Origin of the sequence: Massilia sp. GCM10023247, from assembly GCF_042653325.1 — a bacterium.
Classification (GTDB): domain Bacteria; phylum Pseudomonadota; class Gammaproteobacteria; order Burkholderiales; family Burkholderiaceae_D; genus Telluria.
Window position 1 is genome coordinate 1 of record NZ_JBHSIB010000024.1, and the last position, 113,701, is coordinate 113,701.

Sequence of the window (113,701 nt, forward strand, 5' to 3'; positions counted from 1 at the left end):
ATTAAGCTAACCAGTACTAATTGCCCGTACGGCTTGTCCCTATAACCTTAGCAGGTCATAGTAATTCGAGAATACAGCGCTGTTTGTTGACACGACAGTTACTACTCATGAAACCTACTTCTTCCAGATTCTGAGCCGCGTTCATTGAACGATGCTCGTACAAGTCATGCCTGATGACCACAGCAAGTCGGTCCCACCCCTTCCCATCCCGAACAGGACCGTGAAACGACTTTGCGCCGATGATAGTGCTGCAACCAGTGTGAAAGTAGGTTATCGTCAGGCTAGTTATAAAGAAAAACCGCTCAAGTGATCTTGGGCGGTTTTTTTTCGTCTGTCGCTTTTGCGCCCAGTGCCGGGATCGAGTGTCGGGCGGTGGCCGATCGCGCGGTGAACGCGTGGGGCGGAGCCTGCGCGGCCCGGCCACACCCAACGAAGTGCATTTAACGTCAACGTCAGCGCAAGTTTAGCGGCTCGGCCAAATTCACTTTCTGCCAAGATTTCGTCACTTCCACCATCTGACACCACAGCATTGCCCGGCGATACGGCGCTCGCCGCGTCTCAATCATCAAATCTGTTGTATTTCTTCTCCCAAATGCAAACTCCTGTATACGCAGCCGAAGGCATGCGGTCTAATATTGGTTGCCGTATGGAAATTAACGGCCGGTAAGCGCTGGAGGGCGCTAGCCGGGATGCTTACTCATCCGGGCCGTCCGGTCCGGCCGCTGCCATTCATCGGCTTGCTCGAAACCATCAGGATTATTTGCTGCAGCGAACGATGCGGCGTTTATTTCACGTATCGCTACTATGCTTCGCAAACTGCTTCGCAATCTGCTGACGGGACAACATTTTCCGGTCGTCTATCTCCTCAATGCCCTCGTGCTTGCTTGCCTGTTGCCCGGCATTGTAGGCGTCACGATCTTTCTGTTCGCCGATTACCATGACGGGCGCGAGCGCCTCATCCACGACAACATCGAGCGTGCACGTTCCCTGGGGCGCGAACTCGACATGCACATCCTGCGCGGGCAGGAGCTCGCACTTGCCCTGGGCGGCGCGGGTGAGCTCTCCTCGGAGGTCCTGCCCGTGTTTTCCGCGCGTGCCGCCGGGTCCATCGTCGCTGCCGGGATGGGCAGCCAGGTGGCCATCTATCAAGGCAAGGACGGAACGCTCGTGCCGATGTCCAGTGCCGCGGATGCGTTCTTGTCGAGCGAGCGCAGTGCAGGCATGGCGCGGCAGGCCTTCCGCCAGGCGCGCGTCCTCGTTTCCGACGTGGTGATCGATCCCGCCTCCGGCCGCTCGTTAGTCGGCAGTTTCGTTCCCGTAAGCCGCCACGGGAAGGTGGAGTACGTGGTGGGCATCGCCATCCCTACCAGCCAGTTGAGCACGATCCTCCAGGGGCATAAGCTGCACCCAGGCTGGCTCGCCAGCCTGGTCGACCGCAAGGCCGTGATTGCGGCCCGCAGTCGCGCCAGCGAGCGTTTCGTCGGCCAGGCGACAAGCCCCGAGATGCGCTCTGCCATCATGCGCGGCGACGCCGGATGGGTCGAAACCGTCAGCAAGGATGGCGTGCCGAACATCACCGGCTTCTCGCGCTCGCCGCTGACGGGTTTCACGACCACCGTCGGGGTCCCGCGCGCCCAGGTCATTCGACCCTTGCAGGCCAAGCTCGCCTATCTGGGCGCGACAGCGGCACTGCTCTTTGCGCTGGGCCTGCTGTTCGCGCGCTGGGTCAACCGCCTGATATCGGATTCGATCCACGCGCTGGTCGAGCCGGCCTCCGCCCTCGGCCAAGGCACGCTGTTACAGGTCGCCACTGTCCATGTCTCCGAGGTCAACAAGGTCGGCGTGGCGATCGAGCGGGCTGCCGCCTTGCTCGAGCATCGCGCCGCCGTGCTCAGCGAACAAAAAATGGAGCTCCAGCAGTTCCAGTTCTTCAGCGAGCACTCCAACGAAATGATGCTGCTGGTCGACGAGGAGGGCAGGATACGCTACGCCAACCGGATCGCGGCCGAGCGCCTCGGGTACAGCAATGCCGAACTCTTGTCCATGACGCTGTTCGAGATCGCCCTGCTCAGCACGCCTGAAGGATTGCGCGCCACCTTCGACGCTTGCCGCGATGCGCGCCTGCCGAGTTTCGAACGGGTCTACCGCTGCAAGGATGGTTCCGAGTTTCCGGTAGAGATCACCGCGACGGTACTGAAGCACCGCGGCGAATGGCTGATGCACGTCGCGCCGCGCGACATCGGCGAGCGCCGCCATGCCGAACAGGCAGTGCGCTGGGCGGCCTCCCACGATCCGCTGACCGGCCTGGCCAACCGCACCCGCGCCCTCGCGTGCCTGGAGCAGGCCATCGCGGCAGGACGCAGCGCGGGCCGCGAGGGCGCCTTGCTGTACATCGACCTGGACCGCTTCAAGCCGGTCAACGACCTGTACGGGCATGAGGTGGGCGATCGCGTCCTGCGCGAGGTCGCCCACCGGATGCAGGATTGCATGCGCCAGGACCAATTGCTTGCGCGGGTAGGCGGGGACGAATTCATGGCTGTGCTGCCCGATGGGGACCAGGCTGGCGCCAGTGTCGCCGCCACGGTCGATGCAATTGTCGAGGCCGTCGCCCGGCCTATTACGATCGGCAATATTGAGGTCAAGCTGTCTGCCTGTATCGGCATCAGCCGCTACCCGGAACATGGAGACAGCGCCGGCGTCCTGGTGCACGCTGCCGACGTCGCCATGCTGCAAGTGAAGAACAGCGGCCGCGGCTCCTTTGCCTTCTATTGTCCGGAAATGGATGCGCGGGCCCAGTTCGTGCTGGGCGTCGAACGCCGTCTCAAGCAGGCGCTCGAGCATGACGGGCTGCTGTTGCACTACCAACCCATCGTCAACCTGGCTTCCGGCAAAGTCGAAGGCATCGAGGCCCTGGTGCGGCTGGCCGACGGCATCGAGCCGGCATTGGGGCCGGCGGCCTTCATCCCGATTGCCGAAACCTGCGGCCTGATCGCGCCGCTCGGCGAATGGGTGGCGCAGGAAGCCTGCCGCCAGCAGGCCAACTGGAGCGCTGCCGGCCTCGACCTCACCGTGTCGGTCAATGTGTCGGCCCTGCAGTTCCAGCGAGCCGGTTTCCTCGCTTACGTGCGCGAGCTGATCGCGCGCTCGGGTATCCGCCCGGCTTGCCTGGTCCTCGAGTTGACGGAAACGGCGATCATGGAGAACGTCGCCGATGCGGTCAGGATCTTGCAGGACCTCAAAGCGCTCGGGGTTCGGATCGCCCTCGACGATTTCGGTACCGGCTACTCCAGCCTGAGCAGCCTGTCGAGCCTGCCGCTGGATAAACTCAAGATCGACCAGTCCTTCGTGCGCGGGATCGAGACCAATCCCGCGAACCGCGCCGTCATCGATGCCATCATTGCGCTCGGAAAGAGCCTGAACCTCGAACTGGTGGCGGAAGGCATCGAGACCGAAGCGGCGTGGCGCTACCTGCAGGAGCGGGGCTGCCACCAGGGGCAGGGCTACCATTTCAGCCGGCCGCTGCCGGCGCCCGAACTGCGCAAGTTGTGGGACAGCCAGGGCGGACAGGCGGGCTGAGGCTGCGCGCGGTCCGCCAGCCAGGCGCTGTTTACGCGGGGCGTCGAAGAATTTCATTGCCGAGTATTCATTTTCGGGGCCGATGGTGTCAACATGCGTGTTGTTCGCTGATCCATCCACCTCTCGAAGACGCGCCACGCCATGATCATTTCGTCCGCCCTGGATTTCCGTGAAGCCGCCCGGCGCAAGTTGCCGCCCTTCCTATTCCATTACCTCGACGGCGGCGCCGGCGCCGAACAGACGCTGCGCAGCAATGTCGACGACCTGCAGGCGATCAAGCTGCGCCAGCGCGTACTGCGTGGCTCCGAGCAGCTCGAGCTGGGTACCGAGTTCTTCGGCGAGCGCTATGGCCTGCCGATCGCCCTGGCACCGGTCGGGCTGGCCGGCATGTATGCGCGCCGCGGCGAGGTGCAGGCCGTGCGCGCGGCCTGTCACCGCAACATCCCCTTCATCCAGTCGACCGTCTCGGTGTGCCCGCTGTCCGAGGTGGCGGCGCAGGCCGCGCATCCGATCTGGTTCCAGCTGTACGTGCTCAGGGACCGCGCCTTCATGCGCGACGTGATGCGGCGCGCCTGGGAGCTGGGCTCGCGCACCCTCGTGTTCACGGTCGATATGCCGGTGCCGGGTGCGCGCTACCGCGATGCGCATGCCGGCATGAGCGGCCCGAACGCGCCGCTGCGGCGCATGGTCCAGGCCATGCTCCATCCGCGCTGGGCCTGGGATGTCGGCCTGTTCGGACGGCCCCACGATCTCGGCAACATTTCCGCCTACCGCGGCAATGCCACCGGGCTGACGGACTACATCGGCTGGCTGGGCGAGAACTTCGATCCCGGCATCGCCTGGCCCGACCTGCAGTGGATCCGCGACGAGTGGCAAGGCAAGCTGGTGATCAAGGGCATCCTCGACCCCGGCGACGCCCGCGATGCCCTCGCGTTCGGCGCCGACGGCATCGTCGTCTCCAACCATGGCGGGCGCCAGCTGGACGGCGCCTTGTCGACGGCACAGGCGCTGCCGGCGATTGCCGAGGCCGTGAAGGGCAAGATGACGATCTTCGCCGACGGCGGGGTGCGTACCGGCACCGACGTGTTCCGCATGCTGGCCCTGGGCGCCGACGGCGTGCTGATCGGCCGCGCCTTCGTCTACGCGCTGGCGACCGCCGGGCAGGCCGGCGTCGAACGTCTGCTTGCCATCATGGAAAAGGACATGCGCACCAACATGGTCCTCACCGGCGTCAAGACGGTGCGGGAGATCGGGCCCCACTTGCTGGCCGGGTGAGGGCGCCGCCGCGCCCGTGCGATAATGGCTGCCGTTTTCCTGATTGGAGAGGCCAGTGACCGAGTTTCGCCAGGCTGAGCTGGGCGACGCCTGCCGTGCGCTCGCCAGCTGTGTCTATCCGGGCTCGACCCGGGTATCGTCCGATATCGCCGAGACGCTCGCCCATCGCTTCGAGACGATCGCCATGCGCCACGTCGGCTTCGTGGCCGGGCAAGGGCGCGACCCCAACCTCGTCGCCAGGGCCGTGCACTACCTGGCCGAGTCCCATGGCCTGCAGCAGCGCGGCGCCGACCCGCTGTGGTTCGGCGAGATGCTGGCCTGCCTGGTCGAGCTCGCCGTTCCCGCCTCGATCTACGGCGGGCCGGCGCTGGCCTTCCTCGACGACCTCCAGCAAGGGATTGCCTTGTCGATCGGCGACGCCGAGCCGTCTCGCTAGCCCGCTGCCTGGCGCGCTCGCGCCTCAGCGGTTGTCGTCCCGTTCGTCTTCCTCGCGCTGCGCCTCCGCCAGCTCGGGCGTGCGCGCGCGCGGCAGGTGCCAGTCGTAGCGCACGGCCGCCATGCGCAGGCCGAAGCACAGGGCCGCGCCGGCGCAGGCGGTCACCGTGCTGGGCAGCCCGAGGGCATCGCCGCCCACCACCACGGCGGCCCCGGCGAGGGCGGCCACCGCGTAGATATCGGAGCGGAACACGGCCGGCACGTTCGACAGCAGGACGTCGCGCGCAATACCGCCGCCGATCCCGGTCAGCATGCCGAGCAAGGCGGCCATCACCGGTTCCAGGCCAAATACCAGCGCCTTCTGCGCGCCCGCGACGCAAAACAGCGCCAGGCCGACGCTGTCGAAAAACAGCACCGGGCTGCGCAGGCGGTTGACGGCGGGGTACCAGAAGAAGATGACGATGCCCGCCATCAGCGAGACGGCAAGATAACGCCAGTCGCTGATCGCGGCCGGCGGCGTGGCGCCGATCAGCAGGTCGCGCACGATGCCGCCGGAGCTGGCCGCCACGAAGGAGAGCACCAGCACCCCGAAGATGTCGAGGCGGCGCCGGGCGCCGGCCATGGCGCCACTGAGGGCGAAGACGAAGGTGCCGACCAGGTCGAGCGTGAGCACGAGGGTCTTGATGGCGGCATCCACGTCGAGATGGGGAACGGTAAGCACGTTAGGACTTTCTGGCGCCGGGGTGCGGCCCGGCGGCGCCGGCCGCCGCGCTCGACGGTGAGGGGCAGCATGGATGGATCAGGTCGAAATGGTAGCGCATTTCGTGCTGCCCGGGGGCAAGAGCTTGCCTGCAGCGGGCGGCCCGGCCGGGTTCAGTGCGCGGCCTCCAGCCCGGGCAGGTCAGGCTCGTCGGCCGCATGGGGGCCGAGATGCGCGCGGTGCGCCTCGACCCGGTCGCGCCCGTCGCGCTTGGCGCGGTACAGCGCCCGGTCGGCGCGCACCAGGGCCGCGCCCACCGTCTCCTTGTCGAGCAATTGGGCCAGGCCGATACTGACGGTCATGAAGTGCCCGCCCTGCGCCACCTCGACGGGCACCGCGGCGACCGCCAGGCGCAGGCGTTCGGCGGCGTCGACCGCGTCGGTAGCGGAAGTGCCTGGCAGCAGCACCCCGAACTCCTCGCCGCCGAGGCGGCCCATCAAGTCGTGTTTGCGCAGCGTCCTGCCTGCGGCCTCGGCAAACACGCACAGCGCGCGGTCGCCGGCGGCGTGGCCGTGGCGGTCGTTGAGCTGCTTGAAATGGTCGATGTCGATCATCAGGAGCGTCAAGGGCTGGCCGCTCCTGAGTGCCAGCGAATGGGCGCGCTCGGCTTCCTGCAGGAACGCGTACCGATTGACGAGTCCCGTCAGGCTGTCGGTGGTGGCCAGGGTACGCAACTGCCGCTCGTTCTGCTGATTGCACAGCAGGAGGAAGCCGAACCCGTTCACGATGAGCAGCAGGTAGGCGCCCAGGTAGATCATCGTTTGCGTCGGTCCCGGCGAGAACACGGTCAGGGTCCCGGAGCTGGCGCCGACCCAGGCGCGCGCCAGGAAGGCCAGGGCGATCAGGAGGTTCGGGACGCCGATGACGCAACGCAGGATCGACCGGTCGCGCGGGCCGCCGGCGAGGATGCAGGCATTCACGCTGGCGAGCACGGCGATAATCAGCGACATCAACACCGACAAGCGGGTCAGCGCCATCTCCGCCAGCACGGCCGCGGCGAGCAGGCATTCGGCCAGCACCAGCAGTGCGCACAGCCTGCGCTGACAGCGGTAGCCCAGGAACATGCAGTAGGCGCTCATCTGCCCGACGCCGGCCGCGATCAGGAGCCCGTTCGAGACCAGCAGGTTGAAGCTGCCCGGCAAGTCCGGACGCAGCCAGAAGGCGATATAAGCGCAGCCTTCGATGGCCTTGGCCCAGGTCCAGACCCGCATCGACGCATGGGTGGGGCCACTGCGCAGGTATCCGGCCATCAGGATGGCGTAGGTGATGTTGCCGATGGCAAGCATCAGCAAAAATGTCTTGATTTCACTCACGGGACGACTTTCCCGAGCGCGTCTTGCGCTCTTTCATTTGCCCCTCCAGGTGCGCGACGGCAAGCTCCTGCAACCGATTCCTGTCCTGCACACGCGCTTTGGAAATTCCTGTGGGAAATATAAATTATTACACAGAATTGGCGCTGTCGAGAGGCCATTTGTGGCCCTTTGCAACACGTCCGCCACCGGCTACGCACCATAAAAAAAGCAGGCCGCTGGCCTGCTTTTCCGTGAGCGACCCTTGACGCTGTCAGTCGTCTTCGTGGAAGGCTTCTTCGCGCTTCTTCCTCAGCGACGGCAGCAGCACCACGGCAATGGCCGCCACCGCCAGGCCCAGCATGGTGGCGCTGATCGGGCGCTCGATGAACACCATCGGGTCGCTGCGCGAGAGCAGCAGCGCGCGGCGCAGGTATTCTTCCATCATCGGGCCGATGATGAAGCCGAGCAGCATCGGCGCCGGTTCCGCGCCCAGCTTGGCGCAGATGTAACCGAACAGGCCGAACACGGCCATCAGCCAGACGTCGAATTCGCTGTTGTTGAGGCTGAAAACGCCGATCGCGCAGAACATCAGGATGGCCGGATACAGGCGGTGATACGGCACCGAGATCATCTTGACCCACAGGCCGATCATCGGCAGGTTCAGCAGCACCAGGAAGAAGTTACCGAACCACATCGACACGATCAGGCCCCAGAACAGGGCCGGCTGTTCGGTCATCACGGCGGGACCCGGCTGGATGCCCTGGATGATCATGGCGCCGACCATCAGCGCCATCACCGGGTTCGACGGGATGCCGAGGGTCAGCATCGGGATGAACGAGGTCTGGGCGCCGGCATTGTTGGCCGCTTCAGGGGCCGCCACGCCTTCGATTGCGCCCTTGCCAAAGTTGGCCGAGTTCTTCGACACCTTCTTTTCGATCGAGTACGAGGCGAACGAGGCCAGCATGGCGCCGCCGCCGGGCAGGATGCCCAGCGCCGAGCCGAGCACGGTGCCGCGGAAGACGGGGGCGGCGATGCGCTTGAAATCGTCCTTGGAGAGCATCAGGCCGGAGACCTTCTTCATCATCAGCTGGCGCGTCTCGTCATGTTCGAGGTTGCGGATGATTTCGCCGATGCCGAACATGCCCATGGCGACGATGACGAAGTTGATGCCGTCGGCCACCTGCGGGAAGTCGAAGGTGTAGCGCGCCTGGCCGGAATTGACGTCGGTGCCCACCAGGCCGAGCAGCAAGCCCAGGATCACCATGCCGATCGCGTTGAGCAAGGAACCGCTGGCCAGCACCACCGATGCGACCAGGCCCAGCACCATCAGCGAGAAGTATTCGGCCGGGCCGAATTTCAGGGCCATGTCGGCCAGCGGCGGCGCGAACAGGGCCAGCAGCACGGTGGCGACGGTGCCGGCAAAGAAGGAGCCGAGCGCGGCCGTGGCGAGCGCCTTGCCGGCTTCGCCGTTGCGGGCCATGATGTGGCCGTCGATGGCGGTGACCACCGAGGACGACTCGCCCGGCAGGTTGACCAGGATCGCCGTCGTCGAGCCGCCGTACTGGGCGCCGTAATAAATCCCCGCCAGCATGATCAGCGAGGCGACCGGCGGCAGGCCGAAGGTGGCCGGCAGCAGCATGGCGATGGTGGCGACCGGACCGAGGCCCGGCAGCACGCCGACGGCGGTGCCGACGAACACGCCGATCAGGCAGTACATCAGGTTGGTAAGAGTAAAGGCCGTTTCCAGGCCGAGTCCGAGGTTTGCGAAGATTTCCATGTTATTTTTTACTCAAAGCCGAACCAGGGACCGAAGATCGCGATCGGCAAGCCGAGCAGCTTGACGAAGAGGACGACGGCGAAGAATGCCAGGCCGATGGCCAGCAGCAGCGAGGCACCCCAGGTGAACTTGGGGCTGGCATAGGCGCTCATCAGGATCAGCACGATGGCGGCCGGCACCAGGCCGGCGCCGCGCATCAGGAAGCCGAACAGGAGCACGGCGACGAGGACTAGCACCAGTTCCTTGACGTAGAACTTGCTGATGGCTTCGCCGGGGCGCAGGAAGGAGCGCACCACGCCGATCAGGCCGATGAGCGCCAGCAGGCCGCCGAGGACGCTCGGGAAATAGGCCGGGCCCATGCGGCCGGCCGTGCCCATCGAATAGTCGCGGCCGATGAGGACGGCGGCCAGTCCGAAGCACATGAAAATGATGCCGATCCAAAAGTCCTTTGGATGGCGGATGAATGAAGGCAAAGCTGTCCCCTTTTGTTACGGATGTTCTTGTTCATCCCGCTTCCTGGGGGCGATGCCGGGAAGCGGAACCTGCGGATGCTGCATACGAAATTGCGGATATTGCGGATATTGCGGATATCGCGAGATCACGAAGCGGGAGACCGGCGCCTTGCGCCCCGGTCTCCGCGGACCCGGAGGTCCGGCTGCCATGCAGCGTCAGATCAGTCGGCGTAGACGCCGGCCTTCTGGATGATGGGCGCCCAGCGTGCGATTTCGGACTGCACGTGCGCGCGCAGCGCCGCCGGCGTTGCGCGGTTTTCCGCGACCGGTTCGGTGCCCAGGTCGGCGAAGCGCTGCTTCACGACCGGGTCCTTGAGGGCCGTCTGCAAGGCGCTCGCGAGCGTGTCGATGACCGCCTTCGGCGTGCCCTTCGGCGCGTACATGCCGTGCCAGACCGCTACTTCGAAGCCGGGCAGGCCGGATTCGTTCAGGGTCGGCAGGTTCGGCATCGAGGCCAGGCGGTTCTTGGTGGTGACCGCGTAGGCCTTGATCTTGCCGCTCTTGATCTGGCTGGTCGTGTTGGTGGTCTGGTCGCACATGAAATCGACCTGGCCGCCGAGCAGGTCGTTCATCGCCGGGCCGGTGCCCTTGTACGGAACGGTGGTCAGGTCGGTGCCGATGGCGGTCATGAACAGCATGCCGCACAGGTGCGAGGCCGAGCCGACGCCGGCGTTGGCGTAGGTGACCTTGTCCTTGTTGGCTTTTACGTAGCTCAGGAATTCCTTCATGTCCTTGGCCGGGAAGTCGCCGCGCGCGACAATGGTCATCGGCACGTCCGTGACCAGGCCGATCGGCTCGAAGCTGGTCATCGCGTCGTAGCTCAGCTTGCGGTACAGCGACGGGGCGGTGGCGTGGCCGATGTGATGCAGGAACAGCGTGTAGCCGTCCGGCGCGGCCTTGGCCACGCGCGCGGCGCCAATGGTGCCGCCGGCGCCGCCGACGTTTTCGATGATGATCTGCTGCTTGAGCTTGGTGCCCATCGACTGCGCCACGAGGCGGGCGACGGTATCGGTCGGGCCGCCTGCGGCGAACGGAACGATCATGGTGATCGTCTTGGTCGGATACGCTTGGGCGTGGGCCGCTGCGCTGCCGAACAGGGCAAGGCACGCGGCCGCGCACGTGAGGGTGAATTTCATCGGTGTCTCCTGTAGCTTCTGGTTTTAAGTATCAGTGAAGTATCAGCGAATGGTGCTAGCGGATGTGTCCGATTCCCGGAGGAAGCGGACTGGAATTGGTCTGGTCATCCGATATGTACGCATGTTGGGTTGTACCAGCAAATGATATGATTTGCAACGACTAGCAACTGATTAGCAACTAAGGGAAAACCGCAATTGCAGCGAGCTTGTTCCCGTGCTGTTCCGATACTTCTGGCTGTGCAATGACCGCGAAGTTAGCCCGGATGCGGCATCACATCAACCAGAACGGAGGCAGCAATCGACACCAGTAAGCAACTCACTCTCGGCGACATCGACGTCGGCATCAGGCTCGTCGATGCCCTGGTGCGCCACGCCCAGGCCGGGCAGGGCGCCCCGATCGGCTGGGCCGACCTCCTGACGCTGACGCGCCTGCTGTACCCGAAGGATGCGGCGGTCGACCGCGCGGTGCCGGTGGGCCTGGCCATGAAGCTGGAGTTCGTCGAAGAATTCTGCGGGGCCAACGGACTGCCCAACCTGGCCTGCCTGGCCTTGAGCCCGGCCGGCGCGGTGGCGCCCGAGGCCGAGCGGCGCGCAGTGGCCGGCTTCGACTGGGCCGGCCCCGAGCTCCATGCGCGCCTCGCCGCGTTCGCAGCCGCGGCGCGCGCGGGCGTGCCGAAGCGCCTGAAACCGCGCAAGGAACGGCCGGCCGATGTGGCGTGGTATGCGTATTTCTGCGCCCACCGCGAGGCCTGCAAGGACGTCAGCGGCGAAGACAAGAAAGAGATCATCAACCTGCTGATGTCGGGTCTCGATCCGGACAACGCGCTGCGCCGCGTGCTGGCGGCGAAAGCGCAGATGACACCGCCGGCCTGAGCCGGCCGCTCCCGCTATTTTCCCAGCAGGCGCAAGCTCTGTTCCCAGTTCTCGCGCCACGGATGCAGGAAATCCTGGCTCGCGAACACCCTGGACAGGCGTCCGGCCGGCACCCGGTAGAGGTCGTTCAGGCCGAGGGCCAGGGTCACCGGATTCCACAACGCCTTGTTCTTCGACTTCCTGGCGCTGCCCTTGACGCGGGCGCCGTCGTCGCCGAACATGCCGCCGCCATCCGCGAGCGCGGCCTCCAGGTCGATCTTGACCAGTCCCCCGAAGGCGGCCAGCACCTGCTCGCGGCCGATTCCCAGCCTGGACTCGGCCGCGGGCGCGGGCGGCGGCGAAGGCGCGGCCTCGCGCGCCAGCCGGGCCGGCAGGCGCTCGACGTCCTTCTTCAGGAAACGCAGCTCGTGCAGCGCGCGCCGGAAGCCCGGCGCCGGCAGCTTGGCCGGCAGGCGGTACACGTCCTTGGTGATGGTGATGAGCACGTCTTCGCTGCCGCCGGCCAGGCGCGCAATGTCGGCCTCGAAGAAGATCGGCGCCGCATAGCCGCCGTTGGCCTCGCCGAACAGATCGGCGTGCGCTGCATCGTAGTCGAGCCAGACATAGGGCGTCAGGCCGGACTCGAGCAACCGGGCCAGGGTCCACGGGGTGCCGGTTGCGCCGGCGAGCCAGTCGCAGGCTTGTTCGGTGGTGGCACGGAAGGGCAGTTCGCTAGTCGTCATGTGCGTTCTTTCAGCCGGCGCAGCTGCGCGGCCTGGTAGGCGCCGAATGCCTCGTCGAAGAGGCAGCGGATCAGGGGATCGTCGACCAGGTCGCTGGACGCCAGGTCGTGTTCGGTCTCGGCATCGAAGACCGTGTCGTTGATGCGCATGTACATCGAGCTCAGCGATTCGCCGAGTCCGAGCGCCGCATACAGTTTGGCAAGCGGCACTTCGGTGGTCCAGGACAGGGGCCCGGCTTCGGCCGGCAGCGCGGCGATCGTGTCGCCTTCGACCCGGTAGCGCCAGGCAGTGCCGGCCCCGGTGTGGTCGTAGACGGTCAATTGCCAGATGCGCGGACGCTCGAAATAGCTGTCCTCGGGCAGTTCCATGGCGCGGTAGGCGTCGGCGAGCCCGCGGGCGAGGTAGTCATGCACGCGCGCCGCCTGCGCTGGGCTCAGCGCCGGAAAGCGGCGCGCAATGTCGGCGGTGGCGGGCGGCACGGCCTGCGGGTCGTAGCGGTAATCGACATCTTGCTCGCCGACCGGCATCACCCAGGGCAGCGGTGCGGCCGGGCCCAGGCTGCTCCGCTCGCCGCTGCGCATGAGTTCGAGCGCGACGCCCGGGTTCATGCGCACCACCTGCACCCCGGGCAGCGCCGCTTCGACCTGCTCGCCGAACTGGCGGTAGCTGATCGGGAAGAAGGCCTGGTTGTACCAGGACCAGGGCTCCTGCTGGAACTGGCAGGAGCTCGGCACCACGTAGCGCGGCCGCAGCACGGCGAGCTGTTCGATCCAGTCGGCGGGCAGCGCCGGGGGCGCGGGTGCGGCGCGCGAGGGCGAAAGTACCTCGATCTCGCGCATGGTCTGGAAGGGCCACAGCACCATGTCCCAGGGCGCATGCCGGGCCAGCGTCTCCAGCCCTTCCGGGTCGATCCACGCATCGACGACATTCAGGACGTTCAGGCCGGCGGCGGCGACCTGGAACATCGAGTCGACCTGGGCGTCGAGCGCCGCCCGCGGCGTCACGGCGAAGGGGCCGACCTTGACCGGCATGTCGATCTGTAGCGGGTGGACCTCGGTGAAGCCCAGTTCGCGCACCATCGCGAACAGTTCCTCGAACAGGCAATAGATGTGGATCGGCGTGCGCCGGTCCAGCAGGTCGAGGCTATCGAGCGAGCAATGGTCGTCGTGAAAATGCGAGATGAAGACGGCGTCGAATGCCGTGGCGCGGATCTGTTCGTGATCGAAACGGACCTCGGGAAACGCATGGCAGTTGCGGCTGAACGGATTCTCGAACACCGGATCGAAGGCGATGCGCGTACGATCGCACTCGAAGACGTAACCGGCATGCAGGATGCGGGAGATGGTGAGGGTCATAAAGGCCTGCGAGGGCGTGGGTGAAACCGACGGCGAGCCGGCAGGCGCTCAACTTGCTATTGCACCGGGCCGGCCATTATCGCCTACCTGTGGGTCCGCCACAATGCCGCGCCGGAAACAGCGCGCGCGGCCCCGCGCCCGGCCGCGCAGGGCACGGCAGCGCCGGTCAGCCGAGCATGCCGTCGCCGCCGCCGAAGCCCTCGTCGCCGAGCCTGTCGCCGCCGAAGCTGTTGGCGTCAGCGCCGGCGTCGCCCGGAAAATCGTGCTCGCTCACCCCGCTGCCGGCGACGCTGTCCGCAGATCGGGGCCGCCCGCTGCGGCCCGGGCCGGCTTCAATGCACCATCTGGCGCTCGAGACAGGCCTCGAACGCCTCGCGCGTCAGCGCTGGCGAATGATAGAAGCCCTGGATGTAGTCGCAGCCGAACGCCGCCAGCATGTCGCGCTGGGCCGCGCTTTCGACGCCCTCGGCAATGGCCTCGATGCCGAGGCGGTGGGCGAGGTCGATGATGCCTTCCGTCAATGCCTTGTCGCTGCCGTTCTCGGTCAGGTTGTTGATGAAGCTCTTGTCGATCTTGAGGTAGTCGACGTCGAAATCCTTGAGGTAGGAAAGCGAGGAAAAGCCGGTGCCGAAGTCGTCGATGGAGACGCGTGCGCCGGCCGCGTGCAACGCCTGCAGGCAGCGCTTGACCTGCTCGGCGTCGCTCACCAGCAGCCCCTCCGTGATTTCGATGGTGATGCTGTTGGGCGGCAGCTTGGCGTCGACCACGCGATCGAGCCAGGACAGGGTGCCGCGGCGGTCGAACTGGACCGGGGAAACGTTGACGCTGAGCTCGACCACATAGCCGTAGGCCCGGCGCCAGCGCTCGATGCTGGCGATGGCTTCGCCGACCACCCAGCCGCCGATCTGGTCGATCAGGCCCGCGTCCTCGGCCAGCGGGATGAAGCGCGCCGGGCTGATCATGCCGTGCTCCGGATGGTCCCAGCGCAGCAGCGCCTCCGCCTTGCGGATGGGGCCGCCGGCAACGTCGACGATTGGCTGGTAATGCAACTGCAGCTGGCCGCGGCCGAGGGCCAGGCGCAGGTCGTTGGTCAGCGCGAGCTTCTTGCGCGCACGCTGCTGCAGGGTAGGGGTGAAGTACCGGAAGCGCCCCCGTCCTTCGCTCTTGGCGAGGTAGACCGCCGCTTCGGCGTTGCGCACCAGGTCGGCGGCATTGTTGCCGTCGTCGGGATAGACGCTGATGCCGACGCTGGCCGACAGGTAGGCCTCGCCGTCGCTGCCCAGCGCCAGGGGCGCGGCAATCGCCCCGATCACGGCTTCGGCCGTGGTTTCGAGGTGGGTGCGGCCGTCGAATTCGCCGATGATCAGGGCGAACATGTTGCTGCCGAGGCGGCCGATGGTGGTGCCCTCCGGGGCGCAGCGTTCGATGCGCCGGGTCAGTTCGACCAGGGCCGCATCGCCTTTCGCGTGGCCGAAACTGTCGTTCACGTCCTTGAAGCGGTCGAGGTCGAGCAGGAGGACGCCGAGGCCGTGGCCGGCGCCATGGCTCTTCTTGAGCTCCTGTTCGAGGCGGTCGACGAACAGGCGGCGGTTGGGCAGGCCGGTGAGGGCGTCGAAATTGGTCTGGCGCCAGATCAGCTCGTCCTTTTCCTTTTGTTCGCTGATGTCGCGGAACTGGATCACATGGCGGTAGACGCGCCCGTCCGGATGGCGGATCGCGCGCATGTTGACGTACTTGGCCGTGAATGCGCCGTCGCTGTTGCGGTCCAGGATCTCGCCCTCCCAGGCGTCGTGCGCCTCCAGCTCCTGCCAGATGCGCTCGTAGAAACGGTTGTCGTGCATGCTGGACGCAAACAGCGCCGGTCGGGTGCCCAGCACCTCCGGCAAGGCGTAGCCGGTCTGGGTGGTGAAGGCGGGGTTGGAATCGACGATGCGGTTGGCCTCGTCGGTGACCAGGATCGCTTCCAGGCTGGTCTGGTAGATCAGGTTCGCCATGCGCATCGATTCCTCGAGCTCGCGCCGCTGCGTGACGTCCTGCACGGTGCCGCGCAGCTTGACCACCTCGCCGTCTTCCAGCACCGGGCCGCAGATCGTGCGCACCCATTTGCGCTTGCCGGCCCCGCTGACGATTTCGAGCTCGACGCTGAACGATTCGGCACGCAGCCGGGCGCCCTCGACGCTGCGCGCGATCAGGGCGCGGTCTTCGGCGCGATAGCAGGCGGTGCAGGCCTTGGGAGTAAGTTCCTGGCCCGCCGGGAGTTCGTAGATGCGCGCCAGTTCCTCGGTCCAGTGGAAGGCGCCGCTGGCCAGGTCGACTTCCCAGGCGCCGATCTGGGCCAGGCTGCTCATTTCCTCGAGCAGGCGGTCCTGCTCGCGGATCGTGCGTTCCTGGCGGCGCCGCTCGGTGATGTCGCGGGCGACGCCAAGCACGCCGATCATGGTGCCGTCGGGCTGGGTGATCGGGGTCTTGATGGTCTCGAAGACACGCTGGCCGGCGGAACCGGGCAGCTCCTCGAGTTCCTCGGTCCGGACCGGGCACCCGGCGCGCAGCGCGGCGGCGTCGCCCAGCCGGAAGCGCAGCGCCGCCGTCGGGCCGAACAGGTCGTCGTCGCGCCGGCCGACGATCTCGGTTGGCGGTTTGCCGAACAGCAGGGCTGCCTTCGCATTGCAGGCCAGGTAGACGCCATGGCGGTCCTTCAGCCAGACCAGGTCGGGGCTGTTCTCCACCAGCGAGCGCAATTGCGCCTTTTCCCGTTCGAGCTCGCGGGTGCGCCTGGCGACCGCCCGCCGCACCGTCACCAGCCAGCCGCCCAGCAGCAGCACCAGGCAGGCTAGCGCGACCAGCGCCTGCATCAGGCGCTCGGCGTAGCGGGTAAAGATCAGCGGGCGCCCGATCCAGCGCTCGCGCAGGGCGTCTAGCTCGGCCTGCGAAATCTGCGCCATGCCCCGTTCGACGAGGGTCAGCGTGGCGCTGTCGCCCTTGCGCACTGCGCGCCACAGCTCGTCGCGCGACACCTCGAAGGCCTTCACGTAGCTGCGCTGCAGCCCGAGGCGGTACAGGTGGTAGTCGGCCGAGTACTCGTCCATGCACAACAGCTTGACGCTCTGGCTCGCCGCGGCCGCGATCAGGGCTTCGTAACTGGGGAGCAGGCGCACCTTGCCGACACCGGCCCTGCGCAGCTGTTCGGCGCAGGCGTCGTCGGCCTGGACCGCGACCTCGAAGCCTTTCAGGCTGGCCATCTCGTGGATGCCGCCGAGCGATGCATCGGCATAGATCGCGGTGGCGACGGTGGCGTAGGGCTGCGAAAAGTCGAAGTGCTGGGCCCGTTCCGGGGTCCGGAAAATCGGGTCGATGACATCCGTTTCGCCGCGCTGCAACATCGGCTGCACCTGGGCCCAGTCGGCCGCAATCAGCTTGACCGGGACCCCGGTCTTTTGCTCCCACAGGCGCCAGACGTCGACCGAGTAGCCCTCGAGCTTGCCGTCGCCGTTGCGGTGGGCGAAAGGCGGATAGTTGGCATCCAGGGTGACGCGCAGCGGCGCCGCCGGCGCGGGCGCAGGCTGCGCCGACGCAGGCAGGGCCGTTCCTGCAAGCGAAAACAGGCCCGCAAGGAGCAGCAGGCACAGCCGCAGTCGCAGCACAATGGACACCATCAGCACTCCCCAGAATGCCGGCGAGCACGGGACGCAGGGCGCTGGCGGCCCCGGCCGCGCGCGCAGCCTGCATGTTTTTTTACGAACGATACCATGAAGTCTGCTTGCCATCGGCAGCGGCCGTGGCGGAGCGCGTGCATATATTGCATTTGAAACAAATCGCGCACCAGGTGCGGCCGCGGCTGCGGCGACCCGGCCCGCCAGGTTCAGCTCTTGACCAGCTTCTTTTGCGCCGGGGTGATGGTCCAGTAATAAATCGTCCTGCCGTCGACGGTTTCGGTCTTCTCGGGCGGCCATTCCGGTCCCATGTCGAACGCGTGCGACACCACGCGCGCGCCGACTTTCAGTTGCTGCCACAGGCGCGGGCGCAGCCTGGTGTTGATCGTCGGCAGCAGGTAGAGCGTCACGACCGATGCCGGCGACAGGTCGGTCTCGAAGAGATTAGCCACGCGAAAGCTCACCTTGTCGGTCACGCCGGCCTTTTTTGCGTTTTCCTTCGCCTCGGCGATGCGCTCGGGATCGATGTCGATGCCGGTGCCGCGCGCGCCATGGGCCTTGGCTGCGGTGACCACGATGCGCCCGTCGCCGCAGCCGAGGTCGTACAGGATGTCGCTCTTGCCGACCCTGGCCAGCTGCAGCATGCGGTCGACGACCTGCTGGGGCGTGGGGACATAGGGGACATCGAGGGCCGGCGCGCTTGCGGCCGGCTGGGCAAGCAGCCGCGGGGCGGGGAGCAGGGCCAGGCCGGTCGCGGCAGCGCCGAAACCGAGCAGCGTGCGGCGGGGTTGGGAAGTCATCGATACTCTCCTTCTGGTGGGTGGATGGGGAACGGCGAGTTTCCTGTGGGCGGGGCTCAGGCACCCGGCGCCGGGCCGGGTCCGGGCACGGCGCCTGCGCGCAGCAGCGGCAGCAGCAGCAGGCCGGCCGCGAGCACGGCGACGCCGATCCAGGCCGCGTTCAGGCCGCCGAGCGACTGGTTGACCACATACGACAGGCTGGACCAGAGCATCCAGCAACAGGTCGCGCAAAATACGAGCGGCAGCAGCGGGAACAGCGGCACCTTGAACGGGCGTGCCAGGTTCGGCTCGCGCCGACGCAGCACGAACAGCGACAGCCCGGCCAGCAGGAAGAACAGCCAGAACACCGGGGCCGTGAATTCGACCATCGCCTTGAAGCCGCTGCCGAAGGCGGCGCCGAGGCCGACCAGCAGCAGCGCGGCGACGCCCTGCGCCAGCATGGCCGGGGCCGGCGAGCCGCGCGTTCCGTCCCAGTGGCCGAGCAGGCGCAGCCGCGGCCAGTCGCAGCCCATCGCATAGCCGGTGCGCGCGCCGACGATCATGGTGGCGTTGATCGAGGTGAGCGCCGACACCGCCACCAGCAGCGAAATGATGGTTTCGCCCACGGGGCCGAGGGTCGCGCGCATGACGTCGGCGGCCAGCGCTTCCGAAGCGGCCATGCCGGCCAGTCCGAGGGTGTGCCAGCAGGCCCAGGTCACCAGCAAATAGAGCAGCGTGATGACCAGGATCGACAGGGTCAGGGCGCGGACCATGTTGCGGCGGCCGTCGCGCACCTCGGCGCTGATGTAGGCGGCTTCGTTCCAGCCGCCGTAGGTGAGCAGCACGAAGATCATCGCCATGCCCCATGAGGGCGGGCCCGCGCTCGCCGCCTGCGGCGGCAGGGGCAGGGGCGCCGCGGCGAAGAACATGGCCGCGCCCGCGATCAGGAGCAGGCCGCCGACTTCGAGCACGGTGAGCCAGGTCTGGGTGAGCGATCCCGCGCGGATGCCGCGCAGGTTCAGCAGGGTGAGCACGGCCACGGCGGCAAACGCGTAGACGGTCGCGCCGGAGGCCCCGGCCAGGCCGGGCAGCGGCAGCACCTGCTGCAGGTAGTCGCCGAACACGAAGCCGAGCAGGGCGATGGAGCCGGTGGTGATCACGGAAAAGCGTGCCCAGCCAAACAGGAAGGCGACCCGGCGGCCGTAGGCCCGGCGCAGGAAGTGGTAATCGCCGCCGGCGTGGGCGCAGGAGGTGGCGAGCTCGGCATAGCAGAGCGCGCCCGCCAGGGACACCAGGCCGCCGAGGACCCACAGCCCGAACATGGCGCCGGCGCTGCCGCTGTGCCCGGCCACGATCGAGGGCGCCTTGAAAATGCCCGCCCCGATCACGACGCCGACGATGACGGCGACCGCGTCGCGCAGGCCGAGCGTGGGCTGCGGCGCGCTCCCCTGCGCTGACGATGCAATGCGTCCTGCTTCGGTGGCATCCATGATGGCGGTCAATGGTCAGTGAGACGACTATGAGCAACTACGAGCAACTACGAGCAACCAAAGAGCAACTAAGAGCAACCAAAGAGCAACTAAGAGCAACTAAGAGCAACTGAGAGCAAATAAGAGCACCGAAGAGCAACCAAACGCAGCTGAGGACAACCAAGGGAAACCTGGAACAGTTTGGCAGGAAGCGTCGTATGCGTCATGGATTTGTTGCGCCGGCGCGCCGGATTTGCGTTGTCGGCACGCCGGCCGCCAGGGCGGTCGCGGCCCTGGCCCAGTCCATGCCCGGATTCGACGCTGCGCAGCCCGGATTGGTTCCCATGCTGCATACGCGAGCGAAGCGCCGGTGCACATGCGTTTGCAAGGGCAGGCCCGCGTGCGCTACACTGGGTACGCGCAACCAATCGGTTGCATATCAATCCTCATCCGCCGGAGGCCCCACATGACCGCAAGCACAAGCAGCGACCGCATCGAACGCAGCATCGAGATCCGCGCGCCGCGCGCCAGGGTATGGCGCGCGCTGGCCGACACCGCCGAGTTCGGCGCATGGTTCGGCGTGAACCTGGCGGGCCAGGCCTTCGTGCCCGGCGAACGGGTGCGCGGACGCATCACGCATCCCGGCTATGAACACCTGTGGTTCGAGGTCCGGGTCGAGCGCGTCGAGCCGGAACACATGCTGTCCTTCCACTGGCACCCGTATGCGGTCGATCCCGCGCTCGACTATGCGCAGGAAACGCCGACGCTGGTGTGTTTTACCCTGCAGGACGCGCCCGGCAATGGCACCCTGCTGACCGTGGTCGAATCGGGCTTCGACCGGGTGCCGGCGCAGCGCCGCCTGGAGGCCTTCCGCATGAACAGCCAGGGCTGGGACGCGCAGGTCGGCAACATCGCGCGCCATGTCGGCGGCTAGCGTCGGCCCGGAACGGCTTGCCGCCGTGTTCGCGGCGCTGGGCGACCCGGTGCGGCTGCAACTGGTCACCCTGTTGTGCGCGGGTGGCCTGATGTCGATCGCCCAGCTGACCGCGGGCACGGCCATCACCCGGCAGGGCGTGACCAAGCACCTGCACGTGCTCGCCGAGGCCGGCATCGTGTGCGACGTGAAACTCGGGCGCGAGCGCCGCTGGCAGCTCGACCCGCAGCGCATCGAGGAGGCGCGCTGCGCGCTGGAGGCGATCGGCCGCCAGTGGGAGCGGGCGCTCGGCAGGATCAAGGCCTTCGTCGAGGCGGACGGCGCGGGGCCGTCCGCCTGAGGCGGGCCTTGCCGGGCCAGCTTCTTACTTGCTACTTACTTGCTACTTACTTGCGCCCGATGGTGGCCTGCTTGACCGCCTGCTGGCCGTCGGCATCGGCCGCCCGCACCTCGACGGTCCACGGGCCCTTGCCCGACAACGTTACCGCTTTCGCGAACACCAGCGCCTCGCCCTGCCGGGCAAAAGCCGACTTGTCGAAGCTGTGCAGCACCTTGCCGCTGCTGGTGACGACCTGCACGCGCGCCTCCTGGACTGTCGACACGCCGTTCGCGTCCGCGACCCTGGCGTTGATCGTCACCGGCTGGCCGCTGCTCACCTTGGTGGCGCTGACGGTCAGCGCGGCGGTCGGCGGCACGTTGTCCGGCACCGTCACCTCGTACTTGCCGGTGTAATCGGTCGAGACCAGGTTGACTCGCCCGTCGACCCGCACATGCCATTCGCCCGCCTGCGGATACTTGACTTCGACCGAGCGGTATTTCTGGACCGTGGTCAGCCCGGCCGACTGGGCCGCGAAGTTGACGCCGGTGCTGGGGTCGACCCCGGGAGCGTACAGGCTGATGTACAGGTTGTTCGCTTCCAGGGCCCACGAAGCGTCTGCGAACAGCTTGACGGCGCCCGGCTCCACGGTGATCTTGTGCAGGCCGTAACCGGCATTGGTCTGGAACGAATTCAACATCGCCGAGCCGGCATAGGTGCCGCCGGACACCCGCATCGGCCCCGGGTTGAAGTGCACGAGGTCGTCATCGGTGACGGCGTGCGGGATGGCGCCGGCCTTGACCGCATCGACCGCCTTGCGGGTGTCGACGAAGCCGGCGCCCGCGTCGAAGGTGTCGTAGCCCTGCATGACGGCCTTGTTGGCGGTCACTTCCAGCAGGCGGATCACGTCGAGCGGCGCCAGGCGCGGCCCGCCGCGCACGTCCTGGGCCTGGTGCACCAGGGCCGCGATCCCGCTCACGTGCGGCGTCGCCATCGAGGTGCCGGATGCGGCGCCGTAGTTGGTGCCGCTGGCCGTCATCGGATGCACCGGGTTCTGCGCCGAGACGATGTTTTCGCCGGGCGCCACGATGGCGGGGCGGTCGATGCCGAGCGGCCGCGCGGCATGGTCCCAGGCGGCCTGTTCCTCGGCGCCGGCGGCCAGGAAGGACTGCAGGTTGGCCAGCGCCAGCTCGCGGTCGTGGTTGCCGTCCGGGCGCCCGCGCGAGGAGAAGCCGGCCATGCCGTAGGCCTTGTTGGTGGCGCCGATGCCCAGCGCGTACGGGGCGTTCGAATACGGGTTCATGGTGTTCGGGCTGGGGCCGTCGTTACCGGCCGCGAAGACCGACAGGATGCCCTGCTCGTAGGCCAGGCGCGAGGCGACGTTGGTCGAGCGGTTGGGGTTGAAGGGCTCGTAGGACGAGCTGCCCCAGGAATTGCTGAGCACGCGGATGTCGGCTTCGCCGTCGCGCACGCTGGCGATCACGTGGTCGTAGGCTTCCAGCGTGAAGGGCAGGTTGATGCCGGTGCTGGTGGCGTAGCTGATGATGTTCGCCTTGGGCGCCATGCCGCGCAGGTTGCCGTCGGAGTCCACGCCGGTGCCGGCGATGGTGCCGATGCAATGGGTGCCGTGCCCGTATTCGTCGGTGTTCCATTTCGCCCCGAGCAGGTCGGTATGGCGCTCGACGATCGCCGTCTCGACGTCGATGCCGTCCGGGGTGAGCGAGACGTAGACCTTCGGGTCGCTGCCGAGCGCGCCCGCCACCGCGTAGTTCTTCTTGACGTTGACGAGATCGGGATGCAGGCCGTCGGCGCCGGTGTCGATGATCGCGACCGTCACGCCGCTGCCGTCCAGCCCGAGCACCTTCTGCACCTCCTCGGCGCGGGTCATGACGCGGCCTTCGGCATTGAACAGGCGCTGGCTGCGGCTGGGCTCGATGAAGCGGGTCTCGGGCCAGCCTGCCACCTGGCGGATCTGGTCGCGGGTCAGCAGTACGCGCGCCATCGGCAAGACCTTGTAGGTCTTGACCTTGCGCGCCAGCGTAGACAGGCGCGAGGCGCTTTCCTTCTTGTCGAACACGACGATGACGTCGTAATAGACGTTGGTCAACTGCTGGTTCAACTCCTGGGCGAACAGCGAGTCGATCCGCGCCGCGGCCAGCGCGCCGAGCGTGCCGGTGGTGCCCGGCAGGATGCCGGTGACGGCGGCGCTGGCGAGCGGGCCCTGGGCGCCCAAAGCCATGACGAGTGCTGCAACAAGGGTAAAACGACGGCGGTTTGTACTCACGACGATGCTCCTCTTGATCTGTTGTTATTGGGATGCGCTGGTGAAAAACGGCATTTCCGTGTGCCGCCTGATGAGTATTTCGGCACTGTCAACACAGGTCAAACGTGCACATATCTGTCACAAATTTATTTTTGAAAACTTCACAAAAGCGTTGTGTGTTCGCCAACGCACAATTGTGCGCGAGAGAAATTGTGCTAGGCGAAGATTCCGTACTTAACGGGAGCAGCGCCAAAAAAAAAGCCTGGCAGAGCCAGGCTTCGATGCAATGCGATGCAGATCAGGCGCGCTTGCGGCGGCGTGCCGCGGCCAGGCCCGCGAGAGCCAGGCCCATCAGTGCCAGGCTGCCCGGTTCCGGCACATTCGCGACGCGCAGGTTGTCGACGCTGATCGTGAGCTTGTTGTCGATGTTTGCGGTGCGGAAGCCCAGGGTATCGAAGGATTTGACATTGCTGTTGGCTAACTTCGCCTTGATCATGGTCGGTGCCAGGTCGGCTGCGCTTGGCTTGAACCACGCCTCGAAGCTGTCGTAATAGTGATTCGCGCCCGGCTTCGACTTGTACAGGTGGCCTGATACCTGATAGCTGACGCCGGACAGCAGGTCGCTGCCTGGCAGGTAAGTGCCGGTGGTGCCCGAGGTGCGCACGAACAGGTCGTTGGTGCAGGCGCCGTCGCAGTTGGCCTTCATGCCAATGTTCGGGCCGGCCGAATTGCCGAACCACAGCGCGAGGAAGTCGTTATTGCCGAGGGTGCCCGTGTAGGTAAGGGTGAAGTCCACGAACACGTCCGAGAACTGGCGGGTGTCGAGCTTGCGCACTGCCGCGTTGTCGCTGTTGCCGCTGAAGACCAGGGCCGAGTTCAGCATCTTGGCTGGAGCCGTGGCCGGGTTCTTGCTGCCGGCGAGGGTCCAGCCCTGCTTCCAGCCGGAATCGGTGCCATCAAAATTGTCATACGCGGTCACGAGCGTGGCGTTGGCAGCGCCTGCGGCAGCGAAGGCGAGGGAAGCGATGATCGAAGTCGAAAGTTTCATTCCAGGATGATGAGTTGTTATTAAGGATGATTACCTATAAGCACGTTTCGTGCCATAAAGTAAATATCCTTACAAAACAGCAGCTTGGTGTTTTATGCAAGAAATTACATGTGCCTACTGTAAAGTTTCCCGACAGGAAGGAGGCCGCCGGCGCGGCGCCGGTTTTTGCTACACTGCCGCCTTTGCCCCGATGGATCGCCCATGTCTCACCCGATCGAACTGCGCGCCGCAGCCCTGGACTGCCTGCTGCTGACCGACCCGCGCGCCAAGGCCGATGCCGTCGCTGCGCTGGTGCGTGCGCGTGCCGAGGGCAGGGCGAGGGTCGAGCGCGCGGCCGTGCTCGACACCACGGGCAGCATCCCCGGCCGCCCCGCGCGACCGGAACTGGTGCCGCCGCGCCTGGTCGGCCGGCGCTCGATGGCGACCGTCGAAGGCCGCGCCATGCTGGTGCATGCGCTCGCCCACATCGAGTTCAACGCCGTCAACCTGGCGCTCGACGCCTTGTGGCGCTTTCCCGGCATGCCCGAGGCCTACTACCTCGACTGGCTGCAGGTGGCCGCCGAGGAGGCGTACCACTTCTCGCTGCTGGCCGGGCACCTGAAGGTGCTGGGCTATGCCTATGGCGACTTTCCCGGCCACGACAGCCTGTGGGAAATGGTCGAGAAAACCCGCGGCGACGCGCTGGCACGCATGGCCCTGGTGCCGCGCACGCTGGAGGCGCGCGGGCTCGATGCGATTCCTCCGCTGCGCGCCAAGCTGGCCCACGCCGGCGACCTGGATGCGGCCGCCATCCTGGACATCATCCTGCGCGACGAGGTCGGGCACGTCGAGATCGGCAACCGCTGGTACGGCTTCCTGTGCGCGCAGCAGGGTCTGGAACCGCGCGCCACCTACGACGAACTCGTCGTACGGTACAAGGCGCCGGTCCTGAAAGGACCGTTCAACCTCGAGGCGCGGCGCCGCGCCGGCTTCAGCGAATCCGAACTGGCGCGCCTCGCGCAGGGCGGGCAAGCGGCCGGCTGACCCGCCGCGTCCCCCCCAAATTGGAGCCAACGATGCAGCAACACATCCAGCCGGTCCCGCTCGAGAAAGCCTACCGCCTGCTGAACCACGGGCCAACGGTGCTGGTATCGAGCCGGCACGAAGGCGTCGACAACGTCATGGCGGCGGCCTGGGCCTGCGCGCTCGACTTCGCGCCGCCCAAGCTGACGGTCGTGCTCGACAAGGCGACCAGCACCCGCGCACTGGTGGAGGCCAGCGGACGCTTCGTGATCCAGGTGCCGACCGCCAGGCTGCTCGCACTGACGCACGCGGTCGGCACGCGCAGCCTGGCCGAGGCGCCGGACAAGCTGCGCGAGGCCGGGGTCGAACTGCTGGGCCTGGGCGCGCATGATGCCCCCGACGCGCTGCCTTTCGTTGCCGGCTGCGCGGCCTGGCTGGAGTGCCGACTGGTCCCGGAACCGCACAACCAGGCCGCCTACGACCTGTTCATCGGCGAAGTCGTGGCGGCCTGGGCCGACGACCGGGTGTTTCGCGACGGGCATTGGCATTACGAAGACGCCGGAGCCGGGTGGCGCAGCATCCACCACGTGGCCGGCGGCCATTTTTATGCCATCGGCGAGGCGCTGCAGGCAGGGGAAGCGTAAGCCGTTCGACCAGGCCGCTGCCAGGGGCTTCAGAAGTAGAAGTTCACCAGTAGTCCGAGATGGTCGCCCTTGACCGGGATACGCGAGCGCTTTTCCTTGAACTCGTCGTTGGCCCAGCGCAGCTTGAAGCCGATGCGGTGCGAGTACATGTACTCCAGCTCGGCGACGGCGCCGGTCGAGTCGTCGAAGCGGTAGTCGCCGATGTCGCTCGCGCCGCCGCTGCGGAATTCCGCGTTCGTCACATGGCGGATGCCGCCGCCGACGCGCACCTGGTCGTTGACGTGGTAGTAACCCAGCAGTTCGAGCGGGATGCGCTCGAAGCGCATGCTGCCGTTACGGGCGCTGGCGTCGTCGAAGTGATAGCCGATGGTGCCCTGCACCGAGAACTGCTGGTTGATCCGGTAATCGAGGCCCGCCAGCAGGGCGATGCTGTCGCCGCCGTTCAGGTCGATGCTGAAATCCTCCTCGTAGTACTGCGTGGCCAGCTTGTCGCCGCCATGGGTCAGGCCGGCGCCGATCACGAAGCGCAGCGGCTTGGCCAGCGGATCGACCACCACGTAGCCCGGTACCGGCGCCGCTGCCGGGACTGGTTCCTGGGCCTGGGCGGCGCCGAGCGAGGCGATTGCCAGGGTGACTGCAAGTGCAAGATTGTTCATGTCGTCGTCGTTGTTGTCGTACCGGACGCAGGATCGCGCCGCCGGGTGACAGGCATGATAAAGATGCAATTATCTTGGCACAAGCGGGATCGGCATTTGTTGCGAAAAGGAAACAAAAGCCGGTGCAAGGGACGGGAAAGAAGACCGACGATATCCGGGCAGTACGCGCGTACTGCCCGGGCGGATCCGCTTAGAACACGCGCTGGATCCAGCCGTGCTTGTCTTCGGCACGGCCGTTCTGGATGTCGAGCAGGGCCGACTTCAGGCGCGTGGTCACGGGACCGGCGTCACCAGTGCCGATGGCGGCCTCGAAGCCCTTGCCCTTGACCTTGCCGATCGGAGTCACCACCGCCGCGGTGCCGCAGGCGAAGGCCTCGACCAGGCGGCCGCTGGCCGCGTCGGCCTTCCACTGGTCGATCGAATACGGCTCTTCGCGCACCGTCAGCCCCAGGTCGCGCGCCAGCACGATCAGCGAATCGCGCGTGATGCCCGGCAGGATGGTGCCGGTCAGCGGCGGCGTCTGGATCGAGCCGTCGGCGAACACGAAGAAGATGTTCATGCCGCCCAGCTCCTCGACCCATTTACGCTCGACGGCGTCGAGGAACACCACCTGGTCGCAGCCCTCGCGGGTCGCTTCGGACTGCGCCGCCAGGCTGGCCGCGTAGTTGCCGCCGCACTTGGCCTCGCCGGTGCCGCCGGGCGCGGCGCGGATGTAGTTCTCGGACACCCACAGCGTCACGCCGGCCGCGCCGCCCTTGAAATAGTTACCGGCAGGCGAGGCGAACACGCAGTACAGGTATTCGTTGGCCGGACGCACGCCCAGCGCCGCTTCGGCGGCGATCATGAAGGGGCGCAAGTAGAGCGCGGAACCTTCCGATTGCGGGATCCAGTCGCGGTCTTCGGAGACCAGCGCGTGCACCGATTCCAGGAACAGCTCTTCCGGCAGCGGCTCCATCGCCAGGCGGGTGGCGGAATTGCGGAAGCGGCGCGCATTGGCTTCCGGGCGGAACAGGGCGGCGCCGCCGTCCGGCTGCGGATAGGCCTTCAGGCCTTCGAAGATTTCCTGCGCATAGTGCAGCACCATCGTCGACGGATCGAGCGGCAGCATGCCGCGCGCCTCGACCTTGCCGTCGTGCCAGCCGCGGCCTTCGGTGTAGCGGATCGTGACCATGTGGTCGGTGAACGCACGGCCGAAGCCGGGATTCTGCAACAGTGCCGAGCGGTCGGCGGGTGGAAGGGGCATCAAACTTTTCTGGATCGACAGGGTCGATTGGCGGTCATTGCTCATACGTTCTCCGGGATACGAAATATGCATCAGTGCGTGCGCGACAGTGCGGTAGTGCGTCGTCAGGCAGTATTATCAGCCAATCACAGCTTTTTGGTGTCGCGAATATTGCGGTACCGGCGAAGAAGCGATACTTGTTCGGTCATCCAGGGAGGAATACTTGTTTCGTTCGCTCGACAAGGGGCAATCGGCGCCCCCATGCCTGCCGCCGCCGGGCGCCGGCCTGCTGCTGCGCGCGCTGTTCAAGCGCCCGCGGCCGCCGCAGGCGGCGCCACCCGCGCCGCTGGCCTCCGAATTCGTGGCCGAGGCTGCCGGGCGCGAAGGCGTCGAGCGCTACAACGCCGCGCTTGGATTCGCGCCGGGTTCGACCCCGCTGACCTGGTATTACCTGATGGTCCAGCGCGCCCACCTGGCGACCATGCTGGGGCCGGCTTTCCCGTACCGGATCGCCGGCATGGTCCACGTCGAGAACGCCCTGGAGCTGCACGGCGCCGCACCGGGCGGCCAGCTGCGCCTGTCCACCCGCATCGACATCCTGCCGCCAGGCGCGTCCGGCGCCGTGTACTGCGCGCTCGCCACCGAGGGATGGTGCGGCGAGGCGCTGGTGTTCACCTGCAGCAGCACCTACCTGGCCGTGCGCGGCCGGCGCCGCGGCAAGCGGGCGGCGGCGCCGGAGCCCGCTGCAGCGGCGGAAACCATCGGTGCATGGACGCTGGCGCGCTCGGCCGGGCGCGGCTACGCCCGGGTCTCCGGCGACTGGAACCCGATCCACCTGGCCGGCTGGACCGCGCGCCTGATGGGCCTGCGCGAACCGATCATCCACGGCATGCACTCGGTAGGCAAGGCCTGCGCCCGGCTCGAGCAGCTGTCCGGGCAGCGCGTGACGGCGGTTTCGGTGCGCTTTCGCTCGCCCATCCCGCTCGGCGCCGGCGTGGTGCTGGCGCACGGCAGCGTGCCCGGCACCTACGCCTTGTATTGCGGCGCCGTGCTGGCCGCCGAGGGCAGCTTCCGGCTCGGGTGAGTCTGGCTAAAAATTGCTGTGTTGAAAGTAATGCCCCGCGATCCGCCGCTGCTGCCGGAGACGGACGAGCAGAAGCGGCGCTTCGCGCAGGCCGAGGAGCGCAAGCGCTCGCGCCAGGCGCTGCACGGCAGGAAGCGCTGAGCGCTCAGCGCGCCCTGGTCCCCTGGTGGCTGCGCAGGTAGGCCAGCAGGTCCGCAACCTGGCTCTCGTTGCTCATGCCCCAGAAGCGCATCTTGGTGCCGGGCACGACGTCGGATGGCGAATCGAGGAAGGCGGCCAGGGTCTTGTCGGTCCAGACGAGCGCCGACCTGGCCATGGCCGGCGAATAGGGGTAGTCGGGCGTGCTGCCGGCGCGGCGGCCGAACAGGCCGTTCAGTTGCGGCCCGAAGCCGGCCCGCGCCGAGGGGCCGATGCTGTGGCAGGAGGCGCAGCGCGAGCCGAACAGGCGCTCGCCGCGCGCGAGGTCCGCGGCCAGGGCGGACAAGGGCGCGCACAGCAGCAGGGCGGTGCCGATCCTGGTAAGTTTGCGTCTCATGTGCGTCTCACGTGCGTCTCGTTCGTGTGCCATCATGCCTGTTCCAGGTGCCGGTTGGCGCTGGCGCGCCTGCGCCCGGCGGGCCCATACGCGGCCATGAAGATCGACAGCGCGCTGGCGGTGGTGCGCGCGATCTGTTCCGGCGTCAGGGCCGGCGGCGTTTCGAACAGGTAGCGCCGGCTCCACTCCGCTTCGAGCAGCCCCTTCAGGTGCAGGGCGGCGCGCGCCGGATCGGCCTTGCGCAGGCGCCCGGCGTCCATCTCGCCGCGCAGGAAGCGTGTCAGGAGCGCCATGGTGCGCGCCGCGCCGAGGTCGTAATGGCCGCCTTCGAAACCGGGGCGTCCGGCCTGCGACACCAGCATGCGGCGCAGCACGACGACCTGCGGCGAAAAATCGTGCGCCAGGTAGGCCAGTGCGAAACGCTCGAGCGTGGCATGCGCATCGGGCGCGGGAGGCGACAATGCCTCCTGGGCCGCGTCCAGAAGCGCCTGGGTCGCTTCTCCGACCAGTTCGAGGAACAGGGCTTCCTTGGAGCCGAAGTAGCCGTACAGCGTCGCCTTCGAGCAGCCGACGCGCGCGCTGATGTCCGACATCGAGGCGCGGTCGAAGCCCGATTCCGCGAACACTTCGGTGGCGGCCTGCAGGATCACCTGGCGCCGCGTTTCGCTTTTCTTCATCGCTGCCTCTCTGGAGTACAGCTTGCGAGCGCCGGGCCGGCCGGCGCGCCGTCCTGCCTTGGAGCGTCTACCTGTTATTCGATCCTGCGCACCTTGGCCGAGTTATTGCTTCCTTCCACGCTCAGGAACAGGGTGCCGAACAGGTTGCGTTCGACGCGCACCCTGGTGTTGCTGCGGCGTGGCAGCACGGCCGAGCTGTCGTCGATGACGCGCCAGACCTGGCCGTTCGCCAGTTTGATGCGCGTGTTCGGACCCCAGCCGTCGAACTCGCCGACGATCGTGCTTTCCATCGATTTCGGCAACTCGTCGACCTTCTTCTTCACCGTCTCGCTGCCGAAGCCGGTAATCGCGCCCGCCGCTGCCGCCCTGGGCGCGGCTGCCGGGGCGGCCGCCGGCGCAGCGGGCGCGGCGCCGACCGGCATCGCGTCGTAGCAGGCAAGGCGGCTGGCCGCGTCGGGCAGGGCGCGGCACGCGAGGACGGCGGCATCATCGGCCAGTGCGGGGCCGGACACCAACAGCAGCAGGGACAGGGCTTTCTTCATATGCGTTTCCAGGATGGCGTGCTTGTGCGGATGCTCATCATTATATCGGCAGCCGCGTCCGCTGTGCCGGGTTCGCTTGCCGGCAGGTCAAGGCCGCTGCGGCTGGGCCAGGAAGATCCATGCCACCGCGATCACCACGGCGCCGGTCGCGGCGATGCACGACCAGGTAAAGAACCACGCGGAGAGCACGGCAGCCCCCAGGCCGCGCTCGACCAGGCAGCCCAGGGCGAAGGCAAAGACGGTCAGGAAAGACCAGCGGCGCAGGTAGACCGGCAGGTAGCGGGACATGCGGCGGTTGTGCTGGAGCGCGGCGTGGCGCTCGATCGGGGTGCGCGCGCGGCCGACGTCGGCGAACAGCCAGTCGAAGAAGATGAAACGATAGAGCAGGGTGCGCAGGCGCGGTTCCGTAGTGGCTGCGGCGGCTGCGGCGGCCGCCGTGGCTTGCGCGGGGGCCGGTCGCTTGCTGGTCATGGTGATCCTCCGATGCAGCCAGTATGCCGCAAGCCGGCCCGGCGCCGGGCCGGCGCGCCAATCGTGCGGCCGGGTCCGGGTCCTGCTCCGCTGCTTTGCGCGCGCCTGCTGGGCAAACCGCAGCCGAAGCATTAGGATAACGGGCTCGACCTCAACCCAGCCTGCCCGATGCATCCCGACCGCGTTCTGATCCGCCCCCTTTCCCACGACGACCTCGAGGCCGTGCTGCGCGTCCAGGCCGAATGCTACGGCCCGGCCATGCAGGAGCCGGCCGCGGTGATCCGGGCGCGGCTGGCGGCGGCCGGCGACACGGCCTTCGCCGCCGTGGCCGGCGGCGCGCTGCTCGGCTACCTGTTCGCTTATCGCAGCCTGCTCGGCAGCGTGACGCCGCTGGGCGCCGCGTATGCGCCGGCCGGCGCGCCCGACACGCTCTACCTGCACGACCTGGCGGTGTCGCCGCGCGCCGCCGGACAGGGCCTGGCGCGCCGGCTGGCGCAGCACGCCGCGCAGCTGGCGCGGCGCGAGGCGCTGCCCTGGTGCGCGCTGGTCTCGGTGCAGGATTCGCAGCGCTTCTGGGAAAAGCTCGGCTACCGGGCCGCGGCCTGCCCGGCGCCGCAGGCGGCCCAGGCGCTGGCGAGCTATCCGGCGCTGGCCCTGTACATGACGCGGCCGGCTCATCCTTGATATAGTGGATTCTTTGCGCCGGCGGCAAGCCGGCGCCGCCGTCACCCATCAAGAGGAATGCATGAAGAAGCAAGCAGTCGCCGCCACCCTGTTGTTCGCGGCCGCCGGCCTGGCCACGGGCCAGGAAGTCGTCCGGATCGGCCACTCGGCCGCCGTCACCGGTCCGGTCTCGTATTTCGGCAAGGACACCGAAAACGGCGCCCGGATGGCGATCGAAGCCCTGAACGCCCGCGGTATGCTGATCGGCGGCAAGAAGGTGCGCTTCGAACTGATGGCCGAGGACGACGGCGGCGACCCGAAACAGGCGACCAGCGTCGCGCAAAAACTGGTCGACGCCCGGGTCAACGGCGTGGTCGGCCATGAAACCTCGGGCACCACGATTCCCGCCTCGAAGATCTACTTCCAGGCCGGCATTCCCCAGATCTCTCCCTCGAGCACCAGCCCGAAATACACCCAGCAGGGCTTCAACACGGCGTTTCGCGTGGTCGCCAACGACGTCCAGCTGGGACGGGCGCTGGGCCGCTATGCCGTCAAGGAAGTCGGCGCGCGCCGTGTGGCCGTGATCGACGACCGCACCGCCTACGGCCAGGGCCTGGCGACGGAATTCGCCAAGGGCCTGCAGCAGCAGGGCGTCAAGGTGGTGGCGCGCGAATTCACGCACGACAAGGCGACCGACTTCAACGCCATCGTCACCAAGATCCGCGCCACCAAGCCCGACCTCGTCTTCTTCGGCGGCATGAGCTCGGTGGCCGGCCCCATGCTGCGCCAGATGAAGCAGCTCGGCCTGAACACGAAACTGATGGGCGGCGACGGCATCTGTTCGGACGAGATCCATAAACTCTCGGGCGGCGCGATGGCCGACGGCCAGGTGTTCTGCGCCGAGGCCGGCGGCGTCGACGCCGCAGGCAAGGCGGCAATGGACAATTTCCGCGCCGCCTACAAGAAGCGCTTCGGCATCGAGGTCCAGATCAACGCGCCGTACGCCTACGACGCCGTGATGACGATGGCCCAGGCGATGGCGAAGGCCGGATCGACCGCCCCGGCCAGCTACCTGCCGGCCCTCGCCGGCATCGAGCACAAGGGCGTGACGGGACTGGTCGCGTTCGACCCGAAGGGCGACATCCGCGACGGCACGATTACCCTGTACACCTTCAAGGGCGGGCGGCGCACGGTGCTGGCCGTGACCAAGTAAGGCCGCGGCGCCCGGGCCGCCGGCAACGGCCGGCGCCGTTGCTGCGCCGGCTACTCCCGCAATGGCGCTACACTGTCAAGGTGGCCGCGAGGCGCACGACAGGGCCGTTTCGCTGGCAAGGAGAGGCAGCATGGAAGAACCGCTGGGTGCGCACGAGCGCCAGACCGATAACGATGCCGGCGCCGGCATCGAACAGTTGCGCTATCTGTGGACCCTGGTCGACACCCTCGAGGCCTGCTTCTACGTCAAGGACCTGGCCGGGCGCTACCGCTTCGTCAACCAGTCGCTGGCCGCCGCCCTGGGCGCGCCGGCCGAGCAGATCCTCGGCCAGACCGACGAGCCCTTCATCGACCTGGCCCGCTCCAGCCTGCCGGAAACCGACCGCCAGGCATTGCGGGGAGAGAAGGTCGATACCGACGAGCTGATCTACCTGCGCAGCGGCGAACGGCGCACCTTCCGCACCGTGAAGCTGCCGCTGTTCGACCGGGCGCGGCGGGTGGTCGGCCTGTGCGGCATCTCGTCCGACATCACGGCGCAGCGCCGGGTCGTCGAGCAGCTCCTCGAGCGCAACGAATTGCTCAATACCGTGCTGGCGAACGTCGACGCCGCCATCTACCTGAAGGACCTCGAAGGCCGCTACCTGTATGCCAACCGGCCCGTGCTCGAGCTCTATGGCCGCGAGCTCGAAGAGCTGGTCGGGCACACCGACCGCGACCTGATGCCGCCGGAACTGGCGGCGCGCGTGACCGAATACGACAGCGCCGTGATGGAGGGCGGCGGCGAGGACATGCGCGAGGAGACCGTCATCGGCGCCGATGGCCGCAAGCACCACTTTCGCTCGCGCAAGATCCCGCTGCGCCTGCCGGGCTTGCCGGCCTGCCTGATCGGCTTCTCGACCGAGATCACCGAGCTGCGCAGCCTGCGCATCCGGCTCGAGCAGGAGCGCGTCACCGATGCGCTCACCGGCTTGCCCAACCGCACCATGTTCGAGGCCTCACTGGAAGAGCAGCTGGTGATGGCCACCCTGGGCGGCGCGCGGCTGGCGGTCGTGATCATCGACCTCGACCAGTTCAAGTTCATCAACAATAACTACGGCCAGGGCATCGGCGACCAGCTGATCCAGCTCGTCGGCCAGCGCCTGCAGCAATGCAGCGTCACCCTCGGCAGCCTGGCGCGCCTGTCCGGCGACGAGTTCGCCTTTACGCTGCCGGACGCGGCGACCATCGGCCAGGTCGCGCAGCAGGTCGAGCAGGTGCGCGCCTTCCTGTCCCAGCCCTACCGGGTGCTGCGCCGGCCGATGCACCTCACCTTCAGCGCCGGGGTCAGCCTGTCGCAGGGCTCGCGCTACGACTCCACCGCGCTGCTCGGACGGGCCGAGGCGGCCATGTATTTCGCCAAGCGAAGCGGGCGCGACCAGTATCGCTTCTATTCCACCCAACTGGGCGGCGAAGTGACGCGCCGGGTCGAACTCGAGCGCGACCTGCGCGTGGCCATGGGCTCCGAGACGATGGGCGGCAGCGAATTTTCCCTGCATTACCAGCCGAAGATGCGGCGCGACGGCAGCGTGGCCGGCTTCGAGGCCCTGATCCGCTGGAACCGCCCCGGTGTCGGCCTGGTCGCACCCGACAATTTCATTCCGCTGGCCGAACAGCTGGGCCTGCTGCTGCAACTGGGGCGCTGGGTCATCGAACAGGCCTGCCGCCAGATCGCCGCCTGGCGCGAGGCCGGACTGGGCAGCATCCCGGTCTCGGTCAACCTCTCGACCAGCCAGCTCAACAGCGCGGCGCTGCCCGATTACGTGTTCGAGCTGATGCGCGCCTACGAGGTCGGGCCCGGCTGCCTGGAGATGGAACTGACGGAGTCGATGATGATGTCGGACCCGGACCTTGCGATTGCCATCCTGCACCGGCTGCGCGGCGGCGGGGTGGCGCTGTCGATCGACGATTTCGGCACCGGTTTTTCCTCGATGGCCTACCTGCGCCAGCTGCCGGTGAACACCCTCAAGCTCGACCGCAGTTTCGTGAAGAACATCGCCGACGATCCGAAGGACGCCGACCTGTGCGCCGGTATCATGGCGCTCGCCCACAAGCTCGACATGCACGTGGTGGCCGAAGGCGTCGAAACCAGTGCCCAGCACCTGGCGCTGGCCGAGCGCGACTGCGACCTGTTCCAGGGTTTCCTGTTCAGCCGGCCGATGCCGGCGGGCGCCGCTACCGAGTTCCTGCGCCGGCCGCACTAGCATCGAGCAAGGCCAGCGCATCCACGGCGCCCATCTTCTCGGCCGCCGTGCGGATCGATATGCCGGCCGCGTCCAGGGCCAGCGGGTCGGCGCCGTGTTCGAGGAGCAGGCGCGCGATGTCGACCCGGTTGAACATGGCGGCGATCATCAGGGCGGTCTTCCCGTTCGGCCCGGCATTGTCGACCTGGGCGCCCGACGCCAGGAGCAGCGAGGCGCAGGCGGCGTCGCCCTTGAAGGCGGCCGCGGCAAGCGGCGTCTGCCCGGCGTCGTTCAGGAGCTCTGGGTCGGCGCCGGCCTCGAGCAGGACGCGCGCCGCGGGCGCATGGCCGTGGTAGCAGGCCAGCATCAGCAGGCTGTCGCCGCGTTCGTTGCGCAGGTTCGGGGGCAGGCCCTGGCCGAGCAGGATGGCCAGTTCGCCGGCCTCGCCGGTGCGCGCGTACTGGAACACGCGGCGCACGAAGGCCAGGGTGTCGTCGTCGAGTTCCTCGGGCGTGGCAGGGCGGGGCGGCGGGGCGTGCATCGGAGCTCCAGCAGTCGGGGGAAGGTTCATTTAAACACAAGCCGTGCGCACCGGGCGTTCCGGCTGGGCGCGGGCGTTCAGCGCCCGTGTTTCTGGCTCGCCGCCCCTGTCGGCGGCGGCTCGGCCTGCGCCAGCGCCGGCTGGCGCAGCAGCGGATACGGGTTGATCGCGCCGCCGGCCTCGTAGATGCCGTAGTGGAGGTGGGGCGGGGTGCCGGCCGCGTTGCCGCTGGTGCCGACATAACCGAGGATGGTGCCGGGGCGCACGCGCTGGCCGCTGGCGATGTCCGCGTAGCGGTCCAGGTGCGCATAGTAATGGCGCTGGCCGCCGGGGCCGAGCACCCAGACCACCTGGCCGCCGAGGCGATTGGTGCCGACGCGCATGACGATGCCTTCGGTGGCCGAGGTGACCGGCGTGCCGCGCCTGGCGAAGATGTCGATGCCTTCGTGCCTGCGTCCGCCGCTGCGCGCGCCGCCCCAGGTGTCGTGCAGCGCGCGCGGGGCCACGCCGCGCACCGGTACCGGCAGCGATTGCGCGGCCGGCATCGATGCCAGCCGCATCGCGTACAGCATCTCCTGGAACCAGGGACCGAGCAGGGCATAGCCGCCCGCGAGCAGGCCTGCCAGCAGGACGGTGCGCAGCAGTATTCGCATGATCAAGGGCACAAACGCGCGGGCGCCCCGAGGCCGGGGCGCCCGCCGATCAGTCTTCGGTGCGCCGCGTGCAGCGGCGCCATGCCCTGCCGGGCTTGCTCGATAAGCAGCGCCGCCTCAATTCTCCTTGCCCATCACGTCCTGGTCCAGGCTCTTGCCCAGGCTGCCGTTCTGGCCGCCGCCCTGTGCGTTGCCGCGCGTCCGGGAGCGGGTGCCGGTGCCGAGTGCCGGCGTGGTGTCGCCATCGTCCGGTTCGGCCGACTGGCGGCTGCCGGCGCGGTTGCCGGCGTCGCTCGCGGCAGGTTTGCCGATGCCGCCGTCGTGCGCACCGTCGTTCAGGTTGCCGGTCGTGCCGGTGACGCCCGCGCTGCTGGTGCCGACCCCGGACAGTTCGTCGTAGTTGCGGCCTTTCGTGCCCTTGCCTTTGTGTTCAGCCATCCTGGCCTCCTCCTGTCGATGTACGGTTCCTTGATGGTAACGCCACGGGCAGGAACGGGAATAGGAGCATACCCGCCACCAGTGTAGGAAGTGTCGGACGACGCTCGGCGGTTTCCGGCGCACGCACCATTGCGCGCGCCCGGCTCGGGCGGCCGTCCCGGGTGCTTTACTGGCTGGTCGCCGCGTTGCATACTCTTGTCAATGTCTTATCGCCGAGTCTATATCTAGGGAGAAATTCGGATGTCGTACATGTTGCTGATCCACGAAGCGGTCGGCCAGCGCGCCAGCCGCACCGAGGCCGAGGGCCGGGCGCTCTACGCGCGCATGCTGCGCTACGGCGAGGAACTGGCCGCGGAGGGGGTGCTGCTGGGCGCGCAGTCGCTGGCGCCCTCCAGCCAGGGCCAGCGGGTGCGCCTGGAAGGCGGCAAGCCGCGCATCGTCGACGGCCCGTTTTCCGAAGCCAAGGAAATGATTGGCGGCTTTTTCCACGTAAACGTGGGCTCGCAGGCCGAGGCGCTGGCGCTGGCGGCGCGCTGCCCGGCCGCCGAATGGGCGACGGTCGAGGTCAGGGCGCTGGCCCCATGCTACGAGACCTGAAAATATTTTTAAAAACGCGTACGCGCCGTGTCGATTTCGATGGAGCCCGTTCGTCGTGTCGGCAAGAACCGGCTTGTTGCGGGGCGTCCGCCCCCCGGGTCGTCCCTCTTTCACCCACAGGAGAACGAACATGCGCTTCATGATCATCGTTAAAGCCAGCCCCGAGTCCGAAGCCGGCGTCATGCCCGGCGAAGAACTGCTCAATGCGATGGCCGAGTACCACGGGGAACTGGCCCGCGCCGGGGTCCTGCTCGACGCCAACGGCCTGCATCCGAGCAGCCGCGGCTGGCGCATCCGCTACCAGGGAAAGGAACGCAGCGTGATCGACGGCCCGTTTACGGAATCGAAAGAAATGATCGCCGGCTACAGCATGATTGCCGTGCGCACGCCCGAGGAGGCGCTCGAATGGGCCCGTCGTTTCCCGAACCCGCGCGGCGAGGGGCAGGACGCGGAAATCGAAGTGCGCCAGATCTTCGAGCTCGACGACTTCCCGCAAACCGAGGCCTTGCAGCGCTTCCACGCGTTCGACGAGGCCCACCCGGATACCACGCGTTGAGCCCGGCCCATCGCCAGCAGAAAGGAATCGCCATGCACAAGCAAATCTTCGTCAACCTGCCGGTCCGCGATCTCGGGCGCAGCAGGACCTTCTTCGCCAGCCTCGGCTTCGACTTCAATCCACAGTTCAGCAACGACGATGCCGCCTGCATGATTGTCGGCGACAACATTTTCGTGATGCTGCTGGTCGAGCGCTTCTTCCAGGGTTTCACCAGCAAGCCGGTGGCCGACGCCTTCAAGGCAACCGAAGTGCTGACCTGCCTGTCGTGCGAGAGCCGGGAACAGGTCGACGCCCTGGTCGCCAAGGCGCTCGCCGCCGGAGGGCGGGCGCCGAACCCGAAGCAGGACCACGGCTTCATGTACGGCCACGGCTTCGAGGACCTCGACGGCCACGTCTGGGAACTGGCCTGGATGGATCCCCACGGCGCAGCCGCGGCCTGATGCGCGCCGAGGTCGACCAGGCGATCGGCGCCGTCTGGCGTATCGAATCGGCGAAGATCGTGGCCGGCGTCGCGCGGCTGGTGCGCGACATCGGCCTGGCCGAGGAGCTGGCCGGCGACGCGCTGGTGGCCGCGCTCGAGCATTGGCCGGCGTCCGGCGTGCCCGACAACCCGGGCGCCTGGCTGATGCGCACGGCGAAGAACGCCGCGCTCGACCGCCTGCGCCGCGACAAAGTGTTCCAGGAGAAGCTGCAGCAGATCGGCTTCGACCTGGAGGCACAGGAGGCCTTGATCGTGCCCGATTTCGTCGACAGCCTCGATGCAGCGCGCCAGGACCTGATCGGCGACGACCTGCTGCGCCTGATCTTCACCGCCTGCCACCCGGTACTCTCGCTCGACGCCCGCGTTGCGCTCACCCTCAAGCTGCTCGGTGGCCTGGGAACGCACGAGATCGCGCGCGCCTTCCTGGTGCCCGAGCCGACCATCGCCCAGCGCCTGGTGCGGGCCAAGCGCACCCTCGGCAAGGCGCGCATTCCCTTCGAACTGCCTGGCGAGGACGAGTTGTCCGAGCGCCTCGAATCGGTGCTGGAAGTCGTCTACCTCGTCTTCAACGAAGGCTATACGGCCACCGCCGGCGACGACTGGATGCGTCCGGCGCTGATGGACGAAGCCCTGCGTCTCGGACGCATGCTGGCGCAACTGGCGCCCGTCGAGCCCGAGGCCCAGGGGCTGGCCGCGCTGATGGAATTGCAGGCCTCGCGCGCGCGGGCGCGCGTGGACGCGGACGGCAAACCGGTGCTGCTGCTGGATCAGGACCGCGCCCGCTGGGACGGCGTCCTGGTCCGGCGCGGCCTGGCGGCGCTGGGCCGGGCGCAGCAGCTCGGCGGCGAGCCGGGGCCCTACCAGCTGCAGGCCGCGATCGCCGCCTGTCACGCCCGGGCGCCGAGCGCGGCGCACACCGACTGGGTCCGCATCGCGGCCCTGTACGGCCAACTGGCGCGCGTTCACCCCTCGCCGGTGGTCGAACTCAATCGCGCGGTGGCGGTGGGCATGGCCGAGGGGCCGGCGGCCGGGCTGGCCATGGTGGATGCGCTGGCGGAGGGCGGGACGCTGGCCGGCTACCAGTGGCTGCCGAGCGTACGCGGGGACTTGCTGGAAAAACTGGGCCGCAAGCGCGAGGCGGCCATCGAATTCGAACGCGGCGCGGGCATGGCCGCGAATGCGCGCGAACGCGCGCTGCTGCTGGAGCGGGCGCGGGCAAATGGTGCCGCGCCGGCGGCCTGAGCTCCGCCCGCCGGCTTGCGCTGCCGATTAATGGCCGTGCTGCTTTTCGTACTCGTCGGCCTCGGCCTTGGTCGCGTGCACGATGCCGTCCGGGTGCTCGGGCGGGGTGTAGAGCGTGTACAGGCGAAGCGGCGCCGTGGTCGAGGTGTTGATCACGTTGTGCTCGGCGCCGGCCGGGATCACGACCGCGGTGCCGTCTTCCAGCGCGTGCCGTTCGCCGTCGAGGATGGCCACGCCTTCGCCTTCTTCGACGCGGATGAACTGGTCGTGGCCGTCGTGGTGCTCGAGGCCGATTTCCTCGCCCGGCTGCAGCGTCATGATGACCAGCTGGCTGCGCTTGGTGGTGTACAGGACTTCCCGGAAGTTGTTTCCCGCAAGGGTTTTTTGTTCGATATTGATGCTATAGCCCGACATGCTTTCTCCCTGTTCAATGCTGGCGCCGCCGACAATGGGCGCCATGCGAAAAAAGATTGTATAGCAGACAGCGCGCGGCGGTGGCTCGGCCCGTGCCCTGCGGGAATCCGTCCGTCGTCGATCCCGCCAGGAAATCATCAGCGCTTCCAGCCGCGGTCGCGCGCCGCCCGTTCGGCCGCGGCGTCGAGCGCCGCGCCCTCGATCCGCTCGTCGATCGCATCGAGCACGGCCACCGGCGCCGCGCTGCCGGCCTGGCGGTAGGCCTGGCTGTCGGCCGCGGCCTCGCGCAGCACCGGGATGCGCCAGGCGTCGCCGTCGCGGCAGGCCAGGCCGGCGCTGGCGGCGGTGCTGAAGCTGCGGCAATAGCTGCCGTCGCGGGCGGCGAAGCTGACCCCGATCTGGACCGGCTTGCCGGCCTGGGCGCTGCCCGCCAATTGCTGGGAGAGGGCGCCGGCCAGTGCGCCGCGCGCGACCAGGCGTCCGCTGGCGTCGGTCGCGACCAGGCCGCTGCCCTCGCTTCCGGCGCCGCCGCCCAGCCACAGGCTGCCGGCCAGCACGCCCACCGCCAGCGAGGCCGCCAGCGCACCCCAGCGCGGCCAGCGGCGTTGCTGATCGCTGGCGGCGCCGGCTGCGCTGGCGGAGGCCGCTTCGCGCGCCCTGGCCTTGCGCTCGCGCGCGGCGTCGAGCGAGGCGATGGTGCCTGTCCGCCGGCTTTCATTGCCGGCAGGGCCGGCAGCGCCCGCGGCGGCCGGCTGCAGGCGCGCCGGCACCGGTTCGTCGAGCACGCCCGCGAAGGCGGCAAACACGTCGGTGCGCAGTGCCCGGTGGCGTGCGATGGCCGCGGCGACGGCGGGGTCGGCGCGCTCGGCGGCCTCGACGGCACTGCGCTCGGGTTCGCCCAGTTCGCCGTCGGCATAGGCCATCAGGGTTTCGTCGGAAAAGCTCATGGTTCGGTCCTCGATGCGGTCCTCGATGCGGTCAATGCGTCGTCATGCAACAGTTTCTGTAGTGCCTCGCGCGCCCGCGCCAGGCGGCTGGTGAGCGTGCCGATCGGAATCTCCAGCACCTCGGCCGCTTCCTTGTACGGCAAGCCGTCGACCAGCACCAGCGCGACCACGATGCGGTGCTCCTCGGACAGCAGGCTCATCGCCTTTTGCACGGCCATGCGCTGCTGGTGCGCCGCCGTGCTGTCGTAGCCGACGTGCTCGCCTTCTTCCTCGGGGGCGAACAGCGTGTCGCGCCGCACCCGGCTGCGCACTTCGTCGATCCAGGCATTGCGGATGATGCGAAACAGCCAGCTGTCCAGGCGCGTGCCTTCGTTATATTGCTCAGAACGGTCGAGGGCACGCTCCATCGCCACCTGCACCAGGTCGTCGGCATCTTCCCGGTGGAAGGTGAGGGAGCGGGCGAAGCGGCGCATCCGGGGCAGCAGGGCGGCAAGTTCGTTGGCAAGCATGGGTGCGGTGGTGGTCACATCAGGTAAACGTCGGCGACAGGGATTTTATTCCATCTGCCAATCGTTTTTCTCAATATAGTTCCCGAATTCATATTTCCATCCTCTATGATCCTGAGCATGAAACCCTGCCGACCTCTTTCCCGGCGCCTGCTGCAGCTTGCGCTCGCCTGTGTCCTGTGCAGTGCCGGCGCCGCCCAGGCGCAGCTCGGCCTGCCGCGCCTGAACCTGCCGCAAACCCTGGGCCAGCCTGGCCTGGACAGCCTGGTGCGCCCGGCCGAGCGCCTGCTCGACCGCGCCGTGCCGGGCGAGATCAAAGGCTTGCGCCTGGGACAGGTGAGCGAACTGCTGCGCCGCCACCGCGACCTGCTCGAAGCCGATCCGCGCGGCGAACCGGTGGTGCGCCGCGAGCTGCTCGCCACCTCGCCGCCGCCCGCCGTGCTGCGCGAGGCGGCCCGGCTCGGCTTCGAGCTGGTGCGCGAGCAGGCCTTCGAGGAGCTCGGCGAGTCGCTGGTGGTGCTGCGCGCCCCAGCCGGCATGTCGACCGCCGAGGCGCTGGCGCGCCTGCGCGCACTCGACCCGCAGGCCTCGTTCGATTTCAACCATGTATATATGGGCGGCGGCGCGCTGGCGCCGCTGGAGGGCGCGGACCAGACGGGCAGCGGCAAGGCCGGCACGGCGGCCCCGGGCGTGGTCGGCCTGATCGACAGCGGCGTGGACGCCGCGCACCCGGTGTTCGACGGCGCCCGCATCGAACAGTTCGGCTGCAACGGCAAGCTGCACCCGGCGCCGCACGGCACGGCGGTGGCCGCCTTGATGGTCGGGCGCGCCGAGCGCTTCCGCGGCGCCGCGCCCGGCACCCGGCTGTACGCCGCCGATATCTACTGCGACAGCCCGACCGGCGGCTCGGCCGACAAGATCGCCGCCGCCCTGGCCTGGATGTCGAAGCAGAGCGTCGGCGTCGTCAACCTGAGCCTGGTCGGCCCGGACAACGCCACGCTCGGCCGGGTGGTGGCGGCGATGGTCGCGCGCGGCCATTTGCTGGTGGCGGCGGTCGGCAACGACGGCCCGGCCGCGCCGCCGCTGTACCCGGCCAGCTATCCGGGCGTGGTCGGGGTCAGCGGGGTCGACCGCCAGGGGCGGCCCTTGCCGGAAGCGGCGCGCGGCCCGCAAGTCATGTTCGCCGCCCCCGGCAGCCAGATGGTGAGCGCGGCGCCCGGCGCGCCGCCCTACCGCCAGGTGCGCGGCACCTCGTTCGCGGCGCCGCTGGTCGCTGCCCTGCTGGCTCCGGCGCTGCCGCGGCCGGACCGCGAGGGCGCGCAGCGGGCACTGGCCGCGCTGGCACGGCAGGCGGTGCGCGCCGATGCCAATGCCGTCAGCAATGCGCTCGGCCACGGCGTGGTGGGGGCGGCGCTGCGGGTCGATCCTGCGCGATTTCGTTAGGCGGCGACCGTGCCCGTAAGGAATGGCCACAACGCCGGACAATCGACTCAGGGGCTATCGAGCGCTCCTGACCTTTTTGAAGAGTCGCCTTTTGCGGGTCCACCTCTGCCAAATCTGCAGCATCACTCAGCCGTGCCCGCTCCCTGAACCAATCGGTTACGTTCGCGACGATAAGCGAAGGCGTATCCATGTCCAGTCGCCGCCGCACATGGCATTTGTTCTCGGTTGGTGTCAACAAGGAACCGAGCTCGGAAATCAACACCAACATTGATGTCGTAGTCGTCGCTCTCAAGGGGACTTCCGGACCTGCGACACGGCGATACTCTCCAGGTCGCTTCGACGCCATATGGCATTCGACCGTTCCTATTTAATACGGCTTAGTTTTCGCGTGGTTAATCTGCACTTAATCTTCCCTGCATAGTCTCGAGCCGTTGAAACAAACGACCACGACAGGCAGTGAACATGATGAACCTTGCAGAACCCATGGAGGTCGCAGTCGGGAATCCGCGGGTGCCCCGCCCGCCGCGCGGGCCACTTGAGCAATTCGAGCGTGGCGCCGCTGGACGGGAAGCGCTCGAAGCATTCATTGCGGCGACGTTCCTCAAGAATTACGGTGCCCGGATCGACCACTTCAGCGACACCCTGGTCGGGGTGCGCGATTCGCTCGGGGCCTGGACGGCCGCACTCGGCTATTCCATCGGTGGTCCCGCACGGTTTTTCGTCGAGCACTATCTCGACGAGCCAATCGAGCTCGAGATCGGCCGGCGCTTCGGTGAGCAGGTGGACCGACGCCAGGTCGTCGAGGTCGGCAACCTCGCCGCGAACCACTCGGGCGCGGCACGCGCCCTGATCGTCGGGACCACCATGCTGCTGGAGCGGATGGGGCTGCGGTTCGTGACTTTCACGGCCACGACCAGCCTGCTCAATTCCTTTGGCCGGCTGCGTCTGCGCCCCCAGGAACTCACCCGCGCCGATCCAGCGCGCCTGCCCGATGGCGGGCGCAACTGGGGCAGCTACTACGACACCCAACCTCACGTCATGTTTGGCGACATCCACTATGGTTATTCAGAACTTGCTCGACTCGCTGCCCGCACACATCACCCTGCTGACTGACGGACGCCAGGCGCTCGACCGCGCCGCGCTCTGCGCGAGGGTGGAACGGGTCGCCGCCGCATTGTCGGCACGGTCCCGGCCCGCGGCCCCGGTCGGCATCCTCGCGGACAACTCCCCGGAATGGCTGGTCGTCGACCTCGCCACCCAGTTGCTGGGGCTGACCCTGGTACCCTTGCCGCTGTTCTTCACGCCGGAGCAATGGGGTCATATCATCGCCGGCAGCGGCATGGGCGCGCTGTTCTGTGCCGATCCGGCCCAGGGCACGGCGCTCGGCTTCGAGCGCAGCATCGACGGCGGCGGCGTGCTCGCGCTGTGCGAGACGGCGCGCGTGCTCGACCCTGTGCATCTGGACGGCGTGCAGAAACTGACCTTTACCTCCGGCACCACCTCGGCGCCGAAGGGCGTCTGCCTGAGTACCGCCCAGCAGTGGGAGGTGGCGGCTGCGCTGCGCGAGGGCGTCGCCCCGCTTGGCCTCGGGCGCCACCTGTGCCTGCTGCCCTTCGCCGTGCTGCTGGAGAACATTGCCGGCCCCTATACGGCGCTGCTGAGCGGCGCGACGACGATCTGCCCGCCGCTGCTCGAAACCGGCATGCGCGGCGCCAGCGGCTTCGATCCCGACACCTGCCTCGACGCGATCGCGCGCCATGAAGCGCACAGCATCACGCTGGTGCCGCAGATGCTGCAGGCGCTGGTTGCGGCGGCCAAACCGGGCGACGCGCGCCTGCGCAGCCTGCGGTTTGTGGCCGTCGGCGGCGGCAAGGTGGCGGCGCCGCTGCTCGCGTCGGCCCGCGAGCGCGGCCTGCCTGTGTTCGAGGGCTATGGCTTGTCCGAATGCGCGTCGGTAGTGGCGCTGAACCTGCCGCAGACGCAGCGCGAGGGCAGCGTGGGCCGGCCGCTGCCGCACCGGCGCGTGGCGATTGCCGCCGACGGCGAGATCCTCGTCCAAGCCCGCGCTGCGCGCTACCTGGGCCAGGCACCGGCCGAGCAGGACAATGGCTGGCTGCCCACCGGCGACCTCGGCCACCTCGACGAGGACGGTTTCCTGTTCATCGACGGCCGCAAGAAAGACATCCTGATCACGGGCTTCGGCCGCAACGTCTCGCCCGAATGGCCGGAAGCGGCCCTGACGAGCACCGGCGCAATCGCGCAGGCCATGGTCGTCGGCGAAGCCCAAGCTTACCTCGGCGCCCTGATCGTGCCGGCGCGTGCCGGCCTCGACCCGGCCGTGCTGCGGGCCGCGGTCGAGCGCGCCAACGCACAGCTGCCGGACTACGCGCAGATCCGCCGCTGGTATCCGGTGGCCCCATTCCTGCCGGCCCAGGGCCTGCTCACACCGAATGGCCGCCTCAGGCGCGAGGCCATCCGTCACCTATATGCGAACGAGATCGCATCCCTCTTTATCCAACCGGAGTCGACTACGTGAATTTCTTCAATCAACTGCAGGCGGCGACCGAACCGCAGCGCCAGGAAATGTTTGCCATTCCAATCATCCAGGATGCGCTGCAGGGCAATGTCGTCATCTCACAATACATCGCCTTCCTCAGCCAGGCCTATCACCACGTGAAGCATACCGTGCCGCTTCTGATGGCTTGCGGCAGCCGCCTCGACGCCCGTCACGAATGGCTGCGCGAAGCCATCGCCGAGTACATCGAGGAGGAGGTCGGCCATCAGGAATGGATCCTGTCCGACATCCGCGCCTGCGGCGGCGATGCCGAAGCGGTGCGCCTGGCCCATCCCCATGCCAGCACCGAGCTGATGGTTGCCTACGCCTATCACCAGATCGACCGCGGCAATCCGGTCGCCTTCTTCGGCATGGTACACGTGCTGGAAGGCACCAGCACCGCGCTGGCGACCCACGCCGCCGACACCATGCGCTCGGCCCTGGCGCTGCCGCCGGAGGCCTTCAGTTACCTCAGCTCGCACGGCAGCCTCGACCTCGACCACGTCAAGTTCTTCGAAGGCCTGATGAACCGACTCGAGGAGGAAGCCGACCGCGAGGCGGTGATCCACATGGCGCGCATGATGTACGGCCTATACGGCAACGTCTTCCGCAGCCTGCCGCGCGGCGAACAACTGTTCGCGGGGGCATGAAAATGGCACAGACCGACACCCCTTACCGCGCCGTCCTGACCGGCGCCAGCGGCGGCATCGGCGCGGCGATCGCAGAACGCCTGGCGGCGCGTTGCACGCTCCTCATCCTGGTCGGACGCAACAGGACCTCCCTCGACGCGCTGGCCGGCGCGCTGCATGGATGCACGGTGCGGGTCGTCAGCGGCGACCTGTGCGAGCAGGCCACGCTGGATGCGATCGCTAGCTGCGCGCACGACCACGGCGGCATCAACCTGCTGGTCAACAACGCCGGCATCAGCAGCTTCCACGCCTTCGAAACCCAGCCTGCCGCAGCCATCCGCGCTCAGGTCGAGACCAACCTGGTCGCGCCGATGCTGCTGACGCGTGCTTTGCTGCCCCTGCTGCATGCGGCGCCGGCAGCCCAGGTCGTGAATATCGGTTCCGTGTTTGGCTCGCTCGGCTTTCCCGGCTTTGCCGCTTATGGCGCCGCCAAGGCCGGCCTGGCGGGCTTCTCGCAGTCGCTGCGGCGCGAGCTGGCCGACACCAACGTGACGGTACGCCATTTTTCGCCGCGTGCCACGCGTACCTCGATCAACAGCGTGGCGGTGAACCGGATGAACGTGGAGCTGCGCACCAACGAAGACACGCCCGAGGCGGTCGCCGAGGCCTTTATGCGCTTCCTGGGCGGTAGTGCAGCCGAGCACACCCTGGGCGGCTCCGAGCGCTTCTTTGTATTCGTTAACAAGCTGCTGCCGAGAATCCCGGAGAGCGCGATCCGGAAGCAGCTGGGGCAAATTCGCAAATACCTTCCCCGATAACAATTTAACCCGCTAATCAAGGAGAAAAAGATGAAAAACCGACTCGCATGGTACGCGGCAGTGGCCGTGGCCGCCGTGATGAGCCTGCCGGCACTGGCCGGCGTCAACGAGGACGTCGCCCACCTGCAGCAGGGCTGGGAACAGGTCAAGTACCAAACTCCTGTGCCAAAGCAGGAGCAGGGATTCGAACGCCTCGTGGTGGAAAGCGAGCAGGTACTGGCGCGCAACCCGAACAGCGCTGACGTGCTGATCTGGCATGCGATCATCGAGTCGACCTATGCCGGCGCGAAGGGCGGCCTGGGCGCGCTGAAGTACGTGAAGGATGCGAAGAAGAATCTAGAGCAGGCGCTGGCGATCAATCCGTCGGCGTTGGCAGGTTCCGCCTACACAAGCCTGGGTTCGCTATACTACCAGGTGCCCGGCTGGCCGATCGGCTTCGGGGACGACGCCAAGGCGCAGGAATTCCTGAAGAAGGGACTGGCTGCCAATCCGGACGGCATCGACCCGAACTTCTTCTACGGCGATTACCTGTTCCGCAAGGGCGACCTGGACGGCGCTGAACGCTCGCTGCGCAAGGCCCTGCAGGCGCCGGCGCGTCCCGGACGCAAGCTTGCCGACGAGGGCCGGCGCGGCGAGATTGCGCAATTGCTGGACAAGATATCCCAACAAAGGAAATGAGCGACATGCGAAACGGAATGCGCCCTTGAGGCTGCTACTAATCGAGGACGACGAGTCGCTTGCCAGCGGCGTGCTGGTGGCGCTGCGCCGTGCCCACTACACGGTCGAGCACGTGCGCGACGGCAACTCCGCGGTGGCGGCGTTGCGCGACAACGCCTTCGACCTCGCCATTCTCGACCTTGGCCTGCCCGGCATCGACGGCACGCAGGTCCTGCGCCAGGTGCGCGCCGGCGGCGCTAGCCTGCCGGTCCTGATCCTGTCGGCGCGGGACGCGATGCGCGACCGTGTCCAGGGACTCGATCTCGGCGCCGACGACTACCTCGTCAAGCCCTTCGAACTCGACGAGTTGCTGGCGCGCCTGCGGGTCATCACGCGCCGCCACGGCGGGCGCCCGGTGAACCGCATCGAGCATGGCGCGCTCGTGCTCGACCTGGACAGCCTGCGCGCATCCTGGCACGGTGAGCCGGTCGAGCTCCAGCGGCTCGAATTCATCCTGCTCAAGCAGTTGGCGGACAATCCGCTGCGGGTCTTCAGCCGCTCCCAGCTCGAGGAATCGCTGTATGGCTGGGGCGAGGGAGCCGAAAGCAACACCATCGACGTCCACGTCCACCACCTGCGGCGCAAACTCGCCCCGGCCGTCGTCAAGACGATCCGCGGCGTCGGCTACCGCCTGGGCGACGTCGGCGCATGACGGAGCGAACCTATTCGGGCCGGCGGCGCCTGGTGGCCGCCACGCTGGTCTGCATGATCCTGATCTTCGGCGGCATCGCCGTGGTGGCCCACCTGGTGGCGCGCCACGAGTCCGAAGAACTGTTCAGCGCCCGCCTGGCCACCTCGGCACGCGTACTGGAGGCGCTGGTCGCGCAGCAACTGGCGACGGCGACGCTCGCACAGCCGATCATCATAGCGCTGCCGCCGGAGCTCGAGACGGCAGGCGAGACCGAGAACGAGGCCTTTGGCCATCGCTACGAAACCAAGATCGCATTCCAGGTGTGGCGCGACGATGGCGCGCTGCTGGCGAAGTCGGCGGCCGCGCCGCGGGAATCCCTGGCGCCACTGCGGCCGGGCTTCAGCGCCCACACCGTCGGCAATACGCTGTGGGAGGTCTTTGCCCTGCGTTCCGGGAACATCTGGATACTCACGGCCGAGAAGGAAGAGGTGCGGCGCGAAATGGCAGATTACGTCGGCCGGTCGATCATCGCACCCATGATCGTCGGCGGACTGCTGATGCTGGCCGCCGTGAATATCGTGCTGATCCGGAGCATGCAGCCCCTGAAGGAGCTTGCGGCGCGCATCGCGGCGCGGTCGCCCGATTCGCTCGAACCGGTGCGCTTGCCGGAAACCCCGGTCGAACTGGCGCCGATCGTCAGCGATTTGAACGAGTTGCTCGACCGCATACGTGCTGCGTTCGAGCGCGAGCAGCGTTTCATCGACGCCGCGGCCCATGAGATTCGCACGCCGATCGCGGGATTGCAGCTGCATATAGAGAATGCTTTGCGCTCGCAAACCGAAGCCGAACGCGCCGAGGCGCTTGTTTCTGCGCTGGCCGCGGCGCGGCGTACGAGCAAGCTGGCCGAGCAGCTGCTGACCCTGAGCCGGATCAGTGCCCGCAGTGATGCCTACGAGCTATGCGAGGTATCGCTGCTCGATGTTTGCCACGATGTCATCGGGGATCTCGATCCTTTGCTCGAACGCAGGGGCCAAACGATCAGCCTTGATGCGGAAGAGAATTGTCGCGTCCGGGGCGAGCCGTCCCAGCTGCGCCGGCTCCTGCAGAACCTGGTCGACAACGCCTCCGTGCATGGCGCGCCGCAGGGCGAGATCGTCGTGCGCTTCGTGCGGCACGCTGGACGCGTGCTGCTGTCCGTCGCAAACGACGGCGTCCCAATCCCGGACGGCGAGGTCGGAAGGCTGTTCACGCCTTACTATCGGTTGCCCGGTGCGCCACCGAACGGTCACGGCCTTGGTCTGGCGATTGTCAAGGAAATCGCCGACCAGCACGGCGCGAGCATCGCCATCCGCCGCAAGCCCGATGGCCAGGGGACCGTGGTCGAGGTGGCCTTGCCGGCCAGCTGGGCGCAGGCCAGCCAGCCCTAGCCGGGCACGTCACGCTCCGTGCGGCAGACCGGGATTCTGGTTTCAGGGTACGGCGACATCGATCGGCTTCGGCGTCGGCTTCGGCAGATCGAGTTTGCTCATCGGCTTCCCAAAGGCCTCGCGAGCCTGGAGTCAACCCGGGCCGCAGGGGGGAACGCTTCGAAGCCAGCGCCCGGCCGCGCAGCTTCCTGAAAAACAGAAAATATTTTCGGATGGATGGAAGAAACGGCCGAGCCCGTTCGTTTTCCATGTAACGGCGCCGATATCGTGCGCGCCACTTACAGGAGAAACCACCATGAAAACCAAGAAAATCGTTCGCCACGTCGCCATCGCCCTGTCCATGAGCTTCGCCGTATCGGCCCAGGCCCAACTGCTGGGCGGCGGTGGCAGCCTGGGCGGCGCCGTCGGCGGCATGGTCGGCGGCGGTGGCGGCTTCGGCGGCCGCATGGGTGCGATGGAGGCGATGGGCGGCCGCGGCTCGGCGATGGAGGCGACGCGCCAGGTCGAACGCCGCAGCAGCCGCATGGACGCCCGCGGCGAAGCCGGCGCCCAGGGCGGCCTGACGGGCGGCCTGACGTCCGCCGGCCGCGAGCTGCGTGGCCGCGCCGATGGCGCAGGCAGCGGCGGCGGCGACCTGGGGGCCGGCTTGCCGCGCGGCCGCTCGGTCGAGGCAGGCGGCTCCGGCTCGGGTGCGGGTTCGCTGGCCGGCGCCCTGGCGGGTAACGCTCGTCATGCCGGCGAGGGCAATGCAGCGGGCAATGCCCAAGGTATCCTGGCCGGCAATGTCGCCCGCACGTCCCCGCCGGTCCAGGACGGCGGCAGCGCTGCCGGCAACGGCAGTGCTGGCCTCGCCGGCAGCCTCCAGCGCGGGGCGCCGTTGGCCGGCAGCGGCAGCGCGGCAGGCAGCGCCGAGGCAGGAGCGAGCCGCTCGGTGAGCGTCTCCGGCGGCCACTCGGGCGCCGGCGCCGAGATGCAGGGGCAGGGCAGCGCTTCGGGCTCGGTGGCCGTGCAGCCGGGCGCCGGCCAGGTGCGCGAACTGGCAGGCAACGCGCGTGCCGAAGCCGGCGCGGCCGCCGCGCCGGCGGTCGGCGCCGCCCGCAACCAGGCCAGCCGCACGGCCGAGTACGCACGCGCCACGGCCGGCAACGCGCGTTCGGCGGCCGCGGCGACGGCAGGGGGCGCAGCCGGCGCTGCACGCGGCCTCGCCGGCAAGGCGGCATCGACGCAGGTGCCGGTGTCGGGCACGGTGAGCGGTTCGGTCTCGGCCGGCGGCGCGGCCTCGGGCAGCGGCGGCACCAACTGATGGGTCCGGCAGCGCGCCGAAGCCTGGCGCACGCTGCTTATGCCTTAGCAACATGTTCATATGGGAAATTGATCGTTCCCCGCGGCGGGTGCTTGCCCTATACTGATCGGCTTTTTACTCAGTAGCTGGAGAAACCATGGGCACCCGCCGCACCTTCCTTGCCTGCGCCATCGCGCTTTCCTCGTTCGTCGCCGCCGGCGCGGCCCACGCCGACCAGCTGGCCGACATCAAGAAGAAGGGCGAGATCGTGTTCGGCGTGCTCGGCACGGACGAGCCGAACAGTTTCATCGACCCGAAGACGCGCGAACTGGTCGGTTATGAAATCGACCTCGCCAGGGCGGTGGCGAAGAAGATCGGCGTCAAGCCGGTGTTCCGCCAGATGTCGGTTGCGGCCCGCATCCCCGAACTGCAGCAGGGCCATGTCGACGTGCTCGCTGCCACGCTGACCCACAACAAGGACCGCGAATCGCAGGTCGACTTCGCGCTCACCCATTTCGTCACCGGCTCGCGGGTCATGGTGCGCGCGTCCAGCGGCATCACCGCCTTGCCGCAACTGGCCGGCAAGAAGGTCGTGACGGCGCGCGGGGGCACCCAGGAGATCAACATCCGCGCCGCCGTGCCGAACGTAAACGTGGTGACATTCGAGAATACCCAGCAAGCCTTCCAGGCCCTGCAACAGGGCAAGGGCATCGCCTACGTCAACGACGAGTCTTCGCTGCTGGCCGATTACAGCAAGCTGGGCCCCGCGGCAAAGAACTTCACGATCCTGCCGGGCAGCATCGGCCGCGAATCGATCGCGCTCGGCCTGCGCAAGGGCGAAAAGGGCCTGAAAGCCGTGGTCGACGCCACCCTGCGCGAGCTCGAAGCGAGCGGCGCGGCGAATGCGCTGTTCAATAAATGGTATGGCCCGGGCACCCGTCCGAACATCGCCAAGCGCGGCTTCACCATCCATACCGACCAGATCTAACAGCAGGCAACACCCTTGTTCGATCCCGCCATCCTGCAGTCCGGCCAGTATCAAGACTGGCTGGTGCAGGGCCTCATCCTGTCCCTGCAACTGACCGCCGCCAGCTTCGCGCTGGCGCTGCCGCTCGGCGTGCTGCTGGCGCTCATGCGCAGTGCGCGTTCCAGCCTGCTGCGCGCGATCGGCGCCTCCGTGGTCGAGGGCGTTCGCAACGTGCCGCTGCTGGCGCACCTGCTGTTCTGGTATTTCGCCTTTCCCGAACTGCTGCCGGAGCCGCTCAAGCTGGCGCTCTACGACAGCCAGCCGGAGGCGATCTGCGCCGTCATCGCACTGTCGCTCTACAGCGGCGTGCACATGGCCGAGGACATCCGCAGCGGCATCCGCGCGGTGCCGGCGAGCCAGCTGGAGGCAGCCCGTTCGCTTGGCCTCGGGCGCTTCGCCAGCGTGCGCCTGGTGCTGCTGCCGCAAGCCTTCCGCATCTCGGTGCCGCCGCTGCTGTCGCAGACGGTCAACCTGTGGAAGGACACCAGCGTGGCGACCGTGATCGGCGCGGCCGAAATGATGTACCAGGCGGCGCGCGTCGAAACGGCGACCTTCCGCAGTGTCGAAGCCTTTACGTTTGCGACGCTGGCCTACCTGACCGTGTCGCTGCTGATCTCCGCCGTGGCGGCGCTGTATGCGCGCCGTTTCCCGGTCCGCACCAGTTGAGGCTGCCATGAGAGGTGTGAATGACTGAGCTGATCCAGGATTACTGGCTGTATTTCCTCGTCGGCCAATATCCGAACGGGCCGCTCGGCGGCCTGTCGCTGACCATCCTGTTGTCTGCCGCGGCGCTGCTGCTGGCCATGCCGCTCGGGCTGTTGCTGGGGATCGCCCGCGTCAGTCCCTACCGCGCGCTGCGCTGGCCGGCCGCCGCGCTGGTGCAGGTGGTGCGCGCGGTGCCGCTGCTGCTGGTGGTCTTCTGGGCCTATTTCTTCCTGCCGGCAGTGACCGGCGTGAAGACCGGCCAGGCCACCACCATGCTCATCGTGCTGGTGCTGTTCGACGCCGTCTACCTGGCCGAGATCGTCGCGGCCGGCATCCGCTCGCTCCCCAAGGGCCAGCTCGAAAGCGCGCGCTCGCTCGGCCTGGGCTACTTCCAGGCCTTGCGCCTGGTGGTGCTGCCGCAGGCGCTGCGCCATGTGCTGCCCTCGCTGGTGAGCCAGCTGGTGGCGACCATCAAGGCGACCTCGCTCGGCTACATCATCGGCCTGTCGGAACTGTCCTTCATCGCCACCCAGGTCAACACCCTGGTGTTTACCAAGTCGGTCGAGGTCTACCTGATCCTCGCGCTGAGCTATTTCGTCCTGTGCTTCGGCCTGTCGCGCCTCGCATTCTGGCTGGAGCGCCGGATGGCCCGGCGCCCGGCCGGCTCGTATTGAAAGAGAAGAGCGACCCATGATCGTCCTCGAACAAGTCAACAAATGGTATGGCGACTATCACGCCCTGGTCGACGTGACCGGCGAGGTCGCCAAAAACGAAGTCGTGGTCGTGTGCGGGCCGTCGGGCTCGGGCAAGTCGACCCTGATCCGCACCCTGAACCGGCTGGAAGAAATCGACGGCGGCCGCATCGCCATCGCCGGGCGCGACATCCATGCGCGCGGCCTGGACGTGAACACGCTGCGCGCCGGGATCGGCTTCGTGTTCCAGAGCTTTAACCTGTTCCCGCACCTGACGGCGCTGGAAAACTGCATGCTGGCGCCGGTCAACCTGAAGCGGGCGACCAGGCTTGATGCGCAAGCCTATGCCATGGAGCTGCTCGACGGGGTCGGGCTGGCGCACAAGGCCGGCGCCTATCCGCACGAATTGTCGGGCGGCCAGCAGCAGCGCGTGGCGATCGCCCGCGCGCTGGCGATGCGTCCGCCCATCATGCTGTTCGACGAGCCGACCAGCGCGCTCGACCCGGAAATGGTGGGCGAGGTGCTGCAGGTGATGCGCCGCCTGGCGGGGCAGGGCATGACGATGGTCTGCGTCACCCACGAGATGGGGTTTGCGCGCGACGTCGCCGACCGCATCTGGTTCATGAGCGAAGGACGCATCCTCGAGCAGGGCAGCCCGGATGCCTTCTTCGCCAACCCGAGCCATCCGCGCGCTCAGCAGTTCCTGGCTGACCGCAGCGGCCGCTGACCCCGGCGCTCAAGGTTTCCTGACGGCGCCCATGTCCAGTTCGATCCAGGTCGGCGCATGGTCGCTCGGCTTCTCGCGCGCGCGCACGTCGCGGTCGACACCGGCCGCGCGCAGGGCCGGGGCCAGCGCGGGACTGAGCAGCAAATGGTCGATGCGCAGCCCGGCATTGCGGCCAAACGCATCGCGGAAATAATCCCAGAAGGTGTAGATCGTCTCGTCCGGATGCATGGCCCGCAAGGCGTCAAGCCAGCCCTGGGCCACCAGCCGGTGGAAGGCCTCGCGCGATTCCGGGCGGAACAGGGCGTCGGTCAGCCAGCGCTCCGGCTTGTAGACGTCGCGCTCGGTCGGCATCACGTTATAGTCGCCCGCCATCACCACCGGCGCGCCGGTTTCGAGCAATTGGGCGGCGCGCGCGATCAGGCGCTCGAACCAGGCCAGCTTGTAGTCGAACTTCGGCCCCGGCGCCGGGTTCCCGTTCGGCAGGTAGAGGCAGGCGACCACCAGGTCGTCGACCACCGCTTCCAGGTAGCGGCTCTGCTCGTCGCTGTCGTCGCCCGGCAGGCCGCGCGTGACTTCCACCGGATCCTTGCCGCGCGCCAGGATCGCCACCCCGTTCCAGCTCTTCTGCCCCTGCCAGATGGCGCCGTAGCCGGCTGCATTGATCTCGGCAATGGGAAAACGCTCCTGGGGCGACTTCAATTCCTGCAAACACGCGACATCGGGCTGTTTTTCTTCCAGCCACTGCAACAGGGCGCCGAGGCGCGCGCCCATGCCGTTGATGTTATAGGTGGCAATCTTGATTTTTCGCGGCATGGTTAAGTCCATTCTGGTAACGCACCATTGACTCCGCAGCTTGAACCCCTAGATAATCTTCAGCAGCTTTGCCAGGAGCTAAAGAGCGCTCATCTGTTGATCGCCAGAGCCTCAACTTAGAGAAAATACGCTGCTACTCTGCATTCTCACACTAACAAGCAGTATGCGTAAGACGTGTGCCGCAACGGCCATCCGTCTTCACGGAAAGTTCCATCCACACAAAAGAAAACAGTGCTATCCCACAGCTTGCATTATGATTTCGGTGATGCTTCGAACGGAGCGGTGTTGTGCTCGCTGTACCCAACAGTAGATGAACGACGTAGCGGAGTGTGGATGAATAGCCGCGCATGTGCAAAGCAAAAGTCCTAGACGCCCACACTCCGGCCGGGGTTTTGAGCCCGACTTTATTAGTCGTTTTCTCTCTGGCGTAAATTTTCCGATATGCCGTTAATTAGTCCGTTCAGATATGCGACGTCTGCCGCGAGGTGTGGCCCGTTCCAATCGCCAGCGTGCGAACCTTGTAGCTTGATCATCCCACCGCTAAGGCCAGCCTTAACGAGTTCCATCGCTCGATCTTGTGCTTGAGTTTTGGTAAGTGCCATAATTATCCTAATTTGACAGAAGAGCTACAAATTTAGCACGTTCGCGTCATCGGCGGAAGAGCCATTAGCGAATCGCGACAAAGACGTATACGGCCGGCTGTGCCCGCGTCCCGTTGATCCGTTCTATCGTCCCTTTTACCGAGAAACCTTGCCTCATCCACTTTCTAAAACTTGGTGCCTGTGCTCTATCCACAAAGCCAATGCGAACTCCGCTGTAATAAATGCCAACTGCATTCGGGTCATGGCTATTTTCGTGCTCTGCTTTGAAATCGACGGGATCGCCCAGATAAATGTCGTTGACGTCGATATCCTTTTGATGCCGGAATCCCGCGACCTCTATAATTAAATCAAAGGGTGGGCAGGCATCGGATAAGTCTGGGTAAACTTCAAAGCCGTCACTTGGTAATTTTGCGTTGGTATACGCTAACAACGACAGGTCCGGGATCGGCGTGTCAATCGGTAGCCTGTGGCGCAACAGATAATCTTTGAAATCGTCCCTTTTGCGAGGGGGGAGTCGACGCATAAACGCATCGATAACGCCTTTACAATGAACCGGATTGTACAAGTCAAACGCTGGGTAACCTTCAAATCCTGATTCGATCGCTCTTATATAATCTTCGGTTTCAGTCAGATACCGCAAACAAACTTCGCCGCCGTGAGTGTCTTTCTCGATGAGCGCGACGAGACGCCGACTTCTGATGCCACGACTGGGAGCGCACCGCCATACCAAAAGTAGTCGAGAAGGTTCATAAATATGTTGAAGAGTGTTCATTGTAATGCCGCCAGAATTTTCTTGCGCCGGACGTCAGTTAATCGGATGTAAAGATCTTTTCGGAATTTCGTCAACGGTACCCTAATTTCGAAGGCTTCGTAAACGTCGAGTATCCTTGCCAGCTCTGTAACGTCAAATTTTAGAAGCTTTTCAAGCATCCGATTGCGGATTTGAGGGTAAAAAGCAACTAACGTCACAAGCAACTCGATGTGTGGGCACCCAGACTCATCGCCTCTCATCCACCTAATGTGGTGCTTGCCCTTCGTAATATATCTGACGTAATCTTTTTCCGTCCAGGCTTGGACATGCTTCTCCCATCTTTCATGCCCCAAGCTTGTCCCGTTGTCGAAAAGAGGAGCCAGCCGCCATCGAGCCTGGCCTTTATTTCTAATCAGCCCCCAGTTGTCCTGATGTCTATCCGTGTTGCCAATCATTGCATCGAATAAAAAAAGATCTGCCCATGCCTCGATCCACGGCTCTTCAATCACATGCGCTTGACTGAACGCACGGCAAAGAATGTCGATATATTGGAAATTATGCAGTTCCCCCTTTTTTCTGTCGAACTCCGGCATCAGCTTTTGCATGTACGAGCCTCCAGGATTAAAGTTGGCCTTTCCATCCTCGTAAAACCACTCGATAAGAGCTCCACAGTCGCCAAGGTCGCTATTCGTTGCTGCGAATGCAGGCGGCACCGTTACATTTAATAGGCAACCGATCTGATATGCTGCCACCTCTCCCCAGAATTGATCAGGATAGCGTTTATCCGAACGTTTATACAAATATCGACGCTTGGGGATAATAATATCCAGGCCAATCTCGTCCGGCGGGAAAATTGCATCCTTCGATCGAGCGCCCTCAGGGTAGCTACCGAAATTTGAGTCAAGAATCCACTTTGCCACATCGATTGTTGACTCCTGGCGCTTAGCAATTTTGCACATGGACAGAAAAATTAATTTATTTACCTATTTTACAGGGACTTAAAGCTGTTAAATTGACGTAATGTCATGTGTAGCAACAGGGTGGCGGGAGTAATAACGTACGACGTCGTCCCGGATGGTGACATCATAACCGTTTCTGTGATGAAACGTGTATGTGGCATTTTCCAACGCGGAACTTGAACGCATGCTGTCGAGTCCCGCCGGTTGGCCGGGGTGTCGTAAACGTATGGGGAACATCACTCAGAATCTGCGCTTGCGGCCGAGTTTTCTGCGTTTGGAGGTTGAGCATGAAGACGCTGCGTAATCGCCTGGTACGGCCGATGCGAAGAGTCCTCGCTGAAACATTTCTTGGAGACGTTCATCAATTCATAGTGTACGCCCATTTCCATCGCGAACTCACAAGAGCTATTTACGTTGTGGACTCGTGCTCTCCCCCGTCACAGAAATAAATCAACGCTATTACGCGCTCCTTCTCACCATCGTGCGTTCGTCCAATAGATGTCGCACAGGGCTGCATCAACTATATCTTGTCAGAAATGTATCTTGCAAGAGACAGGCGCTGCTGAGTGTGCGCGGTAAATTTTGCTAAATTGGTACGATGAAATTTTTAACAACCCCGGAGAATGACATGTTTAAATCGATCCTGCGCGCAGTTGCCCGTCCAGCCGCCGTTACCCTGTTGCTGGCTGCCTCGGCCGGCGCCTCGGCAGGTGACTGGGTTGTCGAACCGATCGAAGTCGAGGGCGTGCTGCAGGAAGCAGTCGGCCCGGCCAATCGCTGCCTGTCGAAATTCGGCGGCACCATCAGCGGCCGCGGCGAGAGCAAACTGATGGGCGGCAAGGTCGTGTTCATCGGCACCGACTGCATCACGCCGGTCGGCCCGCTGTTCAACTTCAGCGACGGCAAGTTCATCGTCCTGACCACCTCGGGCGACCAGATCTTCGCCAACTACAGCGGCCAGTTCGTGCCGACCGGCGAAGGCGCGCGCTATAACTTCTCCGGCGCGACCTTCCAGGTCACCGGCGGCACCGGCAAGTTCGCGCGCGCCAGCGGCGGCGGGACCTTCACCGGCGGCGAAGACATGGTCACGGGCGCAGGCGACATCAAGCTGGTCGGCAAGGTGCTGTACTTCAAGCGCTAGGCCGTTCAGCAACAGCGGGGCGCCCATCCGGGCGCCTTTTTTTTTTCGGCGCTGTTCGCGTTAAGTGTGGAATTTTCGCATACGGCTGAGGTCCAACCTGGACCCACGATGCCGGAGGCGCCATGCAAGCACGCCCGTTCAAGCAATTGCTCACCTGTATTGCCTCGTTGACGCGCGCGCAGTTGCAGCAACACCTGCTGCCGCGGCTGGAGCGCGACGTGCTGCTCGTCACCGACGCCCACGCCGCCTACGGGGCGTTCGCCCGGCACGCCGGCATCACGCATGAGGCGATCGACCTGCAGGCGGGGATCCGGGTGCGCGGCGCGATCCGCGTGCAACACGTGAATGCCTACCACAGCTGGCTGCGCGGCTGGCTGCTGCCGTTCCGGGGCGTTGCCAGCCGTTACCTGGACAACTACCTGGGCTGGCGCTGGGCGCTCGACGGCCAGCGGATCGCCACCCCCGAGGCCTTGCTGCGCGCGGCGCTTGGGCTATGCCGCTAAGGGCGTGGCTCCCGGCGTGCGACGTCCGGCGTGCGACGCCCGGCGTGCGACGCCCGGCATTTCCACACTTAACGCGAACAGCGCCTTTTTTTCGCCGCCCCTGCGCGGATTCCTACAAGGCTGACGGGCGTGTGCCTATTGTCGTCCGCGCCCAGGTCTTTATCATCTTTCCGACAACATTGACCGAGGAGATAGATATGTCGACTTCCACCGACAAGCAGGACGCGCAAGGCCGCTCCTGGGACCAGATCACGAAAAACGGCACCAGCAGCGCCGGCTCGATGGGCGTCGGCGGCACCGGCGACAGCGGCAAGCTCGACCGGCAAGGCGAGGGCCAGCAGGCCACGCGCACCGACGACCTGCTCACCGACGGGTCGGACAAGGACGATACCGGCGCCCAGGGCTTTGCCGGTTCCGGCCAGCTGCAGACCGGCCTCGAGGGCATGGGCAAGAGCGGCGGCGGCGCCGGCAATCGCCAGTCGGGACAGTCCGAGGGGCAGAGCCAGCAGGACAATGCGGGCGGGGATCAGCGAAAGCGCTAACCGTCCACGCCGGCAGCTTCGATACCCCGGCTTAGGCCACGCGGCGCATGCTAGCGCTTGCCCGGCGCCCGCAAGGTCAGCTTGACGATCTCCCCCGCCCGCCACAGGCGCATGCGCGGTCCCCAGCCGCCGGCGCCGCGGCTGACCACGAGCGTCATGCCGCCCACCTCGTACTCGCCCACCATGCGCGGGAAGCGGTGTTGCACCAGGTAGCTGAACGGCCAGATCTGGCCGCCGTGCGTGTGGCCCGACAGCATCAGGTCGACGCCGCGCGCGGCGGCGCCGTCGATGATCGGGGCGGCCGGGATGTGGGACAGCAGGATGGTGGCGCTGTTGGTCCGCCGGGGCAGCGTGCGGGCCAGTCCGCCGGTGTAGTCGGCGCCGCTGCGCATGCCGCGGCCGACGTCGTCGATGCCGGCCAGGACCAGGCCAGGCGCGAGTTCGACGCCGGCGTCGCGCAGCCAGCGCACGCCGCCCGCCTCGAACTCGGCGATCGTGGTGTCGGCGTCGCCGTAGTATTCGTGGTTGCCGGTCGCGGCCCAGACCCCGAGCGGCGCCTTGAAGCCGCGCAGTACGTGCGCGAGCTGCGGCTCGCCGACCGGCTCGTCCTCGACCAGGTCGCCGACCATCACCACGGCGGCGGGCGCCAGTGCGTTGACCTGCGCGACGCGCTGTTCCATCCACTCCGACCGTCGCTGGGCGCCGAGATGGAGGTCGGTCAGCATCACGAGCACGGTGCCGTCGAGCGCCGCCGGCAGGTCCTGCAGCGTGACCTCGTATTCGCTGGCGACCGGGGCGCGCATGCCCTGGAACAGGGCGAAGCCGCTGAGCAGGGCCCCGGCCAGCGCGCCCAGCCCGAGCAGGCGCGGGGCGCGGGCGCGCCACCACAGGCCGAAGCCGGTCGCCAGGTCGGCCACCAGCAGGCACAGGGTCATCACGAACAGGATGCCGAGCCAGGTCAGCGCGAACTGGCCGGGCCACCAGCGCCAGTCGAGCGCTTCGTCGCCGAGCTGCACGCCGGCCAGGTAGACCAGCCACAGGAGGACCGTGCCGGTCCACCAGGCGCCGGCCGGGATCCGGGCGCGGATCGGCTCCACCCGGTAGAGGCGGTGCGCGACATAGAAGTGCATCAGCGAGCCGATGATGTTGAGGACGATCGAAAACATGGGCGAACGGGCGTTGAAACCGATGAGTGAGAGGGAGGGCGGGCAGGCGCCGCCGCCGGCAAGGGGCGGCACGGCAGGGCGCAAACGCCGGTCAGTCCAGCGCGGCCGCTTCCTCGACTGCGCGCAGCGCCTGGCGAGCCATCTCGCGGATGCCTTCCCAGGACTTCGCGGCCGCGATGAAGCGGCCGTTGTGGCAGAAGGTCGCATCCGGCACGCCGGTGACCTGGGCCAGGTCGGCGTCGCGCAGCCCGGCCCATGGTTCCGGCAGGTCGGCCCTGGCCTCGAAGGTGTCGGGGCTGACCGGCACCGAGTGGATCAGGTAGCGCTGCTCGGCCAGGCTGTGGCTGATCACGAACAGCACCTTGGGCATCTCCTTGCGCACGACGGTGGTCCAGGGCAGCGCGGCATTTTTCAGGAACAGCAGGCGGCCGTCTTCCAGCACCTCGGCCCCGCGCACCTGCTCGAGCGCCAGCATGGCGCCGACCCGGTATTTCACGGAATTGACCATGATCTCGGCCAGCAGCGCCATCGCCTTGCGGAACTGCGCCAGCCGGTAAGCCTCGCTTGCCTCGCCATAGCCCATGCGCTGCTCGTCGAGCCAGTTCGGGTTGAAGCCCGACACCACGGCCGACAGGCCATAGCCGCCCGGCGCGTTCTTGGCCGCGCCCACGTCGGACAGGTCGAGGTACTGGACGATGTCGGCGTCGATCGCATAGGCGAGCTGCTGGGCGGTGTCCTCGCCCAGCCGGTGGCCGGTGTGCTCCAGGGCGAGGGCGGCGACGCAGCGCGCCCCGAACTCGCGCCAGACCAGGCCCGCGCTGGCGTAGGGCACGCCGCTCTGGCGTGCGCCCGCGAAGCCCTTCTGGTGGTGGTCGAAGCGCCCGGCGGCGGGATCCCAGATACCGCCGACGTCGATCGCGAAGTCGGCCGCCTCGATGGTGGCCGGGTCGCGCGTGCGCACGATCTCGCAGCCGGGATACAGGATATCGAGGACGGCGACCGCCCAGGCGTCGTCGGCGTGGAACTTGCCGCTATGCGTTACTACAACCATACTTGCTCCAATGCCGGGAACGCCCGGCCAATTCCGAAAATGCAGCAGCCCGGCCATGCAGCCCGGGTTGTGCTCGTTTGAGGATGATACTGGCTTTGGCGCCGCCGCGTCGCCGGCCCATTGGCGCAGGGTGGACTCGTAGGGTGGACTCCCGAGTCCACGCGTTGGGGGCGCGCGCACGTAACGCGTGGGCGGAGCCCACCCTACGATTGCAGACCCGCGTCGATCACCGCCATCAACACCTGCAAATCCACCGGCTTGACGAAATGATGGTCGAAGCCCGCGCCCAGCGCGAGCACCTTGTCGTGGGCCTGGCCGTAGCCGGTGAGGGCCAGGTACAGCGCCGGGCGCGCCTGGGGCAGGGCGCGCAGGCGGCGCACCAGTTCGTAGCCGTCGATGTCGGGCAGGCCGATGTCGAGGATGAACACTTCGGGCCAGCCGGCGGCGGCGGCGGCCAGGCCGGCGCAGGAGGTGTTGGCGGTGGCCACCGCATGGCCGAAGGCGCCCAGGATCTCGCCCAGCGAGTCGGCGGCGTCGGCGTTGTCGTCGACGATCAGGATCCGCTTGCCGGCACCCGGTGCCTGGGCGGTTGCGCCGGGAGCGGCTGCGGCGCCCGCGCCGGCGCCGGCCTCGACCAGGTCGAGCGTGATGCTGAAGCTGCTGCCCTTGCCGAGGCCCGCGCTGTGCGCCGCGACCTGTCCGCCGTGCAGCTGCACCAGGCTTTTTACCAGGGCCAGGCCGAGCCCGAGGCCGCCCTGGGACCGGTCCGGCGTGCGCTCGGCCTGGGTGAACAGGTCGAACACCAGCGGCAGGACGTCGGGCGCGATGCCGATGCCGCTGTCGCTGACGGCGATCGTCACCTGGCTGCCGGCGCCTGCGCTCCCGCGCGTGCTCGAGACCGCGATGCTGCCGCCCTGGGGCGTGTACTTGGCCGCGTTGTTGAGCAGGTTCGACACCACCTGCACCATGCGCGTGCGGTCGGCGTCGACACGCAGCGGCGCCTCGTCGAGCGACAGGTGCAGCTGCTGGCCGCGCGCCTCGATCAGCGGGCGCGCCTGCTCGACCGCGCCGAGCACGATCGAACGCACGTCGACCGGCTCGCGCACCAGCGTGACCAGCCCGCGCGTGACGCGCGAGACGTCGAGCAGGTCGTCCACCAGTTCCGTCATGTGGCGCACCTGTCGGCTGATCACCTCGCTCGACTGGCGGATCCGCTTGTCGCTCGGCTCGGCGATCGCGATCAGCTGCGCCGCGTTGCTGATCGGCGCGAGCGGGTTGCGCAGCTCGTGCGCGAGCATGGCCAGGAACTCGTCCTTGCGGCGGGCGGCGGCGCGCAGCTCCTCCTCGCCGGCCTTCTGGTCGTGGATGTCGGTAAGGGTGCCCATCCAGTGCGTGACGCGGCCGGCGCCATCCAGGCTGGGCAGGGCGCGGTTGAGCACCCAGCGGTAGCCGCCCGCGTGGTGGACCAGCCGGTGCTCGATTTCGAACGGGCTGTGCTCGGCGACGCTGCGCTTCCACGCGGCCAGCACCGCTGCCAGGTCGTCCGGGTGGATCGCTTCGCGCCAGCGCGTATCGGCCGACTGTGCCGGGCGGTGGCCGGTGAACGCATACCAGCGCTCGTTGACGTAGTCCTCGCCGCCGCCGATCCGGATCGACCACACCATCTGCGGGATCATGTTGGCGATGTTGCGGAATTTGCGTTCGCTGTCCTTCAGGGCGCGCTCGGCCTCGACCTGGGCCGTGACGTCCATGTTGGCGGCAAGCGCGCCCTCGATGACGCCGTCGGCACCGCGCAGGGCCTGGGCGCGCACCAGGATCGTCTTGCGTACGCCCGGGCTGCCGAAGGGCTCGATCTCGACGAAGGCTTCGGTGGTTCCCCCGCCGGCCAGCGCGCGCGCGATCGGCCAGTCGTGCGGCGCCAGGGGCCGGCCGTCGTGCGCCCACCAGCCTTTCCAGTCGACGTACTCGTCAACGCTGTCCGGTACCGGGTAGTCGCCCCAGATGCCGCGGTTGGCAGGGTTCGACATCAGCATCCGGCCCTGGGTATCGACGTAGACGATGCCGACCGGCGCCGCTTCCAGCAGGCCGTCGAGCCGGCGCCGGCTCTCCTCGGCGCGCAGCGAGGCGGCCGCGGCCTGGCGCTCGGTGGCCAGCAGCGCCAGCTCGGCCTGCTTGCGCTCGCTGATGTCGACGGCGATGCCGGCGAAGCGGCGGCTGCCGGTTGCAGGATCGAGGTATACCTTGCCGCGCGCGTTGACCCAGGCGTCGACGCCGGAGCGCTGCGGTATCCGGTATTCGGCCTCGTATTGGGACGCGTCGCGCACGGCCGTGGCGATGGCGTCGAGCACCCGCTGGCGGTCGTCCGGGTGGATCATGTCGGTAAAACGGGACAGCTCGGTGCCGGAACGCGCGAGCGCGGCATCCACCTGGAACAGGCGCGCGAAGCGCTCGTCGACGTGGGTGGCGAAGGTGTCGAGATCGTACGACCAGGTGCCGATGTTGCCGGACGCCTCGAGCGACATGGCGAGCCGTTCCTCGGCTTCCTTGTGGCGCGCGACCGCTTCGAGCTTGTCGGTGACTTCGATCACGGTGCAGATCAGGCCGCGCACCACGCCGCACTCGTCGCGCAGGGGACTGTAGGAAAACGTAAACCAGGCCGGCTCGGGGTAGCCATGGCGATCCAGGGTGGTGGCGTAGTTCTCGAACACGAAGGATTCGCCGGCCTGCACCCGCGCCAGGGTCGGCGCCAGCGCCTCCCACACCTCGGGCCAGACGCTGGCATAGGTTTCGCCCAGCGCCCAGTCCGACTTTGTTCCGAGAATCGGCAGGTAGGCATCGTTGAAGAACAGGGCCAGCTCCTCGCCCCAGGCAAGGAAGGTCGGGAAGGAGGCGGCGAGCATGATGCCCAGGCCGGTGCGCAGCGACGCCTCCCAGCCTTCGATCGGGCCGACCGCATGGGCCGACCAGTCCGCTGCCCGGATGCGTTCGCCCATGCGGCCTCCGTTATCCAGGAAGGCGTATCGACTGTCTCTGCTGTTCACGTTGGGTCCGGCCGTGGAAACCTTGCATTGTACACAAATATGCAGCCCGGATCAGGGCCACAGAGGCGCTGAAAATGCACCAAAATAGTGCAGTCTGCGAGGCGTCGCCCGCGCCGCTCAGTCCCAGCCGCCGTCGGTCTCGCTGTCGTAGCGCTTGAGGTCGCGCGCGAACATCTGGTTCAGTTCGTCGCGTGCGCGCTTGGCCATCGACACGTACTGTTCGCGGTCCTTGTAGTACGGGTAGACTGCATCGACGGTGGCCTTGTTGTGCTCGCGGAATTTGAGGGTCGCCTCGCGCGCGCGGTAGGCGCCGTAGCCGAGCTGGCACAGCACGCGCCGCCCCAGCTGGAGGGCCGACTCGAAGGTCTCGCGCTCGATGACGGTCACGCCGCGGTCCATCAGCTGGTAGTAATGGGTCACGTTGCGCGCCCGCGCCAGCACCGGCAGGTGCGGGAAGTTCTCGCGCACGGCGTCGGCCAGGGCCAGGCTGTCCTCGATGTCGTCGATCGCCAGCACCAGCGCGCGCGCCTTGTCCGCGCCGGCCGCGTGCAGCAGGTCGACGCGGGTGGCGTCGCCGTAGAATACCTTGAAGCCGAAGCCGCGCAGCAGTTCGATCTGGTCCGGATCGTGGTCGAGGATGGTCAGCTTGAAGCGGTTCGCGTTGAGCAGGCGCCCGACGATCTGGCCGAAACGCCCGAAGCCGGCGATGATGACATGCCCTTCGTCGCCCTCGATCGCGTCCGCGGCGCGCTTGTTCTGGCCGCGGTAGCGCGGTTCGAGCACCTTGTCGTGGAATACCAGCAGCAGCGGCGTCGCCACCATCGACAGCGCGACGGTCGCCACCAGGATCGAGCCGACCTCCGGGGTGAACACGCGCGCCGCGCTGGCCGCCCCGAACACCACGAAGGCGAACTCGCCGCCCTGGGACAGCAGGAAGGCGAACAGCCAGCGCTGCCCGCGCGCGATCCGGAACACGAAGGAGAGCGCGAACAGCACCGCCAGCTTGATCGCCAGGAAGCCGGCCACCAGCCCCAGGATCAGCCAGGGATGGTCGCCGAACACGCCGAAATCGACCGACATGCCGACCGCGATGAAGAACAGGCCGAGCAGCAGGCCCTTGAACGGCTCGAGGTCGGTTTCCAGCGCGTGGCGGTATTCGGAATCGGCCAGCAGCACGCCGGCCATGAAGGAGCCGAGGGCCATCGACATCCCGACCCACTGCATCAGGAGCGAAATCGCGATCACCAGCAGCAGCGCGAAGGCGGTGAAGATTTCGCGCATGCCGGAGCGGGCGATGACGCGCAGCGCCGGGCGCACCAGGTAGCGCCCGCCGATCACGACGCCGGCGACCACCAGCGCCAGGCGCGCGGCGCCGCTCCAGCCGCCGCCGGCACTGTCGGCGGCCGCCACGCCCAGTACCGGCACCAGGGCGATCATCGGGATGGCCGCGATGTCCTGGAACAGCAGCAGGGCGAATCCCGCCTGGCCGGCGGGCGTGCCCATCAGGTTGCGTTCGCCGAGCGTGGCCAGCGCGATCGCGGTGGACGACAGCGACAGCCCGAGCGAGGCGACCAGCGCGACCTCCCAGGCGACCCCGGCCAGCAGCGCGGCGCCGAACAGGGCGGCGGTGACGCCCGCGACCTGGGCGCCGCCCCAGCCGAAGATCGGGCGCCGCATCGACCACAGGCGGCTCGGTTCGAGTTCGAGCCCGATCAGGAACAGCAGCAGGACGACGCCGAATTCGGAAAAGTGCAGGATGTCCTCGACCTCGCGGATCAGGCCCAGGCCCCAGGGGCCGATCGCCATCCCGGCCAGCAGGTAGCCGAGCACCGCGCCCAGGCCGAGGCGCTTGGCGAGCGGCACCGCGACCACGGCGGCGGCCAGGTAGACCAGGGCATTCGTCAACAGGCTATGCTCCATGCGGACCTCCTTGCGGTGCGGCGTCGAGGAAGGACCGGAGCCGCGCCTGGAAGGCGGCGATGTGGGCGTCGACCGCGTCGGCCGGGGCGCCGTTCGCGCCGGACAGGATGTGCGGCGGCCACCACGTCATCCCGCACACGATGGCAATCTGCTCGAAGGGCGGCAGGAAGGCCTCGAGCGGATGCGCGCCGTGTTCGCCGGGCGGATGGCTTTCCTCCGGATTGCCGATGGTGAGCGCCACCCAGTGCGCCTTGCCGCGCAGGCGGTGCGCGCCGGGCCCGTAGGCCCAGCCGGGTAACAGCACGCTGTCGACCCATTCCTTCAGCAGCGAGGGCATGCCGTACCAGCGCAGCGGGTGCAGGAACACGACCAGCTCGGCCTGCTCCAGCAAGGCCTGCTCGCGCGGCACGTCGATGAAGAAATCGGGATAGGTCTCGTACAGGTCGTGCACCAGCACGCCCTCCAGGGCGGCAGCGGCTTCGGCCAGCCTGCGGTTGATGCGCGAGCGGTGCGGTGCCGGATGGGCGTACAGGACAAGGATGCGTGGGTTGGGCATGCGGCACAATCGGTTTGCTCAGTTGCGAGATTGTACATGCCGATCGGGGAGCACGAGGGAAGGACTTCCTCGTGCTCCCCGCTGGCCCTGCCTCAGAAGGCGGCGCGCACGCCCACCGTGATATTCCGGCCCGGCAGCGGCGCAATATCCTTCAGCACCGAGGTCGAGATCCGGATCTCTTCATCGAGCAGGTTTTTGCCGATGATGAACCAGGTCAGGTCGGTGTCCTGGAAGCGCTGGGTATAGGACAGGTTGGCGTCGAGCTGGGTATAACCCGGGGTCGGGGTCGACTCGAAGGCGGCCAGGCGCTCCTGCTTGAGCGCGCGCAGCAGCGTGACGCCGCCGCGCAGCGCGCCCTGCTTGTAGCCGGCTTCCATGCCGAGGCGCTTGGCCGGCTGCAGCGGCAGGCTGCCGGCATCGTCGAGCTTGCCGCGCGACATGTCGCCGAAGGCGCGCAGCGACAGGCCGTCGTTGTGCTGGTTCCAGCTGAGCTCGGCTTCCACGCCGCGGATCGTCGCGTTGGCCTGGCGGAAGGTGCGCTCGCGCAGTTCATCGCCTGGATTGCCTTCGTCGTCGAGCAGGGTGTCGCTCACTTCGCCATAGATGAAGTCGTGCACGCGGTTCTGGAACAGGTTTGCCTGCCAGCGCACCAGGCCGCTCGTCTTGCGGAAGGACAGCTCGACATTGTGCGAGGTTTCCTTCTTGAAATCCGGGTTGCCGATGTCGAAGGTCAGGGTCGACTCGTGCGGGCCGCCCGAGTACAGCTCGTCGGCGCCCGGGGCGCGCTGGGCCACCGAGGCGGTCAGGCCGACGCTGTAGCCGGGCGTCATCGGGACGATCGCGCCGGCCGAGTAGGACAGCAGGTCGAAACTGCGGCGGCGCGCGCCTTCCGGTTCGCGCTTGACCGATTCCAGGCGCACGCCGGCGTTCACCCGCGCGACGCCGAAATCGCGCTCCTCGACCAGGAAGGCGGCGTGGGTGTCCGACACCGTCACCGGCACCGTCGCCGATTCGCCGCTGGCGGCCGACAGGCCCGAGAAGCGCGCGTGTTCGGTCTGCACGCCGACGCTGCCGCTCCAGCCGGCGACCGGTTTGTGCTTCATCTCCAGCCGGGTTTCCAGCGCGCGGTTGGCGAACACGGTTTCGGCGCCGCCTTCCTCGTTGAGTTCGACGTGGCCGTAGTCGCTGTAGCCGACCTTGAAGCGCAGGGTCTCGAAGCCGGGCAGCGGCGCATTGAGCAGGCTGTCGATGTCGTAGCGGGTTTGCTCGAGGTCGATCTGCGATCCTTCGCCGCCGGGGATGCCGTAGCGCTTGTCGAGCGAGCTGGCCGAGGCGCCGATGTAGCCGCGCTCGCCGATCCAGGAAGCACCGACGCCCAGTGCGTGCTGGCGCAGGGCGGAATTGGGCAGGGCGTCGCCGGTCGGCGCGCCGGGGATGTGGTAGTCGCCCGCCTCGCGGCCGCTGCCGTCGAGGTGCAGCGCGATGTTCCCGGCCGAGGCATCGCCCGAGAACGAGACGGCCCGGCCGTGGTCGACGCTGTTGTAGCGCGTTTCGACCACGCCGCTCGGCTTGTCGTGGTGTTCGGTCGGGATGCGCTCGTTGACCACGTTGACCAGGCCACCGATCGCGCCCGAGCCGTAGAGCAGGGCGGCAGGCCCGCGCAGGATCTCGATCTGGCGCGCGGTGGCCGCTTCGCCGGTGACGGCATGGTCGTTCGACAGGCCGGACAGGTCGGAGACGGCCATGCCGTTCTCCAGCACCTTGACCCGATTGCCCTCGAGGCCGCGGATGATCGGGCGCGATGCGCCGGCGCCGAAGGCCGAGGCCGAAACGCCGAGCTCGCTCGAGAGGGTCTCGCCGAGCGAGCTGCCGAGCTTGCTGCGCAGTTCATGACCAGCCAGCACTTTCGCCGGGGTCAGGATCTGGTCGCCTTCGGCGGCCTTGAAGGGGGAGGCGGTAACGACGACGGTGGCGACCGGTGCGCCGTTCGGCTCATTGTTCTGCTCATTGTTCAACTGAGCGGAGCTCTGGGCGAACGACAGGGGCGCGAGGGCGGTCAGGACCGCGCTCGCCAGGAGAGTACGCTGGACGTGCATGATGATTCCTTGAAAACGAGCATGACAAACCGCTCGGAAAAACGGGGCGACCGCGCGCGCAGGCAGGCCGGCGCAAGCGGGGTCAGGAAGTCAGGGCAGTCAGGCGAGGGGCGGGGCGCGGGACGAGAAATAGGGCGTGAAGGGCGCATCCCAGGAATCGAATGCCGCCCATTGGGCCAGCACCCGGCCGCCGGGAAGGATGCCCAGCGTGCAGGCAGGGCTGTGCAGTGCGGGCGCGACCGTGGCCGCGTCATAGGCGAGACAGGAGTGCGGCACGGCCCGCTGGTCGGCGCTGCCCGGCGTGCTGGCAGCCAGGCCGGCGCCCGCAGCGGGGAATTGCGCCGCGTGCGCGATCCGGTGCGCCAGGCCCTGCCAGTGCGCAAACACCATCACCAGCGTCAGGATGCAGACCATGACGAAGCGGGCGGATCGAATGCGTGAAAGCGGGACGAGCATCAGGTAGGATTGCCGGGCGGTTCGGGGCGCTGGAAAGGGCATCATTATAGCGAATTAGGTTGCCAACCAGAAGCGCCTAGTGTGGCGTCGCCAGTCCGGCCCCGGGGACGGCTCTTGTTTCCGCCTACGACGCAGTGCGGGAACCCATGCTTGCCGCTTTATCTTTGTCATGCGCACTTATCCGCTGCAAAAGAAATGGCGCTGTTCGCGTTAAGTGTGGAAATGCCGGGCGTCGCACGCCGCGCGTCGCAAGCCAAGCGTCGACGCTTAGCCTCTCACCCCGAGCGCTGCGCGCAGGAAGGCTTCGGGGGTGCCGATCCGCCGGCCGTCGAGCGCCCAGCGCCAGCCCAGGTAGTTGTCCAGATAACGGCTGGCAACGCCCCGAAAGGGCAGCAGCCAGCCGCGCAGCCGGCTGTGGTAGGCATTGACGTTCTGCACGTGGATCGCGCCGCGCACCCGGATCCCACCCTGCAGGTTGACTGCTTCATGGGATATCCCGGCTTGCCGGACAAACGCCCGGTAAGCAGCGTGGGCGTCGGTAACGAGCAGCACATCGCGCTCCAGCCGCGGCAGCAGGTGCTGCTGCAATTGCGCGCGCGTGACCGGTCCCTTGCCGGGCACCCAATCCAGCGTTTGGCCCGTCCGGTCGCGCGCAACGAGAATGCACACCTGTTCGCCCGAGATGCCGCGTTTTGTCGCTTTCCCGCCGCGCTTGCGTGGCGGACGCTCGAGCGTCCGCGATCCCTTGTGCGATTCGAGCAGATACAGCTCGTCGGCTTCGGCAATGCCTGACAGGCGTGGTGCCCGGTCGTGCTTGCTCGTACTCAGGAAGCGGTGGCGCCAGCGAAAGCTGGTGGCGCCGGCAACGCCGAGATCGACGGCGCTGCGGCGCACGCTGCGCGAGTCGAGCATCGTATTTAAATAATCGAGCCAGCGCTCCTTGTGGCGCAGGCGCGCCAGGGCCGTGCCGCTCAGGGCATTGCAGGTGCGCCCGCATTGCTTGCAGCGGTAGCGCTGCAGGCCGTTGGCCCGTCCGTGCCGATACAGCTGTTGCGAGCGGCACGCCGGGCAAGCGAGCCGGGCGGCGCTGGCCTGCTCGACCAGGTCGGCAACCTTGTCGAGTTTCGCTGCCGGCAGCAGCAAGCCGAGCAAGTGCTCGCGCTGGCGCCGCGTCAGTGAGGTAATACGCGTGAGCAATTGCTTGAACGGACGTGCTTGCATGGCGCCTCCGGCATGATTGGGTCCAGGTTGGACCTCAGCCGTATCCGAAGATTCCACACTTAACGCGAACAGCGCCAAAGAAATGGACGATACAAGCGCGACCCGCGGGAGAAGGCGTGAACATATTCACCTATATCGGCATACATAATAGAAAGTATAGAAAAGATAGAAAGCACGGCAAATAGGCGCGTTACTGCCGGCGCCGGGTTATGGCGTCAGGTTAATCCCCAAGGCAATAACCGGGCGAACCTATTCGATATGCATATCGATAGCCCTTCTGAATGATAAAAGCCCGGAATGCGCGAGCAATTCCGGGCTTTTGCAGCCGGCTCCGGAAAACCGGAAGCGGCAGGCGTAAGGATATATCTAATCAGAACTTGAAAGCGACGCCGGCGACGATCTTGGTCGCATCGCTCGACGGCTTCTGCACTTCCAGGCGGCCGTGGACGGCCGGGGTGAAGGTGTAGCCCAGGCCCAGGCCGTACAGGGCGTTCGTGTCGTGCTCCTTGCCGGTGTAGCCGGCGAAGTTGGCTTTCGCTTCGAGGCGAGCGATGCCCAGGCGGCCGTAGAGGTCGAAGCCGTTGCTCAGCGGCAGGGTGCCGATGACCGACAGGTCGATCTGGTCGAGGGTGACGTCGCCGCGCAGGGCGCCCACACGGTATTCGCTGTCGGCGACGCGGTAGTAGCCGCCTTCGATGGCGATGCTCTGGTTGAACTTGTAGCCGAGGAAGGCGCCGTAGCCGCTTTCACGGTCGAAACCGTCGACTTCGGTGGAGGTTCCGGCCACACCGGCGTAGAACGCTGGCGCTTCGGCGGCGATGCTGGCGGCGGATGCGGCGATCAGGGCAGCCGCGACGGCGATTTTTTTGAACATGTTGGAGCCTTTTATTACAGGTAAATAGAAACGCCCGAAAGCGGAAGGCTTTTGGGCGGCGTGAATTATCGCATACATCGTTGGCACACGATGGCAGCCGGCAATTGTTGACTGGAACCAGATATGCACATCTTGATCCATCTCAAATAAGCAAAACCAGGGCCGGGAAAAGTATGCCCCGCGCTGTTGCAAAGCCGGCTTATGCGCCGGGAGACAGCGCACATACCTGCACCATGCCTCTGCGATGTTCACCGCCTGTGGCGGCAGGACAGGACCTGCAGTCGAGCCAAGGCGGCCACGCCACACGCGGGTGGAGGCGAGCGTTCCTGCGCGACTCCTCCAGCGAGTCGCCGGCTTGCATGGAGGAGAGATCTTTTCCTAACGGTGTTGCGCGAAACAGACCCAACTGCAGCCGAATGTCGGTTTCCTGATGCTACGCCCCGTTGCCGTCAATACCGTTGAGTTCCTCGTACGGCCCGTCCCGAAAAATTTTCATGGACCCAACATCCGCAGTGCATAAATAAATGAATTTCAAGCGATTTATGGGCGGGAAATGTTTCACGCGGGGGAGATAAGAGGCATGCAAAGGTCCGGTGCCAATCAGTAATTATTCCCTGAGTTTATTAAAATAGTTTTGCTACCTGCAACTGAGCGCCGCGTGCCAGATAGGAACAACAAAAAAATCATCACTACACATTGACTGCCGGTGTAAATACGGCAAATATTCTGAACTTATCGACGTGGTCATTGTCGACGACAGTAATTTCAAGAAATTTCGTTAGGAAATTTGCTTAAAGAATTACTTGACCCGGCGATACATTATAACGATGGGGTTGTTCCTGTTTTTGAAACGTAATAGAGGCGGTCAACTAGCAAACACATCAGTCCGATGCGCTGCAGATGCTCACATCGAGTGTGATGCTTTGCCCATTGTCAAAGCACCTTAAAACCTCATGTTCCGGTTCCCGTTTGCCCGGGAAGATGGTTACGCGCGCCATGGCTGCGGAGCAGGATGCGTCTTGCGACGCCGTCCGCTGGAGCGTAAAGAGATCGTGCGACCCCGAATTTCGGTTCTACCCATCTAATTCGTTAACAAGACTGAATCTGGGGGCGGCCATGTTCTTGGTAAAACGTATTCGTGCCACGGTTGCTGTGGAATCCCGTGCGGTGCATCGCAACATTAAAATAATCAAGACAATTCCGCATCATGTATTCTCGCGCTGCAAGAGATTTAATAAAATATTGCAGGTTGGTTCCGTGCTGGCGATCAGCAGCTTTGTTTTAAGCGACCAATTCTCCTATGCGCAGGATTCCGTCGAATCCATGTCTTTGAAAACTGTCCCGGTACCAGGCCCATCAGCAGCGATGCTGTCGGAGTTTGTAAAGGACAAACAAGCCGCCATCCGGCTTGGAAAGGCCTTGTTCTGGGATACCCGAGTAGGCAGCGATAACAAAACTTCGTGCGCAACCTGCCACTTCAGCGCCGGTGTGGATGATCGCAGCAAGAACCAATTGGATCCGGGAACCTTGAGACGTTTTCCGAGGTTGGCGCCAAATGCGCCTAACCCCGATTCCACCTTCCAGGTCGGCGGTGGACCAAACTATCAACTGACGGCAAAGGATTTTCCCTTCACCCGATATATCAATGAGGCAGACGCCAATGGCGCCGGCGCGAAAATATCCGACGTCAATGAGGTGGCCTCATCGCAAGGTGTGTTCACCGCAAAGTTCAAAGGTATCGTCGGAAAGGGCAAAAACAGCGCGGACGAATGCGACGTCGTCACGGATCATCAGGACGGGTTTAGTATAAACGGTATCAACACCAGGCGGGTTGAACCCCGTAACACGCCATCGGTCATCAATGCTGTGTTCAATTTCCGGAATTTCTGGGACGGCCGCGCCAACAATGTTTTCAACGGCGTGGATCCTTTTGGATTACGTAACACCGCTCCCTTGATCTGGAAGCGCGAAGCGGGCCTGCTCCGTCAGGTGCACGTTGCGCTTCCATCGTCTTCACTGGCATCCCAAGGATCAGGCCCCCCGCTGTCGGGAACCGAAATGAGCTGCACGGGAAGGGCTTTCGTAAAGCTTGGTCAGAAACTCCTGGACCAGAAAATGCTGAGTGATCAGGCTATTTCGCCAACCGACAGCGTATTGGCGAAATTCGCCAATGAGAGGCCAACTTATCGAGCAATGATTGCGCAAGCGTTTCACGCGGACTACTGGCAAGCCCCTTCAATCATACGCTTCACCAGAAATCATGCGAAACGTGTCGGTTCGATGGATCTCAAGAATCCGCACCCTTTCGATAGCTTTACAGACACCGACGCAAGCCAGATGGAAGCGAACTTCTCGCTGTTCTTTAGCATCGCAGTGCAGCTATACCAGTCGACGCTGATTGCCGACGACAGTCCTTTCGATCGCTATGCAGAAGGCAAAGGAAGCTTGTCGGAGAAAGCCAGCAAAGGCTTGGTCATATTTCGGGGAAAAGGCCAGTGCATCAACTGCCACGGGGGAGCAGAGCTGACGAATGCATCGTTTCGCCATGTCCTTAATCAACGCCTGGAAAAAATGCCCATGCGCGACGGGTCGGTGAAAACGTACGACAACGGATTCTATAATATCGGCGTCAGGCCGACGAGTGACGATGTCGGCATCGGCGGGGTAGATCCGTTTGGCAATCCATTATCGGAAAGCTTGCTGTTCGCCAAGTCGGCCGATAACGCGTCGTTGCTCGGAAATAATTTTGATCCACGCAAGTATGAACGACCGGCCGTCGACAAAGTCAGCGTCAATGGCGCGTTCAAGACCCCGGGGTTACGCAATGTGGAACTGACCGGCCCTTATTTTCACAACGGCGGCAAGGCGACGCTCATGCAGGTTGTCGACTTCTACAACCGTGGCGGGGATTTTGCTGACGAGAACAAGGATGATTTGGCCCCGGATATTCGCCCGTTGAACTTGACCGAGGACGAAAAGGAAAGTCTGGTCGCATTTCTCGTGTCGTTGACCGACGAACGGGTCAGGTACGAAAAGGCGCCGTTCGATCACCCCTCGTTGTGCCTGCCCCATGGGCATCCGGGCGATGCCAGGACGGTCACGAATGGCGGCAATGGGAATGCCACCGATATCAGTCCGCTAAGGTGTCTGAAGGCGGTCGGGGCGGCTGGAAGCAGCACGAAGATCGCGCCATTTCTTGGCTATGGGGTGCCGCCCGAGCAGCGATGATGCTTAGTACGATACCGATGCCGATGTCGATGCTGGCGCCGAACAGCGGGATGAGCGCACACTGCCGCCGCCGCTCATCCTGCCCGCTCTGCCAGCATCCCGGCCAGCACCTGCGCCGGCACCGGCTTGCCGATGTAATAGCCCTGGATCTGGTCGCAGCCGATCTCGCGCAGGGCCTGCATCTGCTCTGCGGTCTCGACGCCCTCGGCGACCACGTCCAGGCGCAGCGCATGGGCCAGCGACACGACGGCGCGCACCAGGGTCATGGTGGCGGCGTTCTCGAGCATGGTCGACACGAAGGAACGGTCGATCTTGAGGATCTGGACCGGCAGCCGGACCAGGTAGGCGAGCGAGGAGTAGCCGGTGCCGAAGTCGTCGACGGCGATGTCGACGCCCATGTCGCGGATTGCGGCCAATGTCTCGATGATGCGCTCGACGTCGTTCATCACGAAGCTTTCCGTGACTTCGATGTCGAGGCCGGGCGTGGGCGCGCCGTGCGCCAGCGCGCGCCGGACGATGTCGGCGAAGTCCGGAGTGCGCAGCTGGACGGTCGACACGTTGACCGCCACCCGCGGCGCCGCCAGGCCCTGCTCGACCCAGGCGCGGTGATCCTGCGCCGCCTTGCACAGGGCCCAGGCGCCGACCTTGAGGATCAGGCCGGTTTCTTCGATCAAGGGGATGAATTCCGCCGGCGCGACCAGCCCCAGGCCGGGGCTGTTCCAGCGGATCAGTGCCTCGACGCCTTCGATGCGGCCGGTCCGCAGGCCGACCTTGGGCTGGTAGTGCAGCACGAACTCCTCTTTCTCGAGCGCCTGCTGGAGCTTGTTTTCCAGCGCCAGCCGCTGGGCCGCGCCGTCGCTTATGTGGCGGGAGTAGAAAAAGCAATGCTGGCCGCTGGCCTTGGCCTGGTTCAGCGCCGCTTCGGCATGCTTGAACACGGATTCGGCATCGGCCCCGTCCTGGGGGTACAGGCTGATGCCGATCCGGCACGATAGCCGCAGCTCGGCCTCCCTGACGCGAAAGGGCGCGGCGAAGCTGTCCTGCACCTGCTCGATCACCGTACTGGCCGCCTCCCGGCTGCCGGCGCCGCATGCCAGCAGGCCGAACTGGTCCGGGCCGATGCGCGCCAGCCAGGTGCGCGCGTCGACCAGGGAACCAAGCCTGCCGGCGATCTGCTCAACCAGCTGGTCGCCCACGGGCTGCCCCAGCGTCGCCATGATCGGGCGGAAGCGGGCCACGTCGACGATCAGGACGGCGCAGTCGGCTTGCCCTGCGCCGGCATCATCGATCTGGCGGCTGACTTCATCGAGAAAGGAGACGCGGTTCGGCAGGCCGGTCAGCTGGTCGTGATAGGCCAGCGAATGGATGTCCCGCTCCGCCTGCTTGGAGGCGCTGATGTCGACCACGAAGCAGAAACCGTACTCCCCGCCCCGGTACTCGATGTGGTTGACGGTGAGATGGACCGGGACGTCATGCCCGTCGGAGCGGCGGTAGACCGTTTCGAAGTGAACGCCGCCACGCTCCCTCAACTCGGCCCAGCGCCCCGGGAAACTCTCGGCCGTGACTTGGGTGTCGAACGCGCTGACCGGCATCCCGACCAGCCTGTCCTGCGGATAGCCGAGCAGCTGGCAGGCCGACTCGTTCGCGTAGTGCACCTTGCCGTCCGGCTGGACCCGCAGCACGGCCGTGCTGGCGCGGTCGATCGCGAACTGGGTCAGGTGGCGCGCGTCTTCCGCGGCCTGGCGCTCCGTCACGTCGGCGGACGAGGCCACGATGTAGGCGACTTGTCCGGCATCGCAGAACACCGGCTGCAGGTTGAAGTCGACCATGCGCAGGCAGCCGGTGGCCTCCCGGTAGCGCACTTCGAAGCGGGCGGGCTGCCCGCCGGCGGCGCGGGCCATTTCGGCGCGCAGGCGTGCGCGATCCTCGGCCGGGGTGTCCCACCATGGCGTTTCGTCGAAGGGCAGCCCGAACACCTGGTCGAGCGCGAAGCCGCCCTTGTCCAGCGCGGCCTGGTTGATGTAGAGCACCTTGCCGTCGGGTGAAAGCAGCCCCAGCAGCAAAGTCGGCACCAGGCTGTTCATGACCTCGAGCAGGGGCGATGCGGTTCGCAACGACTGCATCAGTGTCGTCTCTGCAGCGCTGCGCGCACGGGCATGCTTCAGCAGTCTGGATTTGCGATGATGCATGAGGGCTCATGTCATGAGGGTAAAACCATCATAACGCTTTCCACGCGGAGCGGGCGCCACCGGCACTGTCCGGTGGCGCAGCGATCCCTCGGGAAAGATGCCGGCCGCCTTGACGACGGGCGGCCGGCGCCGGGCCGGGAGTCCTTAGATGTGCAGCGCGTGTCCCAGCGCCCGCAGCGCCGCTTCCTGCACCGCCTCGCCCAGTGTCGGGTGGGCGTGGATGGTGCCGCCGACGTCTTCCAGGCGCGCGCCCAGTTCGATCGAATGGGAAAACGCCGTGGACAGTTCCGACACACCGCGCCCGACGGCCTGCCAGCCGAGGATGACGTGGTTGTCGCGGCGCGCCACGACACGGACGAAACCGTCCGTCGACTCGATCGTCATGGCCCGGCCGTTGGCCGCGAACGGGAAGCTGGCGGACATGGCGTCGATGCCGGCCGCCTCGGCTTCGCCCGGCGACATGCCGACCACGACCACTTCCGGATCGGTGAAGCAGACCGCGGGCATGGCTGCCGGCATGAAGTGGCGGCGCTTGCCGGAGATGATCTCGGCCACCATCTCGCCCTGGGCCATCGCCCGGTGCGCCAGCATCGGCTCGCCGGCAAGGTCGCCGATGGCCCAGACATTGCGCATCGAGGTGCGGCACTGGTCGTCGATCTTCACCGCGCGGCCGTTCATGTCGAGCTGCAAGGACTCCAGGCCCCAGCCGGCCGAGCGCGGACGGCGCCCGACTGCCACCAGCACCCGGTCGGCGGCCAGCACCGTTTCGACGGCGTCCGCGCCTTGCACGCGCACGCCGTCGCCAGCCGCGTTCAGGCCCAGCACCTTCGAGCCCAGGCGCAGTTCGACGCCGAGGCGCTTCAAGGCTGCGCCGACCGGCTTGGTCAGCTCGGCGTCATAGGCCGGCAGCAGGCGCTCCGCCGCTTCCACCACCGTCACCTGTGCGCCCAGCTTGCGGTAGGCCGTACCCAGCTCCAGCCCGATGTAGCCGGCGCCGACCACGACGAGTTGCTTCGGAATCGTCGCCGGAGACAGCGCCTCGGTGGACGAGACCACGTTGCCGCCGAAAGGCATGAAGGGCAGCTCGACCGCCTCCGAACCGGCGGCCAGCAGCAGGTGCTCGCAGTGCACGCGTTGCAGCTCGCCGGAGGCCGTCCTGACTTCGACCGTCTTGCCGTCGAGGATGCGCGCCAGGCCGTTGATCACCTGGACGTCGTTCTTCTTGAGCAGGGCGCCGACGCCGCCGGTCAGGCGCTTCACGATGCCGTCCTTCCAGCCGACGGTGCGCTTGACGTCGATCGAGGGCGCGCCGGCCGAGATGCCGAGCGGCGAGTCGCCCGCGTAGTGGGTCGCCTTCTCGAATTCCTCGGCCGCGTGGATCAGGGCTTTCGAGGGGATGCAGCCGATGTTCAGGCAGGTGCCGCCCAGTTGGCCGGCTTCGACCAGGATGGTCTTGATACCGAGCTGGCCGGCGCGGATCGCGGCGACGTAGCCGCCGGGGCCGCCGCCGATGACTAACAGGGTTGTCGTCAGATTCATCGGCTCACTCCACGAACAGGGTTGCCGGGCATTCGAGGTAGCCGCGGATGGTCTGGATGAACTGCGCCGCCACCATGCCGTCGATCACGCGGTGATCGAAACTGGACGAGAGGTTCATGGTCTTGCGCGCCACCATGGCGCCGTTCAGGATCACGGGCTTGTCGATGATGCGGTTGACGCCGACGATCGCCACTTCCGGGCGGTTGATGACCGGCGTCGTGACGATGCCGCCCAACGCACCCAGGCTGGTGATCGTGATCGTGGAACCGGTCAGCTCCTCGCGCAGCGCCTTCCCAAGGCGCGCGGCTTCGGCCAGGCGCGCCACCTCGCTTGCTGCCGACCAGGGGTCGCGCGCTTCGGCATTCCTCACCACCGGCACCATCAGGCCGGCGTCGGTCTGGGCGGCGATGCCCAGGTGGACCGGGTTGTAGGTGGTGACGATGTTGGCCTCGTCGTCGAAACGGGCGTTCACCGACGGGTATTGGCGGATCGCCAGCACCACGGCGCGCATGATCAGCGGCAGCAGGGTCAGTTTCGGCCGGCTGCCGGCATAGCGGGCGTTGAGCTGGACGCGCAGGGCTTCCAGTTCGGTGACGTCGATTTCCTCGACATAGGTGAAGTGCGGGATGCGGCGCTTGGCTTCGGCCATCTTCTCGGCGATCTTGCGGCGCATGCCGATCACCGGCATCGCCTGCTCGCCCTCGAGCGGGGCGTAGCGGCGGTCGCCTTCGGCCGCTTTCGCCTGGCCGCGCGACACGTAGGCATCCAGGTCGGCGTGGGTGATGCGGCCGGCCGGGCCGGAGCCGGTCACGTACTGCAGTTCGACGCCCATGTCCCAGGCACGCTGGCGCACGGCGGGCGCGGCCAGCGGCTTTTCGCCGGGCGCGCGGCCATGGTGGGCCGGCGCCGACGTGGCAACAGCGGCCGCATGCGCCGGCGGCGACATCGGCGGCGCGGCTTTCGCCGGCGCGGCATCGTCCGCGCTGGTCACGCTCGTGACGACCGTTTCCGGCTGCGCCACGGTGACCGGGATGAATTCGTCGACGGTGGCGCCGCCGTCGGCACGCGCGGCGGTGGTGGCTGCCTGCTGGTGCGAAGCGGGGGCCGGGATCTCTCCCTTGAAATTGCCCGCGCCTTCGACCTCGAGGCGGATCAGCTCCGCGCCGACGGCCATCGCTTCGCCGAGCTTGCCGCCGAGCGAAGTGACGGTGCCGTTCACCGGCGAGGGGATTTCGACGGTGGCCTTGTCGGTCATGACGTCGGCCAGCACCTGGTCTTCCTTGACCGTGTCGCCCGGCTTGACGTGCCAGGCGACGACTTCGACTTCCGCGATGCCTTCACCCAGGTCAGGCATTTTGATGACGTGAATACCCATTCTTATTTTGCCTCCATTGCACGTTTGAACGCGGCGCCGACACGGTCGGGGCCGGGGAAGTACGCCCATTCCTGCGCGTGCGGATAGGGGGTGTCCCATCCGGTGACGCGCTCGATCGGCGCTTCCAGGTGATAGAAGCAGTGTTCCTGTACCAATGCCGCCAGTTCGGCGCCGAAGCCGCTGGTGCGGGTTGCCTCGTGCACGACCACGCAGCGGCCGGTCTTTTTCACCGATGCGACGATGGTGTCGAGGTCGAGCGGCCACAGGGTGCGCAGGTCGATGATTTCGGCGTCGACCCCGGTTTCCATCGCGGCCGCTTCCGACACCCAGACCATGGTGCCGTAGGTGATCACGGTCAGGTCGCTGCCGGGCCGGAAGATCGCCGCCTTGTCGAGCGGGACCGTGTAATAGCCGTCCGGGACTTCGCCCATCGGGTGCTTGGCCCAGGACACGACCGGACGGTCGTGGTGGCCATCGAAGGGGCCGTTATACAGGCGCTTCGGTTCCAGGAAGATGACCGGATCGTCGTTCTCGATCGAGGCGATGAGCAAGCCCTTGGCATCGTACGGGTTCGAGGGCATCACCGTGCGCACGCCGCAGACGTGGGTGAACAGGGCTTCCGGGCTCTGGCTGTGGGTCTGGCCGCCGTAGATGCCGCCGCCGCAGGGCATGCGGATCGTCAGCGGCGCGGTGAAGTCGCCGGCCGAGCGGTAGCGCAGGCGCGCCGCTTCGGAGACGATCTGGTCGGACGCCGGATAGAAATAGTCGGCGAACTGGATCTCCACCACCGGACGCAGGCCGTAGGCGGCCATGCCGACCGCGGTGCCGACGATGCCGCCTTCGGAGATCGGCGCGTCGAACACGCGCGGTTTGCCGTATTTCGCCTGCAAGCCGTCGGTGGCGCGGAACACGCCGCCGAAATAGCCGACGTCCTGTCCGTAGATCACCACATTGTCGTCACGCCCGAGCATCACGTCCATGGCCGAGCGCAGGGCCTGGATCATGGTCATCTGCGAGGTGGTCCCGTCCGTTGCTGCGGCCGGGACCGGATCTTGATCGTTCGTTTCGGTATCGCGCGCCATCTCACACTCCCAATTGTTGACGTTGGCGGCGCAGGTGTTCAGGCATGTCCTTGTAGACATCCTCGAACATCGACGCCGCGCTCGGCACCCGGCCATCGGCCAGCGTGCCGTACTGTTCCGCTTCCTTTTGCGCAGCCAGGACTTCGGCCTCGAGCTCGCTTTGCACGCGGTCGTGCTCTGCGTCGGACCAGGCACCGAGCTTGGTCAGGTGCTGGCGCAGGCGGGCGATCGGGTCGCCCAGCGGGAAACGGGTCCAGTCGTCGGCGGGACGGTAGCGCGACGGGTCGTCGGAGGTGGAGTGGGGGCCGGCGCGGTAGGTTACCCATTCGATCAGCGTCGGACCGAGGTTGTTCCTGGCACGCTCGGCGGCCCAGCAAGAGGCCGCGTACACGGCCAGGAAGTCGTTGCCGTCGACCCGCAGCGAGGCGATGCCGGAGCCGACGCCGCGCGCGGCGAAGGTCACGCTCTCGCCGCCGGCGATCGCCTGGAAGGTCGAGATCGCCCACTGGTTGTTGACGACGTTGATGATGCAGGGCGCGCGGTACACGTGGGCGAAGGTCAGCGCGGTATGGAAGTCGCTCTCCGCGGTGGCGCCGTCGCCGATCCAGGCCGACGCGATTTTCGTGTCGCCCTTGATCGCCGAAGCCATGGCCCAGCCGACCGCCTGCGGCACTTGCGTGGCCAGGTTGCCCGAGATCGAGAAGAAGCCCTTTTCCTTGACCGAGTACATGACCGGCAACTGGCGGCCCTTCATCGGGTCGCGCTCGTTCGAGAGCAGCTGGCAGATCATGTCGACCATCGGATATTCGCGCGCCATCAAGAGGCTTTGCTGGCGGTAGGTCGGGAAGCACATGTCGCCATCCTTGAGGGCGAGCGCCTGGGCGGTGCCGATGGCTTCCTCGCCGAGCGAGGTCATGTAGAACGACATCTTCTTCTGGCGCTGGCCGATGACCATGCGCGCGTCGAAGATGCGGGTTTTCATCATCGTGCGCAGGCCGAAACGCATTTGCTCGGCACTGAGCTCGGGTGCCCACGGGCCGACGGCATTGCCGTCGTCGTCGAGCACCCGGATGAGGGAGGAGACGAGGTCGGCGGTGTCGCCGAACTGGACATCCACGTTGGGCCGGCGGACTTCGCCGGCGGCGCTAAGTTGTAGATACGAAAAATCGGTCTTGCAACCCGGGCGGCCGGTTGGCTCCGGGACATGCAGCGACAGAGGATTACCCTGGCTCATAGTGCGCGTTTCCTTTGTGAGGTGATATGCGGCAAGCTGAGATGATAAATCCTGCAAGACCCCGCACACGCTCTGCAGGGAAGTATTTTCGTGGTGCTGTGCAGCATTCCGGTGGCCGGTTTTAGGGCGCCGGAACCGGCACGACCATGCGAACGTCGGCGATCGACGCGTGGACGGCGAAGCCGTCCACCCTACCTTCAGCGCGTCCCCGTAGGGTGGACGGCTCCGCCATCCACGCGGCGATCGCTACCACTAGCAGACCGACCCGTGCCGGCGCCCGGATCCGCTCGAACCGTAACATATCCAGGGGACCCCAAAGGCGATACCGGCCAAACCTGCGCTTGTCAGGATTGCATCAAGGAACCGCCGTCCCCGGCCAGCCGCCCCCCAGCGCCCGGTACAGCGACACCAGGTTATCGAACTGTGTGCGCTGCAGCGTAACCAGGTCGAGCTCCACCCGGTACAAGTTCCGCTGGGCATCCAGTTCCTCGAGATAAGAGGCATATCCGGCCTGGTAGCGGTCGCGCGCATAGCCGAGCGAGCGCGCGAGGATGGCGCGGCGCCGGCTTGCGTGCTCGACCTGCTCTTGCAGGCGCGGCACGCCCGCCAGTGCGTTTTCGACCTCGGAAAAGGCGGTCAGCACGCTGCGCCGGTAGGCAAAGGCGGCCTGGTCGCGCTGCGAGGCGGCGGCCTCGTACTGGGCGTTCAGGCGCCCGCCCGAGAACAGCGGCGCCAGCACGCTGCCCCCCAGGCTCCAGACCGCGATTGGATCGTAGTCGAGCGCGTTGACGAACAGGCTGCCCAGCTGGGCGCTGAGCGTCACCTGCGGCAGGAAGGCCTGGCGGCGCGCGGCCAGGCTGGCGTCGGAAGCCGCCAGCAGCAGCGCGCGCTGGGCGACGTCGGGACGGCGCGCCAGCAGCTGCGAAGGCAGGGCGCCCGGGACCGGCGGCGCGCGCAGCCCGCCAAAGCCCTGGCCGCGCTCGACCGGCCCCGGCAGCTCGCCGGCCAGCAGGCGGACCGCGTTCTCCTGGCGGCGCACGGCCAGTTCCAGTTCCGGCACCGCCTGCAGCACGGCTTCGTATTCGGATTGCGCCTGGGTCAGCTGCAACTGCGAGATGTAGCCGACCCGGGCCTGGTCGCTCGCCAGGCGTAGCGCTTCGCGGCGCGAGTCGACTGTCTGGCGCGTGATCGACAGCTGGGCGTCGAGGGCCAGCAGGGCAATGAAATTCTGGGCGGTCGCGGCGGCGACCGCCAGCTGCGCGGCATCGCGCTCGGCGACGCTGGCGCGCCAGGCCAGGCCGGCGGCGCGGGCCTGGCTGCGGATGCGCCCGAACAGGTCGGCCTCCCAGCTCGCCTGCAGCGCCGGCTGGACGACCCGGGTGCGGCTGATGCCGGTCGGCTCCAGCGAGCGCGCCGCCTGGACGCCCAGCGCACCGCTCAGGGCAGGCAGGCGCGCCGCCTCCGCCAGGTCGGCCTGGGCGCGCGCCTCGTCGATGCGCGCCGCCGCGATCAGGACATCCGTGTTGCGGGCAAGGGCCGCTTCGACCAACGCCGCCAGGGCCGGGTCGCCGAAGCCGCGCCACCACTGCGGGTCGACCGGCGCGGCGCCGGCAAGCGGCTCGCGCCAGTCCGCGGGCGCCGCCACCTGAGACAATTGCGGCGCCGCCCGGCGCGCCGGCAGGCAGCCGGACAGGGCCGCCGCCAGCAAGCTTGCCAGGGCGGCGGCTGCTCCACGCCGCCTCATCGGCGGGCCTCGCGCGCGACGGCGCCCGTGTCCACCTCGGCCGTGACCGACATGCCGGGACGCAGGCGCGCCGCCAGCGCCTGGCCCGGGTCGATGGCGATGCGCACCGGCAGGCGCTGCACCACCTTGGTGAAGTTGCCCGAGGCGTTATCGGGCCGCAGCACGGAAAACTCGGAACCGGTGGCCGGCGCGATCTGTTCCACATGGCCGGTCAAGGTGGCGCCCTCGAAGGCGTCGACGGCGAAGCTGGCGGGCTGGCCGATGCGCATGCGCCAGGTCTGGCCTTCCTTGAAGTTGGCCACCACCCACAGGGTATCGGGCACCAGGAACAGCAGCTGCGAGCCGGCCGTGACGTACTGGCCGCGGCGCACGCTGGCCTCGCTCACCTGGCCGGCGCGCGGGGCGCGAATCACGGTGTTGGACAGGTCGATCTTGGCCAGCGCGAGCTGGGCTTCGGCCATCCGCACCTGGGCCTCGAGGCCGCCGCGCGACACCGTCGTGGCCTTGCTGCGCTGCTGGGCGATCTCGATCTCGGCCTGGGCCTTGAGGACGTTGGCGCCGGCCAGGCGCGCCGCGGTGCGTACCCGGTCGCGCTCGTTGAGCGACACCGAGCCGCGCTCGGCCAGTTCGTCGGCGCGCGCCTGTTCGGCGCGGGCACGGGCCTGCTCGGCCTGGGCCGCCGCCAGGTTGGCGCGGGCCGAACCGGTGGAGGCGGCGTTCTGGGCCTGGGTCTGCTCGGCGTTGTTCAGCTGGGCGACGGCGTTCGCCAGCTGGGCCTCGGCCTGGCGTACCCGCTCGGCGTACACCCGGTCGTCGATGCGCAGCAGCTCCTGGCCGCTCTTGACGACCTGGTAGTCCTTGACCAGCACCTCGGTGACGTAGCCGTTGACCTGGGGCGAGAGCACCGTGATGGCGCCGCGCACATAGGCGTTGTCGGTCGAGACGCGGCTGGTGTTGAAGGGACCGAGGTGCCAGGCCCACATGATCAGGCCGATGCCGGCCAGGGCGACCACGGCCATCGCCGCGATCGACCAGGGCGAGGCCTTGATCTTCTTGGGCGGCGGGGCGGGCTGCGCGGGCGCCGCTGGTGCGGCTGGCGTCGCGGTGGCCGGCGGCGGGCTGTCGTCCGAGTCGCCCGGCGGCGGCGGGTTGGCGGCCAGTTCGGTTTCTTCGCGGGTCGGTGGAGGAGGACTGTTCATGCGGAACTCAGGTGTTGGCGGCGCGCGCGGGCGCCGGATGATCGGAATTGGCGGGGGTGTCGGGGGCGGCTGCCTTGCGTTCGCGGATGGCGGCGCGCACCGCCACGTACAGCGACCAGAACAGGAAGGCCAGGGCCAGCGTGCCGCTCAGCGCGAACACGTCGTTGAAGGCGCGCACGTTCGCTTCGCGGCGCGCCACCTGGGCCAGCAGCGCCGTGCCCTGCGCCGCGCGCTGCACCGGGTCGGCGACGACCGCGCCGTAGACCCGTTCCTGGATGCGCAGGCGCTGGGCGACGACCGGGTCGGCCGGATTGAGCTGGGATACCAGTTCGCTCGAGTACACCTGCTCGCGGTGCAGCTGGTAGGTGCTCAGCAGCGCCGAGCCGGTGAGCGCGCCCAGGGTCTGGGTCATCGACAGCACGACGCTGAAGGTGACCACGTAGTTGGCGCCGAATTTGAGCGCCTGCAGGATGCCGAGCAGGACCAGCGGGCCCATGAACATGCCGCTGCCGACGGCGACCAGGAACTGGCTGAGGAAGAAGTTCTCCGGCCGGTCCAGGCTGGTGCGGCCGTAGTCGAGCATGGCGGCGCTGCCCAACAGGACGATCGACATGATCAGCTGCGGGATCAGGGTCTTGGGGCTGAAGGTGAGCGCGCTGAAGAGTATCCCGACGATGGTCCCGGCCAGCACCACGGCGAACAGCGGCTGCATCTGGTCCGGGCCCATGCCGACCGCGCGCAGCATCCCGACCGCGCCGAAGGCCTGCTCGGTGGTCAGGAAGCGGATCAGGAAGGCGCCCACGATGAAGCGCAGCACGCTGGGCGTGGCCAGCCAGCGGGTTTGCAATAGCGGGTTGGCGCGGTGGTGCTCGATGTAGAGCGCGGTGCCGATCAGCAGCAGCGCGCCGATCAGCAGCCAGGCCAGCCAGGGCGTGTCGAACCACCAGTGCGAATAGCCCTGGGCCAGCACGGCGACCAGCATCGCGGCGCCCGGCGCCATCAGCGCGAAGGTCAGGAAGTCGAGCTTTTCGAAGACTTTCACGTGGATCCCGGGCGGCAGCTTGAGCACCACCACGGCCGCCAGCGAGCACAGTGCCAGGCCGGCCTCGAACAGGTACAGGTTGTGCCACTGGCCGTAGACCAGCAGCGTGGGCGAGAGCAGCCAGGCCAGCGGCGTGGCCAGCTGCGGGATGCCGACGCCGATGACCAGCATCTTGCCGGTGTAGGCGCGCGGCAGCGCCTGCAGCATGTAGAGCATCGACAGCGTCGTGGCGGCCGCGCCGGCAAACCCGCTCACGGCGCGCACCGCCACCGTGGTTTCGAAGCTGCCGACCAGCAGGTGCAGCAGGGTCACGGCCGCATACAGGCCGAGCCCGATCTCGGTGAACAGGCGCAGCCCGTATTGCTGGCGGAATTTGAAGATCAAGAGGTTGACCGTGATGTTGACCATCACGTAGGCGGCCGGCAGCCAGGTGCCTTCCGACGGCGTCAGGCCGAGCTGGCCCTGGATCGTGGCCAGGTTGACCGAGACCAGGGCGTTGCCGAGCCCGCCGGTAATGCCGACCAGCAGGGCCACCAGCGCATAGGCGGCGCGCACCGCCGGCCTGTGATGGGGCATCGACGCCGAGCCGGGCAGCGTGGGCTTCTCGTGTTCTTCCCAGTCGGGCGTGGGTTTCAGTAGCTGGGCCATTCAGGACGGTCCCGCCGGCCCGGCCAGGCCGGTGCGTATCAGGTCGAGCGCGCGCCGCGCCAGGGCGCGGCGCCGCGCGGGCGTGCTGCCGCTCAGGGCCGCGCCCAGCATGCCGTGGGCCAGCAGCAGGTCGCCCGGGCGCAGGTCGGCGCGGCAGGCGCCGGCTTGCTGCGCCGCCGCCAGCAGCGCCAGGAAGCAGCGCGCCAGGAGCTCGCGGGCGGCCTGCGCGGCCGGGTCGCCCGGTGCCAGCGCGCGCCAGTAATCGGCGATCGCCGGCGATTCCACCAGGCGCAGCGCGGCCAGTTCCACCAGCGCGAAGACGTCGCCGTGCGCTCCATGCGCCTCCAGCGTGTCGAGGGCGCGCCCGAACAGCGCCTCGACCAGGGCGGCGCGGTCGGGGAAGTTGCGGTAGAGGGTGGCGCGGCCGACGCCCGCTTTGCTCACGACGAGGTCGAGCGGCGCGGTGATGCCGCGTTCGGCGAAGACCGCATCGGCCGCATCGAGGATCTGGTCGCGCCGCAGCGCCGCGTCGGCTCGGAGGGTAGTCATGGTGGACAGGCTTGTCCGGTTAATCGTGGGGGCGCACAATCATACTGCGATGCGGCATCATCCAGCGCACGGCAGGCTGCGCGTGGAGCCGTCCTGACCCGGGAGCCGCGTAGGGTGGAGTCCCGACTCCACGCGTAAACGCCGCCCAGCCGCCAGCGCAGCTCAGCCTGCGCGCGCCCTGCGCTGACGCACCACATACCCCACGCACAGCAACAGCAGCCATGCCGGAATCAGGTACACCGAGACGCGCAGTCCCGGCGTCTGGTACATCACCCACAGGATGCCGGCCAGGAAGGCCAGGCAGGCATAGTTCGACAGCGGGAACCAGGGGCTGGGGAACACCGGCTTGCGCCCCGGCCTGGCCGCGCGGAAGCGCAGGTGGACGATCGAGATCGTCGCCCAGTTGATGATCAGGCCCGCGGTGGCCAGCCCCATCATCATCCCGAACGCCTCGCCCGGCAGGAAATAGTTGACGCTGATGCAGATGCCGGTGGCGGCCGCCGACACGCCCAGCGCCGCCAGCGGCACGCCGTTCTTTGTGAGTTTCATCATGGCGCGCGGCGCATTGCCCTGCGCAGCCAGGCCGTAGAGCATGCGGGTGTTGGCGTAGACGCCGCTGTTATAGACCGACAGCGCGGCCGTCAGCACCACGATGTTGAGGACGGTGGCGACCACGGTGCTGTCGAGCGCGGCGAAGATCAGCACGAAGGGGCTGCCGCCTTGCACCACCTTGGTCCACGGGAACAGGGACAGCAGGATGAACAGGGCGCCGACATAGAAGATCAGCACCCGCCACAGCGCCTGGTTGGTGGCGCGCGGAATCGAGCGCGCCGGGTCGTCGGCCTCGGCCGCGGTGATGCCGATCAGTTCCAGGCCGCCGAAGGAAAACATGATCACGGCCATCGCCATCACCAGGCCGTGCACGCCGTTCGGGAAGAAGCCGCCGTGGCGCCAGAGGTTGGCGACCCCCGCTTCCGGTCCGGCCGTGTTCGAGACCAGCAGCCAGCCGCCGAACAGGATCATGCCGATCACGGCCACCACCTTGATTACGGCGAACCAGAATTCGAGCTCGCCGAAGGCCTTGACCTTGAGCAGGCTGAAGGAGTTGATGATGCAGAAGAAGACCAGCGCCGACACCCAGGTCGGCACCTCCGGGAACCAGTACTGGACGTAGATGCCGACCGCCGACAGCTCGGCCATGCTGACCAGGATGTACATCACCCAGTAATTCCAGCCGGTGATGAAGCCGGCCATGTGGCCGCCGTACTTGTCGGCGAAATAGCTGACGGAACCGGCGACCGGTTCTTCCACCACCAGTTCGGCCAGCTGGCGCATGATGAAGAAGGCGATCAGCCCGCCCACGCCGTAGCCGAGCAGCACGGCGGGGCCGGCCATCTGGATGGTCTGGGCGATGCCCAGGAACAGGCCGGTGCCGATCGCGCCGCCCAGGGCGATGAGCTGGATGTGGCGGCTCTTGAGGCCGCGCTTGAGTTGTTGCGTCGACGCCGGGGTCGAGGCTAGGGTGGATTCGGTCATTGCCGCTGCGCCTGGGGACGAAAGTCAGTGATTCTAATCCATCCCGGCGCTCACGGCTCAGCAATACGGCGTACGCGCGGCGGCGCACTGCCGCCGCTCAGCGCGCGCCGAGGGCGTCCAGCTGCTCGTTCAATTGCGCACGCGACAACTCGCCCATGTGGCGCGCCACCAGCCGGCCCTGGCCGTCGTAGAACAGGGTGGTCGGGTAGCCCACGGCGTGGGTGGCGCGCGCCACCTGCCGCGCCGGGTCGAGGGTGACGTTCTTGATGGCGATCTTTTCGTCGGCCAGGTAGCGCTCGATGGCGGCGGAGTCCTCGCCCTGGTTCACAAAAACGAAAGCGACGCCGGGATTGGCCGCCTGCGCCGCGCCCAGCGCCGGCATCTCGCGCCGGCAGGGCGGGCACCAGGTGGCCCACAGGTTGACCACGGTCGGCTTGCCGGTGGCGGCCAGCTGCAGGCTGCTGCCGTCGAGGCGGCGCAGGGCCAGGTCGGGGATCGGCGCCGGCGCCGGGCCGGCCGCCGAAAAGCCGACCGTGGCCGCGGCCCACACCACCACACCCGCCAGCGACGAAGTCAGCAGCGGCCGCCGCAATGCGGCTGCGCGGTGCGACGCTTCCAGGCCGATGGCGAGCGCCACCAGCAGGCCGGCAAAGGCGACGAAGCCGCCGTCGCGGATGTCGATGATGGACAAGGGCTCGGCCAGGTAGGTGTCGAGGTGCTTGAGCACGAAGGCCGCGCGCGCCGCGACGAAGCCCCACAGGATCATGTGCCAGAGCGTGTTCGACGGGTCGACCGCCCGCTTGCGCGCCCACCAGGCCGCGGCAGCGGTCGCGGCCCCGACGGCGATCAGCGGCGCCAGTACCCGCACCGGCAGGGCCATTGGCCCGACGTTGATTGCATCCATGTGTATTCCCGCCTTGATCGAACTGTTCAGTTCGGGCATCTTAGCGCGGCAATGTTAGCGGAGGATTAAGAGCGTCCGCGATCGCCCCGTGCTTGCTCCTGAAGCGAGGCGTCCGTCGACGCATGTTAACGAAGGTCCGTAATCTCCCCGGGAGCCGGGTTTGCCGGTGTCTGAAATATCGAAAGCAGGCGACCCAGGGGATTTCTTCGGCACCGGCTTGGCCATCAGGATGGACTATTGTCGCGCTCTTCGTCGTCCTCGACCGGCTCCGGCTGCGGCGGAACGTGCGTCACCAGCAGGCGGTCGATGCGGTTGCCGTCCATGTCCATGATCTCGAAACGATAGTCTTCCCAGGCCACGACCTCGGCCGGCTGCGGGATGTAGCCGAGCTGGTAGAGCACGAAGCCGGCCAGCGTGTGGTAGGCGCCGGCGTCCTCGCCGGGGAAGCGGCGGTCGACCGCCATCAGGTCGCGGAAGCGGTCGAGCGCCATGCCGCCGTCCATCAGCCAGCTGCCGTCCTCGCGCTGGACGGCGTCCGGGTCGTGCTCCTCGCCGATCACGGTGACGTCGCCGACCAGCGCGCTCATGACGTCGGTGAGGGTGACCATGCCCTGGATGTCGCCGTATTCGTCCACGATCAGCGCCAGTTCCGCATTGTTCTTCTTGAACAGTTCGAGCAGCCCCATCGCACTGACGCTTTCCGGCACGTAGAGGATGTCCTGGACCGCGCTTTCGATGTCGATCGCCCGCATCGAGCCGGCGCGCACCGCCTGCGCCAGCAGGTCGCGCGTGTGCACGAAGCCGACGATCTGCGAGCGGTCGCCGCGGCAGACCGGCAGGCGGCTGTAGCGGCTGCTCGCGATGCGCTCGAGATTGTCCTCGCGCGGCTCCTCCAAGTCTATGAAGGTGACGTCGACGCGCGGCGTCATCAAGGCCTTCAGGTGCTGGTCGTCCAGGCGCAGGGCGCGCGAGACGATGTCGTACTCGGTCTTTTCGAACACGCCGGCGTCGGTGCTCTCCTTGATCATGCCGGTGATGTCTTCCTCGGTCGGCGCTGCTTCCTTGTGGCGGCCGATGCCGAGCAGGCGCACGATGGCGTCGGTGGTGAGCGCCAGGATCTTCACGAACGGCGCCATGAGCGCCGACAGCAGGCGCAGCGGCGGCGCGATCAGGGTGGCCATCGCCTCCGGGTAGGTCATCGCGATCCGTTTCGGCACCAGCTCGCCGAGGATGATCGAGGCAAAGGTGATGCAGACCACGACCAGGCCCAGCGCCGCCTCGTAGGCATACGCGGCAAGGACCGCGACCTGCTCGAAGCGGGGTACCAGCTGCGCCACCAGCGAGGCTTCGCCGAAGGCGCCGTTGAAGATGCTGATCAGGGTGATGCCGACCTGCACCGTGGACAGGAAGTTGCTGGGCTCGTCGGCAAGGTCGAGCGCCGCGCGTGCGCCGCGGCTGCCTTCGCCGGCCGATTTTTCGAGACGCATGCGTTTGGCCGATACCAGCGCCAGTTCCGACATCGCGAATACGCCATTGAGAAGGATCAGGAACAGGATGATCAGTATGCTGGTCAACATGGCGTAGGCACGGGTCTCCACGCGGCTTGCCGGGCCGGTTCCGGCGGCACCCGATGGCGCCGATTGATAATTGGTTGACATCATCGCACGGCGCGCGGCGCCGCCCCCGCACGACTCGCAGTGCGCCGCGCGCGCCATAAAAGCTTGTCAATATGCTCCGAAGTATGCTTTCCTGATGCAAACACTGCGCTGGCGCAAACCGTGCCGAACCGCGCGCCCGGCGCCGTGTCCAACACAACCATACGAGCCGCCATCCGCGCGGCCACAGGAGACAAGCCATGCAAGGAGACATCGTTTCGAGTGTGCTGTTGCCGGCCGCGCTGGCCTTCATCATGTTTGCCCTGGGCCTCGGCCTGACGCCGCCCGACTTCGCCCGCATCGCACGCCAGCCGCGCGCGCTGCTGGTCGGCATGCTGTGCCACTTCGTGCTGCTGCCGCTGGCCTGCTTTGCGATGATCAAGGTGGCCGGCCTCACCGGCGCGTTTGCCGTCGGCTTCATGATCCTGGCCGCCTGCCCGACCGGTTCCACCTCGAACCTGCTGACCTATATCGCGCGCGGCGACGTCGCCCTGGCGCTCAGCTTCACGGCGGTCGCCAGCGTGCTGACCATCTTCACGCTGCCGATGATCGTGTCGTTCTCGCTCGCGCATTTCGCCGGCGCGGCGCAGTCCGTGTCGGCCCCGGTCGGGGCGATGATGGGCCAGATCTTCCTGATGGTCGGGCTGCCGGTGGCGCTGGGCATGCTGGCGCGCAGCCGCAAGCCGGGCTGGGCAGCACGGGCGGAACCGGTGGCCACCAAAGTGGCGACGCTGCTGTTCATCCTGATCGTCGCGGCCGCCGCCGCCAAGAATTGGGCGCTGCTGCGCGATAACTTCAGCACCCTGGCGCCGTTCGCCGTGGCGCTCAACCTCGCCATGCTGCTGTGCGGCTTCCTGGTCGCGCGCCTGGCGCGCCTGTCGCGCCGCCAGGCGATCACCCTCGGCATCGAAACGGCGGTGCAGAACGCGACGCTGGCGCTGGTGATCGCCAGTACCGTGCTCAAGCAGGATGCGATGGCCATTCCCGGCGCCCTGTACGGGGTGCTGATGTATGCGGGCGGGCTGGTGTTCGCGTATTCGATGCGGCGCTTCGCGACCGGCGGGGAGGGCGCGGCGGTGCCCGGCGGCGCCGTGACGGCTTCGCAGCCCGAGCTGCGCTGAAGCCCGGCGTGCGTTTCGCCCCACGATTTCGACCGTTCGTCGCACCGCCCCGGTAACCGGGCGTGTGCGATGCTAAGGTGCGCCATCCAAACGAAAAGGGAAGTTCCATGCGCATCGCCGTACTCCTGATCTCGCTGGCGCTGGCCGGCAGCGTCCACGCCGCCGATGGCTTTGCCGTCGGCCACCGCACCGAATCCGGCGAAGGCGAGGCTGCCAAGCCGATGAGTTGGCCGTACGGCATGCTGCAAACCGCGCGCGCGGCATTCGACGACCGCGTGGCCGCGCGGGCGCCGGGCGCCTCCCTGCGTTTCCGCCTGCCGAAAACCGACCCGGCCGAGCCCGGCATCCGGGTCGAACTGGTGTCGGCCGACCAGCAACTGGCGTTGCCGATGGTGTCGAACACCGCCTTTGCCTTGCTGCCCGCCGCCGAAGTCGTCGATGACGACGCCAGGGTGCTGGTCAACCGCCACTTCCGGCAGGGCGAGTACAACCATCCGAACGTGGAAGTACGCTCGCCGGGCTTGCCGGAGGGCGTGCGGCGCGTGGGCGACCTGCGCCTTGCCTGCGAGGCGCAGGTCGCCATGGCGAAGGCCGAAGGATTGAAGTTCCGCGCGGTGCTGGCGACGGTGAGCCTGTTTGGCTTTGACCTCTGCAAGAAACTCGAGATCGCCAAGTTCGATGCCCCGGCCATGCCCTGGGACAGCGTGACCATCGAGGACGGCGCGCAGCGCCTGGTGCTGCCGAAGTCGCGGCGCGACGGACCGCAGTTGGGCGACAAGGCATGGTCGGACAACGCCCTTGTCACCTACACGGTGGGTGCCGCCACCGCCCCCTGAGCGGCGCGCCGCTCATCACAGGCAACTCGGAGGCAAGCATGAAAACCGGGCTGTTCTCCCTTGCGGCGCTGGCCGCCTTGCTGGCCTGCGGCGCGGCCCGCGCCCAGCCGGCGCCAAACGGCGACTACCACCAGCACGTCTTCAGCGAAGCGATCGTGGCGCTGGTCGGCCCCGGCGCCGGACTCAAACCGCTGCCGGCAAAAGACCTGGTGCCGCTGCTGGACGCGGCCGGCATCGGGCAGGCCGTGCTGCTCTCGACCGCCTACATGTACGGCAGCCCGAACCGCAGGGTGGACGACGAGTACGCGCAGGTGCGGCGCGAAAACGACTGGACCGCCGCCCAGGCCGCGCAGTATCCGGGCCGGCTGGTGGCGTTTTGCGGGATCGCGCCCTTGAAACCGTATGCGATCGAGGAGATCCGGCGCTGCGCGAGCCACCCCGGCCTCAGGCGCGGCATCAAGATGCACTTGGGGAACTCGGATGTGCAGCTCGAGAACCCGGCACACGCGGCCCGCCTGGCCGAGGTGTTCGCCGCTGCCAACGCGCGCGGCATGGCGATCGTCGTTCACCTGCGCGCGAACATCGGCAAGCAGCGGCCCTACGGCGCGGCGCAGGCGCGTGCCTTCCTCGACCAGGTCTTGCCGGCCGCGCCCGATGTGGCGGTGCAGGTGGCGCACCTCGCGGGCAGCGGCCCCGGTTTCGAGGACCCGCCGGCGCGCGAAGTGCTGGCCGAGCTGGCGCAGGCTTGCGAACGGGGCCATCCGGCGACAAGGAAGCTGTGGTTCGACGTCGCCTCGATCGCCGACCGCGCCATCACGCCGCAGGCCGCGGCGCTGCTGGTGCAGCGCATCCGCCAGATCGGCGTGGGGCGCGTGCTGTACGGGACCGATTCGGCCCAGGGCGACAATTTGCGGCCGCGCGAGAGCTGGGCGGCCTTCCGGCGCCTGCCCTTGCGCGAGGCCGAATTCGACCGGATCGCGGGTAATGTCCCGCCGTATATGAAATAACAAGAACAGAAAGGGCGGTGCGATGAAGATTGGAATGCAAGTCTGGGGCAGCCACGGCGACATCCGGCCCATGCTGGCCCTGGCGGAAGGGCTGCAGGCGGCCGGCAACGAGGTCCACCTGGTGATCACCAGCGTCGACAGCGATGCCTACCGCCACCACGTGTCGCCCCATGGCCTGCGCATCAGCCTGCTGGCCTCGCCCGTCGTCGAGCCGTCCCGGGCCGAAGAATTCAGCCGCATCGCCTACGCCATGTGGAACCCCGTGGCCCAGATGGCGACCCTGCTGCGCCAGGCCTACGCGCCGGTCGAGGACCGGATGTTCGAGGCGGCGCGGCAGTTGAGCCGCGAGTCGGACCTCCTGATCGGCCACTACTTCATGCATCCGCTGCAGATCGCCGCGCAGGAGGCGGGCCGGCCCTATGTCAGCGTCCTGTTGTCGCATGCGGGTATCCCGAGCGCGTTCAATCATCCGTTCGGCAACGTGGCACTGGGCAAGACCGTGCATCGGCTGCTATGGCGGCTGGTGTGCGGCATGCTCGACCGCGTACTGCTGCCGTATCCGAACCGCTTGCGGCGCCAGCTAGGCATGGCACCGGTGCACGACATGGTGCGCCAGGTCTGGCTGTCGGACTACCTCACGCTGGCCGCGGTCAGCCCGCGCATCTGCCACGCCCAGCCCGACTGGCCGGCTGCCATCCGGGTCTGCGGCTTCCTCGACACGCCGCAACTCGCCATCGAGGGCGAGGTGCCGGCCGCGCTGGCGGCCTTCCTCGACGCCGGCGAGGCGCCGGTCTACATGACTTTCGGCAGCTGGATGCCGAAGGACCGCGCCGGCCAGACCCGGACCTTGCAGCTGTTGACCCAGGCCGCCCGGCTGGCCGGCTGCCGCGCCATCATCCAGAGCGATGCCGCCGCCGACTGCGGCTTTGCGTCCGACGCCCAGATCTGCTACGTCGCCATGTCGCCGCACCAGGCCATCTTCCCGCGCTGCCGCGCCATCGTGCACCACGGCGGCGCCGGCACAACCCAGGCGGCGACGCTGGCCGGCAAGCCCTCGGTGATCGTCGCCCACATCAGCGAGCAGGAACACTGGGCCAGCGAACTGCGCCGCCTGGGCATCACCGGCAGGCTCGCAAGGCGGCGCAGCCTGAGCGCGGCCGGTCTCGCCAGGCGCATCCGGCAGGTGCTGGCGACGCCCGCGATGACGGCACGGGCGCAGGAAATCGGGGCAGGGATGCGCGAGGAGGATGGCGTGGCCGAGGCGGTGGCGCTGATTGTGCGGCGCGCCGAGCGTCGGCCGGCGCCGGCCGACATGCCCCTTGCCGCAGCCGGAACGGCCGCCGCGGATGCGGCAACCGGTCCGTTTAGTATGTCTTAGCGTAGGCGAGCAGCGGCTATCCGCAATTAAGGGCAGGCCTTGGGGCTGTGCTTACGCGACAGGCGTGAGCAGTGCGCCCGACAAAGCTGAAGTTGGCTGCACTGTGTGTCCCCGTCGCGACCGATGTCGCACCGCAGCAACCCAACAAGCAGCGCATCTGCCACGCCTTCGGGCTGTTGGTATGGCAAATATATTTCATTTGCACAGCAGTTTTGTTAATGAAACTTTTTCCGTAAATCCCTTTATCTGCGTAAGTACTTGGATATAAAGGATACAGTCCTTTCCTCGGATCAGATCGAGAGCGTATTTTGTCCGCCCTCGGATCGACTTCTTGTCTAATCAAGTTCCAAAACTCATTCATCTCAAGAAATTTTATTTTTATTAAGCTGCTTTGAAAAACAGAAAGTAAAAAAACTTTCGCTGATTTCCTTGACCGTCGATTCAAAAACAGGAAACATCTTGAACAAATCGGCGGCGCTCGCTTCGTCCTTGGTCGACTTCATCGTCCGATGAAATGTTGTGGCACGGCATCGTGCCTGGACGAGCGGCGGCATACATAATAAATCGGGATGTCATGTTTTTGATGGTGCGATAGAGACAGTCAACGACCTAATAATTCCATGGCCTGCCCGCAGAGATCGGGGAGGCGGGCAGCGCTTTGTTCATTTCAAAGCGTTCACATCGATCCTTGTCTTTCAATTCCTGTTCGTTTAGGAGGACTTATTATGTCCAAAATCAGACCAGAAGGCGTTTCCGCGGGTCGCAGAGACCTGCTCAAGGGGAGCATTGTGGCAGCCGGTTCCGGCCTGCTCGCTGCAAAAATGGCTTCCGCTCCGGCCTCGGCGGCCGATGTCGTCAGTCCGCGCACGACGCCATTCGTCGAGCCCCTGCCGGTCTACCTGCCGAAACGGCCGGTTGACGCCTTGAGTCCGCCGCCGTATCCAGCGGCGGCAGGCGAGGAGTGTGGGCGCCCGGACCACCAACGTTGGGCCGACTTTCCGGCAAATAAATTCTACGAACTCGACGTGCGCCAGGCCCTGCATTCGTTTCACAAGGAGTTGCCGACGCAAGCGATCTGGGGTTATGACGGGATTTTTCCCGGTCCGACCTTCGTGGCGAAATACGGCGAGCCGGTCATCGCTCGTATTCATAACAATCTTCCGCAGAACCATATCGGATACGGATCGCCGGAGATCAGCACGCACCTGCATAACCTGCATAGTGGATCGGAAAGCGACGGCTTTACGGGGGATTATTACAGCCCGCTGAAAGCGGGTCCTACGATGACCGGACCGGGAAAATACAAGGATCACCTGTATGCGAATTGCCTGGCCGGTTATGACGAATATTACGAAACTCATGGCGATCCGCGCGAGGCACTGGGAACCCTTTGGTATCACGACCACCGGCTCGATTTCACCGGCCCGAACGTATACCGGGGCTTGAGCGGATTCTATCTCCTTTTCGACGAACTCGATTCGGGCAATGAAAACGATGACCCTGGAAAGGCATTATGCCTGCCGAGCGGGGTCGGGAAATACGACATACCGCTTGTGTTTCACGACAAGCAGTTCAATTCAAAAGGGATAATGGTTTTCGATTCCTTTAATTCCGACGGGATACTCGGAGACAAGTTCTGTGTCAACGGAAAAATCCAGCCCTATTTCGAAGTGGAGCGGCGCAAATACCGGTTCCGCCTGCTCGACGGCGGTCCTTCGCGCTTCTACGAATTCTATTTGACCTCGGGCGGGGTGAATCAGACTTTTACCTACATCGGCAACGATGGAAACCTGCTCCCCGCGCCGCTGGCGATGAAGAAGATTCGCCTGGCGCCAGCCGAGCGGGCCGATATCGTCATCGACTTCAAGGACTATCCGGCCGGCACAAAACTCTTCCTTGTAAATAAGCTCGAGCAGACCAGCGGTCGTGGGCCGAGCGGGAATATTTTGAACCCCGGCACGCAAATCCTGCGTTTCGATGTCAAAGGCGATCCGCCCGTGCCGGACGTCAGCCGGGTGCCTCCGGTATTGCGGGAACTGCCGCCGCTGCCCACGCCTGAAGAAATCAAGCAATTGCCCAGGCGGGTCTGGGAGTTTGACCGCAGCAATGGCGGCTGGACCGTGAACGGCAAACTGTTCGACGTCTTGCGGGTCTCGGCCAAGCCTCGCCTCGGCAGCCAGGAACTCTGGGTATTACGGGGAAAAGGAGACTGGTCGCATCCGATCCATATCCACTTCGAGGAAGGACGCATTTTATCGAGGAACGGCGTCGCCCCGCCCCCGCACGAACGCGGACGCAAGGATGTGTATGTGATCGGACCGAACGAGGAACTGCGGCTGGTCATGAAATTCAGGGACTACACCGGAAAATACATGATGCATTGCCATAACTTGACCCATGAAGACCACGCAATGATGGTGCGCTGGGATGTGGTTGCCTGAATGCGGCATCGAGCATGCCGAAATGCTTGTCCAGGGAGAGAGAACATGAATTCAAGAAGAGCGACATTACTCACGCTGTTGGCCAGCGCCGCGACTTCGGCGGTTTCAGCCACATCGACGGCGTGGGAATCGAAGCGGCGTCCGGCGGCAGACCCGCGTGAAGAATACTTTACCAACACCGAATTTATCGATCACGAAGGCAAACGGCGCAGGTTTTACGAGGACATCATTCACAACAAGCTGGTGGTCGTCAACATGATGTACACGGCCTGCACCAGCACCTGTCCTGTCAACACTGCCAGTCTGCTCAAGGTTCAGGAAGCGCTGGAGGAGCGCATCGGACGCGATATCCATATGGTGTCGCTCAGTCTCCTGCCCGAGCTCGATTCGCCATCAGCATTACGTGCTTACATGAAGCGCTATGGCATCGGCCCCGGCTGGACATTCCTGACCGGCACGCGATCGAATATGGAAGCCGTGCGCCGCAAGCTCGGCTTCTACGATACCGATCCTGCCGTCGATGCGGACCTCGCCCGGCATACGGGCATGCTCAGCATTGGTAACGACAGGATCGAGCGGTGGTGCATGGTGCCGGCATTATCCGCGACCCACCAGATTGTCCGGACCATCCGGGAGATGGCTTGAAGACGGCGTAGCGGTCCACAACCCGGGAAGCGCTGCCGTGCCCCGTGCCGCGCGCGGCGCACGGCGCACAGCTCACGCACTTGATCGAACAATTTCATGGGGGGCAGATGGAGAAATTTGCATACCAGGTCACTTACCTGCGGAGTACACAAATGAAAACCAGTCAAGCGACCGGCAAACCGGTCGCATATGGATGTGTTCAATGAGGGATGGAGCTAGCGATGAAAACCAACGACGAAATCCAACGTCTTGCGGAAGCCGGCACGGCAGGCATACCTGATGCATTTTCCGGCGATAGAAAGCGCGCACCTGGCGTGCTACCGGCCAAGCTTGCTGCGGCCTTGACGCTCCTCGCATCGGCCATGGCATCGGCGCAAACGATCAATAATCCGCCGCTGTTGCCGATGGATATCACTGTCTTCCCAATGCGCGACTTCACGTCGATCGAGGGCTTTGCCAAGAACGCCGACGTGCTGATCCAGGTGCGCCGCGGCGAGGTGGTCAGCGACGCCGTCGGGCGCACAAGTTCGACGGGGGCGATCGAAGTGAACCACCCGGGCGGCATCTGCTGGAGGACGATTACGCCAGACATTACGGCAGGCGACACGATCCGGGTGACCTACCGGGATACCAACAACAACCGGCTCCTCGTGCCCCCGCCCATCAAGGACTCCGGTGCGGCGACGAATACGCAGAACGTCACGGCGACGCAAGCCTACGAGGACCTCCAGGCCGGTACTGTGGTGATCAAAGGCAAGGCCGTGCTGTCCAGTGGCGCGCGCATTCCCTTGAACCGGCTCGAAGCCCGGATCATCATTACTGAAACCTCTGATTCACCGAATATCCGACTCGGAAAGCGGGACATCCGCGCCGACAGCATCGGTGGTCGCATCGACGGCCTTGACGGCAAGCCAATCGCGGGTACCAGTGGAACGCTTGCCTACGATACGGCAACCGGAACGGCTTTTACCGCCACCTTCAGGGGCTTGAACGAGGATGAGCGGCAACTGGTGGTCTCGGGACAAACGCGGATCATGGGGTGGCAACAGACTACCGCGGCCGGCGACCGGCTTGGTATGACCATCTATGAGGTCGGCGAAGTCGGCGGCCCGGGCATGGGGGGATGCCCGGCTGGACCCGGCGGCGTCGTTGCATCGACGCCACCGACTCCTCCCGTCTCCTACAACCCTGCTTCTTTGCTCGACGCCGGTTTTTCGGCGAACCAGCCGTCGCTGAAAGATGTCACCGTGTTCCCGGAACGTGACTTCCTCTCGGTCGAGGGATTTCCTGCAGGCGCCGAATTGCAGGTCGTCGTTCGCAGGGGAACCAGCGCCACACCGGTGGTCGGCACGGCGCGCGGCATCGTCCCCAGGGGCGGCGTATTCGAAGTCAACCATCCTGGCGGCGTATGCTGGACTGGGCAAACGCCGGACATCGCTGCCGGCGACCTCATCGATGTGTTTACTGTCCAGAACGGCGCCTTTTTTGGCGGTCAGACGCAGCGGGTGATCGATGCGAAGGTCGTGAAACCCGCGTTCCTCGCTACCAACATCAACACCAACACCACCGAGGTACGGGTGACCGGCAGCGCAATGGACAACGGAGTCCCGCTGCCATTGCGGTTCATGGAGCAGCGCATCATCAATCCGGACTTCACGACGACCCGTATCGGGCGGCGCGACATTCGTGCCGATACCAGCGGTGGCCGTGTCGACAATGTGCCTGGTGGTGCCGGCAACCTGCAGCGCATAGGCGACAGCACGAGCGGTGAGTGGCGTGCCGTCTACACCGGACTGAACAACACCGAAAAGCAGATTGCCGTCGCAGGCCAGAGCCGCGCCATGGCCTGGCTGTCTACCAATACCAACGGCGACCGGTTCGGGTTGACGATCTCCGAGTACGGCGAGGTCGGGGGGCCGGGCATGACAGGTTGCCCTGGCCCGGGTAACGCCGCAATCGCTATTCCCTGAGCGATGGTGCAAGGCGCCGCAGCGTTCCAGTCGCAATCGTGCGTCAAGGACCGCTGCGTCGTGCCTGCCGGCGCGGAGCGGCACATTCGCCAGCCCCTTTCGGCCCCGCTCAGTTGCTCAAAGGCTCACCCAATCACCGTCACCACCACCCGGCGCCGGTGCGGCGCCGTGCGGTGCTCCCACAGATAAATCCCTTGCCAGGTGCCCAGCAGCAGGCGCCCGCCGCCGACCGGCACCGTGATGCCGGTATCGGTCAGCACGTTGCGCACGTGGGCGGCCATGTCGTCCGGGCCTTCATCGTCGTGCCGGTAGGCCGGATCGCCGTCGGGCGCCAGGCGCGCCAGCACGGTGTCGAGGTCGCGCCGCACGTCCGGGTCGGCGTTTTCCGTGATCGTCAGCGAACAGCTCGTGTGCTGCACGAAGACCTGGACCAGGCCGCAGTCCACGCCGGAGGCGCCGACTACCCTCGCTACCTCGGCCGTGATGTCCTGGGTGCCGCGGCCCGGGGTCGAAAACGTCAGGATCGCCTGGTGCGCCATGCTCGGGCCCCCGCTTACGGCACCGGCTTGAAATTCTTGCGGATGCCGGCCCAGCAGTCGTGGTAGCCGGCCTGGCGCAGGGGCGAAGCCAGCGCGTGCACGGTCGGGCACAGCACGGTGCGGGTCTCGAACATGAAGGCCATCGTGTCGGCGACCTTGGCGGGCTTGCTGGTGTCGGCGCTGCTGGCTTTTTCGAAGGTGGCCGCATCCGGGCCGTGGCCGCTCATGCAGTTGTGCAGGCTGGCGCCGCCCGGGACGAAACCCTCGGCCTTGGCGTCGTAGGCGCCGTGCACCAGGCCCATGAACTCGCTGGCGACGTTGCGGTGGAACCAGGGCGGACGGAAGCTGTCTTCGGCGGCCAGCCAGCGCGGCGGGAAGATCACGAAGTCGAGGGTGTCCACGCCCGGGGTGTCCGAGGGCGACTGCAGCACCAGGAAGATCGACGGGTCCGGATGGTCGTAGCTGATCGAGCCGATGGTGTTGAAGTGGCGCAGGTCGTATTTATAGGGCGCGTAGTTGCCGTGCCAGGCAACGACGTCGAGCGGCGAGTGGCCGATCTCGGCTTCCCACAGGTTGCCGCAGAACTTGGCGACCAGCCTGAAGGCGCCTTCGCGTTGCTCGTATTTCGCCACCGGGGTCAGGAAGTCGCGCGGGTTGGCCAGGCCGTTCGAGCCGATCGGGCCCAGGTCGGGCAGGCGCAGCAGGGCGCCGAAGTTCTCGCAGATGTAGCCGCGCGCCTGGCCGTCCGGCAGGCGCACCTGGAAACGGATCCCGCGCGGAATGACGGCGATTTCCTGCGGTTCGAGGTCGATCGTGCCCAGTTCGGTGGCGATCTCGAGCCGGCCCTGCTGGGGCACGATCAGGAGTTCGCCGTCGCTTGAGTAGAAGAAGCGGTCGGTCATCGACGCGTTGGCGGCGTACAGGTGGATCGCGCAGCCGGCCATCGCTTCGGCCGAGCCGTTGCCGGCCATGGTCACCCAGCCGTCGACGAAATCGGTCGGCGCTTCGGGGAAGGGCAGCGGGCTCCAGCGCATCTGGTCCGGCGGCGGCGCGACTGCCGCGAAATTGCCGACGATGCGGCCGCCGTCGATCTGGCGGAAGGGGCCGTGCATGGCGGCGGGCCGGATGCGGTACAGCCAGGAGCGGCGGTTGTGCGCGCGCGGGGCCGTGAAGGCGGTGCCGGACAGTTGCTCGGCATACAGGCCGTAGGCGACCCGCTGGGGCGAATTGCGATGCTGCGGCAGGGCGCCCGGCAAGGCTTCGGTGGCGAATTCGTTGCCGAAGCCGGACTGGTAAGCGGTCTCCGTTCCGATGTGCTGGGTCATGCGCATTCCTCTGGTTGGCGATTTCAAAGCGTCAGAGCGCACTCTAAGTGAGGCGTTGGTGTTTTACGACGTGAATAGATAAATGTAGACTATTTACCATATCAATATCAGGAGCGCCCGTGATCGAGCCCCATACCATCGACCTCAACCTGCTGGCGGTGTTCCAGGAAGTCTACCGCGAACGTCAGATATCCAGCGCGGCGCGCCGGCTCGACCTGACCCAGTCGGCCGTCAGCAATGCCCTGGCGCGGCTGCGGCGCCTGTTCGGCGACGAGCTGTTCGTGCGCACCGGGCAGGGCATGCAGCCGACGCCCTTCGCCGAGGGGCTGGCGGGGCCGGTCGGGGCGGCGCTGGCGCAGGTGGCGCTGGCCCTGAACCAGCGCAGCGTGTTCGATCCCGCCGCCAGCACGCGGCGCTTCACGATCGCGATGACCGATGTCGGCGAGCTGCACTTCATGCCGGCCCTGATCGAGCGCTGCCGGGTGGCGGCGCCAGGTCTCCAGCTCAGTTCGGTGCGGGCCGGCAGCATCGCGCTCAAGGAAGAAATGGAGAGCGGGCGCGTGGACCTGGCGATCGGCCCCTTCGAGGATATTTCCGAGGCGCTCTACCAGCGCCTGCTGTTCCGCCAGCCCTATGTCAGCATGATGCGGCGCGGCCATCCGCTCACCAGCGGCAAGGTCGACCTGGCGCGCTTCGCCGCCGCCGAGCACCTGCTGGTCGACTCCCAGGACAGCCCCTACGACCGCATCAACCAGCTGCTGGAGAAGGCGGGCGTCGGCGCGTCGACCCGGTTCCGGGTGCCGCATTTCACGGCCGTGCCGTATATCGTCAGCAGCAGCGACCTGGTGGTGACGGTGCCCCAAAAGCTGGCCGAACGTGCCGGCCCGCCCTTCGGGCTGGCCTGGATCACGCCGCCGCTGGCGCTGCCGCCCCTGCAGACGAACATGTTCTGGCACCGGCGCTACAACCAGGACCCGGGCAACGCCTGGCTGAGGAATCTGGTGGCCGAGGCCTTTGTCAAAAAGCCGGCATAGCACTGCGTTTGCACCCGTCCGCGCACGCCGGCGCCATGCAAATCCGGCTTCCTGCCGGGCCGGAAACTCGGTATCCTGCGCCCCGAGCATGCCGATTCGGCATCTTTTTTTGGAAGAGCAGGCGGCCCGGGTGGCGTATGATTGCCGTCGTTGCCGCCGCCGCGCGAGCCTGTACGCGCGCGGCTGGCGCATGCTTGTCGGCGGGCCGATCATGCCCGCCGCACGGTTCCGCCCGGCCTGCCGCCTTATCCGGCGGCCTGCCGGCTGGAGGAGATTACTTAGCATCAAAAGGAAAACAACATGGCTGACCTGTTTGAGAATCCAATGGGCCTGATGGGCTTCGAATTCGTCGAGTTCGCGTCGCCGACGCCGGGCGTGCTGGAGCCGATCTTCGAAAAGCTGGGCTTTACCAAGGTCGCAGTGCACCGCTCGAAGGACGTGACCCTGTACCGCCAGGGAGAAATCAACTTCATCATCAACAACGAGCCGAAGAGCTATGCCGCCTATTTCGCCGCCGAGCACGGCCCGTCGGCCTGCGGCATGGCCTTCCGCGTCAAGGATTCGCACAAGGCCTACAAGCGCGCGCTGGAACTGGGCGCCCAGGCGATCGAGATCCCGACCGGCCCGATGGAACTGCGCCTGCCCGCCATCAAGGGCATCGGCGGTGCGCCGCTGTACCTGATCGACCGTTTCGAAGACGGCAAGTCGATTTATGACATCGATTTCGAATTCATCGAAGGCGTCGAACGCCGCCCGGCCGGCCATGGCCTGCAGATCATCGACCACCTGACCCACAACGTTTATCGGGGCCGCATGGCCTTCTGGGCCGGCTTCTACGAGAAACTGTTCAACTTCCGCGAGATCCGCTACTTCGACATCAAGGGCGAGTACACCGGCCTGACCTCGAAGGCGATGACGGCGCCGGACGGCAAGATCCGGATTCCGCTGAACGAAGAGGGCAAGGCCGGCGGCGGCCAGATCGAGGAATTCCTGATGCAGTTCAACGGCGAAGGCATCCAGCACATCGCGCTGCTGACCGACGACCTGGTCTCGACGGTGGACCGCTTGCGCGCCGCCGGCGTGCCCCTGATGAGCGCCCCGCCTGCGACCTATTACGAGATGCTGGAGGGCCGCATCCCGGGCCACGGCGAGAACCCGGCCGAACTCCAGGCCCGCGGCCTGCTGCTCGACGGCTCGGTGGTCGACGGCAAGCCGCGCCTGCTGCTGCAGATCTTCTCGGAAACCCAGCTCGGACCGGTGTTCTTCGAGTTCATCCAGCGCAAGGGCGACGATGGTTTCGGAGAGGGCAACTTCAAGGCGCTGTTCGAATCGATCGAGCGCGACCAGGTCAAGCGCGGCGCCATCGGCAAAACCGCCGAAGTCGCGTAAACGTAGGGTGGGCTCCCCCCACGCGTAACGCATGCGCCGCCAACTGCCCGGCCGATCGCCAGGCCGCTGGTCGATCACGCTTCACGCGTGGGCGGAGCCCACCCTACCGGAGGACAACGCTTGCTAGCCGCATTCGCGATCCTGCTGCTGTTCCAGTGCCTCGGCGAAGGCATCGTCTTCCTGCTCGGGCTGCCCGTGCCGGGCCCGGTGGTGGGGATGGTGCTGCTGTTCGCGGCGCTGCTCGCCTTCCCCGGCTTGCAGGAGCGCATCGAGGCGGCAGCCAACGAGTTGCTGCGGCACTTGTCGCTGCTCTTCGTGCCGGCCGGCGTCGGCATCGTCGCGGCCGCGGGCAGCGGCAGCGGGCACTGGCTGGCGATCCTTGCCTCGCTGGTCGTCTCGACCCTGCTGACCCTGGCCGTCACGGCCCTCATCTTGCGCAAGCTCCCGGCCGACGCGGAGCAAGACGGCGATGCCGGACCTGGCTAGCCTCGGCCATTTCTGGGTCTACCTGTCGGCCTCGCCGCTGGCGGGCCTGACGCTGACCCTGTGCGCGTATCTGCTGGCGCAGGCCGTCTACGCCCGCTTCGACTATTCGCCGCTCGCCAATCCGGTGGCGATCGCCATCCTGCTGGTCAGCCTGGTGCTGCTGGCGAGCGGCATGTCCTACCAGCGCTATTTCGCCGGCGCCCAGTTCGTCCACTTCCTGCTCGGCCCGGCGACGGTGGCGCTGGCGGTGCCGCTCGCGCGCCAGCTGCCGCGCATGCGGCGCGCGGCGGTGCCCCTGCTGTGCGCGCTGGTGTCGGGAAGCGTGACGGCGATCGTCAGCGCGGTGGCGGTGGTGATGCTGCTGGGCGGTTCGCCCGCGTTGGCGCGCACCGTCGGCCCGAAGTCGGCCACGACGCCGATCGCGATGGCGGTCTCGGAACGGCTCGCCGGCGTGCCGGCGCTGACCGCCGTGCTGGTGATCGGCACCGGGATCTTCGGCGCCGTCACGGCGCGCTTCCTGTTCAATGCGATGAAGATCGGCTCGCCGGCCGCGCGCGGCTTTGCCCTGGGCGTGGCGGCGCATGGCATCGGCACCGCGCGCGCCTTCCAGGTCAGCCTCGAAATGGGGGCCTTTGCCGGTCTCGGCATGGGACTGAACGGCATCCTCACGGCGCTGCTGGCGCCGTGGCTGGTGCCGCTGGTAATGCGCCTGCTGGGCTGAGCCGGCAGGCGCCGTCACTCTCTCAGCTGCTGTGCGGCATCGAGTTGGCGTTGGCCCAGGTCTTGGTGTGGCCCGAGGCGCCGCCCGGCTTCTTGACCAGGTGACGCACCGCGAACAGGGCGCTGGCCACGCCCACCACCATTGCCGTGGTGCTGCCCGAGAAGCCGACCGCATGGCTCTTGGCCAGCTTGCCGGCTTTCGGGGCCACCAGTTCCATGCGGCGCTTGGTCATTTGCGAACCGAGTTCCGACAGGCGCGCCTTGGTCATCAGCATTTCCGCCTGCGGCAGCAGGGTGGTTTCCTCGTCGGCCACGTGGTGGATCACGTCGCGCATCAATTCCAGCAGCAGCTTGTCGTGGCGCGGGTCGGAACCGCTGGTGCGGCGCAGTTCGGCGATCATGCGGCGCATGTCGTTGTGTTCCGGCTCGGCCTTGTGGATGAAGGGCTCGCCTTTGTCGAGCTGGCGCATCACCGGATAAAAGATTTCTTCTTCGAGCGTGGCGTGGATCTCCAGCGCGGTGCAGATCGTGTCGGCCAGCGCCTTCTTGACGCTGGGTGCCTTGTCCTTGGTGTACTGGTGGAAGGTCACCATCACATGCGAGTGATCGAAGCGGATCATGTCGGTGATGGTCGGGCTCAGTTGGTTCATGGAAAACATTTGGCATCCCTCCGTATTGACGATTGACCAACATCCTAGCCCCGCTGCTGGGTGCACGAAGTAGGAATGCATCGCAAGCCCGTGTCAGCCGACACCGCGCGGCATCGCTGCGGGGGAGGAGGCAGGCGCCCGGCTGCCGTGTTGATAGTTAGTGAATGGCAAGCCTGCTTGTGCCCCGTTACCGAATCGATCCTAATAAATATTGAGTGACCGAAAGTAGTTCCGGGGATATAGAAATCTTCCGGGAAATGACTTAACGCGCTTTAACGCTTTGTCACCGAAGTCCTACAAAAATACGGCGACGCTACTGATTACTTGCTAACCCATCACTGCCAAGATGGGCCCATGTTCGACTGGCGGCAGCTGCCGCGCAGCCGTTTTGGATGGGCGTTGCATGCACTCGCATGGACGCTTAGGTTTAATCTATCGGAGGAGTCGGAATGTTTGCACACAACAAACGCCTGCAATATACCGTCCGCGTCAGCGGACCGAACCCCGGTCTGGCCAACCTGATGCTGGAACAGTTCGGCGGCCCGCAGGGCGAGCTCGCCGCCGCCATGCGCTACTTCACCCAGGCCGTATCGGAAGACGATCCAGGCCGCAAGGACATGCTGATGGACATCGCCACCGAGGAGCTCAGCCACCTCGAGGTGATCGGCCACATCGTCGCCATGCTCAACAAGGGTGCCAAGGGCGACCTGGCCGAGGCCGTCGATACCGAGGCCGAGATGTACCGCAAGATCACCGGCGCCGGCAACGACAGCCACGTGACCCAGGTGCTGTACGGCGCCGGCACGCCGCTGGTCAACTCGGCCGGCGTGCCGTGGACGGCCGCCTATATCGACTCGATCACCGAACCGAGCGCCGACCTGCGCTCGAACATCGCCGCCGAAGCGCGTGCGAAGATCGTCTACGAGCGCCTGATTGCGCTGACCGACGATCCGGGCGTGAAGGAAGCCCTGGGCTTCCTGATGACGCGTGAAGTGGCGCACCAGAAGTCCTTCGAGAAGGCGCTGTACTCGATGGAGTCGAATTTCCCTCCAGGCAAAATGCCGGTCGACCCGCGCTTCTCCAGCGTCTACTTCAATATGTCGCAGGGCGAGGGCGAAATGCGCGGGCCGTGGAACCAGGGGCCGCAGTGGGACTTCGTCACCGACCGCGAGAAGCAGATGGCGGTCGACGGCGGTTCCGGCGATGCCGAAGTGAAGCTGCCGGCGGACCAGATCAAGGTCCTCAAGCAGATGCAGACGCGCACCGTATCCGACCCGGGCACGGACCCGCAGACCGGCGCCGAGCTCGGCCTCGACCCATCCACGCCGAAGGGCGCCTCGGCAGTCAGCAAGCCGTAAACCAGGCCTGCGGCTTGCTGGCCCGGCGCCTGCCGCGCGGTAGTGCGCGCCGCGCCGCCAGCCAGGTATAAGCTTGCCAGCATCTTGCCTGGCCACGACACCCCGCCCGCGAGCGGGGTGTTCGGGTTCCCGGCCCGGCGCCCAGAAAGGATAGTGGATGGACTCTGAAACACGCAAACTCGGCTGGGGCGGCGCCTTCCTGCGCGCGCTGACGGTACGGCGCCTGATCGGCCTCCTGATCTGCTCGGTCGGCTGCATGTTATTGCTCGGCAGCCTGGCCGAGCAGCTCATGAATGCGAACCCGAAGATGCATGCCGCCCTGCTGGGCGGCGGGACGGCGGCCGCGGCCACGGCGCTCGGTACCTTGCCGATCCTGTTCTCACAGAATTTCTCGAAGCGCACCTACGACTGCTTCCTCGGCTTCGGCGCCGGCGTCATGCTGGGTGCGACGGCGTTTTCGCTCGTCATCCCGGCGCTGGCCGCGGCCCGCGCGGCGGGCGCCGGCCCGTGGGAAGCGAGCCTGCAGGCAGGCGTGGGCATCATGGCCGGCGCCGGCGTCATCCTCCTGATGGGCCGCGCGATCGAGCCGGCCGAGGTCCTCGAAAAAAGTGCCGGCGCCAGTTCGCTGCGCCGCGCCTGGATGTTCGTCACCGCGGTAGGCCTGCACAACGTGCCGGAAGGACTGGCGATCGGGGTCGCGTATGCCGGCATCGACATCGAAAAGGCCCACTCGCTGATGACCGGCGTGTCGATCCAGGACGTGCCCGAGGGCCTTGTGGTGGCGCTGGCGCTGCGCACGGTCGGCTACAGCCGCCTGACGGCGGTCGGCCTCGGCGTCCTGTCGGGCCTGGTCGAACCGCTGGCGGCCGCCTTCGGGGTGGCGCTGATCGGCATTTCCGCCGGCATGCTGCCGATCGCCCTCGCCGCGGCGGGCGGCGCGATGCTGTTCGTGATCGTGCACGACGTGATTCCCGAAATGCGCCTGAACGGCAACGAGACCTCGGCGACGATCGCGCTGGTGTTCGGCTTCATCCTGATGACGGTGCTCGATACGGCCCTGGCGTAGGGTGGGCTCCGCCCACGCGTAAAGCCCGCACCCCCGCAACGCATCCGCAACGCACCCGCTACGAACCCGCAACGCACCCCGTAAACCGCGTGGGCACAAGTGCCCACGCTACGGCTCGAAGTGCCTTACGAACCAGTTCGCCGCCAGCACCGCCACCTGCGCCAGCGTGCCCGGCTCCTCGAACAAATGCCCGGCCCCGGGCACGATCTCCAGCGCCTTTTCACAGCGCAGGGCGTCGAAGGCCTGCCGGTTCAGGTCGATGACCACCCCATCCTCGCCGCCGACGATCAACAGCGTCGGCGCGATTACCTGCGCCAGCGCGGCGCCGGCCAGGTCGGGGCGGCCGCCGCGCGAGACGACGGCGGCGATCCCGGTGCCGTCGTCCGCGGCCAGGCGCAGCGCGGCGGCGGCGCCGGTGCTGGCGCCGAACAGGCCCAGGGGCAGGGGAGCGGTAAGCGGTTCGGTGCCGAGCCAGGTTGCCGCCGCGTGCAGCCGCGCGGCAAGCAGGTCGATGTCGAAGCGGCTGCGGTCGGCGGCATCCTCTTCGAGGGTGAGCAGGTCGAGCAGCAGGGTACCGATGCCGGCCGCGCGCAGTTCGGCGGCGACGCTATTGTTGCGCGGGCTGAAGCGGCCGCTGCCGCTACCGTGCGCGAAGAGAACCATGCCGATCGGCGTCGCCGGCAGTTCGAGCATGCCTTCGAGCCCGGCGCTGCCTGCGGGGATGGTGACGAGAAGTTTGCGTGTCATGGGACACCCATACGGTCAAATACATTGAGAGCGCCCGACAAAACCGCCATGGCCGCGTTGCCGCGCCTCGCCGTACCCGCGTACGGTCTTCGGCGCAGCGCCTTGCCATGACAATTTGGTCAGGCGCTCTTGGACAACTCTAAAAACGTAAAAATCCGGCCGAACTGGAGGTTCGACCGGATTCCTGGGGTGGTACGTGCTGGCCATGGCCGCGTGGAGCAAGGGGGAGGGCGCGAGCCCTCCGGATGTTAGTCCTTGATCTCCAGCTTGCGGTTCAGGCTCAGCGCAGCCAGCGAGCCGACGGCGCCCGACAGCAGGTAGAGGCTGACATAACCGAGGCCGAAGTGGGCCGACAGGCCGAGGGCGACCAGCGGGGCAAAAGCCGCGCCGACCAGCCAGGCCAGGTCCGAGGTCAGCGCCGCGCCGGTGTAGCGGAAGCGCGACTGGAAGTTCGAGGTCACGGCGCCGGCAGCCTGGCCGTAGGACAGGCCGAGCAGGCCGAAACCGATCAGGACGAAGGCGTTCTGGCCCGCTTCGCCGCCGTCGATCAGCATCGGCACGAAGGCCGAGAATATGGCGATCAGGGCGGCCAGCGTGCCGAGCGTGGTGCGGCGGCCGACCTTGTCGGCCACCAGGCCGGAAATCAGGATGCAAACGGCGGCCACGGCGGCCCCCCACATCTGGATACCGAGGAACTCGCTGATCGGGCGGGTGTCGTAGAGTTGCATCCACGACAAAGGGAACACGGTCACCAGGTGGAACAGGGCATAGCTGGCCAGGGCGGCGAGCGCGCCGATGACGACGTTCGAACCCTGTTCGCGCATCAGCTCGCCGACCGGGGCTGGATCCAGCTCGTGGCAGTCGAGCAGGTGCGAGTACTCGGAAGTCGACACCAGGCGCAGACGGGCGAACAGGGCGACGACGTTGATCGCAAAGGCGACGAAGAACGGATAGCGCCAGCCCCAGACCAGGAAGTCGTCGCCCTGCAGGTTGTCGAGCAGGAAGGCGAACAGGCCGGCGGCGATCAGGAAGCCGAGCGGAGCGGCCAGCTGGCCGAGCATCGCGTACCAGCCGCGCTTGTGCTCGGGTGCGTTCAGGGCCAGCAGCGACGGCAGGCCGTCCCAGGAGCCGCCCTGGGCCACGCCCTGGGCGATGCGCATCAGTGCCAGCAGGACGATCGCCAGGGAGCCGATCTGGGAATAGGTCGGCAGGAAGGAAATGGTGACCGTGGCCGTGCCGAGCAGGAACAGCGCGATGGTCAGTTTAATTTCCCTTGAGAATCGCTGCTGGATCTTCATGAAGACGATCGTGCCGAGGGGGCGCGCGATAAAGGCGAACGCAAAAATGGTAAAGGAGTAGAGTGTGCCCTCGAGCCGGTCTGCCCATGGGAAGAATACCGACGGGAAAACCAGCACCGAGGCGATGGCGTAGACGAAGAAGTCGAAATATTCGGAGGCGCGGCCGATGACCACGCCGACTGCGATTTCACCCGGGGAGATGTGGCCGTCCCGGGCATTGATGTTGCGGGCCCCGCTGTGGGGAGCGGTTACAGGAGCGGCACCAGCGCCGCCGTACGTCGTCGAGCTTTGCATAATCTTCGTCTCCAGGTAGGTCGCCGGCCGCCGAATTCCCCTGGCCTGGGCAAGGGTGGGACAAAACGTCCAATGTGCAGCGGAGGCCGATGGCATTACAGTAGCATGTTCTCATTCCCATGTAACGTTAGATACTTAGCATGATTCCAAAAATAGTCCGTCCCGGGCTTTCACTCCTCCTGCTTGCAGCGCTGTCCGGCTGTAATACGGTGACGATGAACGCAGCCGGCGATATCGCAAGGCAGCAAGCCGACCTCATCCGAGTGTCGGTCTGGCTGATGTTGATCATCATCGTTCCGGTGATGATCCTGACCGTTGTTTTCGCGTGGAAGTACCGCAAGGGCGCCAACGCGCGGTACGAACCCGACTGGGATCACTCGACCAAGCTCGAGCTGGTCATCTGGGGCGCGCCCCTGTTGATCATCATCGTGCTGGGCCTGATCACCTGGGTCAGCACCCACAAGCTCGACCCGTATCGTCCGCTCGACCGGCTCGACGAGAATCGTCCGATCCCGGCAGGCACGAAGGTGCTCGAAGTGCAGGTCGTCTCGCTCGACTGGAAGTGGCTGTTCATCTATCCGGAGCAGGGCATCGCGACGGTCAATGAGCTGGTGACGCCGATCGACACCCCGATCCGCTTCAAGATGACCTCGTCGACCGTGATGAACACGTTCTACATTCCGACCCTCGCCGGCATGATCTACACGATGCCCGCCATGGAGACGACCCTGAACGCGGTGATCAACAAGCCGGGCCAGTACAAGGGCATGTCGGCCAACTTCAGCGGGGACGGTTTCTCGCACATGAAGTTCGCCTACCACGGCACCACCGCGGCCGACTTCGACGCCTGGGTGGCCAAGGTCAAGTCCAGCGGCAACAGCCTGGGCCGCGCCGACTACCTGACCCTGGAAAAGCCTTCCGAGAAAGAGCCTGTCCGCCACTACGGCAGCGTCGATCCGACCCTGTACATGGCGATCCTGAACCGCTGCGTGGCCGAAGGCGCAACCTGCATGCACCAGACGATGGCGCAGGATGCCCAGCGCGTGCGCAAGCACCATGAGGCGAAGCAGTCGGCGCAGGGCGCCCAGCCGCAGGTGGTGGAAGCCAAAGCGGAAGCGGAAGCCGGCGAAACCCATAATCATTCTGTGAAGAAGTAACCATGCAAGACTCTCTTGACTTGACGAAGCTTATCTTCGGACGGCTCAGCTGGGATGCGATTCCCCTCCATGATCCGATCCTGCTCGCTACCTTCGTAGGCGTCGTGGTCGGCGGTGTGGCCCTGGTCGGGCTCATCTCCTACTTCCGCCTGTGGGGCACCTTGTGGCGCGACTGGATTACCAGTATCGACCACAAGAAAATCGGCATCATGTACATGATCCTGGGCCTCGTGATGTTCCTGCGCGGCTTCGCCGACGCGCTCATGATGCGCGCCCAGCAGGCGATCGCCTTCGGCGATACGGCCGGCTTCCTGCCGCCGCACCACTACGACCAGATCTTCACCGCCCACGGCGTGATCATGATCTTCTTCGTGGCGATGCCGTTCGTGACGGGCCTGATGAACTATGTCGTGCCGCTGCAGATCGGCGCCCGCGACGTGGCCTTCCCGTTCCTGAACAACTTCTCGTTCTGGATGACGACCATGGGCGCCGTGCTGG

100 protein-coding genes, 1 rRNA gene and 1 pseudogene (1 of these 102 cut by a window edge) are annotated in these 113,701 nt (G+C 66.6%); 49 read left to right on the forward strand and 53 right to left on the reverse strand.

The window, feature by feature from the left end; genetic code table 11:
• The first annotated feature begins 169 nt into the window (after positions 1-169).
• The 4 genes from rrf (at position 170) to ACFPAH_RS19200 (ending at position 5,287) form a co-directional block, all read left to right on the forward strand.
• Positions 170-282, forward strand: a 5S ribosomal RNA gene (rrf, locus tag ACFPAH_RS19185).
• Positions 283-891: 609 nt separating this feature from the next.
• A complete protein-coding gene (locus ACFPAH_RS19190) occupies positions 892-3,576 on the forward strand; it encodes an EAL domain-containing protein (RefSeq protein ID WP_379748506.1) in 2,685 nt (894 codons plus the stop codon).
• 141 nt (positions 3,577-3,717) lie between these two features.
• Positions 3,718-4,851 (forward strand): FMN-dependent L-lactate dehydrogenase LldD, encoded by a 1,134-nt coding sequence (gene lldD, locus ACFPAH_RS19195; protein WP_379748508.1) that lies wholly within the window; start codon positions 3,718-3,720, stop codon positions 4,849-4,851.
• A 55-nt stretch (positions 4,852-4,906) separates the two neighbouring features.
• On the forward strand, positions 4,907-5,287 hold the full coding sequence (locus ACFPAH_RS19200) for a hypothetical protein (protein WP_379748510.1): 381 nt from the start codon (positions 4,907-4,909) through the stop codon (positions 5,285-5,287).
• 24 nt (positions 5,288-5,311) lie between these two features.
• On the opposite strand, the gene ACFPAH_RS19205 is transcribed toward ACFPAH_RS19200, so the two are convergent.
• The 5 genes from ACFPAH_RS19205 to ACFPAH_RS19225 form a co-directional block, all read right to left on the reverse strand.
• Entirely contained in the window at positions 5,312-6,007 is a 696-nt protein-coding gene (locus ACFPAH_RS19205; RefSeq protein ID WP_379748512.1) for a trimeric intracellular cation channel family protein, read from the reverse strand.
• 152 nt (positions 6,008-6,159) lie between these two features.
• A complete protein-coding gene (locus ACFPAH_RS19210) occupies positions 6,160-7,332 on the reverse strand; it encodes a GGDEF domain-containing protein (RefSeq protein ID WP_379749097.1) in 1,173 nt (390 codons plus the stop codon).
• 277 nt (positions 7,333-7,609) lie between these two features.
• The gene (locus tag ACFPAH_RS19215; protein WP_379748514.1) at positions 7,610-9,115 is read right to left on the reverse strand and encodes a tripartite tricarboxylate transporter permease; all 1,506 of its coding nucleotides are present in this window, start codon (positions 9,113-9,115) and stop codon (positions 7,610-7,612) included.
• An 8-nt stretch (positions 9,116-9,123) separates the two neighbouring features.
• Positions 9,124-9,588 carry a tripartite tricarboxylate transporter TctB family protein gene (locus ACFPAH_RS19220; protein WP_379748516.1) on the reverse strand — a complete coding sequence of 155 codons (465 nt, stop codon included), beginning with the start codon at positions 9,586-9,588 and terminating at the stop codon, positions 9,124-9,126.
• Between the two features lie 200 nt (positions 9,589-9,788).
• A complete protein-coding gene (locus ACFPAH_RS19225; protein ID WP_379748518.1) occupies positions 9,789-10,763 on the reverse strand; it encodes a tripartite tricarboxylate transporter substrate binding protein BugD in 975 nt (324 codons plus the stop codon).
• Between the two features lie 363 nt (positions 10,764-11,126).
• Between ACFPAH_RS19225 and ACFPAH_RS19230 the strand changes: the two genes are divergently transcribed.
• A complete protein-coding gene (locus ACFPAH_RS19230) occupies positions 11,127-11,636 on the forward strand; it encodes a hypothetical protein (protein ID WP_379748520.1) in 510 nt (169 codons plus the stop codon).
• Positions 11,637-11,650: 14 nt separating this feature from the next.
• Here the strand turns inward: ACFPAH_RS19230 and ACFPAH_RS19235 are convergent, their stop codons facing one another.
• The 5 genes from ACFPAH_RS19235 to ACFPAH_RS19255 form a co-directional block, all read right to left on the reverse strand.
• Positions 11,651-12,358 carry a hypothetical protein gene (locus tag ACFPAH_RS19235; protein WP_379748522.1) on the reverse strand — a complete coding sequence of 236 codons (708 nt, stop codon included), beginning with the start codon at positions 12,356-12,358 and terminating at the stop codon, positions 11,651-11,653.
• The gene (locus ACFPAH_RS19240) at positions 12,355-13,713 is read right to left on the reverse strand and encodes an MBL fold metallo-hydrolase (protein ID WP_379748524.1); all 1,359 of its coding nucleotides are present in this window, start codon (positions 13,711-13,713) and stop codon (positions 12,355-12,357) included. The genes ACFPAH_RS19235 and ACFPAH_RS19240 overlap by 4 nt, the downstream gene beginning before the upstream one ends.
• Before the next feature lie 332 nt (positions 13,714-14,045).
• Entirely contained in the window at positions 14,046-17,366 is a 3,321-nt protein-coding gene (locus tag ACFPAH_RS19245) for an EAL domain-containing protein (protein WP_379748526.1), read from the reverse strand.
• 206 nt (positions 17,367-17,572) lie between these two features.
• Positions 17,573-18,163 carry a methyltransferase domain-containing protein gene (locus tag ACFPAH_RS19250; RefSeq protein WP_379748528.1) on the reverse strand — a complete coding sequence of 197 codons (591 nt, stop codon included), beginning with the start codon at positions 18,161-18,163 and terminating at the stop codon, positions 17,573-17,575.
• A gap of 56 nt (positions 18,164-18,219) precedes the next feature.
• Positions 18,220-19,632 (reverse strand): APC family permease, encoded by a 1,413-nt coding sequence (locus ACFPAH_RS19255; protein ID WP_379748530.1) that lies wholly within the window; start codon positions 19,630-19,632, stop codon positions 18,220-18,222.
• A gap of 445 nt (positions 19,633-20,077) precedes the next feature.
• Between ACFPAH_RS19255 and ACFPAH_RS19260 the strand changes: the two genes are divergently transcribed.
• Positions 20,078-20,545, forward strand: a complete 468-nt coding sequence (locus ACFPAH_RS19260) for an SRPBCC family protein (protein ID WP_379748532.1) — start codon at positions 20,078-20,080, stop codon at positions 20,543-20,545.
• Complete coding sequence (locus ACFPAH_RS19265; RefSeq protein WP_379748534.1) at positions 20,532-20,885, forward strand: ArsR/SmtB family transcription factor; 354 nt, start codon at positions 20,532-20,534, stop codon at positions 20,883-20,885. Before ACFPAH_RS19260 ends, ACFPAH_RS19265 begins: the two co-directional genes overlap by 14 nt.
• Positions 20,886-20,931: 46 nt before the next feature.
• Here ACFPAH_RS19265 and ACFPAH_RS19270 read toward each other — a convergent pair whose 3' ends face one another.
• Together ACFPAH_RS19270 and ACFPAH_RS19275 are read right to left on the reverse strand one after the other, a co-directional pair.
• Positions 20,932-23,145, reverse strand: a complete 2,214-nt coding sequence (locus ACFPAH_RS19270) for a S8 family serine peptidase (protein ID WP_379748536.1) — start codon at positions 23,143-23,145, stop codon at positions 20,932-20,934.
• Positions 23,146-23,422: 277 nt separating this feature from the next.
• Positions 23,423-24,172 carry a PEP-CTERM sorting domain-containing protein gene (locus ACFPAH_RS19275; protein WP_379748538.1) on the reverse strand — a complete coding sequence of 250 codons (750 nt, stop codon included), beginning with the start codon at positions 24,170-24,172 and terminating at the stop codon, positions 23,423-23,425.
• Positions 24,173-24,373: 201 nt separating this feature from the next.
• Between ACFPAH_RS19275 and ACFPAH_RS19280 the strand changes: the two genes are divergently transcribed.
• A complete protein-coding gene (locus ACFPAH_RS19280; RefSeq protein WP_379748540.1) occupies positions 24,374-25,195 on the forward strand; it encodes a ferritin-like domain-containing protein in 822 nt (273 codons plus the stop codon).
• Between the two features lie 32 nt (positions 25,196-25,227).
• Complete coding sequence (locus ACFPAH_RS19285; RefSeq protein ID WP_379748542.1) at positions 25,228-25,818, forward strand: flavin reductase family protein; 591 nt, start codon at positions 25,228-25,230, stop codon at positions 25,816-25,818.
• 29 nt (positions 25,819-25,847) lie between these two features.
• Here the strand turns inward: ACFPAH_RS19285 and ACFPAH_RS19290 are convergent, their stop codons facing one another.
• Positions 25,848-26,474: a hypothetical protein gene (locus ACFPAH_RS19290; RefSeq protein ID WP_379748544.1), complete on the reverse strand. Its 627-nt coding sequence runs from the start codon at positions 26,472-26,474 to the stop codon at positions 25,848-25,850.
• A gap of 190 nt (positions 26,475-26,664) precedes the next feature.
• On the reverse strand, positions 26,665-27,762 hold the full coding sequence (locus tag ACFPAH_RS19295; RefSeq protein WP_379748546.1) for a branched-chain amino acid aminotransferase: 1,098 nt from the start codon (positions 27,760-27,762) through the stop codon (positions 26,665-26,667).
• Positions 27,763-27,919: 157 nt separating this feature from the next.
• Here ACFPAH_RS19295 and ACFPAH_RS19300 point away from each other — a divergent pair, with 157 nt between their 5' ends.
• Positions 27,920-28,780, forward strand: a complete 861-nt coding sequence (locus ACFPAH_RS19300; protein ID WP_379748548.1) for a MaoC/PaaZ C-terminal domain-containing protein — start codon at positions 27,920-27,922, stop codon at positions 28,778-28,780.
• A 145-nt stretch (positions 28,781-28,925) separates the two neighbouring features.
• On the opposite strand, the gene ACFPAH_RS19305 is transcribed toward ACFPAH_RS19300, so the two are convergent.
• The 4 genes from ACFPAH_RS19305 to ACFPAH_RS19320 all read right to left on the reverse strand — a co-directional run bounded on the left by ACFPAH_RS19305 (position 28,926) and on the right by ACFPAH_RS19320 (position 31,005).
• Complete coding sequence (locus tag ACFPAH_RS19305; protein WP_379748550.1) at positions 28,926-29,315, reverse strand: c-type cytochrome; 390 nt, start codon at positions 29,313-29,315, stop codon at positions 28,926-28,928.
• Between the two features lie 32 nt (positions 29,316-29,347).
• Positions 29,348-29,992, reverse strand: a complete 645-nt coding sequence (locus ACFPAH_RS19310; protein ID WP_379748552.1) for a TetR/AcrR family transcriptional regulator — start codon at positions 29,990-29,992, stop codon at positions 29,348-29,350.
• A gap of 74 nt (positions 29,993-30,066) precedes the next feature.
• The gene (locus ACFPAH_RS19315) at positions 30,067-30,534 is read right to left on the reverse strand and encodes a hypothetical protein (protein WP_379748554.1); all 468 of its coding nucleotides are present in this window, start codon (positions 30,532-30,534) and stop codon (positions 30,067-30,069) included.
• Between the two features lie 87 nt (positions 30,535-30,621).
• Positions 30,622-31,005, reverse strand: a complete 384-nt coding sequence (locus ACFPAH_RS19320) for a hypothetical protein (RefSeq protein ID WP_379748556.1) — start codon at positions 31,003-31,005, stop codon at positions 30,622-30,624.
• Positions 31,006-31,173: 168 nt separating this feature from the next.
• On the opposite strand from ACFPAH_RS19320, the gene ACFPAH_RS19325 reads away from it, so the two are divergent.
• From ACFPAH_RS19325 to ACFPAH_RS19335, 3 genes are all read left to right on the forward strand, one after another.
• Entirely contained in the window at positions 31,174-31,689 is a 516-nt protein-coding gene (locus ACFPAH_RS19325; RefSeq protein ID WP_379748558.1) for a GNAT family N-acetyltransferase, read from the forward strand.
• A gap of 61 nt (positions 31,690-31,750) precedes the next feature.
• The gene (locus ACFPAH_RS19330; protein ID WP_379748560.1) at positions 31,751-32,881 is read left to right on the forward strand and encodes a branched-chain amino acid ABC transporter substrate-binding protein; all 1,131 of its coding nucleotides are present in this window, start codon (positions 31,751-31,753) and stop codon (positions 32,879-32,881) included.
• A 130-nt stretch (positions 32,882-33,011) separates the two neighbouring features.
• Positions 33,012-35,120: a putative bifunctional diguanylate cyclase/phosphodiesterase gene (locus tag ACFPAH_RS19335; protein WP_379748562.1), complete on the forward strand. Its 2,109-nt coding sequence runs from the start codon at positions 33,012-33,014 to the stop codon at positions 35,118-35,120.
• Here ACFPAH_RS19335 and ACFPAH_RS19340 read toward each other — a convergent pair.
• From ACFPAH_RS19340 to ACFPAH_RS19350, 3 genes are all read right to left on the reverse strand, one after another.
• Positions 35,092-35,640, reverse strand: a complete 549-nt coding sequence (locus ACFPAH_RS19340; protein WP_379748564.1) for an ankyrin repeat domain-containing protein — start codon at positions 35,638-35,640, stop codon at positions 35,092-35,094. The two genes, ACFPAH_RS19335 and ACFPAH_RS19340, sit on opposite strands and share 29 nt — an antisense overlap.
• A gap of 77 nt (positions 35,641-35,717) precedes the next feature.
• Positions 35,718-36,293: a M23 family metallopeptidase gene (locus ACFPAH_RS19345; RefSeq protein WP_379748566.1), complete on the reverse strand. Its 576-nt coding sequence runs from the start codon at positions 36,291-36,293 to the stop codon at positions 35,718-35,720.
• Positions 36,294-36,410: 117 nt separating this feature from the next.
• Positions 36,411-36,731: a hypothetical protein gene (locus ACFPAH_RS19350; protein ID WP_379748568.1), complete on the reverse strand. Its 321-nt coding sequence runs from the start codon at positions 36,729-36,731 to the stop codon at positions 36,411-36,413.
• 240 nt (positions 36,732-36,971) lie between these two features.
• On the opposite strand from ACFPAH_RS19350, the gene ACFPAH_RS19355 reads away from it, so the two are divergent.
• The 4 genes from ACFPAH_RS19355 (at position 36,972) to ACFPAH_RS19370 (ending at position 39,607) form a co-directional block, all read left to right on the forward strand.
• A complete protein-coding gene (locus tag ACFPAH_RS19355) occupies positions 36,972-37,328 on the forward strand; it encodes a YciI family protein (protein WP_379748570.1) in 357 nt (118 codons plus the stop codon).
• A gap of 130 nt (positions 37,329-37,458) precedes the next feature.
• Positions 37,459-37,884 (forward strand): YciI family protein, encoded by a 426-nt coding sequence (locus ACFPAH_RS19360; RefSeq protein ID WP_379748572.1) that lies wholly within the window; start codon positions 37,459-37,461, stop codon positions 37,882-37,884.
• Between the two features lie 32 nt (positions 37,885-37,916).
• On the forward strand, positions 37,917-38,324 hold the full coding sequence (locus tag ACFPAH_RS19365; RefSeq protein ID WP_379748574.1) for a VOC family protein: 408 nt from the start codon (positions 37,917-37,919) through the stop codon (positions 38,322-38,324).
• Complete coding sequence (locus ACFPAH_RS19370) at positions 38,324-39,607, forward strand: RNA polymerase sigma factor (RefSeq protein WP_379748576.1); 1,284 nt, start codon at positions 38,324-38,326, stop codon at positions 39,605-39,607. Before ACFPAH_RS19365 ends, ACFPAH_RS19370 begins: the two co-directional genes overlap by 1 nt.
• Positions 39,608-39,634: 27 nt before the next feature.
• On the opposite strand, the gene ACFPAH_RS19375 is transcribed toward ACFPAH_RS19370, so the two are convergent.
• The 3 genes from ACFPAH_RS19375 to ACFPAH_RS19385 all read right to left on the reverse strand — a co-directional run bounded on the left by ACFPAH_RS19375 (position 39,635) and on the right by ACFPAH_RS19385 (position 41,477).
• On the reverse strand, positions 39,635-40,021 hold the full coding sequence (locus ACFPAH_RS19375) for a cupin domain-containing protein (RefSeq protein WP_379748578.1): 387 nt from the start codon (positions 40,019-40,021) through the stop codon (positions 39,635-39,637).
• A gap of 137 nt (positions 40,022-40,158) precedes the next feature.
• Complete coding sequence (locus tag ACFPAH_RS19380) at positions 40,159-40,968, reverse strand: hypothetical protein (RefSeq protein WP_379748580.1); 810 nt, start codon at positions 40,966-40,968, stop codon at positions 40,159-40,161.
• The gene (locus ACFPAH_RS19385; RefSeq protein WP_379748582.1) at positions 40,965-41,477 is read right to left on the reverse strand and encodes an RNA polymerase sigma factor; all 513 of its coding nucleotides are present in this window, start codon (positions 41,475-41,477) and stop codon (positions 40,965-40,967) included. The genes ACFPAH_RS19380 and ACFPAH_RS19385 overlap by 4 nt, the downstream gene beginning before the upstream one ends.
• Positions 41,478-41,594: 117 nt before the next feature.
• On the opposite strand from ACFPAH_RS19385, the gene ACFPAH_RS19390 reads away from it, so the two are divergent.
• The 13 genes from ACFPAH_RS19390 (at position 41,595) to ACFPAH_RS19450 (ending at position 54,126) form a co-directional block, all read left to right on the forward strand.
• Positions 41,595-42,917 carry a S8 family serine peptidase gene (locus ACFPAH_RS19390; protein WP_379748584.1) on the forward strand — a complete coding sequence of 441 codons (1,323 nt, stop codon included), beginning with the start codon at positions 41,595-41,597 and terminating at the stop codon, positions 42,915-42,917.
• A gap of 462 nt (positions 42,918-43,379) precedes the next feature.
• Positions 43,380-44,030, forward strand: coding sequence for a thermostable hemolysin (locus ACFPAH_RS19395; RefSeq protein ID WP_379748586.1), 651 nt, complete (start codon positions 43,380-43,382; stop codon positions 44,028-44,030).
• The gene (locus tag ACFPAH_RS19400) at positions 43,975-45,453 is read left to right on the forward strand and encodes an AMP-binding protein (protein WP_379748588.1); all 1,479 of its coding nucleotides are present in this window, start codon (positions 43,975-43,977) and stop codon (positions 45,451-45,453) included. Before ACFPAH_RS19395 ends, ACFPAH_RS19400 begins: the two co-directional genes overlap by 56 nt.
• Complete coding sequence (locus ACFPAH_RS19405) at positions 45,450-46,121, forward strand: TenA family transcriptional regulator (protein ID WP_379748590.1); 672 nt, start codon at positions 45,450-45,452, stop codon at positions 46,119-46,121. The genes ACFPAH_RS19400 and ACFPAH_RS19405 overlap by 4 nt, the downstream gene beginning before the upstream one ends.
• A 2-nt stretch (positions 46,122-46,123) precedes the next feature.
• Complete coding sequence (locus ACFPAH_RS19410) at positions 46,124-46,918, forward strand: SDR family oxidoreductase (RefSeq protein ID WP_379748592.1); 795 nt, start codon at positions 46,124-46,126, stop codon at positions 46,916-46,918.
• A gap of 30 nt (positions 46,919-46,948) precedes the next feature.
• On the forward strand, positions 46,949-47,596 hold the full coding sequence (locus ACFPAH_RS19415; RefSeq protein WP_379748594.1) for a hypothetical protein: 648 nt from the start codon (positions 46,949-46,951) through the stop codon (positions 47,594-47,596).
• Between the two features lie 25 nt (positions 47,597-47,621).
• Entirely contained in the window at positions 47,622-48,287 is a 666-nt protein-coding gene (locus ACFPAH_RS19420; protein WP_379748596.1) for a response regulator transcription factor, read from the forward strand.
• Positions 48,284-49,693: a sensor histidine kinase gene (locus ACFPAH_RS19425; protein WP_379748598.1), complete on the forward strand. Its 1,410-nt coding sequence runs from the start codon at positions 48,284-48,286 to the stop codon at positions 49,691-49,693. The genes ACFPAH_RS19420 and ACFPAH_RS19425 overlap by 4 nt, the downstream gene beginning before the upstream one ends.
• A gap of 295 nt (positions 49,694-49,988) precedes the next feature.
• Complete coding sequence (locus ACFPAH_RS19430; RefSeq protein WP_379748600.1) at positions 49,989-50,996, forward strand: hypothetical protein; 1,008 nt, start codon at positions 49,989-49,991, stop codon at positions 50,994-50,996.
• A gap of 136 nt (positions 50,997-51,132) precedes the next feature.
• The gene (locus ACFPAH_RS19435) at positions 51,133-51,963 is read left to right on the forward strand and encodes an ABC transporter substrate-binding protein (RefSeq protein ID WP_379748602.1); all 831 of its coding nucleotides are present in this window, start codon (positions 51,133-51,135) and stop codon (positions 51,961-51,963) included.
• A 15-nt stretch (positions 51,964-51,978) separates the two neighbouring features.
• The gene (locus ACFPAH_RS19440; RefSeq protein WP_379748604.1) at positions 51,979-52,668 is read left to right on the forward strand and encodes an amino acid ABC transporter permease; all 690 of its coding nucleotides are present in this window, start codon (positions 51,979-51,981) and stop codon (positions 52,666-52,668) included.
• A 20-nt stretch (positions 52,669-52,688) separates the two neighbouring features.
• Positions 52,689-53,381, forward strand: a complete 693-nt coding sequence (locus tag ACFPAH_RS19445) for an amino acid ABC transporter permease (protein ID WP_379748606.1) — start codon at positions 52,689-52,691, stop codon at positions 53,379-53,381.
• Between the two features lie 16 nt (positions 53,382-53,397).
• On the forward strand, positions 53,398-54,126 hold the full coding sequence (locus ACFPAH_RS19450) for an amino acid ABC transporter ATP-binding protein (protein WP_379748608.1): 729 nt from the start codon (positions 53,398-53,400) through the stop codon (positions 54,124-54,126).
• Positions 54,127-54,135: 9 nt separating this feature from the next.
• Here ACFPAH_RS19450 and xth read toward each other — a convergent pair whose 3' ends face one another.
• The 3 genes from xth to ACFPAH_RS19465 form a co-directional block, all read right to left on the reverse strand.
• Entirely contained in the window at positions 54,136-54,939 is an 804-nt protein-coding gene (gene xth, locus ACFPAH_RS19455; protein WP_379748611.1) for an exodeoxyribonuclease III, read from the reverse strand.
• A gap of 666 nt (positions 54,940-55,605) precedes the next feature.
• Positions 55,606-56,313 carry an HIRAN domain-containing protein gene (locus ACFPAH_RS19460; protein ID WP_379748613.1) on the reverse strand — a complete coding sequence of 236 codons (708 nt, stop codon included), beginning with the start codon at positions 56,311-56,313 and terminating at the stop codon, positions 55,606-55,608.
• Positions 56,310-57,212, reverse strand: coding sequence for a HipA domain-containing protein (locus tag ACFPAH_RS19465; protein WP_379748615.1), 903 nt, complete (start codon positions 57,210-57,212; stop codon positions 56,310-56,312). Before ACFPAH_RS19465 ends, ACFPAH_RS19460 begins: the two co-directional genes overlap by 4 nt.
• A gap of 667 nt (positions 57,213-57,879) precedes the next feature.
• Here ACFPAH_RS19465 and ACFPAH_RS19470 point away from each other — a divergent pair.
• From ACFPAH_RS19470 to ACFPAH_RS19480, 3 genes and pseudogenes are all read left to right on the forward strand, one after another.
• On the forward strand, positions 57,880-58,392 hold the full coding sequence (locus tag ACFPAH_RS19470; RefSeq protein ID WP_379748617.1) for a hypothetical protein: 513 nt from the start codon (positions 57,880-57,882) through the stop codon (positions 58,390-58,392).
• 149 nt (positions 58,393-58,541) lie between these two features.
• Positions 58,542-58,895 (forward strand): annotated as a pseudogene (locus ACFPAH_RS19475) (IS1595 family transposase); the annotation flags it as partial.
• Between the two features lie 197 nt (positions 58,896-59,092).
• The gene (locus ACFPAH_RS19480) at positions 59,093-59,437 is read left to right on the forward strand and encodes a hypothetical protein (RefSeq protein ID WP_379748619.1); all 345 of its coding nucleotides are present in this window, start codon (positions 59,093-59,095) and stop codon (positions 59,435-59,437) included.
• A gap of 50 nt (positions 59,438-59,487) precedes the next feature.
• On the opposite strand, the gene ACFPAH_RS19485 is transcribed toward ACFPAH_RS19480, so the two are convergent.
• The 9 genes from ACFPAH_RS19485 to ACFPAH_RS19525 all read right to left on the reverse strand — a co-directional run bounded on the left by ACFPAH_RS19485 (position 59,488) and on the right by ACFPAH_RS19525 (position 71,818).
• Positions 59,488-60,603, reverse strand: coding sequence for a metallophosphoesterase (locus ACFPAH_RS19485; protein ID WP_379748621.1), 1,116 nt, complete (start codon positions 60,601-60,603; stop codon positions 59,488-59,490).
• A gap of 91 nt (positions 60,604-60,694) precedes the next feature.
• Positions 60,695-61,654: an MYG1 family protein gene (locus ACFPAH_RS19490; protein WP_379748623.1), complete on the reverse strand. Its 960-nt coding sequence runs from the start codon at positions 61,652-61,654 to the stop codon at positions 60,695-60,697.
• 203 nt (positions 61,655-61,857) lie between these two features.
• Entirely contained in the window at positions 61,858-64,647 is a 2,790-nt protein-coding gene (locus ACFPAH_RS19495) for a PAS domain S-box protein (RefSeq protein WP_379748625.1), read from the reverse strand.
• Between the two features lie 165 nt (positions 64,648-64,812).
• Positions 64,813-66,615, reverse strand: a complete 1,803-nt coding sequence (gene kefC / locus ACFPAH_RS19500; protein WP_379748627.1) for a glutathione-regulated potassium-efflux system protein KefC — start codon at positions 66,613-66,615, stop codon at positions 64,813-64,815.
• Positions 66,605-67,171 (reverse strand): NAD(P)H-dependent oxidoreductase, encoded by a 567-nt coding sequence (locus ACFPAH_RS19505; protein ID WP_379748629.1) that lies wholly within the window; start codon positions 67,169-67,171, stop codon positions 66,605-66,607. The genes kefC and ACFPAH_RS19505 overlap by 11 nt, the downstream gene beginning before the upstream one ends.
• A gap of 92 nt (positions 67,172-67,263) precedes the next feature.
• Positions 67,264-69,267, reverse strand: a complete 2,004-nt coding sequence (locus ACFPAH_RS19510) for a TonB-dependent receptor (RefSeq protein WP_379748631.1) — start codon at positions 69,265-69,267, stop codon at positions 67,264-67,266.
• Positions 69,268-69,366: 99 nt separating this feature from the next.
• A complete protein-coding gene (locus ACFPAH_RS19515) occupies positions 69,367-69,723 on the reverse strand; it encodes a hypothetical protein (RefSeq protein ID WP_379748633.1) in 357 nt (118 codons plus the stop codon).
• Between the two features lie 267 nt (positions 69,724-69,990).
• Entirely contained in the window at positions 69,991-70,944 is a 954-nt protein-coding gene (locus ACFPAH_RS19520; protein ID WP_379748635.1) for an IS1595 family transposase, read from the reverse strand.
• A 370-nt stretch (positions 70,945-71,314) separates the two neighbouring features.
• Positions 71,315-71,818 (reverse strand): outer membrane beta-barrel protein, encoded by a 504-nt coding sequence (locus ACFPAH_RS19525; protein ID WP_379748637.1) that lies wholly within the window; start codon positions 71,816-71,818, stop codon positions 71,315-71,317.
• A gap of 1,116 nt (positions 71,819-72,934) precedes the next feature.
• Here ACFPAH_RS19525 and ACFPAH_RS19530 point away from each other — a divergent pair.
• The gene (locus ACFPAH_RS19530) at positions 72,935-75,046 is read left to right on the forward strand and encodes a cytochrome-c peroxidase (RefSeq protein ID WP_379748639.1); all 2,112 of its coding nucleotides are present in this window, start codon (positions 72,935-72,937) and stop codon (positions 75,044-75,046) included.
• 74 nt (positions 75,047-75,120) lie between these two features.
• On the opposite strand, the gene ACFPAH_RS19535 is transcribed toward ACFPAH_RS19530, so the two are convergent.
• From ACFPAH_RS19535 to ACFPAH_RS19590, 12 genes are all read right to left on the reverse strand, one after another.
• A complete protein-coding gene (locus ACFPAH_RS19535) occupies positions 75,121-77,169 on the reverse strand; it encodes a putative bifunctional diguanylate cyclase/phosphodiesterase (RefSeq protein ID WP_379748641.1) in 2,049 nt (682 codons plus the stop codon).
• A gap of 210 nt (positions 77,170-77,379) precedes the next feature.
• The gene (gene lpdA, locus ACFPAH_RS19540; RefSeq protein WP_379748643.1) at positions 77,380-78,774 is read right to left on the reverse strand and encodes a dihydrolipoyl dehydrogenase; all 1,395 of its coding nucleotides are present in this window, start codon (positions 78,772-78,774) and stop codon (positions 77,380-77,382) included.
• 4 nt (positions 78,775-78,778) lie between these two features.
• Positions 78,779-80,149 (reverse strand): dihydrolipoamide acetyltransferase family protein, encoded by a 1,371-nt coding sequence (locus tag ACFPAH_RS19545; RefSeq protein WP_379748645.1) that lies wholly within the window; start codon positions 80,147-80,149, stop codon positions 78,779-78,781.
• A 2-nt stretch (positions 80,150-80,151) separates the two neighbouring features.
• The gene (locus ACFPAH_RS19550; protein WP_379748647.1) at positions 80,152-81,231 is read right to left on the reverse strand and encodes an alpha-ketoacid dehydrogenase subunit beta; all 1,080 of its coding nucleotides are present in this window, start codon (positions 81,229-81,231) and stop codon (positions 80,152-80,154) included.
• Position 81,232: 1 nt separating this feature from the next.
• Positions 81,233-82,465: a 3-methyl-2-oxobutanoate dehydrogenase (2-methylpropanoyl-transferring) subunit alpha gene (locus ACFPAH_RS19555; protein WP_379748649.1), complete on the reverse strand. Its 1,233-nt coding sequence runs from the start codon at positions 82,463-82,465 to the stop codon at positions 81,233-81,235.
• 355 nt (positions 82,466-82,820) lie between these two features.
• A complete protein-coding gene (locus tag ACFPAH_RS19560; protein WP_379748651.1) occupies positions 82,821-84,209 on the reverse strand; it encodes an efflux transporter outer membrane subunit in 1,389 nt (462 codons plus the stop codon).
• On the reverse strand, positions 84,206-85,408 hold the full coding sequence (locus tag ACFPAH_RS19565) for an HlyD family secretion protein (protein WP_379748653.1): 1,203 nt from the start codon (positions 85,406-85,408) through the stop codon (positions 84,206-84,208). The genes ACFPAH_RS19560 and ACFPAH_RS19565 overlap by 4 nt, the downstream gene beginning before the upstream one ends.
• A gap of 7 nt (positions 85,409-85,415) precedes the next feature.
• Entirely contained in the window at positions 85,416-87,098 is a 1,683-nt protein-coding gene (locus ACFPAH_RS19570; RefSeq protein ID WP_379748655.1) for an MFS transporter, read from the reverse strand.
• Positions 87,099-87,647, reverse strand: a complete 549-nt coding sequence (locus tag ACFPAH_RS19575) for a TetR/AcrR family transcriptional regulator (protein WP_379748657.1) — start codon at positions 87,645-87,647, stop codon at positions 87,099-87,101.
• Between the two features lie 162 nt (positions 87,648-87,809).
• Positions 87,810-89,183 (reverse strand): amino acid permease, encoded by a 1,374-nt coding sequence (locus ACFPAH_RS19580; RefSeq protein WP_379748659.1) that lies wholly within the window; start codon positions 89,181-89,183, stop codon positions 87,810-87,812.
• 97 nt (positions 89,184-89,280) lie between these two features.
• Positions 89,281-90,087 (reverse strand): prolipoprotein diacylglyceryl transferase family protein, encoded by an 807-nt coding sequence (locus ACFPAH_RS19585; protein ID WP_379748661.1) that lies wholly within the window; start codon positions 90,085-90,087, stop codon positions 89,281-89,283.
• A 224-nt stretch (positions 90,088-90,311) separates the two neighbouring features.
• The gene (locus ACFPAH_RS19590) at positions 90,312-91,664 is read right to left on the reverse strand and encodes a hemolysin family protein (protein WP_379748663.1); all 1,353 of its coding nucleotides are present in this window, start codon (positions 91,662-91,664) and stop codon (positions 90,312-90,314) included.
• Between the two features lie 278 nt (positions 91,665-91,942).
• On the opposite strand from ACFPAH_RS19590, the gene ACFPAH_RS19595 reads away from it, so the two are divergent.
• From ACFPAH_RS19595 to ACFPAH_RS19625, 7 genes are all read left to right on the forward strand, one after another.
• Positions 91,943-92,863, forward strand: coding sequence for a bile acid:sodium symporter family protein (locus tag ACFPAH_RS19595; protein ID WP_379748665.1), 921 nt, complete (start codon positions 91,943-91,945; stop codon positions 92,861-92,863).
• 107 nt (positions 92,864-92,970) lie between these two features.
• Positions 92,971-93,699 carry a hypothetical protein gene (locus ACFPAH_RS19600; RefSeq protein WP_379748667.1) on the forward strand — a complete coding sequence of 243 codons (729 nt, stop codon included), beginning with the start codon at positions 92,971-92,973 and terminating at the stop codon, positions 93,697-93,699.
• 38 nt (positions 93,700-93,737) lie between these two features.
• Positions 93,738-94,706: an amidohydrolase family protein gene (locus ACFPAH_RS19605; protein WP_379748669.1), complete on the forward strand. Its 969-nt coding sequence runs from the start codon at positions 93,738-93,740 to the stop codon at positions 94,704-94,706.
• Between the two features lie 34 nt (positions 94,707-94,740).
• Positions 94,741-96,084 (forward strand): glycosyltransferase, encoded by a 1,344-nt coding sequence (locus ACFPAH_RS19610; RefSeq protein ID WP_379748672.1) that lies wholly within the window; start codon positions 94,741-94,743, stop codon positions 96,082-96,084.
• A 725-nt stretch (positions 96,085-96,809) separates the two neighbouring features.
• On the forward strand, positions 96,810-98,525 hold the full coding sequence (locus ACFPAH_RS19615; RefSeq protein ID WP_379748674.1) for a multicopper oxidase family protein: 1,716 nt from the start codon (positions 96,810-96,812) through the stop codon (positions 98,523-98,525).
• A gap of 45 nt (positions 98,526-98,570) precedes the next feature.
• Complete coding sequence (locus ACFPAH_RS19620; protein ID WP_379748676.1) at positions 98,571-99,170, forward strand: SCO family protein; 600 nt, start codon at positions 98,571-98,573, stop codon at positions 99,168-99,170.
• Between the two features lie 221 nt (positions 99,171-99,391).
• The gene (locus ACFPAH_RS19625) at positions 99,392-101,140 is read left to right on the forward strand and encodes a hypothetical protein (RefSeq protein WP_379748678.1); all 1,749 of its coding nucleotides are present in this window, start codon (positions 99,392-99,394) and stop codon (positions 101,138-101,140) included.
• A gap of 125 nt (positions 101,141-101,265) precedes the next feature.
• Here ACFPAH_RS19625 and ACFPAH_RS19630 read toward each other — a convergent pair whose 3' ends face one another.
• Complete coding sequence (locus ACFPAH_RS19630) at positions 101,266-101,679, reverse strand: secondary thiamine-phosphate synthase enzyme YjbQ (protein WP_379748680.1); 414 nt, start codon at positions 101,677-101,679, stop codon at positions 101,266-101,268.
• Positions 101,680-101,693: 14 nt separating this feature from the next.
• Entirely contained in the window at positions 101,694-103,004 is a 1,311-nt protein-coding gene (hmgA, locus tag ACFPAH_RS19635; protein ID WP_379748682.1) for a homogentisate 1,2-dioxygenase, read from the reverse strand.
• Between the two features lie 119 nt (positions 103,005-103,123).
• Here hmgA and ACFPAH_RS19640 point away from each other — a divergent pair, with 119 nt between their 5' ends.
• The 4 genes from ACFPAH_RS19640 to ACFPAH_RS19655 all read left to right on the forward strand — a co-directional run bounded on the left by ACFPAH_RS19640 (position 103,124) and on the right by ACFPAH_RS19655 (position 106,634).
• A complete protein-coding gene (locus ACFPAH_RS19640) occupies positions 103,124-104,038 on the forward strand; it encodes a LysR family transcriptional regulator (protein WP_379748684.1) in 915 nt (304 codons plus the stop codon).
• Between the two features lie 300 nt (positions 104,039-104,338).
• Positions 104,339-105,427, forward strand: coding sequence for a 4-hydroxyphenylpyruvate dioxygenase (gene hppD / locus ACFPAH_RS19645; RefSeq protein WP_379748686.1), 1,089 nt, complete (start codon positions 104,339-104,341; stop codon positions 105,425-105,427).
• Positions 105,428-105,547: 120 nt separating this feature from the next.
• Positions 105,548-105,913, forward strand: coding sequence for a CidA/LrgA family protein (locus tag ACFPAH_RS19650; RefSeq protein WP_379748688.1), 366 nt, complete (start codon positions 105,548-105,550; stop codon positions 105,911-105,913).
• Positions 105,897-106,634, forward strand: coding sequence for an LrgB family protein (locus ACFPAH_RS19655; RefSeq protein WP_379748690.1), 738 nt, complete (start codon positions 105,897-105,899; stop codon positions 106,632-106,634). Before ACFPAH_RS19650 ends, ACFPAH_RS19655 begins: the two co-directional genes overlap by 17 nt.
• A 22-nt stretch (positions 106,635-106,656) precedes the next feature.
• Here ACFPAH_RS19655 and ACFPAH_RS19660 read toward each other — a convergent pair whose 3' ends face one another.
• On the reverse strand, positions 106,657-107,283 hold the full coding sequence (locus ACFPAH_RS19660; RefSeq protein ID WP_379748692.1) for a hemerythrin domain-containing protein: 627 nt from the start codon (positions 107,281-107,283) through the stop codon (positions 106,657-106,659).
• A 449-nt stretch (positions 107,284-107,732) separates the two neighbouring features.
• Here ACFPAH_RS19660 and ACFPAH_RS19665 point away from each other — a divergent pair, with 449 nt between their 5' ends.
• On the forward strand, positions 107,733-108,641 hold the full coding sequence (locus tag ACFPAH_RS19665) for a manganese catalase family protein (RefSeq protein ID WP_379748695.1): 909 nt from the start codon (positions 107,733-107,735) through the stop codon (positions 108,639-108,641).
• A 157-nt stretch (positions 108,642-108,798) separates the two neighbouring features.
• Complete coding sequence (locus ACFPAH_RS19670) at positions 108,799-109,707, forward strand: ZIP family metal transporter (RefSeq protein WP_379748697.1); 909 nt, start codon at positions 108,799-108,801, stop codon at positions 109,705-109,707.
• Between the two features lie 108 nt (positions 109,708-109,815).
• Here ACFPAH_RS19670 and ACFPAH_RS19675 read toward each other — a convergent pair whose 3' ends face one another.
• Both ACFPAH_RS19675 and ACFPAH_RS19680 read right to left on the reverse strand, forming a co-directional pair.
• On the reverse strand, positions 109,816-110,454 hold the full coding sequence (locus ACFPAH_RS19675) for a dienelactone hydrolase family protein (RefSeq protein WP_379748699.1): 639 nt from the start codon (positions 110,452-110,454) through the stop codon (positions 109,816-109,818).
• A 248-nt stretch (positions 110,455-110,702) separates the two neighbouring features.
• Positions 110,703-112,046: an MFS transporter gene (locus ACFPAH_RS19680; RefSeq protein WP_379748701.1), complete on the reverse strand. Its 1,344-nt coding sequence runs from the start codon at positions 112,044-112,046 to the stop codon at positions 110,703-110,705.
• Between the two features lie 140 nt (positions 112,047-112,186).
• Here ACFPAH_RS19680 and cyoA point away from each other — a divergent pair, with 140 nt between their 5' ends.
• Both cyoA and cyoB read left to right on the forward strand, forming a co-directional pair.
• Positions 112,187-113,203, forward strand: a complete 1,017-nt coding sequence (cyoA, locus tag ACFPAH_RS19685) for a ubiquinol oxidase subunit II (RefSeq protein WP_379748703.1) — start codon at positions 112,187-112,189, stop codon at positions 113,201-113,203.
• Between the two features lie 2 nt (positions 113,204-113,205).
• Positions 113,206-113,701 carry the beginning of a cytochrome o ubiquinol oxidase subunit I gene (gene cyoB, locus ACFPAH_RS19690; protein WP_379748705.1) on the forward strand. It continues 1,508 nt past the right edge of the window, so only the first 496 of its 2,004 coding nucleotides appear in the window; it begins with the start codon at positions 113,206-113,208; its stop codon lies beyond the right edge, outside the window.

Coding starts and splice junctions, on each gene's coding strand:
- lldD (WP_379748508.1), top strand. CDS start 3,718: ATGATCATTTCGTCCGCCCTGGATTTCCGTGAAGCCGCCCGGCGCAAG.
- ACFPAH_RS19210 (WP_379749097.1), bottom strand. CDS start 7,332: ATGCTTGCCATCGGCAACATCACCTACGCCATCCTGATGGCCGGATAC.
- ACFPAH_RS19215 (WP_379748514.1), bottom strand. CDS start 9,115: ATGGAAATCTTCGCAAACCTCGGACTCGGCCTGGAAACGGCCTTTACT.
- ACFPAH_RS19225 (WP_379748518.1), bottom strand. CDS start 10,763: ATGAAATTCACCCTCACGTGCGCGGCCGCGTGCCTTGCCCTGTTCGGC.
- ACFPAH_RS19235 (WP_379748522.1), bottom strand. CDS start 12,358: ATGACGACTAGCGAACTGCCCTTCCGTGCCACCACCGAACAAGCCTGC.
- ACFPAH_RS19240 (WP_379748524.1), bottom strand. CDS start 13,713: ATGACCCTCACCATCTCCCGCATCCTGCATGCCGGTTACGTCTTCGAG.
- ACFPAH_RS19245 (WP_379748526.1), bottom strand. CDS start 17,366: ATGGTGTCCATTGTGCTGCGACTGCGGCTGTGCCTGCTGCTCCTTGCG.
- ACFPAH_RS19250 (WP_379748528.1), bottom strand. CDS start 18,163: ATGACTTCCCAACCCCGCCGCACGCTGCTCGGTTTCGGCGCTGCCGCG.
- ACFPAH_RS19255 (WP_379748530.1), bottom strand. CDS start 19,632: ATGGATGCCACCGAAGCAGGACGCATTGCATCGTCAGCGCAGGGGAGC.
- ACFPAH_RS19260 (WP_379748532.1), top strand. CDS start 20,078: ATGACCGCAAGCACAAGCAGCGACCGCATCGAACGCAGCATCGAGATC.
- ACFPAH_RS19265 (WP_379748534.1), top strand. CDS start 20,532: ATGTCGGCGGCTAGCGTCGGCCCGGAACGGCTTGCCGCCGTGTTCGCG.
- ACFPAH_RS19275 (WP_379748538.1), bottom strand. CDS start 24,172: ATGAAACTTTCGACTTCGATCATCGCTTCCCTCGCCTTCGCTGCCGCA.
- ACFPAH_RS19280 (WP_379748540.1), top strand. CDS start 24,374: ATGTCTCACCCGATCGAACTGCGCGCCGCAGCCCTGGACTGCCTGCTG.
- ACFPAH_RS19285 (WP_379748542.1), top strand. CDS start 25,228: ATGCAGCAACACATCCAGCCGGTCCCGCTCGAGAAAGCCTACCGCCTG.
- ACFPAH_RS19290 (WP_379748544.1), bottom strand. CDS start 26,474: ATGAACAATCTTGCACTTGCAGTCACCCTGGCAATCGCCTCGCTCGGC.
- ACFPAH_RS19295 (WP_379748546.1), bottom strand. CDS start 27,762: ATGAGCAATGACCGCCAATCGACCCTGTCGATCCAGAAAAGTTTGATG.
- ACFPAH_RS19305 (WP_379748550.1), bottom strand. CDS start 29,315: ATGAGACGCAAACTTACCAGGATCGGCACCGCCCTGCTGCTGTGCGCG.
- ACFPAH_RS19310 (WP_379748552.1), bottom strand. CDS start 29,992: ATGAAGAAAAGCGAAACGCGGCGCCAGGTGATCCTGCAGGCCGCCACC.
- ACFPAH_RS19315 (WP_379748554.1), bottom strand. CDS start 30,534: ATGAAGAAAGCCCTGTCCCTGCTGCTGTTGGTGTCCGGCCCCGCACTG.
- ACFPAH_RS19320 (WP_379748556.1), bottom strand. CDS start 31,005: ATGACCAGCAAGCGACCGGCCCCCGCGCAAGCCACGGCGGCCGCCGCA.
- ACFPAH_RS19325 (WP_379748558.1), top strand. CDS start 31,174: ATGCATCCCGACCGCGTTCTGATCCGCCCCCTTTCCCACGACGACCTC.
- ACFPAH_RS19330 (WP_379748560.1), top strand. CDS start 31,751: ATGAAGAAGCAAGCAGTCGCCGCCACCCTGTTGTTCGCGGCCGCCGGC.
- ACFPAH_RS19335 (WP_379748562.1), top strand. CDS start 33,012: ATGGAAGAACCGCTGGGTGCGCACGAGCGCCAGACCGATAACGATGCC.
- ACFPAH_RS19340 (WP_379748564.1), bottom strand. CDS start 35,640: ATGCACGCCCCGCCGCCCCGCCCTGCCACGCCCGAGGAACTCGACGAC.
- ACFPAH_RS19345 (WP_379748566.1), bottom strand. CDS start 36,293: ATGCGAATACTGCTGCGCACCGTCCTGCTGGCAGGCCTGCTCGCGGGC.
- ACFPAH_RS19350 (WP_379748568.1), bottom strand. CDS start 36,731: ATGGCTGAACACAAAGGCAAGGGCACGAAAGGCCGCAACTACGACGAA.
- ACFPAH_RS19355 (WP_379748570.1), top strand. CDS start 36,972: ATGTCGTACATGTTGCTGATCCACGAAGCGGTCGGCCAGCGCGCCAGC.
- ACFPAH_RS19360 (WP_379748572.1), top strand. CDS start 37,459: ATGCGCTTCATGATCATCGTTAAAGCCAGCCCCGAGTCCGAAGCCGGC.
- ACFPAH_RS19365 (WP_379748574.1), top strand. CDS start 37,917: ATGCACAAGCAAATCTTCGTCAACCTGCCGGTCCGCGATCTCGGGCGC.
- ACFPAH_RS19370 (WP_379748576.1), top strand. CDS start 38,324: ATGCGCGCCGAGGTCGACCAGGCGATCGGCGCCGTCTGGCGTATCGAA.
- ACFPAH_RS19375 (WP_379748578.1), bottom strand. CDS start 40,021: ATGTCGGGCTATAGCATCAATATCGAACAAAAAACCCTTGCGGGAAAC.
- ACFPAH_RS19380 (WP_379748580.1), bottom strand. CDS start 40,968: ATGAGCTTTTCCGACGAAACCCTGATGGCCTATGCCGACGGCGAACTG.
- ACFPAH_RS19385 (WP_379748582.1), bottom strand. CDS start 41,477: ATGCTTGCCAACGAACTTGCCGCCCTGCTGCCCCGGATGCGCCGCTTC.
- ACFPAH_RS19390 (WP_379748584.1), top strand. CDS start 41,595: ATGAAACCCTGCCGACCTCTTTCCCGGCGCCTGCTGCAGCTTGCGCTC.
- ACFPAH_RS19395 (WP_379748586.1), top strand. CDS start 43,380: ATGATGAACCTTGCAGAACCCATGGAGGTCGCAGTCGGGAATCCGCGG.
- ACFPAH_RS19400 (WP_379748588.1), top strand. CDS start 43,975: ATGGTTATTCAGAACTTGCTCGACTCGCTGCCCGCACACATCACCCTG.
- ACFPAH_RS19410 (WP_379748592.1), top strand. CDS start 46,124: ATGGCACAGACCGACACCCCTTACCGCGCCGTCCTGACCGGCGCCAGC.
- ACFPAH_RS19415 (WP_379748594.1), top strand. CDS start 46,949: ATGAAAAACCGACTCGCATGGTACGCGGCAGTGGCCGTGGCCGCCGTG.
- ACFPAH_RS19425 (WP_379748598.1), top strand. CDS start 48,284: ATGACGGAGCGAACCTATTCGGGCCGGCGGCGCCTGGTGGCCGCCACG.
- ACFPAH_RS19430 (WP_379748600.1), top strand. CDS start 49,989: ATGAAAACCAAGAAAATCGTTCGCCACGTCGCCATCGCCCTGTCCATG.
- ACFPAH_RS19435 (WP_379748602.1), top strand. CDS start 51,133: ATGGGCACCCGCCGCACCTTCCTTGCCTGCGCCATCGCGCTTTCCTCG.
- ACFPAH_RS19445 (WP_379748606.1), top strand. CDS start 52,689: ATGACTGAGCTGATCCAGGATTACTGGCTGTATTTCCTCGTCGGCCAA.
- ACFPAH_RS19450 (WP_379748608.1), top strand. CDS start 53,398: ATGATCGTCCTCGAACAAGTCAACAAATGGTATGGCGACTATCACGCC.
- xth (WP_379748611.1), bottom strand. CDS start 54,939: ATGCCGCGAAAAATCAAGATTGCCACCTATAACATCAACGGCATGGGC.
- ACFPAH_RS19460 (WP_379748613.1), bottom strand. CDS start 56,313: ATGAACACTCTTCAACATATTTATGAACCTTCTCGACTACTTTTGGTA.
- ACFPAH_RS19470 (WP_379748617.1), top strand. CDS start 57,880: ATGTTTAAATCGATCCTGCGCGCAGTTGCCCGTCCAGCCGCCGTTACC.
- ACFPAH_RS19480 (WP_379748619.1), top strand. CDS start 59,093: ATGTCGACTTCCACCGACAAGCAGGACGCGCAAGGCCGCTCCTGGGAC.
- ACFPAH_RS19485 (WP_379748621.1), bottom strand. CDS start 60,603: ATGTTTTCGATCGTCCTCAACATCATCGGCTCGCTGATGCACTTCTAT.
- ACFPAH_RS19490 (WP_379748623.1), bottom strand. CDS start 61,654: ATGGTTGTAGTAACGCATAGCGGCAAGTTCCACGCCGACGACGCCTGG.
- ACFPAH_RS19495 (WP_379748625.1), bottom strand. CDS start 64,647: ATGGGCGAACGCATCCGGGCAGCGGACTGGTCGGCCCATGCGGTCGGC.
- kefC (WP_379748627.1), bottom strand. CDS start 66,615: ATGGAGCATAGCCTGTTGACGAATGCCCTGGTCTACCTGGCCGCCGCC.
- ACFPAH_RS19505 (WP_379748629.1), bottom strand. CDS start 67,171: ATGCCCAACCCACGCATCCTTGTCCTGTACGCCCATCCGGCACCGCAC.
- ACFPAH_RS19510 (WP_379748631.1), bottom strand. CDS start 69,267: ATGCACGTCCAGCGTACTCTCCTGGCGAGCGCGGTCCTGACCGCCCTC.
- ACFPAH_RS19515 (WP_379748633.1), bottom strand. CDS start 69,723: ATGCTCGTCCCGCTTTCACGCATTCGATCCGCCCGCTTCGTCATGGTC.
- ACFPAH_RS19520 (WP_379748635.1), bottom strand. CDS start 70,944: ATGCAAGCACGTCCGTTCAAGCAATTGCTCACGCGTATTACCTCACTG.
- ACFPAH_RS19525 (WP_379748637.1), bottom strand. CDS start 71,818: ATGTTCAAAAAAATCGCCGTCGCGGCTGCCCTGATCGCCGCATCCGCC.
- ACFPAH_RS19530 (WP_379748639.1), top strand. CDS start 72,935: ATGTTCTTGGTAAAACGTATTCGTGCCACGGTTGCTGTGGAATCCCGT.
- ACFPAH_RS19535 (WP_379748641.1), bottom strand. CDS start 77,169: ATGCAGTCGTTGCGAACCGCATCGCCCCTGCTCGAGGTCATGAACAGC.
- lpdA (WP_379748643.1), bottom strand. CDS start 78,774: ATGAATCTGACGACAACCCTGTTAGTCATCGGCGGCGGCCCCGGCGGC.
- ACFPAH_RS19545 (WP_379748645.1), bottom strand. CDS start 80,149: ATGGGTATTCACGTCATCAAAATGCCTGACCTGGGTGAAGGCATCGCG.
- ACFPAH_RS19550 (WP_379748647.1), bottom strand. CDS start 81,231: ATGGCGCGCGATACCGAAACGAACGATCAAGATCCGGTCCCGGCCGCA.
- ACFPAH_RS19555 (WP_379748649.1), bottom strand. CDS start 82,465: ATGAGCCAGGGTAATCCTCTGTCGCTGCATGTCCCGGAGCCAACCGGC.
- ACFPAH_RS19560 (WP_379748651.1), bottom strand. CDS start 84,209: ATGAGGCGGCGTGGAGCAGCCGCCGCCCTGGCAAGCTTGCTGGCGGCG.
- ACFPAH_RS19565 (WP_379748653.1), bottom strand. CDS start 85,408: ATGAACAGTCCTCCTCCACCGACCCGCGAAGAAACCGAACTGGCCGCC.
- ACFPAH_RS19570 (WP_379748655.1), bottom strand. CDS start 87,098: ATGGCCCAGCTACTGAAACCCACGCCCGACTGGGAAGAACACGAGAAG.
- ACFPAH_RS19575 (WP_379748657.1), bottom strand. CDS start 87,647: ATGACTACCCTCCGAGCCGACGCGGCGCTGCGGCGCGACCAGATCCTC.
- ACFPAH_RS19580 (WP_379748659.1), bottom strand. CDS start 89,183: ATGACCGAATCCACCCTAGCCTCGACCCCGGCGTCGACGCAACAACTC.
- ACFPAH_RS19585 (WP_379748661.1), bottom strand. CDS start 90,087: ATGGATGCAATCAACGTCGGGCCAATGGCCCTGCCGGTGCGGGTACTG.
- ACFPAH_RS19590 (WP_379748663.1), bottom strand. CDS start 91,664: ATGTTGACCAGCATACTGATCATCCTGTTCCTGATCCTTCTCAATGGC.
- ACFPAH_RS19595 (WP_379748665.1), top strand. CDS start 91,943: ATGCAAGGAGACATCGTTTCGAGTGTGCTGTTGCCGGCCGCGCTGGCC.
- ACFPAH_RS19600 (WP_379748667.1), top strand. CDS start 92,971: ATGCGCATCGCCGTACTCCTGATCTCGCTGGCGCTGGCCGGCAGCGTC.
- ACFPAH_RS19605 (WP_379748669.1), top strand. CDS start 93,738: ATGAAAACCGGGCTGTTCTCCCTTGCGGCGCTGGCCGCCTTGCTGGCC.
- ACFPAH_RS19610 (WP_379748672.1), top strand. CDS start 94,741: ATGCAAGTCTGGGGCAGCCACGGCGACATCCGGCCCATGCTGGCCCTG.
- ACFPAH_RS19615 (WP_379748674.1), top strand. CDS start 96,810: ATGTCCAAAATCAGACCAGAAGGCGTTTCCGCGGGTCGCAGAGACCTG.
- ACFPAH_RS19620 (WP_379748676.1), top strand. CDS start 98,571: ATGAATTCAAGAAGAGCGACATTACTCACGCTGTTGGCCAGCGCCGCG.
- ACFPAH_RS19625 (WP_379748678.1), top strand. CDS start 99,392: ATGAAAACCAACGACGAAATCCAACGTCTTGCGGAAGCCGGCACGGCA.
- ACFPAH_RS19630 (WP_379748680.1), bottom strand. CDS start 101,679: ATGGCGCACCAGGCGATCCTGACGTTTTCGACCCCGGGCCGCGGCACC.
- hmgA (WP_379748682.1), bottom strand. CDS start 103,004: ATGACCCAGCACATCGGAACGGAGACCGCTTACCAGTCCGGCTTCGGC.
- hppD (WP_379748686.1), top strand. CDS start 104,339: ATGGCTGACCTGTTTGAGAATCCAATGGGCCTGATGGGCTTCGAATTC.
- ACFPAH_RS19655 (WP_379748690.1), top strand. CDS start 105,897: ATGCCGGACCTGGCTAGCCTCGGCCATTTCTGGGTCTACCTGTCGGCC.
- ACFPAH_RS19660 (WP_379748692.1), bottom strand. CDS start 107,283: ATGAACCAACTGAGCCCGACCATCACCGACATGATCCGCTTCGATCAC.
- ACFPAH_RS19665 (WP_379748695.1), top strand. CDS start 107,733: ATGTTTGCACACAACAAACGCCTGCAATATACCGTCCGCGTCAGCGGA.
- ACFPAH_RS19670 (WP_379748697.1), top strand. CDS start 108,799: ATGGACTCTGAAACACGCAAACTCGGCTGGGGCGGCGCCTTCCTGCGC.
- ACFPAH_RS19675 (WP_379748699.1), bottom strand. CDS start 110,454: ATGACACGCAAACTTCTCGTCACCATCCCCGCAGGCAGCGCCGGGCTC.
- ACFPAH_RS19680 (WP_379748701.1), bottom strand. CDS start 112,046: ATGCAAAGCTCGACGACGTACGGCGGCGCTGGTGCCGCTCCTGTAACC.
- cyoA (WP_379748703.1), top strand. CDS start 112,187: ATGATTCCAAAAATAGTCCGTCCCGGGCTTTCACTCCTCCTGCTTGCA.